The 115,343-nt window shown below is 53.7% G+C and carries 97 protein-coding genes and 1 tRNA gene; 64 read left to right on the top strand and 34 right to left on the bottom strand.

The features are described 5' to 3' along the window. Window positions 1–344: 344 nt before the first annotated feature. Together cvpA and purF are read left to right on the top strand one after the other, a co-directional pair. Window positions 345–833 carry a colicin V production protein gene (cvpA, locus tag ACI2I2_RS07155; protein ID WP_330984603.1) on the top strand — a complete coding sequence of 163 codons (489 nt, stop codon included), beginning with the start codon at window positions 345–347 and terminating at the stop codon, window positions 831–833. A gap of 33 nt (window positions 834–866) precedes the next feature. After that, window positions 867–2,384 (top strand): amidophosphoribosyltransferase, encoded by a 1,518-nt coding sequence (purF, locus tag ACI2I2_RS07160; RefSeq protein WP_404657290.1) that lies wholly within the window; start codon window positions 867–869, stop codon window positions 2,382–2,384. A gap of 53 nt (window positions 2,385–2,437) precedes the next feature. On the opposite strand, the gene ACI2I2_RS07165 is transcribed toward purF, so the two are convergent. Together ACI2I2_RS07165 and ACI2I2_RS07170 are read right to left on the bottom strand one after the other, a co-directional pair. Next, window positions 2,438–4,396: a glycoside hydrolase family 127 protein gene (locus tag ACI2I2_RS07165; RefSeq protein WP_404657291.1), complete on the bottom strand. Its 1,959-nt coding sequence runs from the start codon at window positions 4,394–4,396 to the stop codon at window positions 2,438–2,440. Between the two features lie 10 nt (window positions 4,397–4,406). Continuing rightward, window positions 4,407–5,810, bottom strand: coding sequence for an MFS transporter (locus ACI2I2_RS07170; protein ID WP_404657292.1), 1,404 nt, complete (start codon window positions 5,808–5,810; stop codon window positions 4,407–4,409). Between the two features lie 294 nt (window positions 5,811–6,104). On the opposite strand from ACI2I2_RS07170, the gene ACI2I2_RS07175 reads away from it, so the two are divergent. From ACI2I2_RS07175 to hisP, 7 genes are all read left to right on the top strand, one after another. Further along, entirely contained in the window at window positions 6,105–7,118 is a 1,014-nt protein-coding gene (locus ACI2I2_RS07175; protein WP_404657293.1) for a LacI family DNA-binding transcriptional regulator, read from the top strand. A gap of 41 nt (window positions 7,119–7,159) precedes the next feature. Then, complete coding sequence (locus ACI2I2_RS07180) at window positions 7,160–7,729, top strand: UbiX family flavin prenyltransferase (RefSeq protein WP_404657294.1); 570 nt, start codon at window positions 7,160–7,162, stop codon at window positions 7,727–7,729. Window positions 7,730–8,023: 294 nt separating this feature from the next. After that, a complete protein-coding gene (gene argT, locus ACI2I2_RS07185) occupies window positions 8,024–8,806 on the top strand; it encodes a lysine/arginine/ornithine ABC transporter substrate-binding protein ArgT (protein ID WP_404657295.1) in 783 nt (260 codons plus the stop codon). A 251-nt stretch (window positions 8,807–9,057) separates the two neighbouring features. Beyond that, window positions 9,058–9,840, top strand: coding sequence for a histidine ABC transporter substrate-binding protein HisJ (gene hisJ, locus ACI2I2_RS07190; protein ID WP_404657450.1), 783 nt, complete (start codon window positions 9,058–9,060; stop codon window positions 9,838–9,840). A 66-nt stretch (window positions 9,841–9,906) separates the two neighbouring features. Further along, window positions 9,907–10,593, top strand: a complete 687-nt coding sequence (locus ACI2I2_RS07195; protein ID WP_330984595.1) for a histidine ABC transporter permease HisQ — start codon at window positions 9,907–9,909, stop codon at window positions 10,591–10,593. After that, entirely contained in the window at window positions 10,590–11,306 is a 717-nt protein-coding gene (locus ACI2I2_RS07200) for an ABC transporter permease (RefSeq protein ID WP_330984594.1), read from the top strand. Before ACI2I2_RS07195 ends, ACI2I2_RS07200 begins: the two co-directional genes overlap by 4 nt. A 7-nt stretch (window positions 11,307–11,313) precedes the next feature. Further along, window positions 11,314–12,087, top strand: a complete 774-nt coding sequence (gene hisP, locus ACI2I2_RS07205) for a histidine ABC transporter ATP-binding protein HisP (RefSeq protein ID WP_330984593.1) — start codon at window positions 11,314–11,316, stop codon at window positions 12,085–12,087. A gap of 28 nt (window positions 12,088–12,115) precedes the next feature. Here hisP and ACI2I2_RS07210 read toward each other — a convergent pair whose 3' ends face one another. The 6 genes from ACI2I2_RS07210 to yfcG form a co-directional block, all read right to left on the bottom strand. Next, a complete protein-coding gene (locus ACI2I2_RS07210; RefSeq protein WP_404657296.1) occupies window positions 12,116–12,610 on the bottom strand; it encodes a GNAT family N-acetyltransferase in 495 nt (164 codons plus the stop codon). A gap of 14 nt (window positions 12,611–12,624) precedes the next feature. Beyond that, window positions 12,625–13,185 (bottom strand): DNA-binding protein, encoded by a 561-nt coding sequence (locus ACI2I2_RS07215; RefSeq protein WP_404657297.1) that lies wholly within the window; start codon window positions 13,183–13,185, stop codon window positions 12,625–12,627. A 20-nt stretch (window positions 13,186–13,205) separates the two neighbouring features. Continuing rightward, window positions 13,206–13,457: a hypothetical protein gene (locus ACI2I2_RS07220; protein WP_404657451.1), complete on the bottom strand. Its 252-nt coding sequence runs from the start codon at window positions 13,455–13,457 to the stop codon at window positions 13,206–13,208. Window positions 13,458–13,674: 217 nt separating this feature from the next. Continuing rightward, a complete protein-coding gene (locus ACI2I2_RS07225; RefSeq protein ID WP_404657298.1) occupies window positions 13,675–14,571 on the bottom strand; it encodes a TIGR01777 family oxidoreductase in 897 nt (298 codons plus the stop codon). Between the two features lie 18 nt (window positions 14,572–14,589). Next, entirely contained in the window at window positions 14,590–14,952 is a 363-nt protein-coding gene (folX, locus tag ACI2I2_RS07230; protein WP_404657299.1) for a dihydroneopterin triphosphate 2'-epimerase, read from the bottom strand. Between the two features lie 50 nt (window positions 14,953–15,002). After that, complete coding sequence (yfcG, locus tag ACI2I2_RS07235) at window positions 15,003–15,632, bottom strand: GSH-dependent disulfide bond oxidoreductase (RefSeq protein WP_404657300.1); 630 nt, start codon at window positions 15,630–15,632, stop codon at window positions 15,003–15,005. 138 nt (window positions 15,633–15,770) lie between these two features. On the opposite strand from yfcG, the gene yfcF reads away from it, so the two are divergent. The 3 genes from yfcF to yfcD are packed head-to-tail and all read left to right on the top strand — an operon-like array spanning window position 15,771 to window position 17,618. Then, window positions 15,771–16,415: a glutathione transferase gene (gene yfcF / locus ACI2I2_RS07240; RefSeq protein ID WP_404657301.1), complete on the top strand. Its 645-nt coding sequence runs from the start codon at window positions 15,771–15,773 to the stop codon at window positions 16,413–16,415. Window positions 16,416–16,467: 52 nt separating this feature from the next. Continuing rightward, window positions 16,468–17,019, top strand: a complete 552-nt coding sequence (gene yfcE / locus ACI2I2_RS07245) for a phosphodiesterase (protein WP_404657302.1) — start codon at window positions 16,468–16,470, stop codon at window positions 17,017–17,019. 56 nt (window positions 17,020–17,075) lie between these two features. After that, window positions 17,076–17,618, top strand: a complete 543-nt coding sequence (gene yfcD / locus ACI2I2_RS07250) for an NUDIX hydrolase YfcD (protein ID WP_404657303.1) — start codon at window positions 17,076–17,078, stop codon at window positions 17,616–17,618. A 3-nt stretch (window positions 17,619–17,621) separates the two neighbouring features. On the opposite strand, the gene ACI2I2_RS07255 is transcribed toward yfcD, so the two are convergent. Further along, the gene (locus tag ACI2I2_RS07255) at window positions 17,622–18,641 is read right to left on the bottom strand and encodes a LacI family DNA-binding transcriptional regulator (RefSeq protein WP_404657304.1); all 1,020 of its coding nucleotides are present in this window, start codon (window positions 18,639–18,641) and stop codon (window positions 17,622–17,624) included. Between the two features lie 218 nt (window positions 18,642–18,859). On the opposite strand from ACI2I2_RS07255, the gene ACI2I2_RS07260 reads away from it, so the two are divergent. From ACI2I2_RS07260 to ACI2I2_RS07280, 5 genes are all read left to right on the top strand, one after another. Then, window positions 18,860–19,303, top strand: coding sequence for a PTS sugar transporter subunit IIA (locus ACI2I2_RS07260; protein WP_404657305.1), 444 nt, complete (start codon window positions 18,860–18,862; stop codon window positions 19,301–19,303). Window positions 19,304–19,385: 82 nt separating this feature from the next. Beyond that, window positions 19,386–19,658, top strand: coding sequence for a PTS sugar transporter subunit IIB (locus tag ACI2I2_RS07265; protein ID WP_404657306.1), 273 nt, complete (start codon window positions 19,386–19,388; stop codon window positions 19,656–19,658). 29 nt (window positions 19,659–19,687) lie between these two features. Further along, on the top strand, window positions 19,688–21,076 hold the full coding sequence (locus ACI2I2_RS07270; protein ID WP_404657307.1) for a PTS ascorbate transporter subunit IIC: 1,389 nt from the start codon (window positions 19,688–19,690) through the stop codon (window positions 21,074–21,076). Next, window positions 21,076–21,909, top strand: a complete 834-nt coding sequence (locus ACI2I2_RS07275) for a transketolase (RefSeq protein ID WP_404657308.1) — start codon at window positions 21,076–21,078, stop codon at window positions 21,907–21,909. The genes ACI2I2_RS07270 and ACI2I2_RS07275 overlap by 1 nt, the downstream gene beginning before the upstream one ends. Continuing rightward, the gene (locus ACI2I2_RS07280; RefSeq protein WP_404657309.1) at window positions 21,902–22,855 is read left to right on the top strand and encodes a transketolase family protein; all 954 of its coding nucleotides are present in this window, start codon (window positions 21,902–21,904) and stop codon (window positions 22,853–22,855) included. Before ACI2I2_RS07275 ends, ACI2I2_RS07280 begins: the two co-directional genes overlap by 8 nt. Before the next feature lie 122 nt (window positions 22,856–22,977). Here ACI2I2_RS07280 and pta read toward each other — a convergent pair whose 3' ends face one another. After that, the gene (gene pta, locus ACI2I2_RS07285; protein ID WP_404657310.1) at window positions 22,978–25,119 is read right to left on the bottom strand and encodes a phosphate acetyltransferase; all 2,142 of its coding nucleotides are present in this window, start codon (window positions 25,117–25,119) and stop codon (window positions 22,978–22,980) included. A 75-nt stretch (window positions 25,120–25,194) separates the two neighbouring features. Next, window positions 25,195–26,397: an acetate kinase gene (gene ackA / locus ACI2I2_RS07290; protein ID WP_330984576.1), complete on the bottom strand. Its 1,203-nt coding sequence runs from the start codon at window positions 26,395–26,397 to the stop codon at window positions 25,195–25,197. Between the two features lie 339 nt (window positions 26,398–26,736). On the opposite strand from ackA, the gene yfbV reads away from it, so the two are divergent. The 4 genes from yfbV to ACI2I2_RS07310 all read left to right on the top strand — a co-directional run bounded on the left by yfbV (window position 26,737) and on the right by ACI2I2_RS07310 (window position 30,346). Further along, the gene (gene yfbV, locus ACI2I2_RS07295; RefSeq protein ID WP_404657311.1) at window positions 26,737–27,192 is read left to right on the top strand and encodes a terminus macrodomain insulation protein YfbV; all 456 of its coding nucleotides are present in this window, start codon (window positions 26,737–26,739) and stop codon (window positions 27,190–27,192) included. Between the two features lie 85 nt (window positions 27,193–27,277). Beyond that, window positions 27,278–27,772: a YfbU family protein gene (locus ACI2I2_RS07300; protein ID WP_404657312.1), complete on the top strand. Its 495-nt coding sequence runs from the start codon at window positions 27,278–27,280 to the stop codon at window positions 27,770–27,772. Between the two features lie 11 nt (window positions 27,773–27,783). Next, window positions 27,784–28,443, top strand: a complete 660-nt coding sequence (locus ACI2I2_RS07305) for a sugar phosphatase (RefSeq protein ID WP_404657313.1) — start codon at window positions 27,784–27,786, stop codon at window positions 28,441–28,443. 76 nt (window positions 28,444–28,519) lie between these two features. Continuing rightward, window positions 28,520–30,346 (top strand): SLC13 family permease, encoded by a 1,827-nt coding sequence (locus tag ACI2I2_RS07310; protein WP_404657314.1) that lies wholly within the window; start codon window positions 28,520–28,522, stop codon window positions 30,344–30,346. A 66-nt stretch (window positions 30,347–30,412) separates the two neighbouring features. Here ACI2I2_RS07310 and yfbR read toward each other — a convergent pair whose 3' ends face one another. Continuing rightward, window positions 30,413–31,012 (bottom strand): 5'-deoxynucleotidase, encoded by a 600-nt coding sequence (gene yfbR, locus ACI2I2_RS07315; protein WP_404657315.1) that lies wholly within the window; start codon window positions 31,010–31,012, stop codon window positions 30,413–30,415. A gap of 82 nt (window positions 31,013–31,094) precedes the next feature. Then, window positions 31,095–32,309 (bottom strand): alanine transaminase AlaA, encoded by a 1,215-nt coding sequence (gene alaA, locus ACI2I2_RS07320; protein WP_404657316.1) that lies wholly within the window; start codon window positions 32,307–32,309, stop codon window positions 31,095–31,097. A gap of 937 nt (window positions 32,310–33,246) precedes the next feature. Between alaA and lrhA the strand changes: the two genes are divergently transcribed. From lrhA to nuoN, 14 genes are all read left to right on the top strand, one after another. After that, on the top strand, window positions 33,247–34,188 hold the full coding sequence (gene lrhA, locus ACI2I2_RS07325) for a transcriptional regulator LrhA (protein WP_404657317.1): 942 nt from the start codon (window positions 33,247–33,249) through the stop codon (window positions 34,186–34,188). Window positions 34,189–34,819: 631 nt separating this feature from the next. Then, complete coding sequence (gene nuoA, locus ACI2I2_RS07330; protein WP_404657318.1) at window positions 34,820–35,260, top strand: NADH-quinone oxidoreductase subunit NuoA; 441 nt, start codon at window positions 34,820–34,822, stop codon at window positions 35,258–35,260. Between the two features lie 15 nt (window positions 35,261–35,275). Further along, complete coding sequence (gene nuoB / locus ACI2I2_RS07335; protein WP_097161758.1) at window positions 35,276–35,950, top strand: NADH-quinone oxidoreductase subunit NuoB; 675 nt, start codon at window positions 35,276–35,278, stop codon at window positions 35,948–35,950. Between the two features lie 89 nt (window positions 35,951–36,039). Further along, window positions 36,040–37,845, top strand: coding sequence for an NADH-quinone oxidoreductase subunit C/D (nuoC, locus tag ACI2I2_RS07340; protein ID WP_404657319.1), 1,806 nt, complete (start codon window positions 36,040–36,042; stop codon window positions 37,843–37,845). Between the two features lie 2 nt (window positions 37,846–37,847). Then, on the top strand, window positions 37,848–38,348 hold the full coding sequence (gene nuoE / locus ACI2I2_RS07345) for an NADH-quinone oxidoreductase subunit NuoE (RefSeq protein WP_404657320.1): 501 nt from the start codon (window positions 37,848–37,850) through the stop codon (window positions 38,346–38,348). Continuing rightward, window positions 38,348–39,685 (top strand): NADH-quinone oxidoreductase subunit NuoF, encoded by a 1,338-nt coding sequence (nuoF, locus tag ACI2I2_RS07350; protein WP_404657321.1) that lies wholly within the window; start codon window positions 38,348–38,350, stop codon window positions 39,683–39,685. The genes nuoE and nuoF overlap by 1 nt, the downstream gene beginning before the upstream one ends. 142 nt (window positions 39,686–39,827) lie before the next feature. Beyond that, a complete protein-coding gene (nuoG, locus tag ACI2I2_RS07355) occupies window positions 39,828–42,554 on the top strand; it encodes an NADH-quinone oxidoreductase subunit NuoG (protein WP_404657322.1) in 2,727 nt (908 codons plus the stop codon). After that, entirely contained in the window at window positions 42,551–43,528 is a 978-nt protein-coding gene (gene nuoH / locus ACI2I2_RS07360) for an NADH-quinone oxidoreductase subunit NuoH (protein ID WP_097161763.1), read from the top strand. Before nuoG ends, nuoH begins: the two co-directional genes overlap by 4 nt. 14 nt (window positions 43,529–43,542) lie before the next feature. Next, window positions 43,543–44,085: an NADH-quinone oxidoreductase subunit NuoI gene (gene nuoI, locus ACI2I2_RS07365; RefSeq protein WP_404657323.1), complete on the top strand. Its 543-nt coding sequence runs from the start codon at window positions 43,543–43,545 to the stop codon at window positions 44,083–44,085. A gap of 11 nt (window positions 44,086–44,096) precedes the next feature. Further along, on the top strand, window positions 44,097–44,648 hold the full coding sequence (nuoJ, locus tag ACI2I2_RS07370; RefSeq protein WP_404657324.1) for an NADH-quinone oxidoreductase subunit J: 552 nt from the start codon (window positions 44,097–44,099) through the stop codon (window positions 44,646–44,648). Further along, window positions 44,645–44,947 carry an NADH-quinone oxidoreductase subunit NuoK gene (gene nuoK, locus ACI2I2_RS07375; protein WP_154159391.1) on the top strand — a complete coding sequence of 101 codons (303 nt, stop codon included), beginning with the start codon at window positions 44,645–44,647 and terminating at the stop codon, window positions 44,945–44,947. Before nuoJ ends, nuoK begins: the two co-directional genes overlap by 4 nt. Then, complete coding sequence (nuoL, locus tag ACI2I2_RS07380) at window positions 44,944–46,785, top strand: NADH-quinone oxidoreductase subunit L (protein ID WP_404657325.1); 1,842 nt, start codon at window positions 44,944–44,946, stop codon at window positions 46,783–46,785. Before nuoK ends, nuoL begins: the two co-directional genes overlap by 4 nt. A 27-nt stretch (window positions 46,786–46,812) precedes the next feature. After that, window positions 46,813–48,342 carry an NADH-quinone oxidoreductase subunit M gene (nuoM, locus tag ACI2I2_RS07385; protein WP_404657326.1) on the top strand — a complete coding sequence of 510 codons (1,530 nt, stop codon included), beginning with the start codon at window positions 46,813–46,815 and terminating at the stop codon, window positions 48,340–48,342. A 6-nt stretch (window positions 48,343–48,348) separates the two neighbouring features. Next, window positions 48,349–49,806 carry an NADH-quinone oxidoreductase subunit NuoN gene (nuoN, locus tag ACI2I2_RS07390; RefSeq protein ID WP_330984559.1) on the top strand — a complete coding sequence of 486 codons (1,458 nt, stop codon included), beginning with the start codon at window positions 48,349–48,351 and terminating at the stop codon, window positions 49,804–49,806. A 120-nt stretch (window positions 49,807–49,926) separates the two neighbouring features. Here the strand turns inward: nuoN and ACI2I2_RS07395 are convergent, their stop codons facing one another. Both ACI2I2_RS07395 and rnz read right to left on the bottom strand, forming a co-directional pair. Then, entirely contained in the window at window positions 49,927–50,931 is a 1,005-nt protein-coding gene (locus tag ACI2I2_RS07395) for a chemotaxis protein (protein ID WP_404657327.1), read from the bottom strand. 63 nt (window positions 50,932–50,994) lie between these two features. Then, window positions 50,995–51,915: a ribonuclease Z gene (gene rnz, locus ACI2I2_RS07400; RefSeq protein ID WP_404657328.1), complete on the bottom strand. Its 921-nt coding sequence runs from the start codon at window positions 51,913–51,915 to the stop codon at window positions 50,995–50,997. Window positions 51,916–51,963: 48 nt separating this feature from the next. Here rnz and ACI2I2_RS07405 point away from each other — a divergent pair, with 48 nt between their 5' ends. The 8 genes from ACI2I2_RS07405 (at window position 51,964) to menE (ending at window position 59,855) form a co-directional block, all read left to right on the top strand. Beyond that, window positions 51,964–52,422 (top strand): GNAT family N-acetyltransferase, encoded by a 459-nt coding sequence (locus ACI2I2_RS07405; RefSeq protein WP_404657329.1) that lies wholly within the window; start codon window positions 51,964–51,966, stop codon window positions 52,420–52,422. 47 nt (window positions 52,423–52,469) lie between these two features. Further along, window positions 52,470–52,775, top strand: a complete 306-nt coding sequence (gene elaB, locus ACI2I2_RS07410) for a stress response protein ElaB (RefSeq protein ID WP_404657330.1) — start codon at window positions 52,470–52,472, stop codon at window positions 52,773–52,775. 82 nt (window positions 52,776–52,857) lie between these two features. Then, window positions 52,858–54,147, top strand: a complete 1,290-nt coding sequence (gene menF, locus ACI2I2_RS07415; RefSeq protein ID WP_404657331.1) for an isochorismate synthase MenF — start codon at window positions 52,858–52,860, stop codon at window positions 54,145–54,147. 78 nt (window positions 54,148–54,225) lie between these two features. Next, entirely contained in the window at window positions 54,226–55,896 is a 1,671-nt protein-coding gene (gene menD / locus ACI2I2_RS07420; protein ID WP_404657332.1) for a 2-succinyl-5-enolpyruvyl-6-hydroxy-3-cyclohexene-1-carboxylic-acid synthase, read from the top strand. Further along, window positions 55,893–56,654: a 2-succinyl-6-hydroxy-2,4-cyclohexadiene-1-carboxylate synthase gene (gene menH, locus ACI2I2_RS07425; RefSeq protein ID WP_404657333.1), complete on the top strand. Its 762-nt coding sequence runs from the start codon at window positions 55,893–55,895 to the stop codon at window positions 56,652–56,654. The genes menD and menH overlap by 4 nt, the downstream gene beginning before the upstream one ends. A 14-nt stretch (window positions 56,655–56,668) precedes the next feature. Next, complete coding sequence (gene menB, locus ACI2I2_RS07430) at window positions 56,669–57,526, top strand: 1,4-dihydroxy-2-naphthoyl-CoA synthase (RefSeq protein ID WP_330982544.1); 858 nt, start codon at window positions 56,669–56,671, stop codon at window positions 57,524–57,526. After that, window positions 57,526–58,491, top strand: a complete 966-nt coding sequence (gene menC / locus ACI2I2_RS07435) for an o-succinylbenzoate synthase (protein ID WP_404657334.1) — start codon at window positions 57,526–57,528, stop codon at window positions 58,489–58,491. Before menB ends, menC begins: the two co-directional genes overlap by 1 nt. Then, the gene (gene menE / locus ACI2I2_RS07440; RefSeq protein WP_404657335.1) at window positions 58,488–59,855 is read left to right on the top strand and encodes an o-succinylbenzoate--CoA ligase; all 1,368 of its coding nucleotides are present in this window, start codon (window positions 58,488–58,490) and stop codon (window positions 59,853–59,855) included. The genes menC and menE overlap by 4 nt, the downstream gene beginning before the upstream one ends. Here the strand turns inward: menE and ACI2I2_RS07445 are convergent. From ACI2I2_RS07445 to ACI2I2_RS07455, 3 genes are read right to left on the bottom strand one after another with little or no spacing between them, the layout of a single operon-like run. Beyond that, window positions 59,852–61,366, bottom strand: coding sequence for a tripartite tricarboxylate transporter permease (locus ACI2I2_RS07445; protein WP_404657336.1), 1,515 nt, complete (start codon window positions 61,364–61,366; stop codon window positions 59,852–59,854). The genes menE and ACI2I2_RS07445 overlap by 4 nt on opposite strands. An 11-nt stretch (window positions 61,367–61,377) precedes the next feature. Continuing rightward, window positions 61,378–61,812: a tripartite tricarboxylate transporter TctB family protein gene (locus ACI2I2_RS07450; protein ID WP_404657337.1), complete on the bottom strand. Its 435-nt coding sequence runs from the start codon at window positions 61,810–61,812 to the stop codon at window positions 61,378–61,380. A 10-nt stretch (window positions 61,813–61,822) separates the two neighbouring features. After that, the gene (locus ACI2I2_RS07455; protein ID WP_404657338.1) at window positions 61,823–62,803 is read right to left on the bottom strand and encodes a Bug family tripartite tricarboxylate transporter substrate binding protein; all 981 of its coding nucleotides are present in this window, start codon (window positions 62,801–62,803) and stop codon (window positions 61,823–61,825) included. A gap of 151 nt (window positions 62,804–62,954) precedes the next feature. Between ACI2I2_RS07455 and tctD the strand changes: the two genes are divergently transcribed. The 9 genes from tctD (at window position 62,955) to yfaU (ending at window position 74,626) form a co-directional block, all read left to right on the top strand. After that, window positions 62,955–63,629: a transcriptional regulator TctD gene (gene tctD, locus ACI2I2_RS07460; protein WP_404657339.1), complete on the top strand. Its 675-nt coding sequence runs from the start codon at window positions 62,955–62,957 to the stop codon at window positions 63,627–63,629. Then, a complete protein-coding gene (locus tag ACI2I2_RS07465; protein WP_404657340.1) occupies window positions 63,616–65,025 on the top strand; it encodes a sensor histidine kinase in 1,410 nt (469 codons plus the stop codon). The genes tctD and ACI2I2_RS07465 overlap by 14 nt, the downstream gene beginning before the upstream one ends. 145 nt (window positions 65,026–65,170) lie before the next feature. After that, a complete protein-coding gene (locus ACI2I2_RS07470) occupies window positions 65,171–65,713 on the top strand; it encodes a YfaZ family outer membrane protein (RefSeq protein WP_404657341.1) in 543 nt (180 codons plus the stop codon). Window positions 65,714–65,924: 211 nt separating this feature from the next. Next, window positions 65,925–68,906: an inverse autotransporter beta domain-containing protein gene (locus ACI2I2_RS07475; RefSeq protein ID WP_404657342.1), complete on the top strand. Its 2,982-nt coding sequence runs from the start codon at window positions 65,925–65,927 to the stop codon at window positions 68,904–68,906. A 155-nt stretch (window positions 68,907–69,061) separates the two neighbouring features. After that, a complete protein-coding gene (locus ACI2I2_RS07480; protein WP_404657343.1) occupies window positions 69,062–70,261 on the top strand; it encodes a nicotinamide mononucleotide deamidase-related protein YfaY in 1,200 nt (399 codons plus the stop codon). Between the two features lie 201 nt (window positions 70,262–70,462). Next, complete coding sequence (locus tag ACI2I2_RS07485; RefSeq protein WP_404657344.1) at window positions 70,463–71,245, top strand: IclR family transcriptional regulator; 783 nt, start codon at window positions 70,463–70,465, stop codon at window positions 71,243–71,245. Between the two features lie 13 nt (window positions 71,246–71,258). Continuing rightward, window positions 71,259–72,464 (top strand): L-rhamnonate dehydratase, encoded by a 1,206-nt coding sequence (gene rhmD / locus ACI2I2_RS07490; protein ID WP_404657345.1) that lies wholly within the window; start codon window positions 71,259–71,261, stop codon window positions 72,462–72,464. Window positions 72,465–72,514: 50 nt separating this feature from the next. Continuing rightward, window positions 72,515–73,804 carry an MFS transporter gene (locus tag ACI2I2_RS07495; protein WP_404657346.1) on the top strand — a complete coding sequence of 430 codons (1,290 nt, stop codon included), beginning with the start codon at window positions 72,515–72,517 and terminating at the stop codon, window positions 73,802–73,804. An 18-nt stretch (window positions 73,805–73,822) separates the two neighbouring features. Further along, window positions 73,823–74,626, top strand: coding sequence for a 2-keto-3-deoxy-L-rhamnonate aldolase (gene yfaU / locus ACI2I2_RS07500; RefSeq protein ID WP_404657347.1), 804 nt, complete (start codon window positions 73,823–73,825; stop codon window positions 74,624–74,626). On the opposite strand, the gene glpC is transcribed toward yfaU, so the two are convergent. Genes glpC through glpA form a run of 3 tightly spaced genes read right to left on the bottom strand, consistent with a single transcriptional unit; the run spans window position 74,623 to window position 78,669 of the window. Continuing rightward, on the bottom strand, window positions 74,623–75,813 hold the full coding sequence (gene glpC, locus ACI2I2_RS07505) for an anaerobic glycerol-3-phosphate dehydrogenase subunit GlpC (protein ID WP_404657348.1): 1,191 nt from the start codon (window positions 75,811–75,813) through the stop codon (window positions 74,623–74,625). The genes yfaU and glpC overlap by 4 nt on opposite strands. Continuing rightward, on the bottom strand, window positions 75,810–77,051 hold the full coding sequence (glpB, locus tag ACI2I2_RS07510; RefSeq protein WP_404657349.1) for a glycerol-3-phosphate dehydrogenase subunit GlpB: 1,242 nt from the start codon (window positions 77,049–77,051) through the stop codon (window positions 75,810–75,812). The genes glpC and glpB overlap by 4 nt, the downstream gene beginning before the upstream one ends. Continuing rightward, window positions 77,041–78,669, bottom strand: a complete 1,629-nt coding sequence (gene glpA, locus ACI2I2_RS07515) for an anaerobic glycerol-3-phosphate dehydrogenase subunit A (protein ID WP_404657350.1) — start codon at window positions 78,667–78,669, stop codon at window positions 77,041–77,043. Before glpA ends, glpB begins: the two co-directional genes overlap by 11 nt. A 265-nt stretch (window positions 78,670–78,934) precedes the next feature. Between glpA and glpT the strand changes: the two genes are divergently transcribed. Next, the gene (gene glpT, locus ACI2I2_RS07520; RefSeq protein WP_404657351.1) at window positions 78,935–80,287 is read left to right on the top strand and encodes a glycerol-3-phosphate transporter; all 1,353 of its coding nucleotides are present in this window, start codon (window positions 78,935–78,937) and stop codon (window positions 80,285–80,287) included. Window positions 80,288–80,335: 48 nt separating this feature from the next. Here glpT and ACI2I2_RS07525 read toward each other — a convergent pair whose 3' ends face one another. The 4 genes from ACI2I2_RS07525 to nrdA form a co-directional block, all read right to left on the bottom strand. Next, window positions 80,336–80,851 (bottom strand): DUF4760 domain-containing protein, encoded by a 516-nt coding sequence (locus tag ACI2I2_RS07525; RefSeq protein WP_404657352.1) that lies wholly within the window; start codon window positions 80,849–80,851, stop codon window positions 80,336–80,338. A gap of 201 nt (window positions 80,852–81,052) precedes the next feature. After that, window positions 81,053–81,307 (bottom strand): class I ribonucleotide reductase maintenance protein YfaE, encoded by a 255-nt coding sequence (yfaE, locus tag ACI2I2_RS07530; RefSeq protein ID WP_404657353.1) that lies wholly within the window; start codon window positions 81,305–81,307, stop codon window positions 81,053–81,055. Further along, window positions 81,307–82,437 (bottom strand): class Ia ribonucleoside-diphosphate reductase subunit beta, encoded by a 1,131-nt coding sequence (nrdB, locus tag ACI2I2_RS07535; protein WP_404657354.1) that lies wholly within the window; start codon window positions 82,435–82,437, stop codon window positions 81,307–81,309. Before nrdB ends, yfaE begins: the two co-directional genes overlap by 1 nt. Before the next feature lie 99 nt (window positions 82,438–82,536). After that, complete coding sequence (gene nrdA, locus ACI2I2_RS07540; protein ID WP_404657355.1) at window positions 82,537–84,822, bottom strand: class 1a ribonucleoside-diphosphate reductase subunit alpha; 2,286 nt, start codon at window positions 84,820–84,822, stop codon at window positions 82,537–82,539. A gap of 650 nt (window positions 84,823–85,472) precedes the next feature. Between nrdA and yfaL the strand changes: the two genes are divergently transcribed. After that, window positions 85,473–89,213, top strand: a complete 3,741-nt coding sequence (yfaL, locus tag ACI2I2_RS07545) for an AIDA-I family autotransporter adhesin YfaL/EhaC (protein WP_404657356.1) — start codon at window positions 85,473–85,475, stop codon at window positions 89,211–89,213. A gap of 36 nt (window positions 89,214–89,249) precedes the next feature. Here the strand turns inward: yfaL and ubiG are convergent, their stop codons facing one another. Beyond that, a complete protein-coding gene (gene ubiG, locus ACI2I2_RS07550) occupies window positions 89,250–89,972 on the bottom strand; it encodes a bifunctional 2-polyprenyl-6-hydroxyphenol methylase/3-demethylubiquinol 3-O-methyltransferase UbiG (RefSeq protein WP_404657357.1) in 723 nt (240 codons plus the stop codon). 159 nt (window positions 89,973–90,131) lie between these two features. On the opposite strand from ubiG, the gene gyrA reads away from it, so the two are divergent. Both gyrA and rcsC read left to right on the top strand, forming a co-directional pair. Next, entirely contained in the window at window positions 90,132–92,774 is a 2,643-nt protein-coding gene (gene gyrA / locus ACI2I2_RS07555) for a DNA topoisomerase (ATP-hydrolyzing) subunit A (RefSeq protein WP_404657358.1), read from the top strand. Window positions 92,775–92,891: 117 nt separating this feature from the next. Further along, complete coding sequence (gene rcsC / locus ACI2I2_RS07560; RefSeq protein ID WP_404657359.1) at window positions 92,892–95,741, top strand: two-component system sensor histidine kinase RcsC; 2,850 nt, start codon at window positions 92,892–92,894, stop codon at window positions 95,739–95,741. A gap of 123 nt (window positions 95,742–95,864) precedes the next feature. Here rcsC and rcsB read toward each other — a convergent pair whose 3' ends face one another. Both rcsB and rcsD read right to left on the bottom strand, forming a co-directional pair. Further along, window positions 95,865–96,515: a response regulator transcription factor RcsB gene (gene rcsB, locus ACI2I2_RS07565; RefSeq protein WP_001061913.1), complete on the bottom strand. Its 651-nt coding sequence runs from the start codon at window positions 96,513–96,515 to the stop codon at window positions 95,865–95,867. Window positions 96,516–96,531: 16 nt separating this feature from the next. Beyond that, the gene (gene rcsD / locus ACI2I2_RS07570; protein ID WP_404657360.1) at window positions 96,532–99,207 is read right to left on the bottom strand and encodes a phosphotransferase RcsD; all 2,676 of its coding nucleotides are present in this window, start codon (window positions 99,205–99,207) and stop codon (window positions 96,532–96,534) included. A gap of 785 nt (window positions 99,208–99,992) precedes the next feature. On the opposite strand from rcsD, the gene ompC reads away from it, so the two are divergent. From ompC to mgtE, 6 genes are all read left to right on the top strand, one after another. Beyond that, entirely contained in the window at window positions 99,993–101,147 is a 1,155-nt protein-coding gene (gene ompC / locus ACI2I2_RS07575; protein WP_404657361.1) for a porin OmpC, read from the top strand. 100 nt (window positions 101,148–101,247) lie between these two features. After that, on the top strand, window positions 101,248–102,303 hold the full coding sequence (gene apbE / locus ACI2I2_RS07580; protein WP_404657362.1) for an FAD:protein FMN transferase ApbE: 1,056 nt from the start codon (window positions 101,248–101,250) through the stop codon (window positions 102,301–102,303). Between the two features lie 75 nt (window positions 102,304–102,378). Beyond that, entirely contained in the window at window positions 102,379–103,440 is a 1,062-nt protein-coding gene (gene ada, locus ACI2I2_RS07585; RefSeq protein ID WP_404657363.1) for a bifunctional DNA-binding transcriptional regulator/O6-methylguanine-DNA methyltransferase Ada, read from the top strand. Between the two features lie 2 nt (window positions 103,441–103,442). Continuing rightward, window positions 103,443–104,081, top strand: a complete 639-nt coding sequence (gene alkB / locus ACI2I2_RS07590; RefSeq protein WP_404657364.1) for a DNA oxidative demethylase AlkB — start codon at window positions 103,443–103,445, stop codon at window positions 104,079–104,081. 86 nt (window positions 104,082–104,167) lie between these two features. Continuing rightward, entirely contained in the window at window positions 104,168–105,811 is a 1,644-nt protein-coding gene (locus ACI2I2_RS07595; protein ID WP_404657365.1) for a multidrug ABC transporter permease/ATP-binding protein, read from the top strand. A gap of 134 nt (window positions 105,812–105,945) precedes the next feature. Then, window positions 105,946–107,382, top strand: coding sequence for a magnesium transporter (mgtE, locus tag ACI2I2_RS07600; RefSeq protein ID WP_404657366.1), 1,437 nt, complete (start codon window positions 105,946–105,948; stop codon window positions 107,380–107,382). Here mgtE and ACI2I2_RS07605 read toward each other — a convergent pair. Next, window positions 107,345–108,592: a SulP family inorganic anion transporter gene (locus ACI2I2_RS07605; RefSeq protein WP_404657367.1), complete on the bottom strand. Its 1,248-nt coding sequence runs from the start codon at window positions 108,590–108,592 to the stop codon at window positions 107,345–107,347. The two genes, mgtE and ACI2I2_RS07605, sit on opposite strands and share 38 nt — an antisense overlap. A gap of 272 nt (window positions 108,593–108,864) precedes the next feature. Between ACI2I2_RS07605 and mqo the strand changes: the two genes are divergently transcribed. Beyond that, window positions 108,865–110,517 (top strand): malate dehydrogenase (quinone), encoded by a 1,653-nt coding sequence (mqo, locus tag ACI2I2_RS07610; protein ID WP_404657368.1) that lies wholly within the window; start codon window positions 108,865–108,867, stop codon window positions 110,515–110,517. Between the two features lie 39 nt (window positions 110,518–110,556). Here mqo and eco read toward each other — a convergent pair whose 3' ends face one another. Together eco and ACI2I2_RS07620 are read right to left on the bottom strand one after the other, a co-directional pair. Continuing rightward, window positions 110,557–111,048 carry a serine protease inhibitor ecotin gene (gene eco, locus ACI2I2_RS07615; RefSeq protein WP_404657369.1) on the bottom strand — a complete coding sequence of 164 codons (492 nt, stop codon included), beginning with the start codon at window positions 111,046–111,048 and terminating at the stop codon, window positions 110,557–110,559. Between the two features lie 155 nt (window positions 111,049–111,203). Next, entirely contained in the window at window positions 111,204–113,177 is a 1,974-nt protein-coding gene (locus ACI2I2_RS07620) for an alkyl/aryl-sulfatase (protein ID WP_404657370.1), read from the bottom strand. A 210-nt stretch (window positions 113,178–113,387) separates the two neighbouring features. Between ACI2I2_RS07620 and ACI2I2_RS07625 the strand changes: the two genes are divergently transcribed. Beyond that, entirely contained in the window at window positions 113,388–114,023 is a 636-nt protein-coding gene (locus ACI2I2_RS07625) for a helix-turn-helix domain-containing protein (protein WP_404657371.1), read from the top strand. A 3-nt stretch (window positions 114,024–114,026) separates the two neighbouring features. On the opposite strand, the gene ACI2I2_RS07630 is transcribed toward ACI2I2_RS07625, so the two are convergent. From ACI2I2_RS07630 to ACI2I2_RS07640, 3 genes are all read right to left on the bottom strand, one after another. Next, complete coding sequence (locus tag ACI2I2_RS07630) at window positions 114,027–114,125, bottom strand: YoaK family small membrane protein (protein ID WP_312627073.1); 99 nt, start codon at window positions 114,123–114,125, stop codon at window positions 114,027–114,029. Between the two features lie 81 nt (window positions 114,126–114,206). Next, window positions 114,207–115,055: a benzoate transporter gene (locus ACI2I2_RS07635; protein WP_404657372.1), complete on the bottom strand. Its 849-nt coding sequence runs from the start codon at window positions 115,053–115,055 to the stop codon at window positions 114,207–114,209. 157 nt (window positions 115,056–115,212) lie between these two features. Beyond that, window positions 115,213–115,289: transfer RNA gene (locus ACI2I2_RS07640), tRNA-Pro, on the bottom strand. Window positions 115,290–115,343: the final 54 nt, after the last annotated feature.

Below are 115,343 nucleotides of genomic sequence, written 5' to 3' on the forward strand. Positions count from 1 at the left end.
CTGGCACAAGTGGCGTACGGCGTCCTGAAATCAGGACGCCCGTTCGATGCCACGTTGCACACAGAAAATGCTTGCGTGGCATAACAGTATCTACAGGTGATGTTGTTTGTAGGCCGGGCAAAAAGCGTGCCGCCCGGCAACATCATGGGGACTGGGGACAGCATCGAGAACGTTCGATGAGCGCTAAATGGTCCTCAATAAGGCCAAAAGCGCAGGTGGCGTTGAACATTTTTTCAGCGCCATTTTTATTTACGCGGGGACAGGAAATCCCTACGCAAACGTTTTCTTTTTCTGTTAGAATGCGCCCCGAACTGGACGACAGGGCGTAAAATCGTGGGACAACTATGGTCTGGATTGATTACGCCATTATTGCGGTGATTGGTTTTTCCTGTCTGGTAAGCCTTATCCGCGGCTTTGTTCGTGAAGCATTGTCACTGGTAACTTGGGGTTGTGCTTTCTTTGTTGCCAGTCATTACTACACTTACCTGTCTGTCTGGTTTACGGGCTTTGAAGACGAACTGGTTCGAAATGGGATTGCTATCGCGGTGCTGTTTGTCGCGACGCTCATTGTCGGTGCTATCGTTAACTATGTTATCGGTGCGCTGGTCGAAAAAACGGGTCTGTCCGGTACGGACAGGGTGCTGGGAATTTGCTTTGGTGCGCTGCGTGGGGTGTTGATCGTCGCCGCCATACTGTTCTTCCTCGACACCTTTACCACGTTTTCGAAGGGCGAAGACTGGCAGAAGTCGCAGCTCATACCCCAGTTCAGTGTCGTCATCAGAATGTTCTTTGACTATCTGCAAAGCTCGTCAAGTTTCTTGCCCAAAGCATAAGCTTTGGGTAGTACTGAACGAGGAAAATGACGTATGTGCGGTATTGTCGGTATCGCCGGTGTTATGCCGGTAAACCAGTCGATTTATGACGCGTTAACGGTGCTTCAGCACCGTGGGCAGGATGCCGCAGGCATCATCACCATCGATGCAAACAACTGCTTCCGTTTGCGTAAAGCCAACGGCCTGGTGAGCGATGTATTTGGCGCCGTGCATATGCAGCGCCTGCAGGGCAATATGGGCATCGGCCACGTCCGTTACCCGACTGCGGGCAGCTCCAGTGCCTCTGAAGCACAACCGTTTTACGTCAACTCCCCGTATGGCATTACGCTTGCCCACAATGGCAATCTGACCAACGCCCACGAGTTGCGTAAAAAGCTGTTCGAAGAAAAACGCCGCCACATTAACACCACCTCCGATTCCGAAATCCTGCTCAATATCTTCGCCAGCGAGCTGGACAATTTCCGCCACTATCCGCTGGAAGCTGACAACATTTTCGCCGCGATTGCCGCGACGAACCGTCAGATTCGTGGCGCTTACGCTTGTGTGGCGATGATCATCGGCCACGGTATGGTTGCCTTCCGCGACCCGAACGGGATCCGTCCTCTGGTGCTGGGCAAACGTGACGTGGGTGATGGACGCACTGAATTTATGGTGGCTTCCGAAAGCGTGGCGCTGGATACGCTGGGCTTCGAATTCCTGCGTGACGTTGCGCCGGGTGAAGCTATCTACATCACCGAAAAAGGCCAGCTGTTCACCCGTCAGTGTGCGGATAATCCGGTCAGCAATCCTTGTCTGTTTGAGTATGTTTACTTCGCGCGCCCGGATTCGTTTATCGATAAAATTTCCGTCTACAGCGCTCGTGTGAACATGGGCACCAAGCTCGGCGAGAAAATTGCTCGTGAGTGGGAAGACCTGGATATCGACGTGGTGATCCCGATCCCCGAAACCTCCTGCGATATCGCACTGGAAATTGCTCGTATCCTCGAAAAACCGTACCGCCAGGGCTTTGTGAAGAACCGCTACGTTGGCCGCACGTTCATCATGCCGGGTCAGCAGCTGCGCCGTAAATCAGTACGCCGCAAACTGAACGCCAACCGTGCTGAGTTCCGTGATAAGAATGTGCTGCTGGTTGATGATTCCATTGTTCGTGGTACCACCTCCGAACAGATTATCGAGATGGCGCGTGAAGCAGGGGCGAAAAAAGTGTATCTGGCCTCAGCGGCACCCGAGATTCGCTTCCCGAACGTGTACGGCATCGACATGCCAAGCGCAACCGAGCTGATTGCTCACGGACGTGAAGTGGATGAGATCCGCCAGATAATCGGCGCCGACGGCCTGATTTTCCAGGATCTCAACGATCTGATTGATGCGGTGCGTGCCGAAAACCCGGATATTCAGCAGTTTGAATGCTCGGTCTTCAACGGCGTGTACGTCACCAAAGACGTGAACCAGCAATACCTCGATTATCTCGATGCCCTGCGTAATGACGATACCAAAGCCATGCAGCGTCAAAACGAAGTGGAAAACCTTGAGATGCATAACGAAGGCTAATACCCGTCTTCGAAAAAAGCCCGCGAAAATGCGGGCTTTTTTGTGTCTCGCATTCAGGCTTCGTCAACCCAGATTCGCATTTCGCCCTCCCCACGGTTAGCCCAGCTAAACCAGGGAATGAACGTCAGGGTTTGTGACTCTGCGCGGGTCTGGCGAGTATCGAAACTGTAGAGCGGCTGGTCTTCCGGCGCTGTAGGCAAACGCAAACCCTGCGCGGTTAAGATGATTTTCCCTGTCAGCACGCCGTTGCCGGGTTGCTCATGGAAATCACTCTCTTTAGGCAGGGAAAGATTGTGCAGCTCAGAGCCGTTATCCGCTTCCTCCAGGCAATACACCAGCGGCCCGCGCTGGACGGCGACTTTCCCTGCGTTGTGGCGCACTCTGGCACTGGCATACACTCTTTTTACCGGCATCGGCAAATCCAGGGTGATGATATCTCCCTGCTGCCACTGTCTGGTCACATGCAGATAACCTTTGAGTTGTTCACCCTGAGCCTTATCGCCATTCACCTGAATGTTAGGTGTCGGGCACCACTCGGGTAAACGCAGCGCCAGCGTATGAGCAACAGGTTTAGCGTTGGTGATAGTGACAGATATTTGGCCGCTCCATGGATAATTCCCCTCAATCTTTAACGCCAGTTCGCCTGCGGAAATCTGGAATTGAGCGTCGGTTCCTGCATAAAAGTTAATAAACAGCGCATCCGGGCGAGGAGTGAAAATGTAGTGCCCAATAGCGACCAGCGTGCGTGCGATGTTCGGAGGGCAGCAGGCGCAGCCGAACCAGCGTTGCCGAACGGGTTTTATATGGTCGTAAATATGGTTAAACGGAATACTTTTTGGCTGCGTTTCCAGCGGATTCACATAGAAGAAGTGTTTGCCATCCAGCGCCATGCCGCCCAACACGGTATTGTAGAAGGCGCGTTCCATCACATCTGCGTAGTGGGCATCACCTTCCATTTCCAGCATCCGGCGAGCAAACATCATCAGGCCAATAGAGGCACAGCTTTCGCCGTAAGCCGTATCATTCGGTAAATCATAATCACTGGTAAAGGCTTCCCCGATCCCCTGCGAACCGATTCCACCGGTGATGTACATCCGCCGTTGCACCATGTTATTCCAGATTCGCAGGCAGGCCTGGCGTTTCTCCTCGTCGTGGGTCATTCGCGCGATATGGGCAAGACCTGTCATCAGATAGACAGATCTGACGGCATGGCCGACAGCCTGATCCTGCTCGGCCAACGGTTTATGAGCATGGGTATAAGCTTTATCTTTGATCATCCACGCATCGCCCCAGTTATCCCAGTGCCAGGTGCCGCCGCGTTTCTCGAATTCAGCATCATAGTAATGCGGTTGACGGCCTCGCTCCTCAAGGAAAAAACGGGCCAGAGACTGATAGCGTGGTTCTTGCGTCACTTCAAACAGGCGCATTAAGGCTAACTCTATTTCAGGATGCCCTGGGTAGCCGCGTAGCTGACCGTTATCAGGCCCAAAAACGGTATCGATGTGATCGGTAAAACGACAGGCAATGTCCAGTAATTTGCCTTTACCCGTCGCGTTAAAGAAGGCGACAGCGGCTTCAATCAGATGTCCTGCGCAATAGAGTTCGTGGCACTCTGCCAGATTAGTCCAGCGCTGGCCGGGTTCCCTCAAGGTGTACCAGGTGTTGAGATAACCGTCTTCGAATTGTGCTTGTGCCAACAGTTCTATGACTTCATCTGCGGTCTTTTCCAGAACCGCATCCGGCTTTTGCAGCAGCGACCAGGCCACCGCTTCCAGCCATTTAGTGACATCACTATCCTGGAAAACCATGCCGTAAAACTCACCTTTTTCTCTCCCTGCGGCGATACGGTAATTGGCTAAAGCATGACTGGGTTCGGCGTCCGGGATTTCATCGTTGAGAGCCTGCCACTGATAAGGAATGACGACATCGCGGATAAGCCGCTGGTATTCGCCCAGAAAGGGGTCAATGACGTTGATGTGCTTCAGATCGGCTTCAATCACTTCAGAGTACATGCTGTTTACCTCAAGATTGGTGTGAATATTTTTGGCGAAGATCGAAGGAAATGCGCTGCATCATCGGGCCGTTGAGTCGGCATTTGAGCAGGCAGAGTGCCAGGGCCAGATGGAAAATCGCAGGAGCCAGGCTTTGCAGGGCGGTGATGCCCTGAATGGAGGCTGCGGTCTGATTCGCAAGCCCTGGATGGTAGGCAACCAGGATAAGGATCAGGCTGATAATGCCGCCAGAAGAGGCCCAGGAGAGCTTGATGAAGAACAGGTTGAAGGCAAAGTTCATGCCCGATGAGCGCACGCCGTTTTTCCACTCGCCGTAATCATCCGCAAAAGCCATGATCGAAAAGTGAAGAGGGAGGGTGAACCCGAGCACCACATTGTTGATGAAAATACAGACCAGCCACAAAGTCTGGTGCTGCGGGCCGGTCGGCAAAAACCACATTGCCACGCCAAAGACGGCCAGCAGAAGGTTAGTGAAGAAGTAGAGCTTCACCATGTCGATACGGCGTGAGAGTGGATTGACGATGATGGCCCCGAGAATGGCGGCTACGGTAACAATCGCGAAAAACAGCGACATAAACCCGGCACTTCCGTGCAGAGCGTAAGAGATGAAATACATGTAACCGCCACCGCGAATACACAGAATATTGACCAGCAGGAAAGACATCACCAGCATCATTAAAAGCTGATCGTTTTTACGCAGGCCTTGCAGATGCTGGCGTAAAGTAAACTGCCCGGCGAGTGAGACGGGGACTCGCTCTTTGACCCAGAAGAAGCACAACAAAAACATCACCACGCCCACAGTACAAAGCACGGTGACGCCATATTGATAGCCTTTCGCCAGGTTTCCTTTGCCAAAAATTTCCACCATCCACGGCAGGCCCACCGACACCAGAAAACCGGCGATGCCGCTCAAAACAAAACGCCAGGACTGGCAGGACATGACCTGATCGTGTCGGTTTGTCATAGCATTGATCAGCGCGCAGTAGGGCACGTTAATGGCTGTGTAGCCAACAGATAGCAGCAAGTAGGTGCCAAATGCCCACGCGATTTTCAGGTCAGGGCTGAGATCCGGTACGGTGAAGGTAAGTACGCCGATTACCCCAAGCGGAACCGCAATCCACAGTTGCCAGGGGCGAAAACGTCCCCAACGGCTGCGGGTTCTGTCAGCAATCACGCCCATCACGGGATCGGAGATGGCGTCGAAAATACGCAGGATCAGGAACATTGCGCCGACGATGGCCGGGCTGAGCCCAAAGATATCGGTGTAGAAAAAGAGTAAAAAACCGCTGATCAAATCAGAGATGCAGTGTCCGCCTGCATCACCCAACCCGTAACCTATTTTTTCGCGAGTCGAGAGTGTTTCTCCCGGCTCAAGAAGTTGCACATCGCTGTCCAAATTATCGGCAATTGCCATAGCCTATCCTCACCCGTTTTCAGTCGTCGTTAGCAGGAAGTCATTACGGCTTATCTCTGACTATTTTTAGTAAAAATAATTGATCACGAGAGTAGTTCTTGACGCTTTATTTGGTACAGAGTGATGTGCTTTTGGTGTGAATTTGATTTGAATTTTTACTATAAATAATTTTTAATTAGTGATGTGAATCACATCACGCCGGTTGAAAGGCGAGAAACCGGGCTGACAGAGATTTATGTTTAGTAAAAAAATCCCATATACTTGAGGGGGAAGGGGTTTCAGGAAACAGGGTGTATGGCGAAGAAAATCAGAATTAAAGATATCGCAGCGGCGAGCGGGGTGTCGATTGGGGCTGTCTCCCGGGCGCTCAAAGGCCAGCCGGGGTTGAGTGATGAGACTCGTCAGAAGATCTTGTCTATCGCACAAGCTGAAGGCTATGACTTTACCCGTTTGCGCAGCGGACGGATTAAGCGTTTACTTTTCCTGATGCACCGGGAACACAACATCGCCAGTGCCTTTCCTTTTTACTCAACGGTCATGCTGGGTGTGGCAGATGCTTGCCGGGAAAATGATGTCGCTATGAGCTTCCAGCCGATAGGTCCTGGCGATTCGATAACCGAGCTGGTGGCACTCCATCAGCCGGACGCGCTGATATGCGCGGGCTATCTTGAAGCTGAAATTCTGGCGGAATTACGCAAAACAGCCTTGCCTGTGGCGCTAGCCGATTTATGGGCAGCGGATTTTCCCTGCGTTAATCCTGATAATTATCACGGCGGCTTTGTTGCGACGCGACACCTGATTGAACTCGGTCGCAAGCGTATTGCTTTTCTCGGTCATTCACAGCGCCATTACAGTATTCGGCAGCGCGTCGAGGGTTATCAGCAGGCCCTGTTTGATGCCGGAATGACCTTATCTGATGACTATCTGGTTGAGGCTCCACCGGTGAAGGATATTGAGCAGGTCCTCATTGCCGGGATGGAAAAGCTGCTGGCGTTGCCTGAGCCGCCAGACGCTATTTTTGCTTATAACGATATGGCTGCGCTGGTCGCTATGCGTGTCTGTGCACAACAGGGGCTACGTATTCCAGAAGACATCGCCATCATTGGGTTTGATGACATCGATGCGGCAAGCTGGGCTCACCCGCCATTAACCACCGTTTCGATAGATAAACGTGAGCTGGGCCGGGATGCCTTTCAGCTACTGCATAGCGAAGGAAACGACCGAAATCTGCTCCTGCCGGTGAAACTGGTGATTCGCGAAAGCACATCCGGGAAATTGTCACCCGTCAGGTTGCGTCTTGCACCATAATCCGGCAAAGTTTGCTTCCTCACGTGAAAAGGGCTGAAAGAGTGAAACGACTCATTGTTGGAATTTCCGGTGCCAGCGGCGCAATTTATGGCGTGCGTTTGTTGCAGGTATTGCGTGATGTCGTCGGCGTTGAAACGCATCTGATCATGAGCCAGGCCGCTCGTCAGACTCTGGCTCTGGAAACGCCTTTTTCTTTACGTGAAGTGCAAGAGCTGGCGGATGTGGTGCATGATGCCCGTGATATCGCGGCGACAATCTCTTCCGGTTCTTTTAAGACGGCGGGAATGGTGATTCTGCCTTGCTCGATAAAAACCCTTTCCGGCATTGTGAACAGCTACACCGACGGATTGCTGACGCGCGCCGCAGATGTGGTATTGAAAGAGCGCCGCCCGTTGGTGCTTTGCGTACGCGAGACACCGCTGCATTTGGGCCACTTACGCCTGATGACTCAGGCCGCTGAAATTGGCGCAGTGATTATGCCGCCAGTTCCGGCGTTTTATCACCGCCCTCAGACGCTAGATGATGTGATTAATCAGACGGTTAACCGGGTTCTCGACCAGTTTGATATTGAACTTCCCGAAGATCTTTTCACTCGCTGGCAGGGCGCTTAATTCCCGCACTAAAATAGTGCATCTTCCTGGTGCATGCCCGGGCAGTGGGCGATTTTGTAATCGCGATCAAATCCTCAACATTTAATCCCCTTTTTCACCGTTTAGCGCTGCGGTTTATCCGTCGTTGCTGTTATCTTTCATTCTTAAGACAACTCTGCAACTATTCATTAACACATTTAACGCTGATTTTTTGAGCAGTCTGTTAAGTGGCATAAAACGTGCAGGGCTGGTCTGCAACACACAATATCGACTACACATAACACGCAACTGCATCACGACACTTAAGGGTAATGTATGAAGAAGACGGTTCTGGCTCTCTCTTTAATGCTTGGGATGGGCAGTGTATCCAGCGTATTTGCCGCGCTGCCGCAGACGGTTCGCATCGGGACCGATGCCACTTACGCACCCTTCTCCTCTAAGGACGCGAAGGGCGATTTCGTTGGCTTCGATATCGATTTGGGCAACGAAATGTGCAAACGCATGCAGGTGAAATGCACCTGGGTGGGCAGTGATTTCGACTCCCTTATCCCTTCCCTGAAGGCCAAGAAAATCGACGCCATCATCTCTTCCCTGTCGATCACTGAAAAACGCCAGCAGGAAATCGGCTTCTCCGAAAAACTCTACGCTGCAGATTCACGCCTGATTGCTGCAAAAGGTTCACCGATTGTGCCAACCATCGAATCACTGAAAGGTAAACACGTTGGCGTGCTGCAAGGGTCCATTCAGGAAACTTACGGCAACGACAAATGGCGTAGCCAGGGTGTTGATGTGGTGGCCTATCAGAACCAGGATCTGATTTATTCTGACCTCGCGGCCGGGCGTCTGGATGCTGCATTCCAGGACGAAGTGGCCGCCAGTGAAGGCTTCCTGAAGCAGCCAGCGGGTAAAGATTACGCTTTTGCCGGCCCTTCCGTTAAAGACAAAAAATACTTCGGTGACGGTACTGGTGTCGGTCTGCGTAAAGACGATACTGAGCTGAAGGCCGCGTTCGACAAAGCATTCGACTCGCTGCGCAAAGATGGCACCTACGACAAGATGGCGAAGAAGTACTTCGACTTTAACGTCTACGGTGACTAAGACTGCCGGCCCGGGAAACCGGGCCTTTCGGGCTGAGTGGTTATCTATACATGTGCGACATAATGTGGGGATGCTTTTCTGTGGTGCAAAGTTCGCACCAAAACGGTGCGTAATTGCATAGTTAAGCATTCTTAATGCAAAAAAGTGCGGGCCGAACCGCATAACCTTTTGCCTTATCCGCATAAAAGGTGGCACGATAACCACTCGATACTTCTGATTACCCGTTAAATGACAGTCTGTTGAGGATAATGATGAAAAAACTGGCGTTGTCTCTTTCTCTTATGCTGGCACTTTCCAGCGTATCCACAGTATTCGCAGCCATTCCGCAGAAAATTCGCATCGGTACCGATCCGACTTATGCCCCCTTTGAATCGAAAAATGCGCAGGGGGAATTGGTGGGTTTTGATATCGATCTGGCAAAAGAGCTGTGTAAGCGGATTAATACGCAATGTACCTTCGTTGAGAACCCGCTGGATGCGCTGATCCCATCGCTGCAAGCGAAGAAAATCGACGCCATTATGTCCTCCCTGTCAATCACGGAAAAACGCCAACAGCAAATTGCCTTCACCGACAAACTGTATGCCGCCGACTCCCGTCTGGTCGTGAAAAAGGGCAGCCCGGTAACACCGGACCTGGCCACACTGAAAGGCAAACGTGTCGGCGTGCTGCAAGGCACCACTCAGGAAACTTACGGTAACGAGCACTGGGCGCCAAAAGGTATTGAAATTGTCTCCTATCAAGGGCAGGACAATATCTATGCAGACCTGACGGCCGGGCGCATCGACGCCGCTTTCCAGGATGAAGTGGCGGCAAGCGAAGGCTTCCTGAAGCAGCCTATTGGCAAAGATTATCAGTTTGGCGGCCCGTCTATTAAGGATGAAAAACTGTTCGGCGTAGGCACCGGTATGGGTCTGCGTAAAGAGGATAACGAACTGCGTGTTGCCCTGAATAAAGCCTTTGCTGAAATGCGTGCGGATGGCACCTACGACAAGCTGGCGAAGAAGTATTTCGACTTTAACGTGTACGGCGAATAATCGCCGTTTTACCGTCCGGCCCGTCGTTCTCGGGCCTGGCGGTAGTGGACAGACAGGACAGGCTCAATGCTGTACGGGTTTTCTCAAGTCATATTACAGGGCGCACTGGTCACCCTTGAGCTGGCAATCAGCTCCGTGGTGCTGGCCGTGCTCATTGGCCTGGCGGGTGCGGCGGGCAAACTCTCCGGAAATCGTGTGCTGGCGTTGCTTTTTGAAGCTTACACCACGCTGATTCGCGGAGTGCCGGACCTCGTATTGATGTTGCTGATTTTCTACGGTCTGCAGATTGCGCTGAACAGCATCACTGATGCACTGGGCATGGCGCAGTTTGATATCGATCCGATGATTGCCGGTATCATCACCCTCGGTTTTATCTACGGAGCCTACTTCACTGAGACCTTCCGCGGGGCATTTCTTGCCGTGCCAAAAGGGCATATTGAAGCGGCGACGGCCTTTGGTTTCACCTCTCGGCAGACCTTCGTTCGTATTCTGTTTCCGGCGATGATGCGTTTTGCGTTACCGGGCATTGGCAATAACTGGCAAGTTATCCTCAAAGCCACCGCGCTGGTGTCGTTGCTCGGCCTGGAAGATGTGGTGAAAGCCACCCAGCTCGCCGGGAAAAGCACCTGGGAGCCGTTCTACTTCGCGATTGTCTGCGGCATTATCTATCTGGTGTTCACAACGGTCTCGAACGGTGTGCTGCTGTTGCTGGAGCGTCGTTACTCCGTGGGTGTGAAGAGGGCTGACCTGTGATCGAGATTATTCAGGAATACTGGAAGTCCCTGCTGTGGACCGACGGTTATCGCTTTACTGGCGTTGCCATTACGCTCTGGCTGCTGATTTCGTCCGTAGTGATGGGCGGCATTCTGGCAGTGTTTTTGGCGATTGGCCGTGTCTCAAGCAACAAGTTTATCCAGTTCCCTATCTGGCTCTTTACCTACATCTTCCGCGGCACGCCGTTGTATGTGCAGTTACTGGTGTTCTACTCGGGCATGTACACGCTGGAGATCGTGAAAGGGACTGAGCTGCTGAATGCCTTTTTCCGCAGCGGCCTGAACTGTACCGTGCTGGCGCTGACGCTCAACACTTGTGCGTATACCACAGAGATTTTCGCCGGGGCTATTCGTTCTGTGCCTGCGGGTGAAGTCGAAGCGGCACGTGCGTACGGCTTTTCGGGTGTGAAGCTTTATCGCTGCATCATTCTGCCTTCAGCCCTGCGTATCGCGCTTCCTGCCTACAGCAATGAAGTTATCCTGATGCTGCATTCGACCGCGCTGGCGTTTACCGCGACAGTACCGGATCTGCTGAAAATCGCGCGTGATATTAACTCTGCAACCTACCAGCCGTTTACGGCCTTCGGGATTGCGGCGGTCCTGTATCTGATTATCTCTTATGTGCTGATTAGCCTGTTCCGCAAAGCGGAAAAACGCTGGCTGCAACATGTGAACCCGTCTTCGACACACTGAGAACATCATGGCTGACAATAAATTAAACGTAATCGACCTGCACAAGCGCTACGGCGAACATGAAGTGCTGAAAGGGGTGTCACTGAAGGCCAATGCCGGTGATGTTATCAGTATTATCGGCTCGTCCGGCTCCGGGAAAAGTACCTTCCTGCGCTGCATTAACTTCCTCGAAAAACCGAGCGAAGGGAACATCGTGGTGAGCGGTCAGAACATTGGCCTGATTCGCGACAAAGACGGGCAGCTCAAAGTGGCGGACAAAAATCAGCTGCGTTTGCTGCGTACTCGTTTGACCATGGTGTTTCAGCATTTCAACCTGTGGAGCCACATGACGGTGTTAGAAAACGTCATGGAAGCGCCGATTCAGGTGTTAGGGCTTAGCAAGCAGGAAGCTCGTGAGCGTGCGGTGAAGTACCTGACAAAAGTCGGGATTGACGAGCGTCAGCAGATTAAGTATCCGGTGCATCTTTCCGGTGGTCAGCAGCAGCGTGTGTCGATAGCCCGTGCTCTGGCGATGGAGCCTGAGGTTCTGCTGTTTGATGAGCCCACGTCTGCACTTGATCCTGAGCTGGTCGGTGAAGTGCTGCGCATTATGCAGAAGCTGGCGGAAGAGGGGAAAACCATGGTGGTGGTCACGCACGAAATGGGCTTTGCTCGTAACGTTTCTTCCCATGTCATCTTCCTGCATCAGGGGCTCATTGAGGAAGAAGGACACCCGGATGAGGTGTTTGGCAACCCGAAAAGCCCGCGCTTGCAACAGTTCCTGAAAGGTTCGCTCAAGTAAGTCTTTGCCCCTCGCGGCCTGCGAGGGGTTATTTCTCCCGCCGATAGACCCAGTCGTCGTACCATTCGCCATTAAGCTGAAAGGCTTTCTCCAGGATTTGCGTTCGACTAAAACCTGTTTTCTCCAGTAACGCCACGGAACCCGCGTTTTCAGCCAGTACCCAACCGTTAATGGCCATTAAGCCTAGCTGCTTAAAACCGTACTCACACACGGCTTGCAGTGCCTCTTGTGCATAGCCTTTTCCCTGAGCCTGCGGCAACAATGCGTAGCCGATATCCGCCTCTTGTGGATAGCTATCGCTTACCATTAGGCCAATATCACCGAGAAAAGCGCACTGTGGGCTACGAATAGCAAATACCGTCGAATGCAAACGAGAGGTAAATTTCAACCTGAGGGCTTCTTCCGTTTGCTGTTCCCCCATAAATCGCATGACCTGTGGGTCCTGTCGAAGGGCCAGAAAACCCGCCCAGTCGCTTTCTTCCAGTGATGAAAGCGTGAGGCGAGGCGTTGTTAAAACCGGCATGCAGCCTCCTGAAGTCAATGCACTTTACGCGCAGTCTCGTGGTTTTCCATTTGATGCATAAAGTTCAGCACTTCGTTTTTTTCGAGAGAAGCACGAAGTTGTAACGCCAGATTGAGGCTATCAAGTACGTGGGCGTTGGCAATCAGTGGCGAATCCGCTGGAATGCGGCCTTCTCTTGCTAACCAGTCAACGACTGTGCGCCAGTGCCAGAGCGGGGAGTTGCCTTTGACGCGTTGTACCGGGCCCGGAAATTGCCTTGAACCTCTGGCGCCATCTTTGAGCAGGGCAATGGCCTGACGGGTCAGACCCGCAAGTTCGGCAATATCGCTTAAGCCAACCAGAGTTGAATCAACCGATTCAACCCGGGCATTAAGACCGGCAAATTCGATGTCGCGGATGGCGGACATAACGGCTGTGGTCAGCGTTTCGGCTTCTCTGTCAAATTCGAGATACACGGCCGTGCCATAAAAACAGACCAGAGCATCATCACAACCGGCTGAAAATAAAGCATCTTCCAGACCGGGAGTGTCTGATGTCACCCCTGAAAGGGTAAGTGTAAAATTATAAAGTGCCATGGTTTTTTCCTTCTGTTTTCTCACATCAACCACCCTTGTTCTGTGCCATATTCCGGGGTGCAACTGTCTACCTTCCGGATGATTTGGTAAGCATGATTTTGCGGGTTACCGGGCGTTGACCAGACACTCATCATATGTTCCCGATGCCAGGGGATCCCGCACATCAACCGTCCATAACAATGTGAACTTTTGCCTCCGAAGGTGAAGTGCCAACCTTTGGATTCTGCGTAGCGTATTGCTGCCCGAATATGTTTGTCTGGATGTTCCTTCATCATATCTTCCTGCTCATTATGAATATGATTGTTGACGTGTGTCAACAGTTGTTTTGAGTGAAAAAGCAACGAACCTCCGTGCTAAGAGTACCCGTAATGGCAGGAAATCAAGCGTGGTTGCGCAGAATATAGGGGGGAAAACATGCGTATTGCGAGCGTCCTTCCAGCACAACTGAAAAGTTGCACTGGAGACAGAGAAGAGATGCGTAGCAGGCTGTTAGTTTTTTAAAACATCCTCCAGGGCTTCTTCGAGATCGAACCAGCGGAACACGAAGCCAGCATCCTCGAGGCGTTTGGGGAGTGCGCGCTGGCCGCCTAACACGAGGACTGAGGATTCCCCCATTAATAGTCGGATGACGGTTGCCGGGACTCTCAGAAAAGCCGGACGTTTTAGCGCATGGCCAAGCGAATGTGCGAACTGTTCATTTCGAACCGGGTAGGGTGACACCATATTGAACGGGCCGCGAAGATCGTTGTCGAGCAGCCAGAGAATGCCATTGACCATATCATCGATGTGAACCCAGGCCAGATACTGACGCCCGTTGCCAATAGGGCCGCCGAGTCCTAATTTAAAGGGGGGCACCATTTTAGCCAGAATCCCGCCAGCCGGTGCCAATACAACGCCCGTACGCAGCAGACAAACGCGGGTGGATTCGCTTTGGGCTGAACAGGCAATTTGCTCCCACCGCGCGCAAAGTTTGTGGGTGAATTCGTTATGAGGCGGTTCTTCTTCTGTCACAACCACTTCGCCGAGATCGCCGTAATACCCGGTGGCGGAACCCGAAATCAGCACGCCCGGCGGCGCAGCTGTTGCAGCAATTAACTCAGCAAGCTGCTGAGTGAGTTGCCAACGGCTGTTACACAGCCGTTGTTTTTGCTCTTCGGTCCAGCGTTTATCCGCGATAGGCTCGCCCGCAAGATTGATTACCGCATCGATGCCGTCCAGATTTAGCCGGTCGTCGAGCCCTCTCCAAAGTTCAACCCGAGCGTCCAGAAGCTGGCGGGCTTTTTCAGGGCTTCGCGTCAGGACAACGACACTGTGGCCGATTTCAAGCAAACGCGGCACTAAATGACGACCGATCAGGCCAGTTCCACCGGTAACCAGAATCTTCATGCAACCTCCAGGAGGCGCTTAACGACGCCAGCTCATGGTCATGGAGACTGAATCGGCGTACCGCAGCGCGTGAAGTTTATCGATTTCTACTTCAGCATAAGTGACCCAGGCATGTTCGCATGCGATATTGAGCACATCCTGAGTTAATTTTTCCAGTAAAGAGAAACGGTTATTCTCGACGTGTTGAAGAATGCTCTTGGTAATGGTTCGGTAATTCAGCGCATCGTTAATATCTTCACTGCCGCGCGCCTTGTCTGCCGGATAGTGGATTGCCACGTTGATGACGATATCCTGACGGTTCGCTATCTCCTCTTCTTTAATACCAATGAAAGTACGCAGGCGCAGGTTTTTGATACGAATAATGGCGTCTGGCTGGGACATTGCAGGCTTCCTCTGAGTTGTTATCCCAATCATATTACAACAAATTCACGCTATTTCGAGTCGACCTTCTGCATCGCCCGTTCAGTAGCAGGGCGAGTACGAATACGCTCAAACCAGTTTTGCACGGCGGGGAAGTTTTGCAGGTCGATACGCTGGCGTTGATGGGCATTGATCCAGGGCCAGCAGGCAATATCAGCAATGCTGTAATGCTCGCCGCCAAGCCAGGGGAAAGACTCAAGGCGTTTGTTCAGCACGTTATAAAGGCGCAGCGTTTCAACCTGATAACGCTCAATGGCGTAAGGCACGGGCTGGGGGGCGAAATGATTGAAGTGATGATTTTGGCCCAGCATCGGCCCGAGCCCGCCAACCTGCCAGAAAAGCCATTGCAGCGTGACATGGCGTTCCCGTAATTCACCACTCAGCAGTTTTCCTGTTTTTTCTGCCAGATACAGCAGGATTTCACCGGATTCGAATAAGCTCAGCGGCGCACCACCATCCGCCGGGACATGGTCGACAATCGCGGGAATTTTATTGTTCGGCGACACGGAGAGAAATTGAGGGCGAAATTGATCACCTTTACTGATATCAACACGAATCAGGCGATACGCCAGCTGTGCTTCCTCGAGAAACAACGTGATTTTATGGCCGTTAGGGGTCGGGGCGTAATAAAGGTCAATCATTTTAACTCCTGCTGCTGGGCTATTTTGATGACAATTGCAGTATAGGCGGCTACGACAATTGTGTGAGTTTTCATCAAGTGACAGCCTTTAAAAGACGCGATATGTTGAAGCTTTCCCCCGAACACTCCCGAGGAAACTATGAGTCGTCCTGTGATTACGCTGTGGTCTGATGCAAATTTTTATTCGCCGTATGTGATGTCCGTGTATGTCGCTTTGCAGGAAAAAGGGCTGGCGTTTAGCCTGAAAACGGTGGACCTGAATAAAGGAGAACACCTGCAGTCCGGTTGGCAGGGCTATCGTCATACTCGCCGTGTACCTTTGCTGGAGGTCGATCATTTTCAACTGACGGAATCTTCAGCCATCACCGAATATCTGGATGAACGTTTTGCGCCACCAGAGTGGGAACGTCTCTACCCGCATGACATTGAAAAACGAGCCCGAGCCAGACAGATTCAGGCCTGGTTACGCAGCGATTTGATGGCGATTCGCGAAGAGCGTTCTACCGACGTTATTTTTGGCGGTGCAACGAAACCCGCGCTCAGTGCGGCAGGGCAAAAAACCGCGACCAAATTGATTGATACCGCCACGGAACTGCTTGCCCACGGGAAACCCAATTTATTTGGCGAATGGTGTATCGCCGATACGGATTTAGCGCTGATGCTTAACCGTCTGGTGCTTAACGGGGATGAAGTTCCAGAAGCGCTGGTGGACTATGCGACGTTTCAATGGCAGCGAGCGTCTGTCCAGCGATTTATCTCACTTTCTGCAAAACACGCAGGCTGAACAGGCGGAAATAATCCGTTATGATAGTGCGGTTTTTGTGAGGAACTGATTGATGAAACTGATGTTTGCATCGGATATTCATGGCTCTTTACCCGCTACCGAACGTGTTCTGTCATTGTTTCGGGAGAGCGGGGCGAAGTATCTGATTATCCTCGGCGATGTGTTGAATCACGGGCCGCGCAATGCGCTGCCTGAAGGTTACGCGCCCGCTGAAGTCGCGGTACAGCTCAATACTGTCGCCGATAAAATCATTGCTGTTCGCGGCAATTGTGACAGTGAAGTGGACCAGATGTTGCTGCATTTCCCGCTAACTGCGCCATGGCAGCAGGTGATAACCGAACAACAGCGGCTATTTTTAACTCATGGTCATCTGTTTGGGCCGGATAATCTGCCACCGCTGAGTGCTGGCGATGTGCTGGTTTATGGTCATACTCATATTCCGGTTGCAGCGCTTAAAGGGGAACTCTTCCACTTTAACCCAGGCTCCGTCAGCCTCCCCAAAGGGGGCAACGTGGCCAGTTACGGCATGATGGACGGTAATAAATTGCAGGTTTTAGCACTCAATGATCAACGGGTTATTGCAGAGGGTGCAATTAATCCGTAATTTACCCGACAACTGCAAACGCGCCGCAAGAGCGCTTTAGAAGAGAAGGTTTTCTGATGGTAGAGCAGAATTTGGCAAGTACTGAATGGGTGGACATTGTTAACGAAGACAATGAAGTGATTGCGCAGGCAAGCCGTGAACAAATGCGAGCGCAGTGCCTACGTCATCGCGCAACCTACATTGTGGTGCATGATGGCATGGGCAAAATTTTGGTGCAGCGCCGTACAGAAACCAAAGATTTTATGCCAGGCATGCTCGATGCTACCGCAGGTGGCGTGGTGCAGGCTGATGAGCAATTGCTGGAATCGGCTCGCCGTGAAGCAGAAGAAGAGTTAGGCATTGCTGGCGTTCCGTTTGCCGATCATGGTCAGTTCTATTTTGAAGATAAAAACTGCCGCGTCTGGGGCAGCCTTTTCAGCTGTGTTTCCCATGGACCCTTTGCCCTTCAGGAAGAAGAAGTCAGTGAAGTCTGCTGGCTGACACCGGAAGAGATAACCGCTCGCTGTGATGAGTTCACACCCGATTCCCTGAAAGCATTGGCATTGTGGATGAGCCGTAATGCCAGCAACGAAACCCACAAAGAAGAAGAGACGGAGTAACGATTAACAGCTCTCTCGCAAACAGAGTTTTGCGGCGATAGGCGTTGTTTCATCCCACTCTTCATCATTCAGACGCGCCAGCAGGGCGCGTCCTGCTTCAATCCCAATTTGACGATGCGGAACCGCAATGGTTGTCAGCGGTGGCTGGCAAACACGGCTGACGTTGCTGTCACCAAAGCCAACAATCGCCAGGTCATCCGGTACTTTAATCCTTCTGCGCTGACACTCATAGAGCGCGCCGCACGCCAGTTCATCCGACACACAGACCAGCGCATCCAGTTCCGGCCATGCCAGCAAAAACTCCGGTAACTGTGCCGCACCTGTTGTGAATGTAGGGGGCTCAGCAGCATTGATAACCCTGTCGAGCGACATATGGTGGCGCAGCATCGCTTTGTACCAGCCCTGAAGATGCTGCTGAAAAATCCACTGTTCCTGGTTGGCACACAGTAAGCCAATATTTTGATAGCCGCGATGAATAAGCGTTTGTGTCAACTCGAACATCGCAGCAACGTTATCTATACCGATATTCATATCCAACGGATCGGTGCGTTTCGCGCCAATCTCCATCACCGGAATTGAGCTGTTGCTCAGCCAATGACGAACCGTATCACTGTGTTCCACGCTGAGCAGGATTGCCGCCGCAATGTTTGAGGCAAGCAGCGTTTCAAGCAGTTTTTCTTCCTGCTCAAGATGATGACGGGACTCCGCCAGCATGATTTGGTAACCGGCAGGTTGCAGCACCTGTTGCAAGCCTGCAAACATCTCAGAACAACCCGCTTCACTCAGGCTTGGAACAACCATGCCGATAGTCCAGGAAGACGCAGAGGCCAGGGCGCTGGCTTGCAAATTGGGCATGTAACCCAATTCTTGCACCGCCGCTTCGATTTTCTCTCTCAGCTTATCGGACACTGCCTCGGGCGTTCTTAACGCACGAGAAACCGTCATGGTTCCAACGCCCGCCAGTTGCGCCACATCTGCCAGCGTGACTTTACCCGTGCTCCGCCGTTTTCGTGTCAGAGACATGCTTCTTCCTGAATGAAATATCGTTTTGAAAGTGAAAGCAGTATACGCCGGAAATCCCTCTTTTTGCTGAGTTATTACAGGATGTTCACATTTTGATAGCGCTATCACAATTTCAGGATGATCCTTTTTGGTAGCGCTATCTTTGTGACTATCATCACAGTCAGTGGCGGAGACCTTGCATAAAGTTTGTTCACTTTCCAACTCGACAGGAGAACACCATGCTGAGTCAATGGATCCACGATGGCACGATTGCTTTGCGGGATAATGTTGAGAGCTGGCCGCAGGCACTTGAGATATGCGCTCAGCCGCTGCTGGATTCACAAACGATCACGCCGGAGTACATCACGGCGATCATCGAACAGCACCAGAAACTCGGGCCTTATTACGTGCTGGCACCAGGATTAGCGATGCCGCATGCGAGGCCGGAAGAAGGGGCGAAAGGGTTGGGGCTTTCTCTGCTCAAACTGCAACAAGGCGTCAGCTTTGGATCACAGGATAACGATCCGGTCGATCTGATTATCATGCTGGCGGCACCCGATAAACACAGTCACATAGAAATGATCTCAGCGCTGGCAGAATTATTTTCCAGTGACGACGACATGCTGTTGCTACACCAGGCGGAAACCCTTGAGGAGATAAAAAAGATAATTAACCGTTTCTGATTTTTTAATTTTTACCCCTGACTTCTGACATTTTACCTTCGGGTAAAGTGCGGGCTGACTCTACATAAAAAAGGTGACGATAATGAAAATTATGGCGATCTGCGGTTCCGGCCTGGGTAGCAGTTTTATGGTCGAGATGAATATTAAAAAAGTGCTTAAAAAGCTGAATATCGAGGCTGAAGTGGAGCACTCAGACCTCTCGTCAGCCACGCCGGATGCGGCTGACGTCTTTGTGATGGCCAGGGACATTGCCGAAAGTGCCAGCGTGCCAGACCATCAACTGGTGGTCATTAATAATATTATCGACATCAACGAACTGGAAAATAAGCTCAGTGCTTATTTTGCCAGCCGTTAATCAAACATCACATTGAGTGAGGGGCAGATATGTTTATCCTCGAAACGCTTAACTTTGTGGTAGATATTTTAAAAGTGCCTTCAGTACTGGTAGGGCTTATTGCCTTAATCGGTTTGGTGGCGCAGAAAAAATCCTTTTCAGATGTTGTGAAAGGTACCGTAAAAACCATTCTTGGCTTTATTGTGCTTGGCGGCGGTGCCGGTGTATTAGTTGGCTCGCTAAATCCTCTGGGCGGGATGTTTGAACATGCTTTCAGCATTCAGGGCATTATCCCCAATAACGAAGCGATTGTGTCTATCGCGCTGGAAAAATACGGTGCAGCGACGGCGCTGATCATGGCATTTGGCATGGTGGCAAACATCGTGGTCGCCCGCTTCACACGCCTTAAATACATCTTCCTGACCGGCCACCACACTTTCTACATGGCCTGCATGATTGGGGTTATCCTGACCGTCGCTGGGTTTGAAGGCGTCGCTCTGGTGTTTACGGGCTCGCTGATTCTCGGGCTGGTGATGGCGTTTTTCCCGGCGATAGCGCAGCGCTATATGAAGCGTATTACCGGCAATGATGACATCGCTTTTGGTCACTTTGGTACTCTGGGCTATGTGCTTTCTGGCTGGATTGGCAGCAAGGTGGGTAAAGGTTCGCGTTCTACGGAAGAGATGAACTTGCCGAAGAACCTGAGCTTCCTTCGCGATAGCTCCATCTCCATTTCACTGACGATGATGATCATCTACCTGATCATGGCGATTTGTGCCGGACGCGAGTATGTCGAAGCGACCTTCAGCGGCGGCCAGAACTACCTTGTTTACGCCATCATCATGGCAATCACTTTCGCGGCGGGTGTGTTCATCATTCTGCAGGGTGTCCGTCTGATTCTGGCAGAGATCGTTCCAGCCTTTACGGGGTTCTCAGAAAAGCTGGTACCGAATGCGCGTCCTGCGCTCGATTGCCCGGTCGTTTATCCGTATGCGCCTAACGCCGTGCTGATTGGTTTCCTGTTCAGCTTCCTCGGTGGTCTGGTGGGGTTATTCCTCTGTGGCCAGTTCAAATGGGTGCTCATTCTGCCGGGCGTTGTACCGCACTTCTTCACTGGCGCAACGGCAGGTGTCTTCGGAAACGCCACTGGCGGCCGTCGCGGGGCCATGATAGGTGCCTTCGCGAATGGTTTGCTGATCACCTTCCTGCCTGTGCTATTGCTGCCCGTGCTTGGCGCACTGGGTTTCGCCAACACAACATTCTCTGATGCCGATTTTGGGGCAGTAGGCATCGTGCTGGGTAATCTGGCGCGCTATCTGTCGCCGATGGCGATCACCGGGTTGGTTGTCGTGATTTTCGCGCTGCTGGTGCTGTTCAACTATCTGGCGAAAAGCAAAATAGCTGGCAATGATTCGCCGCAGAATACAGGAGCCAAATAATGACTACGCTTGCTGAAATAAAGAACCTGGCGCGCGATATCCGCGTGGCGACACTGAAATCGCTGACGGAACTGGGGTTTGGGCACTACGGCGGCAGCATGTCTGTGGTGGAAACGCTGGCGGTGCTGTACGGCGATGTGATGCGAATCGACCCGGGTGATCCTGACTGGAAAGGGCGCGATTACTTTGTGCTGTCGAAAGGTCATGCAGGGCCTGCGCTGTACAGCACCTTAGCCATCAAAGGGTATTTCCCTCAGGAAGAGTTGAGCACCCTGAATCACAACGGCACCAAACTGCCGAGCCATCCGGACAGGCTGAAAACACGCGGTGTGGATGCAACCACCGGCTCGTTAGGACAAGGTATTTCCATTGCGGGCGGGATGGCGCTTTCACACAAACTCGCCGGGCGTAGCAACCGCGTGTTCTGCATCGTGGGCGATGGCGAGCTGAATGAAGGCCAGTGCTGGGAGGCGTTTCAGTTTATTGCCCATCACAAGCTGAACAACCTGACCGTGTTTGTTGACTGGAACAAACAGCAATTGGACGGTGAGCTGGACGACATCATCTGTGCTTTTTCCCTGGAAGAGAAATTTACCGCCTTCGGGTTTGATGTTGTGACGGTGAAAGGGGATGACATTGCCGCCATTCTGGAGGCGGTCAAACCGGTTCCAGCACCCGATGCACGACCACGAGTGATTATCCTCGACAGCATTAAAGGGCAGGGCGTGCCGTATCTGGAAAACCTGGGCAACTCGCATCACCTGCGTTTGACGGACGACATGAAAATTACCCTTAACGACACCATCGCCAAACTGGAGGCCGAGCATGATTAAGGTCGCACTTACCGGGGAAAAAGACGCCATCGAGATGCGCAAGGTTTACGCGGGTTTTGTCGCTGAACAGATTGAAGCTGGCAGCGAGATTATTGCGCTGGAGGCAGATCTGATGAGCTCTATGGCGATGGACGGCGTGCATAAAAAATATCCTGAGCAGGTGATTAACTGCGGGATTATGGAAGCCAACGTGATTGGTACTGCAGCAGGGCTGTCGCTGACCGGGCGAAAACCTTTCGTACACACCTTCACGGCTTTCGCCAGCCGTCGCTGTTTCGATCAGTTGTTTATGTCGCTCGACTATCAACGCAATAACGTCAAAGTGATTGCGTCTGATGCCGGCGTAACGGCCTGCCACAACGGCGGGACGCATATGTCGTTTGAGGATATGGGTATTGTGCGAGGCCTGGCGAACTCGATAGTGCTGGAAGTCACTGACGCGACGATGTTTAAAGACATTCTCAATCAGTTGATCGAACTGGAAGGTTTTTACTGGGTACGCACTATTCGTAAACAGGCGCCGACGGTGTATCAGGCAGGCTCAACCTTTACCATCGGCAAGGGCAACGTGCTGCGCGAAGGCGAGGATATCACGCTCATTGCCAATGGGATCATGGTGGCAGAAGCTCTGGAAGCAGCGCGTCGACTGGAACGTGAAGGGGTCAGCGCGGCCGTTATCGATATGTTTACCCTGAAGCCCATCGACAAAATGCTGGTGAAAAACTACGCGGAGAAAACCGGGCGGATTGTGACCTGCGAAAATCACAGTATTCACAATGGGCTGGGGTCTGCTGTGGCGGAAGTGCTGGTGGAAACTTGCCCTGTGCCGATGCGTCGCGTGGGTGTGAAAGAACGTTATGGTCAGGTCGGAACGCAGGAGTTTTTACAGCAAGAATATGGCCTGACGGCAGATGAGATTGTGAAGGCGGCGAAAGAGCTGCTGTGACGGTTCTCAGGTAATAAAAAAGGCGACCTCAAAAGGTCGCCTTTTTGTTGCCTGATAGAGCTTCGCTTATCCGGGCAATTCTCCGTAGGCCCGGTCAGCGCTAGCGCCACCGGGCATTTGGATTAATCCTGCTGAGCGGACTGGATCGCGGTCAGAGCGATGGTGTAGACGATATCGTCAACCAGCGCGCCACGAGACAGGTCGTTTACAGGTTTGCGCATACCCTGCAGCATTGGCCCGATGGAAATCAGGTCGGCAGAACGCTGTACCGCTTTGTAGGTGGTGTTACCGGTGTTCAGGTCTGGGAAGATGAACACGGTCGCACGGCCTGCAACCGGAGAGTTCGGCGCTTTGGATTTCGCAACGTCAGCCATGACCGCGGCGTCGTACTGCAGTGGGCCGTCGATAACCAGGTCTGGGCGTTTTTCCTGTGCGATACGGGTCGCTTCACGCACTTTCTCAACGTCGCTACCCTGGCCGGAGGTGCCGGTGGAGTAGGAGAGCATCGCAACGCGTGGGTCGATACCGAATGCCGCAGCGGAGTCCGCAGACTGGATAGCAATCTCAGCCAGCTGTTCAGCCGTTGGATCCGGGTTAATCGCGCAGTCGCCGTAAACGTAAACCTGTTCAGGCAGCAGCATGAAGAACACAGAAGAAACCAGCGAGCTGTTCGGTGCCGTTTTGATCAGCTGCAGCGGTGGACGGATGGTGTTGGCGGTGGTGTGAACCGCGCCAGAAACCAGACCGTCAACTTCGTCCTGCTCCAGCATCATGGTGCCGAGCACGACGTTGTCTTCCAGTTGTTCGCGCGCAACGGCTTCGGTCATGCCTTTGCTCTTACGCAGTTCGACCAGGCGAGCCACGTAGCTTTCGCGTACGACTTCTGGATCAACGATTTCGATACCCGCACCCAGTTCAACGCCCTGGTCTGCCGCAACGCGGTTAATTTCTTCCGGGTTACCCAGCAGAATACAAGTTGCGATACCGCGTTCAGCACAGATGGCTGCTGCTTTAACGGTACGTGGTTCGTCGCCTTCTGGCAGAACAACGCGTTTGCCCGCTTTACGTGCCAGCTCGGTGAGCTGATAACGGAACGCTGGTGGAGACAGACGACGGCTACGCTCAGAGGTCGCACTCAGAGAGTCAATCCAGCTTGCATCAATGTGGCTTGCCACATATTCCTGCACTTTCTCGATACGCTCATGGTCATCAACCGGGACTTCGAGGTTGAAGCTCTGCAGGCTCAGGGAAGTCTGCCAGGTGTTGGTATTCACCATGAAGACTGGCAGGCCAGTCGCAAATGCGCGTTCGCACAGTTTGCCGACGCGAGCATCCATTTCATAGTTACCGGTCAGCAAGATAGCGCCGATTTCAACGCCGTTCATTGCAGCCAGGCACGCAGCAACCAGTACGTCTGGACGGTCTGCTGAAGTCACCAGCAGAGAGCCTGCGCGGAAGTGTTCCAGCATGTGCGGGATAGAACGCGCACAGAAGGTCACGGACTTCACGCGACGCGTGTTGATGTCGCCTTCGTTAACGATGGTCGCATTCAGGTGACGCGCCATATCGATGGCACGCGTGGCGATCAGATCGAAGCTCCATGGCACCGCGCCGAGCAGTGGCAGTGGGCTTGCAGCCTGCAGTTCTGTCGGGTTGATTTTCACGACTTTCGCTTTGGAAGAGTCATCGAAAATTTCTGACAGGTCAGGGCGAGTACGGCCCTGCTCATCCACTGGCGCGTTCAGTTTGTTGACGATAACGCCGGTGATGTTGGTGTTCTTTGCGCCACCGAAGCTGCTGCGAGTCAGTTCAATACGCTCTTTCAGCTCTTCCTGGGTGTCGGTACCCTGAGACATCACGAACACGATTTCTGCGTTCAGCGTCTTGGCAATCTCGTAGTTCAGGGACTGAGCGAACTGATGTTTACGCGTTGGTACCAGGCCTTCAACCAGCACCACTTCAGCATCCTGAGTGTTGGCGTGGTAGTTAGCGATGATCTCTTCCATCAGCACATCGTTCTGATTGCTGGAGAGCAGAGATTCAACATGGCTCATCTTCAGCGGTTCAGCGGCTGGCAGATTGGAGTTGGCACGCACGATAGTGGTGGTCTGATCTGGCGCATCGCCACCGGCGCGCGGTTGAGCGATAGGCTTGAAGACACTCAGACGAACGCCTTTACGTTCCATAGCGCGGATAACGCCAAGGCTGACGCTGGTCAGGCCGACGCTGGTTCCGGTAGGGATCAGCATAATTGTACGGGACACGATTAATCCTCTTTCGTTACCGCCAGATGGGGCGGGATACAAAACAGCACCGCCAGCTAGGCTGGCGGTGTGGAATCAGGCAGTCAGACGAGCGGCGTCTTGTGCGATAACCAACTCTTCGTTGGTTGGGATAACCACGGCAGGGCGGGTACCTTCTTTGTTGATGAAGCCAGACTTGCCGAAACGGGCAGCCAGGTTGCGTTCATGATCAACTTCAAAGCCCAGTACGCCGAGTTTGCCCAGGGACAGTTCGCGAACCATTGCGGCGTTTTCGCCGATACCACCGGTGAATACAACTGCGTCCAGACGGCCGTCCATCAGTGCGGTGTAAGAACCGATGTATTTCGCCAGGCGGTGGCAGTAAACGTCCATCGCGCGCTTAGCGTCAGCTTTGGTTTCGTAGTTGTCTTCAACATAACGGCAGTCGCTGGTGACTTCGGTCAGGCCAAGCAGGCCAGACTCTTTGGTCAGCATTTTGTTGATAGCGTCAACGCTCATGCCCAGGGTGTCGTGCAGGTGGAAGATGATTGCCGGGTCGATGTCACCAGAACGGGTACCCATCACCAGACCTTCCAGCGGGGTCAGACCCATAGAAGTATCAACACATTCCCCATTGCGGATTGCAGAAACAGAGCCACCGTTGCCCAGGTGGCAGGTGATGATGTTCAGTTCTTCAACCGGTTTGTTCAGCACTTTTGCGGCTTCCTGAGTCACATAGAAGTGGCTGGTGCCGTGTGCGCCATAACGACGAACGCCGTGCTCTTTATACAGGCTGTACGGCAGGGCATACAGGTAGGACTCTTCCGGCATGGTCTGATGGAACGCGGTGTCAAACACAGCCACGTTTTTGTCTTTCAGATTCGGGAAGGATTTCAGCGCTTCCGCGATGCCAATCAGGTGCGCCGGGTTGTGCAGCGGTGCAAAAGAGGCTGCATCTTTGATACCCTGAATAACGGAATCGTCGATAACCACAGAGCCGGTGTATTTCTCGCCACCGTGAACAACACGGTGACCAATTGCGGTCAACTGCGCTGACAGTTCTGGTTTTTGTGCCAGAATAGTGTTAACGATAAAGTTAAGCGCTTCACTGTGAGCGGCGCCTGCACCTAAAGCCGCTTCTTGTTTGCCGCCATCCATTTTCCATTTGAGACGTGCTTCTGGGAGATGGAAACATTCGGCCAAACCAGAGAGGTGTTCTTCACCGTTTGCTGCATCAATAACAGCGAATTTCAGTGAGGAGCTACCGCAGTTCAGAACCAGTACTAACTTACTCGACATGGAAGTACCTATTTTATCTTATGTGGCTAAAAAAACGTCAGTGAGCCAAAGAGCGTAGCGCAGGATGGCGCTGACATTTATGATTAACATCATGCCTGATAGTTTTTTCGGGCATGACGAAGAAAATTCGATGGTTCAACATCCAGTTTTGCACAATTTTCAGCCAATGGCAGAATATGCAATAATTTGACGAATCGCGAGATGAGGTCTACGCCCGTCTCAAGCGGCACAGAATACCCGATTGCCACCTTTGAAGGCAAAATCTTTTGAACGTTGTCATACTCAGTTGTTGTTTTGTACAAAATTTTGAATTTTTATCAGTGAAGTTGAGGTAACGCCATGTCGACACCCGATAACCGCCCGGTCAGCTTTTTCAGTCTGTTTCGCCGTGGGCAGCACTATGCAAAGACGTGGCCAATGGAAAAACGCCTTGCCCCGGTGTTTGTTGAGAATCGTGTGATCCGTGCCACTCGCCACGCGATCCGTTTTATGCCACCGCTGGCTGTGTTTACGCTGTGCTGGCAAATTGCGCTCGGTGGGCAGCTTGGCCCAGCCGTCGCCACCGCGCTGTTCGCGCTGAGTTTGCCGATGCAGGGAATGTGGTGGCTGGGTAAGCGCTCGGTCACGCCGCTGCCGCCTACCATTCTTAGCTGGTTCTATGAAGTACGAGGCAAATTGCAGGAGTCCGGCCAGGCGCTGGCACCTGTTGAAGGGAAACCTGATTACCAGGCATTAGCTGACACGCTTAAGCGCGCGTTCAAACAACTGGATAAAACTTTCCTCGATGATTTGTAATTAACCATCAAAAACGCATATAAAAGAGGGCATACTGTTTGTAAGCCCTCTTTTTTCTTGCCGAAAGTGCAACAGGAGTCGAAAAATGGAAATGACCAACGCTCAACGTCTGATTTTGTCCAATCAGTACAAAATGATGACCATGATGGACCCGGATAACGCCGAGCGTTACCGCCGTCTGCAGACCATCATCGAGCGCGGCTACGGGCTGCAAATGCGCGAACTGGATCGTGAATTTGGTCAACTGACCGAAGAAACCTGCCGGGTGATTATCGACATCATGGAGATGTACCACGCGCTGCATGTCTCCTGGACCAACCTTAAAGATGGCAGCAGCATCGATGAACGTCGTGTCACCTTCCTCGGTTTTGATGCGGCGACCGAAGCGCGTTATCTCGGCTACGTTCGCTTCATGGTGAACACCGAAGGCCGCTATACCCACTTTGATGCCGGCACTCACGGTTTCAACGCGCAGACCCCAATGTGGGAAAAATACCAGCGCATGCTGGGCGCATGGCACGCTTGCCCGCGTCAGTATCATTTAAGCAGCAACGAAATTAATCAGATTATCAACGCCTGATGGAGGCCGCTGTGCAGTGCAAAGGTTTTTTGTTTGATCTTGACGGTACGCTGGTCGACTCCTTGCCCGTCGTTGAACGTTCATGGTGCCATTGGGCCGACAAACACGGTCTGAGCCACGATGAAGTCCTTAATTTTATTCATGGCAAGCAGGCGATTACCTCGCTGCGCCATTTCCTGCCAGGCAAAACGGAAGCGGAAATTCAGGCTGAGTTTACCTGGCTTGAACAAATTGAAGCGACGGATATCGACGGCATCACCGCGTTACCAGGCGCCATTGCACTGCTCAAACATCTGGACGAAGCGGGCATTCCGTGGGCCATTGTGACTTCGGGCTCGATTCCCGTTGCACATGCACGGCATAAAGCTGCAGGGTTGCCTGCGCCAAAAGCGTTTGTTACAGCCGAACAGGTAAAGCGAGGAAAGCCGGAACCCGATGCTTATTTGCTGGGTGCGAAGCTCATCTCCCTTGAACCGGGTGAATGCGCAGTAGTGGAAGATGCCGCCGCTGGCGTGCTCTCTGGCCTGGCTGCGGGTTGCCATGTGATAGCGGTAAACGTTCCCAAGGATGCCCCACGGCTCAGTGAGGCGGATTATATGCTGACGACGCTTGAGGCGCTCAACGTTGTCCGGCAAGCTGACGGCACTGTGGATGTCAGCCTGAAACACTGATCGCATGATTTAGCCCCGTTTTGACGGGGCTTTTTTATGCCAAACTCCCCACTCACTTTTCAGACAAGGATATGTTGTGAACAGCGAATTGATTTGGGTGCTTTGTTTGCTGGCAGTGGCGGTACTGCTCTTTGCGACAGGTAAAGTTCGCATGGATGCGGTGGCGCTGTTGATTATCGTGGCCTTTGTGCTCAGCGGCACTCTCACCTTAAGCGAAGCATTTTCTGGCTTCAGCGATCCTAACGTCATTCTTATCGCCGCGCTGTTTATCATCGGCGACGGGCTGGTGCGCACCGGGGTTGCCACCAGTATGGGAACGTGGCTGGTGAAAGTGGCCGGAAACAGCGAAATCAAAATGCTGGTTTTCCTGATGCTGACCGTCGCCGGGCTCGGGGCGTTTATGAGCTCGACCGGCGTGGTGGCGATCTTTATCCCCGTCGTGCTCAGCGTCTGCATGCGCATGAACACTTCCCCCTCGCGTCTGATGATGCCGCTGAGTTTTGCGGGCCTCATCAGCGGCATGATGACGCTGGTCGCCACGCCGCCCAATCTGGTTATCAATAGCGAGCTTTTACGCGAAGGGCTGGAGGGATTTAGCTTTTTCAGCGTCACACCGATAGGCCTGGTGGTACTTTTGCTGGGCATTGTGTACATGTTGTTGATGCGTTTTATGCTGCCGGGTGATGACAACGAGCAGCGGCATGATAAGCGCCGCACTTTCCGTGACCTCATTAAAGAATATCGCCTTAATGGGCGTGCGCGCCGTCTGGCTATCCGCCCTGGTTCACCGATGGTCGGTCAGCGGCTGGATGATCTGAAATTGCGTGAGCGTTATGGCGCAAACGTGATTGGCGTTGAACGCTGGCGGCGCTTTCGTCGGGTGATCGTCAATGTGAATGGCGTGTCTGAATTTCGGGCGCGAGATGTGCTGCTGATTGACATGTCGGCGGCAGATGTCGATTTACGCCAGTTTTGCGGTGAGCAGATGCTGGAGCCGATGGTGCTGCGTGGCGAGTATTTCTCCGACCAGGCGCTGGATGTGGGGATGGCTGAGATATCGCTGATCCCTGATTCAGAACTGGTAGGGAAATCTGTGCGTGAAATGGGCTTTCGTACCCGTTTTGGCTTGAACGTGGTGGGCCTGAAGCGAGACGGGAAAGCCGTCGAAGGGCTGGTGGTAGACAATGCCATCGAACCTGGCGATATCCTGCTGGTGGTCGGCAACTGGCGACAGATAGCACAACTCTCACAGCAGGGGCGTGACTTTGTGGTTCACAACATGCCGATTGAAGTGAATGACGCATCGCCTGCTCACAGCCAGGCACCGCATGCCATTTTCTGCCTGGTGCTGATGGTGGCACTGATGCTCACCGATGAAATTCCCAACCCGATCGCTGCCATTATCGCCTGTTTGCTGATGGGCAAGTTTCGCTGTATCGATGCGGAAAGCGCCTATAAAGCAATTCACTGGCCGAGCATCATCCTGATTGTCGGCATGATGCCGTTTGCGCATGCGCTGCAAAAGACCGGCGGTGTCGATTTAGTGGTGAAAGGGTTGATGGAGATTGGCGGCGGGCGAGGCCCTTATCTGATGCTGATTTGCCTGTTCGTGATGTGCGCGACTATCGGGCTCTTTATCTCGAACACTGCAACTGCGGTGCTGATGGCGCCGATTGCGTTGGCTGCGGCAAAATCGATGGGTGTCTCGCCGTATCCGTTCGCGATGATGGTCGCCATGGCCGCGTCGGCTGCATTTATGACACCCGTTTCATCACCGGTGAACACGCTGGTGCTGGGGCCTGGGAAATACACCTTCAGCGATTTTGTGAAGATGGGGGTACCGTTCACGCTGCTGGTGATGGTGGTGTGTGTGATCCTGATTCCGGTGCTGTTTCCGTTTTAAGTTTAGTGTTTTCACCCCTCTCCACGTGGGAGAGGGGCGGGGGAGAGGGCATCAGGCAGCACGGTATTAAAGCGGTGAATCCTGGCTTATCTCATCCAGCGACAGCTGAAAACTTGGCACAAAGACCTGCATAAAATAATCCATCTCGGCGCTGCGTCGGGATTCCAGCGTTTTCTCAAGACGGCCCTTGGCCAGCAAAAATTCGTTGTTACCCGCAGACAACTCTTCCAGACACTTCAGATACGCACACAGGGCATCGGCCTGCTTGACGATCAATTTTTCATCATCACTGTAGCAATGCTCATCGATCAGAGGTTCGAAAATGTCGCGCAACTCGTCCGGCACCATCTCAATCAGCTTCTGCTGAGCAATTTTTTCGATGGCTTTATATTCCTGTGCTATCTGGGAATTGAAGTATTTGACGGGCGTAGGCAGGTCACCGGTAAGCACTTCTGAAGCATCGTGATACATCGCCAGTAAAGCGATGCGTTCGGCGTTAACGTTGCCGTTGAATTTTTTGTTTTTGATAGCCGCTAATGCATGGGCCACCATCGCAACCTGAAGGCTATGCTCGGAGACGTTTTCTGTACGCACGTTGCGCATCAGCGGCCAGCGGTTGATCAGTTTCAGACGGGAAAGATGGGCGAAGAAATGGCTCTGGCTCATGGTGTTCCTATATCCGTTACAGCAGGAAATCCATTGTGCGCAGAGTTGACCGCCGGATGCAAATTCCGGCGGTCAGAAGAGATTACTGATGATAACCAGACAGGAACCGGCCGAAGCGGCTTATCGACATTTCAAGGTCATCCATGCGCGGCAGCGTGACGATACGCACATGATCTGGCCATGGCCAGTTAAACGCAGTGCCCTGAACCAGCAGCACTTTTTCCTGCAGCAGGAAGTCGAGCACCATTTTCTGGTCGTCATGAATATTGAAGCGTTTCGCATCAATTTTCGGGAACATGTACAGCGCACCTTTCGGCTTCACACAGCTGACGCCGGGGATTTCGTTAATCAGTTCCCAGGCACGGTTACGCTGTTCATACAGGCGGCCACCCGGGGCGATAAACTCGCTGATACTTTGATAACCGCCGAGTGCAGTCTGGATGGCGTGCTGGGCAGGGACGTTGGCGCAAAGACGCATTGATGCCAGCATTTCCAGCCCTTCAATGTAGCCTTTAGCGTGTTTTTTCGGGCCGTTCAGCACCATCCAGCCCTGACGGAAGCCCGCCACGCGGTAGGTTTTTGACAGGCCGTTAAAGGTCACGGTCAGCAGGTCTGGCGCAAGGGCAGCAATAGAATGATGCTGCGCTTCGTCATACAGAATTTTGTCGTAGATTTCGTCAGCGAAGATGATCAGGTTGTGCTGACGGGCAATCTCGACAATCTCCAGCAGCAGTTCTTTTGAGTAAACCGCGCCGGTTGGGTTGTTCGGGTTGATAATCACGATACCGCGAGTGCGCGGAGTGATTTTGCTGCGAATATCGTCAAGATCCGGGAACCAGTCAGAAGATTCATCGCAAAGATAATGCACAGCCTTACCGCTGGAAAGCGACACGGCAGCGGTCCACAACGGATAATCTGGTGCTGGAACCAGCATTTCATCGCCGCTGTTGAGCAGCGCCTGCATCGCCTGAACAATCAGTTCAGACACGCCGTTACCGATGTAGATATCTTCTACCGTTACGTCACGCATATCGCGCGCCTGGTAATGCTGCATGATGGCCTTGCGGGCGGAATAGAGCCCCTTGGAATCGCAATAGCCCTGCGCCGTAGGCAGGTTGCGAATCACATCAACAAGGATTTCATCAGGCGCTTCAAAACCAAACGGGGCCGGGTTGCCAATGTTCAGCTTGAGAACTTTATTGCCTTCCTCTTCAAGACGTTTGGCTTCTTTAAGTACCGGACCACGAATGTCGTAACAGACATTATCTAATTTGCTGGATTTTTCGATGGGAGACATGAATCTTGACCTTTTCGCTAGTTTGCCACTCCCTGCCGTGGAAGTCAGCACGGAACAATGTACTCCCCATCCCGGGCATTTTGAAGGGTCAACAGGAGAAGATTTTGTGCAGTCGCGGAAGTTGATGCTTTCTGTTTGCCTGTCATATCGCCGCTTCGACTATTTAATTCACCATGATTAATATTAATGTTGGTCGTAAATGCTGTTATTTGAGTTTGGATTTGAATTTATCACTAAATTCATTATGGCTGCCGAACAGTCTTCTGTTTTCTGACAAGGTGATCGTTCAAAAATCACCCACACCCTGACGGTTTGCAAAGATATAGGATGAGAGCTAATACTTTATATCTGTGAATGTATTGTTAAGTTTTGTTAATGAAAGAATATTTAATCAATTAATGTTTTTGCATTAATTGCCAGTCAGATTTCAGAGGCTGATAATTTATTTCTGAACGGGACGGTATTTAAAAATATTTACGTAAGATTATCCCTAATACCACTTATAACGATAATGTTTTTGCGGTAGGATACCCTGGTATACAAGCCAGAATAGTCTTCATATGCTGACTCCCCTGGTTTTGATAACAATATAACGTGATGTTATTGCTTGTGTTTTTGCTTGCATCGAAGCGCTTGTTAAATTTGGCAGTAAAGTTGAGTGTTCTTAAAGAACTCCTGGTAAAAGTAACGAGTTTTTTTGAAAACGCTCACATAAAAGTGCCAGAGATAATTAATTCGTTATCCGGATGTAAGTGAAAATATAGTTAAGGGGTCTGTGCAAAGCGTCACAGGCAAGCAAATAGAATGCAATAACGCTCTCTCAGGTGTTCTTTCGGCTTGTCGGGCTGGAGGAGGGATTCAAAGGGAATTGCCTGATTTTTCCAGAGCACAGCATCAACCAGGCAGGTCAGCAGAAGCAACCTGTAAGTGAAGAAATATGATTAACGCAAATCGTCCGATATTGAACCTCGATCTCGATCTGCTGAGAACGTTTGTTGCGGTCGCTGATCTGAATACTTTCGCGGCAGCGGCGGCTGCCGTGTGTCGCACACAGTCAGCGGTGAGCCAGCAGATGCAGCGTCTGGAGCAACTGGTGGGCAAAGAGCTTTTTGCTCGACATGGCCGTAACAAGTTACTCACTGAGCATGGCATTCAGTTGCTGGGTTATGCCCGCAAGATTTTGCGCTTCAATGATGAAGCGTGCACATCGTTAATGTTTAGCTCGCTGCAGGGCATGCTGACCATTGGATCTTCTGATGAGTCAGCCGATACCATTCTGCCGTTCCTGCTTAACCGCATCAGTTCGGTGTACCCGAAGCTGGCGTTAGACGTTCGCGTGAAACGTCATGCGGAGATGGGCGAAATGCTCCAGGCGGGCAGCGTGGATCTGGTCCTGACAACACACCGTTTGGCGCATTTTGAGTCGACCTCGTTACGTACCTCGCCAACGTTATGGTACTGCGCAGCGGATTATGTCATGCCACCTGGCGAAGCCGTGCCTCTGGTTTTGCTGGATGATCCAAGTCCTTTCCGCGACATGATCATTGATACTCTGAATGCAGCACGTATTCCGTGGCGTTTGGCTTATGTGGCTTCTACGCTTTCCGCTGTGCGTGCGGCGGTGAAAGCCGGGCTTGGCGTAACTGCTCGTCCTGTCGAGATGATGAGCCCAGAATTGCGCGTGTTGGGCAAAAGTGACGGTTTGCCACAGCTGCCGGATACCGAGTATCTGCTGAGCTGCAATAACCAGAACAGCAATGAGCTGGTACAGGCCATTTTCCAGTCGCTCGAAAGTTACAATAATCCCTGGTATCAGTACGGGGCTTATACCTCCGAAGGAGGAGATGATACCCTTATTAAGGCAGGGGATTTGGAGTAACAATCGCGCCGATATCTGGTAACAAAATGTAAGTGCAAAAAAAGGCTGCTGGCGTATAAATTCCGTTCAGCGGTCTTTTTTTTGTACCAGACGTCATCGGGTCATCAGATATTTATCCATTTATTGTTAATTTTCAGTCTGTTATTTTTGCACTTCGTGCTTTTATGCACGTTTACATTCACAAGTTCAAACTTCCTGCTAATGTTAAAAAAACGGCCGTATTGTTGTCGTTTTTTATTGCGAATTAACAAAAGCGTGTCTCAGATCAAGAAAATACTCCCCATTGGGGGGAGGAATCACCGTGGATTCCTGTCAAAATAGAGGGGTAATCGATGTTTTAGCCTCAAACGGACACGATTCACCAACCGTAAATTTCCATCAACCCAATGCACCCACCAGGGTAAAGGGCATTTAATGTTAATGAAACGTGTTCGGTGTAAATTACTGTGAGGAAACTTTTGTTAAAGTTGACAAAAGGTTATAGAAAGGAGTAAAAAACCACATCATTTAGATGTTTAAGCCCATTAGTGGCACACTTTATGTGGTTTTTTTTAATTCCTCCCCATGAATCATGTGGCGTTCATCTGTCAGCAAGAACAGAGGTATTGGCGCTACTTATTTTGGTTAAGCAATGCGTATGTCAACATCCACTGAAGTCATCGCTCATCACTGGGCATTCGCTATATTTCTCATCGTTGCCATTGGCCTCTGCTGTTTGATGCTGATTGGCGGTTGGTATCTCGGCGGTCGCGCGCGCGCGCGTAGCAAGAACACCCCGTTCGAGTCGGGTATCGACTCTGTGGGCACAGCCCGCTTACGTCTCTCGGCGAAGTTTTACCTGGTCGCCATGTTCTTCGTCATCTTCGACGTGGAAGCCCTTTACCTTTACGCATGGTCTACGTCTATCCGCGAAAGCGGCTGGGTGGGCTTTGTGGAAGCCGCAATTTTCATTTTAGTGTTACTGGCAGGCCTGGTTTACCTCGTCCGCATCGGCGCACTGGACTGGACGCCTGCGCGTTCCCGTCGCACGCTGGTTAACCCGGAAACCGACACTAATCGTCATACGCAGTAAAAGCGAGGCAATAAGATGGATTATACGCTCACCCGCATAGATCCTAACGGTGAGAACGACCGTTACCCCCTGCAAAAACAGGAAATCGTAACAGACCCTCTTGAGCAGGAAGTGAACAAAAGCGTGTACATGGGCAAGCTCGAAAATGCTCTGCACGACATGGTCAACTGGGGCCGCAAGAACTCAATCTGGCCTTATAACTTTGGCCTTTCCTGCTGCTACGTTGAAATGGTGACGTCATTCACTGCGGTGCATGACGTTGCGCGTTTTGGGGCCGAGGTACTGCGTGCTTCCCCACGTCAGGCTGACCTGATGGTCGTAGCCGGAACCTGTTTCACCAAAATGGCGCCAGTCATTCAGCGTCTGTATGACCAGATGCTTGAGCCGAAATGGGTTATCTCCATGGGCGCTTGTGCAAACTCTGGCGGCATGTACGACATTTATTCTGTCGTGCAGGGCGTTGATAAGTTTATCCCGGTTGATGTTTACATCCCTGGTTGCCCGCCACGCCCGGAAGCCTACATGCAGGCACTGATGCTGCTGCAGGAATCCATCGGCAAAGAACGTCGTCCGCTCTCCTGGGTGGTTGGCGATCAGGGCGTGTATCGCGCCAATATGCAATCTGAGCGCGAGCGTAAACGCGGCGAACGTATTGCTGTGACGAATCTTCGTACACCTGACGAGATTTAACTTTGCGCCTGTGGGCGGTGGAATAAGCCTTCGCATATCAAAATTAATAGCGCGGAGCCACGCCCAACAGTCACCACGGACCTTTTGCAATGGTGAACAATATGACCGATTTAACCGCGCATGAAGCCGCCGCATGGCAGACCCGGGATCATCTCGACGACCCGGTGATTGGCGAACTGCGCAACCGTTTTGGGCCGGATGCCTTTACCGTTCAGCCTACCCGCACCGGGGTTCCGGTGGTTTGGGTTAAGCGTGAACAGTTACTGGAAGTGGTCGATTTCCTCAAGAAATTGCCAAAACCTTACGTCATGCTGTTTGATTTACACGGCATGGACGAGCGTCTGCGCACACACCGTGACGGGTTACCCGCCGCGGATTTTTCCGTTTTCTACCACCTGATTTCTATCGACCGCAACCGTGACATCATGCTCAAGGTCGCGCTGTCTGAAAACGATCTGAATGTGCCAACTGTCACCAAACTTTTCCCGAACGCCAACTGGTATGAGCGTGAAACCTGGGAAATGTTTGGCATCAACATTGAAGGCCACCCAAACCTGCGTCGCATCATGATGCCGGACACCTGGGAAGGCCACCCGCTGCGTAAAGATTACCCGGCACGTGCGACGGAATTCGACCCGTTTGAGCTGACCAAAGCCAAGCAGGATCTGGAGATGGAAGCGCTGACCTTCAAGCCTGAACAGTGGGGCATGAAGCGCAGTTCCGAGAACGAGGACTTCATGTTCCTCAACCTCGGCCCGAACCACCCGTCTGCGCACGGTGCATTCCGTATCATTCTTCAGCTTGATGGCGAAGAGATTGTCGACTGTGTCCCTGATATCGGCTACCACCACCGTGGTGCGGAGAAAATGGGTGAGCGTCAGTCCTGGCACAGCTACATTCCGTACACCGACCGTATCGAGTACCTCGGTGGCTGCGTGAACGAAATGCCTTACGTGCTGGCCGTTGAGAAACTGGCGGGCATCAAGGTTCCTGAGCGTGTAGACGTTATCCGCGTGATGCTCTCCGAACTGTTCCGTATCAACAGCCACCTGCTGTATATCTCCACGTTCATCCAGGACGTCGGTGCGATGACCCCGGTCTTCTTCGCGTTTACCGATCGTCAGAAAATCTACGATCTGGTTGAAGCGATCACCGGCTTCCGTATGCACCCGGCCTGGTTCCGTATCGGCGGCGTTGCACACGACCTGCCACGCGGTTGGGATCGTCTGCTGCGTGAATTCCTCGACTGGATGCCGAAGCGTCTGGCTTCCTACGAGAAAGCCGCGCTGCGTAACACCATTCTGAAAGGTCGTTCTCAGGGCGTTGCGGCATACACCGCTAAAGAAGCGCTGGAGTGGGGCACCACCGGTGCTGGCCTGCGTGCCACCGGGATCGACTTCGACGTGCGTAAAGCGCGTCCTTACTCTGGTTATGAAAACTTCGACTTCGAAATCCCGGTGGGCGGTGGCGTGTCCGACTGCTACACCCGTGTGATGCTGAAAGTGGAAGAGCTGCGCCAGAGCCTGCGCATTCTTGAGCAGTGTCTGAAAAACATGCCGGAAGGCCCGTTCAAAGCGGATCACCCGCTGACGACGCCGCCACCGAAAGAGCGCACGCTGCAGCATATCGAAACCCTTATCACGCACTTCCTGCAGGTTTCCTGGGGCCCGGTCATGCCGGCCAACGAATCCTTCCAGATGATTGAAGCGACGAAGGGGATCAACAGTTACTACCTGACAAGCGACGGCAGCACCATGAGCTACCGCACCCGTATTCGTACCCCGAGCTATGCGCACTTGCAGCAGATCCCGGCGGCGATTCGCGGCAGCCTGGTGTCGGACCTGATCGTTTATCTGGGTAGTATCGATTTTGTAATGTCAGATGTGGACCGCTAATTATGCACGAGAATCAACAACCACAAACCGAGGCTTTTGAGCTGAGTGCGGCCGAGCGTGACGCTATCGAGCACGAAAAGCATCACTACGAAGACCCGCGTGCGGCGTCCATTGAAGCGCTGAAGATCGTTCAGAAACAGCGTGGCTGGGTGCCGGACGGCGCGATCTACGCGATCGCCGATGTCCTCGGGATCCCGGCAAGTGACGTCGAAGGCGTTGCGACCTTCTACAGCCAGATCTTCCGCCAGCCAGTGGGCCGTCACGTCATTCGCTACTGCGACAGCGTGGTTTGCCACATTACCGGCTATCAGGGCATTCAGTCGGCGATTGAAGCGAAGCTGAACATCAAACCGGGTCAAACCACGTTTGATGGCCGCTTCACACTGCTGCCGACCTGCTGCCTGGGCAACTGCGACAAAGGGCCGACCATGATGATTGATGAGGACACTCACAGCCATCTGACGCCGGAAGCCATCCCTGAGCTGCTGGAGCGGTATAAATAATGAAAAACATTATCCTGACTCCCGAAACGCATCCGCTGACCTGGCGTCTGCGTGATGACAAACAGCCAGTCTGGCTGGACGAGTATCAGGCGAAAAACGGCTACGCAGGCGCACGTAAAGCGCTGGGTGGCATGGCGCCTGACGAAATCGTCAATCAGGTAAAAGACGCTGGCCTGAAAGGGCGTGGCGGTGCGGGCTTCTCCACGGGTCTGAAGTGGAGCCTGATGCCAAAAGATGAATCCATGAACATCCGTTACCTGCTGTGTAACGCCGATGAAATGGAGCCGGGCACCTATAAAGACCGCCTGCTGATGGAACAGCTGCCACACCTGCTGGTGGAAGGCATGCTGATCTCCGCGTTTGCGCTGAAAGCCTATCGTGGCTACATCTTCCTGCGTGGCGAATACATCGAAGCGGCAGCCAATTTGCGTCGTGCGATTGCGGAAGCAACGGAAGCGGGCCTGCTGGGGAAAAATATCCTCGGTTCCGGTTTCGACTTCGAGCTGTTCGTGCACACCGGGGCAGGGCGTTATATCTGCGGTGAAGAAACCGCGCTGATTAACTCCCTCGAAGGTCGCCGTGCTAACCCGCGTTCCAAGCCGCCATTCCCGGCGAGCTCTGGCGTCTGGGGCAAGCCAACCTGCGTCAACAACGTAGAAACCCTGTGTAACGTGCCAGCCATTCTCGCCAACGGTGTGGAGTGGTATCAGAACATCTCTACCAGTAAAGATGCAGGCACCAAGCTGATGGGCTTCTCCGGCCGCGTGAAAAATCCAGGCGTCTGGGAACTGCCGTTTGGCACCACCGCGCGTGAAATTCTGGAAGATTACGCGGGCGGTATGCGTGATGGCCTGAAATTCAAAGCCTGGCAGCCAGGTGGGGCAGGGACGGACTTCCTGACCGAGTCTCACCTCGATTTGCCGATGGAATTTGAAAGCATCGGTAAAGCAGGAAGCCGTCTGGGTACGGCGCTGGCGATGGCCGTCGATCATGAGATCGGCATGGTACCGCTGGTGCGTAACCTGGAAGAGTTCTTCGCCCGCGAGTCCTGCGGCTGGTGTACGCCTTGCCGTGATGGTCTGCCGTGGAGCGTGAAAATTCTGCGAGCGCTGGAGCGTGGCGAAGGCCAGCCGGGCGATATCGAGACACTTGAGCAACTGTGTCGATTCCTCGGTCCGGGTAAGACCTTCTGTGCCCACGCGCCAGGTGCGGTTGAACCGCTGCAAAGCGCGATTAAATATTTCCGCGAAGAGTTCGAGGCAGGCATCAAGCAGCAGGTCAGCAACACCCATGCGATCAATGGCATCCAGCCAAACCTGCTGAAGACGCGCTGGTAATTTTTCACCTCTCACCTCAGCTTTCTTAAGGGAAAGCTCGGGGAATCCCCTCTCCCTCAGGGAGAGGGTTAGGGAGAGGGTGGAAACACCAAAGAATTTTGATTAACGCCCGGTTTCGACTGGGCCAACTGGAAGCACGCTAATGGCTACGATTCATGTAGACGGCAAAGAATACGAGGTCAACGGAGCGGACAACCTGTTACAGGCTTGTCTCTCTCATGGCCTTGATATTCCCTACTTTTGCTGGCATCCGGCGCTGGGAAGCGTTGGCGCCTGCCGCCAGTGTGCGGTGAAGCAATACCAAAACGCGGAAGACACGCGTGGCCGCCTGGTGATGTCCTGTATGACTCCGGCATCCGACGGCACCTTTATCTCCATTGATGACGAAGAAGCAAAACAGTTCCGCGAAAGCGTGGTGGAGTGGCTGATGACCAACCACCCGCACGACTGTCCGGTCTGTGAAGAGGGCGGCAACTGCCACCTGCAGGATATGACCGTCATGACCGGTCACAGCTTCCGTCGCTACCGTTTCACCAAACGTACTCACCGTAATCAGGATTTGGGGCCGTTCATCTCTCACGAAATGAACCGCTGTATCGCCTGTTACCGCTGTGTGCGTTACTACAAAGATTACGCTGATGGCGGCGATCTGGGTGTTTACGGTGCACACGACAACGTCTATTTCGGTCGCCCGGAAGACGGCACTCTGGAGAGCGAATTCTCCGGTAACCTCGTTGAAATCTGCCCAACCGGCGTTTTCACCGACAAAACCCACTCCGAGCGTTACAACCGTAAATGGGACATGCAGTTTGCGCCAAGCATCTGCCAGCAGTGTTCCATTGGCTGTAACACCAGCCCGGGTGAGCGCTACGGCGAACTGCGTCGTATCGAAAACCGTTATAACGGTACCGTAAACCACTACTTCCTCTGCGACCGTGGTCGTTTCGGCTATGGCTACGTCAACCTGAAAGACCGTCCGCGTCAGCCGGTACAGCGTCGTGGTGATGACTTCATTACCCTGAATGCTGAGCAGGCGATGCAGGGTGCCGCAGACATTCTGCGTCAGTCGAAGAAAGTTATCGGGATTGGTTCTCCGCGCGCGAGCGTTGAGAGCAACTTCGCGCTGCGTGAACTGGTCGGGGAAGAAAACTTCTATACCGGTATCGCCAAAGGTGAACAGGAACGTCTGCAGCTGGCACTGAAAGTGCTGCGCGAAGGCGGCATCCACACGCCTGCGCTGCGCGACATTGAATCTTATGATGCGGTTCTGGTGCTGGGTGAAGACATCACGCAGACCGGTGCCCGCGTTGCCCTGGCGGTTCGTCAGGCGGTGAAAGGCAAAGCACGTGAAATGGCAGCAGCCCAGAAAGTGGCTGACTGGCAGATTGCGGCGATCCTTAACATCGGTCAGCGCGCTAAGCATCCGCTGTTTGTGACTAACGTCGACAGCACTCGTCTGGATGACATCGCGGCGTGGACTTACTGCGCACCGGTCGAAGACCAGGCACGTTTAGGTTTTGCGATCGCTCACGCACTGGATAACAGCGCGCCAGCGGTTGAAGGCCTGAGCAACGATCTTAAAGGCAAAATTGACGTCATCGTGCAGGCTCTGGCCGGTGCGAAGAAGCCACTGATTGTTTCCGGTACCAACGCCGGTAGCGCGGAAGTGATTCAGGCTGCGGCGAACGTTGCCAAAGCACTGAAAGGCCGTGGCGCAGACGTTGGCGTGACCATGATTGCACGCGCAGTCAACAGCGTCGGCCTCGGCATGATTGGCGGCGGTTCCCTGGAAGAAGCATTAAGCGAACTGGAATCCGGTTCTGCTGATGCCGTTGTGGTGCTGGAGAACGATCTCCACCGTCACGCCTCAGCGACCCGTGTTGATGCTGCCTTGGCAAAAGCGCCGCTGGTGATGGTTATTGACCATCAGCGTACCGCCATCATGGACAAAGCCCATCTGGTGCTGTCTGCCGCAAGCTTTGCTGAAAGCGACGGGACGGTCATTAACAACGAAGGCCGCGCTCAGCGTTTCTTCCAGGTTTATGACCCGGCTTACTACGACAACAACATCGTGATGCTCGAAAGCTGGCGCTGGCTGCATTCCCTGCACAGCACTGTGCAGAGCCGTGAAGTGGACTGGACGCAGCTCGATCATGTTATCGACGCCGCTGTAGCCAAACTGCCACAGCTGGCGGGTATCAAAGAAGCTGCACCTGATGCGTCGTTCCGTATCCGTGGCCAAAAACTCGCTCGTTCACCTATCCGCTCCAGCGGTCGTACCGCTATGCGCGCTGATATCAGTGTGCACGAGCCGCGTCAGCCGCAGGATAAAGACACCATGTTCGCCTTCTCGATGGAAGGGAACAACCAGCCGACTGCCGCGCGTTCGCAAATTCCGTTCGCATGGGCACCAGGCTGGAACTCCCCGCAGGCGTGGAACAAGTTCCAGGCTGAAGTGGGTGGTCATCTGCGTAACGGCGATCCGGGCGTGCGTCTGATTGAAGCGTCTGAAAACGGTCTGGAGTACTTCAGCACCGTGCCAGCAAGCTTCGAAGCGCAGGACGGTAACTGGCGTATTGCGCCGTACTATCATCTGTTCGGCAGTGATGAACTGTCACAGCGTTCACCGGTCTTCCAGCAACGTATGCCGCAGCCTTACCTCAAGCTCAATCCGGCAGATGCCGCGAAGCTTGGCGTGAATGCGGGTGCGACGGTTGCCTTTAGCTACGACGGTCAAACCATGACTCTGCCGCTGGTGCTGTCCGATGCACTGACCGCAGGACAGATTGGTCTGCCAATGGGTATGCCGGGTATTGCGCCAGTGCTGGCGGGTGCGCGTATTGAAAATCTGCAGGAGGCGAAAGCATGAGTTGGTTAACACCGGATGTTATCGACATTCTGTTAAGCATCCTGAAAGCCGTGGTCATTCTGCTGGTGGTCGTCACCTGCGGCGCGTTCATGAGCTTCGGCGAGCGTCGTCTTCTCGGTCTGTTCCAGAACCGTTACGGACCGAACCGCGTAGGTTGGGGTGGTTCACTCCAGCTCGTGGCAGACATGATCAAGATGTTCTTCAAAGAGGACTGGGTACCGAAATTTACCGACAAGGTGATCTTCACCCTGGCACCGGTTATCGCCTTCACCTCTTTGCTGCTGTCGTTTGCGATTGTCCCGGTCAGTCCGACCTGGGTGGTTGCCGACCTCAACATCGGCATTCTGTTCTTCCTGATGATGGCCGGTCTGGCTGTTTACGCCGTGCTGTTCGCGGGCTGGTCGAGTAACAACAAATACTCACTGCTCGGTGCGATGCGTGCTTCTGCACAGACGCTGAGCTACGAAGTGTTCCTCGGTCTGTCGCTGATGGGCGTGGTGGCGCAAGCTGGCTCGTTCAACATGACCGACATCGTCAACAACCAGGCGCACCTGTGGAACGTGATTCCGCAGTTCTTCGGCTTCATTACTTTCGCTATCGCGGGCGTGGCTGTGTGTCACCGTCACCCGTTTGACCAGCCGGAAGCAGAGCAGGAACTGGCGGACGGTTACCACATCGAATATTCCGGCATGAAGTTCGGTCTGTTCTTCGTGGGTGAGTACATCGGTATCGTCACCGTCTCAGCGCTGATCGTCACGCTGTTCTTCGGTGGCTGGCAGGGTCCGTTCTTACCGCCATTCATCTGGTTCGCCATCAAAACGGCGTTCTTCATGATGATGTTCATTTTGATCCGTGCTGCATTGCCTCGTCCGCGTTATGACCAGGTGATGTCCTTCGGCTGGAAAGTGTGCCTGCCGCTGACGCTGATCAACTTGCTGGTAACGGCGGCTGTCATTCTCTGGCAGCAGCCATAAGGGGCGAATAGACCATGACTTTAAAAGAATTAATAGTGGGCTTCGGCACCCAGGTTCGCAGTATCTGGATGATCGGGATGCACGCTTTCGCCAAACGCGAAACGCAGATGTATCCGGAAGAGCCGGTTTACCTGCCGCCGCGCTACCGTGGCCGTATCGTGCTGACACGCGATCCGGACGGCGAAGAGCGTTGCGTAGCCTGTAACCTGTGCGCCGTTGCTTGTCCGGTAGGCTGTATTTCTCTGCAAAAAGCAGAGACCAAAGACGGCCGCTGGTACCCAGAGTTTTTCCGCATTAACTTCTCACGCTGCATTTTCTGCGGTCTGTGTGAAGAAGCGTGCCCAACCACGGCGATTCAGTTGACCCCGGACTTCGAACTGGGTGAATACAAACGTCAGGACCTGGTGTACGAGAAAGAGGATCTGCTGATTTCCGGTCCGGGCAAATACCCGGAATATAACTTCTACCGGATGGCGGGTATGGCAATCGACGGCAAAGATAAGGGCGAAGCAGAGAACGAAGCCAAGCCTATCGACGTCAAGAGCCTGTTACCGTAAGGAGAGGGGCAATGGAATTCGCATTTTATATTTGTGGTCTCGTCGCCATCCTGGCCACGCTACGGGTTATCACGCACACCAATCCGGTGCATGCGCTGCTGTACCTGATTATCTCTCTGCTGGCGATTGCCGGGGTGTTCTTCTCGCTCGGCGCGTATTTCGCCGGTGCGCTGGAGATCATCGTGTACGCCGGGGCGATCATGGTGCTGTTCGTGTTCGTGGTGATGATGCTGAACCTGGGCGGAGCGGAAATCGAACAGGAACGCCAGTGGCTGAAGCCGCAGGTCTGGATTGGTCCGGGCATTCTGTCCGTTATCCTGCTGGCGGTGATTGTCTACGGTATCCTGGGCGTAAGTGACCAGGGTATTGAAGGCGCTGCTATCAACGCGAAAGAAGTGGGTATCGCGCTGTTTGGTTCGTACGTTCTGGCGGTGGAGCTGGCCTCCATGCTGCTGCTGGCGGGCCTGGTTGTGGCCTTCCACCTCGGACGTGAAGATCGTGGTGGCGAAGTGCTGAGCAATCGCCCGAACGACAGCAAAAGAAAAACGGAGGAGCACGCATGATCCCCTTAACACATGGACTGATCCTCGCCGCGATCCTCTTTGTTCTCGGGCTGACCTGTCTGGTTATCCGTCGCAATCTGCTGTTTATGCTGATTGGGCTGGAAATCATGATTAACGCCGCCGCGCTGGCCTTTGTGGTTGCCGGTAGCTACTGGGGCCAGACCGACGGTCAGGTGATGTATATCCTCGCTATCAGCCTCGCGGCTGCGGAGGCGAGTATTGGCCTGGCGCTGCTGCTGCAGCTCCACCGTCGCCGCCAGAACCTGAACATCGATTCAGTAAGTGAGTTGCGTGGATGAACATGCTTGCCTTAACCATCATTTTTCCTTTAATCGGCTTCCTGCTGCTTTCCTTCTCTCGTGGCCGCTGGTCGGAAAATCTTTCCGCCGCGGTGGGAATGGGGTCTGTTGGCCTGGCTGCCGTCGTTGCTGCCTTTGTTGGCGTTGATTTCTTCGCTAACGGTAAACAAGCGGTCAGCGTGCCGCTGTGGAACTGGATGTCTGTCGGTGATTTCAACATCGGCTTCAACCTGGTGCTGGATGGCCTGTCACTGACCATGCTGTCTGTGGTGACCGGTGTCGGCTTCCTGATCCACATGTTTGCCTCCTGGTATATGCGTGGGGAAGAGGGCTACTCCCGCTTCTTCGCCTACACCAACCTGTTCATCGCGAGCATGGTGGTACTGGTGCTGGCAGACAACCTGCTGCTGATGTACCTGGGCTGGGAAGGCGTGGGCCTGTGCTCCTATCTGCTGATCGGTTTCTACTACACCGATCCGAAGAATGGCGCAGCAGCCATGAAAGCGTTCATCGTGACCCGTGTGGGCGACGTGTTCCTCGCCTTCGCGTTGTTCATCCTCTACAACGAGCTGGGCACCCTGAACTTCCGCGAAATGGTAGAACTGGCACCACAGCACTTCGAAGCAGGCAACAACATGTTGACCTGGGCGACGTTGATGCTGTTGGGCGGTGCGGTGGGTAAATCTGCACAGCTGCCGTTGCAGACCTGGCTTGCGGATGCGATGGCTGGTCCTACTCCAGTTTCAGCGCTGATCCACGCCGCGACCATGGTGACCGCGGGCGTCTACCTGATTGCCCGTACCCATGGCCTGTTCCTGATGACCCCAGAAATTTTGCATCTGGTGGGCATTGTGGGCGCGGTGACGCTGGTGCTGGCAGGTTTTGCGGCACTGGTTCAGACCGACATCAAACGTGTTCTCGCTTATTCCACCATGAGCCAGATTGGCTACATGTTCCTGGCGCTCGGCGTACAGGCCTGGGATGCGGCGATTTTCCACCTGATGACTCACGCGTTCTTCAAAGCGCTGCTGTTCCTCTCGTCCGGTTCGGTCATTCTGGCCTGCCACCACGAGCAGAACATCTTCAAAATGGGTGGCCTGCGTAAGTCGATTCCGCTGGTGTATGTCTGCTTCCTGGTCGGGGGCGCGGCGCTGTCCGCTCTGCCACTGATTACCGCAGGCTTCTTCAGTAAGGATGAAATCCTCGCAGGTGCGATGGCGAACGGTCACATTAACCTGATGATTGCCGGTCTGGTAGGCGCGTTCATGACCTCGCTCTACACCTTCCGCATGATCTTCATCGTGTTCCACGGCAAAGAGCAGATCCACGCTCATGCAGGGAAGGGCATTACCCATCACCTGCCGCTGATCGTGCTGCTGGTTCTGTCCACCTTCGTTGGCGCGATGATTGTGCCACCGCTGCAGGGTGTACTGCCGCAGACAACTGAACTTGAACATGGCCGCGTCCTGACGCTGGAAATCACTTCCGGGGTTGTGGCGATTGCTGGCATCCTGATTGCCGCATGGCTGTGGCTGGGTAAACGTACGCTGGTTACTGCGATGGCCAACAGCGCACCGGGCCGTCTGCTTGGCACCTGGTGGTATAACGCCTGGGGCTTCGACTGGCTGTACGACAACATCTTCGTTAAGCCGTTTCTGGGCATTGCGTGGCTGCTGAAACGCGACCCACTGAACAGTCTGATGAATATCCCGGCCATTCTTTCCCGCTTCGCAGGCAAAGGCCTGCTGGTCAGCGAGAACGGTTACCTGCGCTGGTATGTGGCATCCATGAGCATTGGCGCGGTGGTTGTTCTCGCGCTGCTGATGGTTTTGCGTTGAGTTGACAGAAAAGGAATATAGATCGCCATGTTATTACCCTGGCTAATACTAATCCCGTTTATCGGCGGCTTCTTATGCTGGCAGACTGAACGCTTCGGCGAAAAGATGCCGCGCTGGATTGCGCTGATAACAATGGGACTGACACTGGCCCTCTCCCTGCAGCTGTGGCTGCAGGGCGGCTACTCTCTGACGCAAGCTGCAGGCATTCCACAATGGCAGTCTGAATTTATTCTGCCGTGGATCCCGCGCTTTGGCATTACCTTCCACCTCGCACTCGACGGCCTGTCGTTGCTGATGGTGGTGCTGACCGGCCTGCTCGGCGTTCTGGCGGTACTTTGCTCCTGGCAAGAAATTCAAAAATACCAGGGCTTCTTCTACCTGAACCTGATGTGGATCCTGGGCGGCGTGATCGGCGTGTTCCTGGCCATCGACATGTTCCTGTTCTTCTTCTTCTGGGAGATGATGCTGGTGCCGATGTACTTCCTGATCGCGCTGTGGGGCCACAAGGCCTCTGACGGTAAAACGCGTATCACGGCGGCCACCAAGTTCTTCATCTACACCCAGGCGAGTGGTCTGGTGATGTTGATTGCCATCCTGGCGCTGGTATTTGTGCATTACAGCGCGACCGGTGTGTGGACCTTCAGCTATGAAGAGCTGCTGAAAACGCCGATGGCCCACAACGTGGAATATCTGCTGATGCTGGGCTTCTTCATCGCCTTCGCGGTGAAAATGCCAGTGGTTCCGCTGCACGGCTGGCTGCCAGACGCGCACTCTCAGGCACCAACGGCAGGTTCTGTTGACCTCGCGGGCATCTTGCTGAAAACCGCGGCCTACGGTCTGCTGCGTTTCGCACTGCCGCTGTTCCCGAATGCGTCCGCTGAATTCGCGCCTGTCGCGATGTGGTTGGGGGTTATCGGTATCTTCTACGGCGCGTGGATGGCCTTCACGCAGTACGACATCAAACGTCTGATTGCCTACACCTCTGTTTCGCACATGGGCTTCGTGCTGATTGCGATTTACACCGGCAGCCAGCTGGCGTACCAGGGCGCAATTATCATGATGATTGCTCACGGTCTGTCAGCGGCGGGGATGTTCATCATCTGCGGTCAGCTGTACGAACGTCTGCACACCCGTGACATGCGTCTGATGGGCGGTTTGTGGAGCAAAATTAAGTGGCTGCCAGCGCTGTCGATGTTCTTCGCTGTGGCGACTCTGGGTATGCCAGGCACCGGTAACTTCGTTGGTGAATTCATGATCCTGTTCGGCAGCTTCCACGTTGTGCCGGTCATCACCGTGATTTCGACCTTCGGTCTGGTCTTTGCCTCTGTTTACTCGCTGGCGATGCTGCACCGCGCTTACTTCGGTAAAGCGAAGAGTGAAATTGCAGCGAAAGAACTGCCGGGGATGTCGCTGCGCGAGCTGTTTATCATCCTGCTGCTGGTGGTGCTGCTGGTTCTGCTCGGGTTCTACCCGCAGCCGATCCTCGACACTTCTCATGCTGCGATGGGCAATATTCAGCAGTGGTTTGTTAATTCTGTTTCTACTACAAGGCCGTAAATCGCCATGACAATAACTCCACAACAACTGATCGCACTGCTACCGCTGCTGATCGTCGGCTTGACGGTGGTGGTTGTGATGCTCTCCATTGCGTGGCGACGCAATCATTTCCTGAATGCCACGCTGGCGGTGCTCGGTCTGAACGCCGCACTGCTGTCGCTCTGGTTTGTTGGCCAGGCGGGTGCAATGGATGTGACGCCGCTGATGCGCGTCGATGGTTATGCCATGCTCTACACCGGGCTGGTGCTGCTGGCGAGTCTCGCCACCTGTACGTTTGCCTACCCATGGCTTGAGGGCTACTACGACAATAAAGAAGAGTTCTACCTGCTGGTGCTGATTGCTGCCCTTGGGGGAATTCTGCTGGCTAACGCCAATCACATGGCCTCACTGTTCCTCGGTATCGAATTGATTTCGCTGCCGCTGTTCGGCCTGATTGGCTATGCGTATCGTCAGAAGCGCTCCCTGGAAGCGAGCATCAAGTACACCATTCTGTCTGCCGCAGCGTCTTCCTTCCTGCTGTTCGGTATGGCGCTGGTGTACGCGAACTCTGGCAGCCTGTCGTTCCTGGCGCTGGGGAAAGCGCTGGCCGACAACATGCTGCATGAGCCGCTGCTGCTGGCAGGCCTGGGTCTGATGATTGTTGGTCTTGGCTTCAAGCTCTCTCTGGTGCCGTTCCACCTGTGGACGCCAGATGTGTATCAGGGCGCACCTGCACCGGTCTCCACCTTCCTGGCGACCGCCAGCAAAATCGCCATCTTTGGCGTGGTAATGCGTCTGTTCCTGTACGCACCAGTAGGCGACAGTGAAGCCGTCCGTGTGGTGCTGGGCGTAATCGCCTTCGTCTCCATCATCTTCGGTAACCTGATGGCACTGAGCCAGACCAACATCAAACGTCTGCTTGGTTACTCCTCCATCTCGCACCTGGGCTATCTGCTGGTGGCGCTGATTGCGCTGCACAGCGGCAAGATGTCCATGGAAACGGTTGGCGTGTATCTGGCCGGTTACCTGTTCAGCAGCCTCGGCGCGTTCGGTGTAGTCAGCCTGATGTCCAGCCCATACCGCGGCCCGGATGCAGATTCCCTGTACTCCTACCGTGGTCTGTTCTGGCACCGTCCGATTCTGTCAGCGGTGATGACTGTGATGATGCTGTCTCTGGCAGGTATCCCAATGACGCTGGGCTTCATCGGTAAGTTCTACGTGCTGGCTGTCGGTGTTCAGGCCAACCTGTGGTGGCTGACCGCAGCAGTGGTTATCGGTTCTGCGATTGGTCTCTACTACTACCTGCGCGTAGCGGTGAGTCTGTATCTGGAAGCGCCACAGCAGCTGAACCGCGATGCACCGTCAAACTGGCAGTACAGCGCTGGCGGTATTGTGGTCCTGATTTCAGCCCTGCTGGTGCTGATCCTCGGTATCTACCCGCAGCCGCTGATCAACATTGTTCAGATGGCCATGCCGATGATGTAATCGTTAGATTGCTTAATGAAAAAACCCGCCTCGGCGGGTTTTTTTATGTGATCTCCCTCTCCCCGTGGGAGAGGGCTGGGGAGAGGGCATCAGGCCGCACACATTCCCCGCCAATCAACATCACACCGAATGCAAACGGCTGATCAAAGGCCCATCCTCGTGACGTTCGGCGCGTTCCAGCACTTCCTTAATCACAGACGACAGCTCGTTAATTTCAAACTTCGCCACGTAGCCATCCGCTTTCACTTTACGGATATGGTCTTCGTTGGCGTTGCCGGAGAGCGAAGAGTGAATCACGACCGGAATGGCTCTCAGGCGTGGGTCGGATTTGATTTTGCGTGTCAGGGTAAAGCCGTCCATCTCTGGCATTTCGAGGTCGGTTAAGACCAGCGCGATTTTGTCCGTCACCGGCACGCCTTCGGTTTGTGCTTCCTTCGCTAACTTCTCAATGGTTTCCCACGCCTGTTGCCCGGTGACGTGCATTTTCGCCGGGATTTCCATCGCATGCAGGCCTTTCTCCAGCATCGCACGAGCGACTTTTGAGTCTTCGGCAACAATCGCTGTTGCACCCGGTTTGATGCTTTGTTTTGGCGCAGTCAGGCGAGTGGCATGCAGGTCATGATCGGCTGGCACAATGTCATACAGGATCTGTTCGACGTCGATAACCATTGCCAGATTGTTGCTGTTTTTGTCGTTATCGAGGCAGGCGATGCTGGTGATGTACTGCCCGTTCACCGCTTTCTCTGCCGTGTGAACCTGCGTCCAGTCGAGGCGAATAATGTTTTCGACGGATTCGACGGCAAAGGCCTGTACGCTGCGGGCGTATTCGGTGATAAGCAGGATATTCAGACCGTTTTCAGATTTGCAGCCCAGCACCGACGGCAGGTCGATAACCGGGATAATCTGGTCGCGAATGTTCACCATGCCCATCACCGGGGCTTTAATGCCAGCAGGTTTGGTGAAGGAGGGCATCGGCACAATTTCACGCAGCTTAAAGACGTTGATGCCAAACAGCTCTGACTTGTCGCCTTCCATTGAGGCGCCCAGGCGGAACAGCAACAGTTCAAAACGGTTAGACAGGGTCAGGTTGGCCCTGTCGTCGATATCTTTCTGGAAATTATCCATGTAGCCCTCAGAGTAAAGAGAATGGCGAGTCTTTACTCTGTTATCGGCAAATGCAGATAAAAGTTAAGCCAGACTGAACACGCTGAAATCTTCCGCCAGTTCGCACGGTTCAAACACGCTTTGGCATTCCGCCAACAGACGCTGGCAACCGTGCCAGTCGTAGCGTGAGCTGACATGCGTAATGATGAGTTTGCCGACATTCGCTGCGTGAGCCAGTTCAGCCGCCTGCACGGTGGAAGAGTGCCCACGGCTGTTGGCTTTTTCGGCCATTTCATTTTCCAGCGTGGTTTCATGCACCATGACATCCACATTTTTTGCCAGTTCAAGCGCTTCCGGGCAAGGGGCTGTATCCCCAAATATCGCCAGCTTAATGCCTGGCGTGCTCGGGCCAAGATAATCCCGGCCATTCACGATGCGGCCGTCCGGCATTTCTACCGTCAGCCCTTGCTTCAACTGCTGGAACAACGGACCGGCTTTAATACCGTCGGCAAGCAAACGTGCTGCATCTAACGGGCCGGGTTTATCGTGCTGCTCAATACGGTAGCCATAGCACTCAACGGGATGGTTGAGCGGATAAGCGGTGACTTTGAAGAAGCCATCGTCAAATACTTCACCCGCGCTAATTTCTTCGATAGTCAGGGGATAATCAGTCCACGAACCACTCAGGCGCAACGCAGTTTCGACAAATTCTTTAATGCCTTTCGGGCCATAAATGGTGAGCGGGGAAGGATTGCCCTGCATCGAGCGGCTGCACAGCAGGCCCGGCAAGCCAAACAAATGATCGCCATGCAAATGCGTGATGAAAATTTTATCGAGCTTGCCCGGATGATGTGCCGTTTTCAGAAACTGATGCTGAGTGCCTTCACCACAGTCAAACAGCCACATCTGCGAGACGGTTGGCTGTTGCAAATTCAGCACTATCGACGTCATATTACGGTTGCGGGTCGGCACGCCAGCGGAGGTGCCGAGAAAAATCAATTCCATCACACTCTTTCCTGATTTGTCAGAACACTCATTATAACGGAGCTTCATATGATTCAGTGGCAGGATCTTCATCATTCCCAACTGACAGTGCCTCAGCTTTACGCCTTGCTCAAATTACGCTGCGAAGTGTTTGTGGTTGAGCAGACCTGTGCCTATCAGGATGTGGACGGTGACGATTTGATTGGCGAGAACCGCCACCTGCTGGGCTGGCGCGAAGGAGAGCTGGTGGCGTATGCGAGGATTCTGAAAAGCGAAGACGATTTTGACCCTGTCGTGATTGGTCGGGTGATTGTCAGCAGCGCGGTTCGGGGCGAAAAACTGGGCTATCAGTTGATGGATCAGGCGCTCGCCAGTTGCCAGCAACACTGGCCGCAGAAGGCGATTTATCTGGGTGCGCAGGCTCACCTGCAACCGTTTTACGCACACTTCGGTTTCACGCCAGTCACCGACGTTTACGACGAAGATGGCATCCCGCACATCGGCATGGCTCGGGAAGCGCAATCGTAAGTGATTGTCTATAGTTAGCGGACAGGTTTAACCAAGGAGAAAACGTAATGGCTTATAACGCTTATGAATCCCGCATTGATGACGATCTGGCGCTGCTAAGCGACACACTTGAAGAAATTTTGAGTTCATCCGGCGATCCGGCCGATGAGAAATACATCGAACTGAAGCTGCGCGCTGAGCAGGCATTGGATGACGTCAAAACCCGCATCAGCCAGGCTTCCGATACTTATTACTACCGTGCTAAACAGGCTGTTACCCGTGCCGATGACTATGTTCATGAGAAACCGTGGCAGGGAATTGGTGTCGGAGCAGCGGTAGGGCTGGTGTTAGGTCTGCTGTTAGCGCGTCGATAAAAACACGCTCCCTCATCATGGGTACTGCTTTTTCGCGGCAGTACCCTCTATAATGTGTGGTTTTTATCAGAGGGAGATTCGCGTGTATTCCATTACCGCTGCGCTGGAAAATTTACAGGGTTTTCTGTCTGAGGAGTTCCCTGATGCGCCCGGCTCGCGAATCTTCGACACCGCTTTTCCTCTCAACGATGCTTTTGACTCCCTAAGCTGGCTTTGCAGCCAACACCGCTATCCCCAGTTTTACTGGCAACACCGTAACGGCCATGAAGAAAGCGCTGCGCTCGGGGCTGTCTGCCGCTTCAATTCTTTAACCCAGGCTAACGAGTTTCTGGCGAAAAAGCCTGTTGAGCTGCGAATCTGGGGATTAAACGCCTTCACGCCTGAACATGGCGATCTGTTTTTGCCACGCCTTGAGTGGCGGCGCGAGGCGGGAAAAGCCAGTTTACGGTTGACCCTTCACAGTGACACATCGTTGCGTGAAGACGCGCAACAGGCGCGTCAGTTTGTGGCGACGTTAAAGCCTGCAAGCGCATTGCCGGGGCTGTCGGGCGAACTTAAAGCCGAACGTCACTATCCAGACAAAGCAGGGTGGATTCGGCTGATTGAGACGGCGACCGAAACCATTGCAAACGGTGAGCTGGATAAAGTGGTGCTGGCGAGGGCGACAGATTTGCAGTTTGCCACACGCCTGAACGCCGGGGCGATGATGGCCGCCAGCCGTCGGGTGAACCTCAACTGCTACCATTTCATGCTGGCCTTCGATGCGCACTCGGCGTTTCTGGGCTCCACGCCGGAAAGACTCTGGCAGCGACAGGGCACTCAGCTTGAAACCGAAGCGCTGGCTGGCACCGTTGCCAGCCATCATGACGATCGCCAGGCCAAACACCTTGCCGACTGGCTGATGCAGGACGATAAAAATCAGCGTGAGAATATGCTGGTGGTGGAGGATATCTGCCAGCGTCTGCATCAGGACGTCAACACGCTGGAAGTGTTACCGCCACAGGTCATCCGTTTACGGAAAGTGCAGCATCTCCGACGCTGCATTCAGGCTGAACTCGTTGAGCCTGACGACACTCGCTGTTTGCTTCAGCTTCAACCAACTGCCGCCGTTGCGGGGCTTCCTCGTGAACATGCGCGTCATTTTATCGAGCACCATGAACCTTTTACCCGTGAATGGTACGCCGGATCGGCAGGCTATCTCAGCCAGGCTAAAAGTGAATTCTGCGTGGCGCTGCGTTCCGCGAAAGTGACGGAAAACGTGGTTCGCCTGTATGCCGGCGCGGGGATTGTGCGGGGATCAGATCCAGAACTTGAGTGGCAGGAAATCACCCAAAAAGCGGCGGGACTGCGTTCGCTGCTTCTTTCGGATTAGCACATAACCGACTCATATCAATAACCTGTCGCTATCGCTCATCTATAATTAATCACAAAATTGATACCGGACAATCTCATGTCAGTAAGCGCATTCAACCGACGCTGGGCGGCGGTGATCCTTGAAGCATTAACCCGCCACGGCGTGCAGCACGTTTGCATTGCGCCGGGGTCGCGTTCCACCCCGCTGACGCTTGCTGCGGCAGAAAATCGCGCACTGATTCATCACACGCATTTTGACGAGCGCGGGCTCGGCCATCTCGCATTAGGGTTGGCAAAAGTCAGCAAACAGCCGGTGGCGGTGATTGTCACTTCCGGTACTGCAGTAGCAAACCTTTATCCTGCGCTGATTGAAGCGGGTTTGACCGGCGAAAAACTCATTTTACTGACCGCTGACAGGCCACCGGAGCTTATCGACTGCGGTGCGAATCAGGCCATTCGCCAGCCGGGCATGTTCGGCTCTCATCCTTCGCAAACCCTTTCACTGCCGCGCCCAAGTCAGGACATTCCTGCCCGCTGGCTGGTCTCGTCTATTGATAATGCGATGGGCAATGTGCACAGCGGTGGCGTCCACATCAACTGCCCGTTCGCAGAACCGTTGTACGGCGAAATGGACGAAACCGGCGCGGAATGGCAACAGGCGCTGGGTAACTGGTGGCAAAGCGATAAGCCGTGGCTGCGTGAAAACCTGCATCTGGAAAGCGAAAAACAGCGCGACTGGTTCTTCTGGCGGCAAAAACGCGGGGTGGTCGTCGCCGGGCGCATGAGCGCTGCGGAAGGCAAGAAAGTGGCGGAATGGGCACAGACTTTAGGCTGGCCGCTTATTAGCGATGTGCTGTCGCAAACCGGGCAGCCGTTACCGTGCGCAGATTTATGGCTGGGCAACGCGAAAGCCGTCAGCGAGCTGGCACAGGCGCAAATTGTGGTGCAGCTTGGCAGCAGCCTGACGGGTAAAAGAGTCCTGCAATGGCAGGCGACCTGCGAACCTGATGAATACTGGCTGGTGGACAATTTGCCGGGAAGACTCGACCCAGCCCATCATCGCGGGCGTCGTCTGGTGTGCGATATCGACCGCTGGCTGGAACTGCATCCTGCGGAAAAACGCCACAGCTGGAGCGTTGAGATCCCGCGTTTATCGGCGCAGGCCTGGCAAGCAGTGGAAGCCGAGCGTGAAGCGTTTGGTGAAGCACAGTTTGCTCACCGAATCAGTGATTATCTGCCTGAACAAGGGCAGTTGTTTGTCGGCAACAGTCTCGTGGTGCGTCTGATTGATGCACTGGGTCAGCTTCCGGCCGGCTACCCGGTTTACAGCAATCGCGGGGCGAGCGGCATTGATGGCCTGATTTCCACCGCCGCTGGGGTACAGCGCGGCAGTGCGAAATCCACCCTGGCGATTGTGGGCGATCTTTCTGCATTGTATGACCTGAATAGCCTGGCGTTACTGCGTCAGGTCTCTGCGCCGCTGGTGCTGGTGGTGGTGAACAATAACGGTGGGCAGATATTCTCATTGCTGCCGACGCCGGTGGAAGAGCGGGAACGCTTTTATACCCTGCCGCAAAACATTCATTTCGAGCATGCCGCGCAAATGTTTGGCCTTCGCTACCATCGCCCGGAAAGCTGGGCGGCTCTGGACGATGTGATGAGCAACGCCTGGCGTCAGCCCGTTACCACAGTGGTCGAACTGGTGGTGAATGACACCGATGGTGCGCAAATGCTGCAACACTTGTTGGCGCGGGTCAGCCAGCTATGACGCTTCACGCTGTGGCTCAGGCGGGCGAAGCGGATAAACCCTGGCTGGTTTTTCTGCACGGTTTTTCCGGTGATTGCCGGGAATGGCAGTCCGTTGGCGAAAGTCTTAGCAAACATCCCAGGTTGTATGTCGATTTACCCGGCCACGGCGGTTCGGCTGAAATTTCTGTCAGCAGTTTTGACGAAGTGTGTCACGAACTGCAGGAAACGCTGCTTAGTTACAACATACTAAATGCCTGGTTGATAGGGTATTCGCTGGGCGGCAGAGTGGCGATGTATGCGGCTTCGCAGGCAAAACTTGCGGGTATTTGTGGGCTGATTGTGGAAGGTGGGCATCCTGGGTTGCAGAGCGACGAGGCACGAGCTGACCGTCTGCAATCCGATGCGCAGTGGGCTAAACGCTTTCGCACTGAACCGCTGGTGCAGGTCTTTGACGCCTGGTATCGCCAGCCCGTTTTTGCTTCTCTGACTGAACTGGAACGCGCCGAACTGGTCGCCTTACGTGCCGACAACAACGGCCCACGGCTTGCCGATATGCTGCTGGTGACTTCGCTCGCGGTGCAGCCTGATTTACGCGCGGCGTTAAGCACGCGCGACTATCCTTTCTGGTACTTATGTGGTGAACGCGATGCCAAATTCCGTGTAGTAGCGGAAGGTCTGGTCGCGTCCTATCACCTTATCCCTAACGCCGGACACAACGCCCATCGGGAAGATCCCGCTGCGGTGGCCGCGTGTCTGGCACAGATTCTGAACGACTGACGACAGGACACACTATGATCTACCCAGATGAAAAAATGCTCTACGCCCCGGTTGACTGGCAGGACTGCTCCGAAGGTTTTGAAGATATCCGTTATCAGAAATCGTCTGACGGGATCGCCAAAATCACCATTAACCGCCCACAGGTGCGTAACGCGTTCCGTCCGCTGACCGTCAAAGAGATGATTCAGGCGCTGGCTGATGCGCGTTATGACGATAATGTCGGCGTGATCATCCTCACCGGCGAAGGCGACAAAGCCTTCTGCGCTGGCGGCGACCAGAAAGTGCGCGGCGATTACGGCGGATACCAGGACGACTCCGGTACTCACCACCTGAACGTGCTGGATTTCCAGCGTCAGATTCGCACCTGCCCGAAACCTGTTGTCGCCATGGTAGCGGGTTACTCCATCGGCGGCGGCCACGTGCTGCACATGATGTGTGACCTGACCATCGCGGCGGAAAATGCCATCTTCGGCCAGACTGGCCCGAAAGTGGGGTCTTTCGACGGCGGCTGGGGCGCGTCTTACATGGCTCGCATCGTCGGTCAGAAGAAAGCGCGTGAAATCTGGTTCCTGTGCCGTCAGTACGACGCGAAGGCCGCGCTGGACATGGGCCTGGTGAACACTGTGGTTCCGCTGGCGGATTTGGAAAAAGAAACCGTGCGCTGGTGCCGTGAAATGCTACAAAACAGCCCGATGGCGCTGCGTTGTCTAAAAGCCGCGCTTAACGCGGATTGCGACGGTCAGGCCGGTCTGCAAGAGCTGGCGGGTAACGCCACCATGCTGTTCTACATGACCGAAGAAGGGCAGGAAGGCCGCAACGCTTTCAACCAGAAACGTCAGCCTGATTTCAGCAAATTTAAACGGAATCCGTAATGCGTAAAGCCCAGGTGTACCGCTGGCAGATCCCAATGGACGCGGGAGTGGTTCTGCGCGAGCGGCGTTTGAAAACCCGCGATGGGCTGTTTGTCTGGTTGCGCGAAGGCGAGGCCGAAGGCTGGGGCGAAATCTCGCCCTTGCCGGGGTTTAGTCATGAGACGCTGGACGAGGCACAGGCTGCAACGGTCGCCTGGGTTAACGCATGGCGACAGGGCGAAAATAGCGCGTTGCCAGACATCCCTTCCGTGGCCTTTGGGTTGAGCTGCGCCGTGGCGGAGCTTAACGATGAAATGCCGCAAGAAGCGGATTATCGTACGGCTCCGCTCTGTACGGGCGATCCTGATGAGCTGTTTGCAGTGCTGGAAGCGATGCCCGGTGAGAAAGTGGCGAAGGTGAAAGTGGGGCTGTGGGAAGCGGTGCGAGATGGCATGGTGGTGAATTTGCTGCTTGAGGCCATTCCCGATCTCTCTTTACGGCTTGATGCCAACCGAGCCTGGACGCCGCTGAAAGCGCAGCAGTTTGCAAAATACGTAAATCCTGATTATCGCTCGCGCATTGCTTTCATCGAAGAGCCTTGCAAAACCCGGGACGACTCGCGGGCGTTTGCGCAGGAAACCGGTATTGCGATTGCCTGGGATGAAAGCCTGCGTGAAGCTGATTTCACCTTCACCGCCGAACCGGGTGTTAAGGCTGTGGTTATCAAGCCAACGCTCACCGGCAGTTTGCAAAAGGTTCGTGAGCAGGTGGCCGCGGCGCATGCGCAGGGCTTAACGGCGGTGATCAGTTCTTCGATTGAGTCGAGCCTTGGCCTCACACAGCTGGCGCGAATCGCGGCGTGGCTGACACCACAAACGATGCCGGGGCTGGACACGCTAAGCCTGATGCAGGCGCAATTGCTGCGTCGCTGGCCGCAAAGCGAATTGCCGTGCCTGACGCAGGAGAGCCTGGAACCGCTGCTATGATTTTTCAGGACTGGCCGTGGCGACACTGGCACGCCGTTCGCCCGCAGGCGATTGCGCTGCGTCTGGGTGAGGAACGCCTGAACTGGCAGCAGCTTTGTCAGCGTATTGATGCGCTGGCTGGTGGGCTCGCGGAGCAGGGCGTTTCCGCTAGCGACGGTGTTTTACTGCGTGCTTATAACAATCCGCAAACGCTGCTCGCCTGGCTGGCGCTGCTTCAGTGCGGCGCTCGCGTGTTGCCAGTAAATCCTCAGTTGCCGCGCGAGCTGGTGGCGGCTTTGCTCCCACAGTTTTCTTTGCGCCACGCTTTGTTGCTGACAGAAGAAGCCCCTTTTGACACGTTAGCCGCTTTATCCCTTCAACAAAGCAGTGTGACACCAAACTTCACCTGGCAGTCCGACCATCTGGCAACCCTGACGCTAACGTCCGGTTCCAGTGGGTTGCCGAAAGCCGCCGTGCATACATTTGAAGCACATCTTGCCAGCGCAGAAGGTGTGCTGGCGTTGATGCCGTACGCTGAAGATGACGACTGGTTGTTGTCGCTGCCGCTGTTTCATGTTTCCGGCCAGGGCATTCTCTGGCGCTGGCTGCTGCGCGGTGCGCGTCTGACTGTGCGTGAACATATGCCGTTGGCGCAAATGCTTGAAGGGTGCACTCACGCTTCGCTGGTGCCAACACAGCTTTGGCGGCTGCTGCATGAAGAACAAACGCTCTCACTCAAGACCGTGCTTCTTGGCGGTGCGGCTATCCCGGTTGAACTGGCGGAGCAGTCTCACGCTCGCGGAATACGCACGTTTTGTGGTTACGGTCTGACGGAGTTTGCCTCCACGGTCTGCGCGAAAGAAACGGACGGTGAAGCAGATGTCGGTTCGGCATTGCCGGGGCGGGAAGTGAAAATCGTCGACGGTGAGATTTGGCTGCGGGCCAAAAGCATGGCATCGGGCTATTGGCGTGATGGTGAGCTGGTGCCGCTGACCAATGCCGAAGGCTGGTTTGCGACACGCGATCGCGGTGAGCTGTGTGAAGGCCGCTTGACGGTGCTGGGGCGCATGGACAATCTGTTTTTCTGCGGTGGTGAAAGCATCCAGCCGGAAGCCGTGGAGCGAGTGATTGTCACTCATCCCGACGTTGAACAGGTCTTTATCGTGCCGCTGGAAGATGCGGAATACGGCCAGCGCCCGGTGGCGGTCATCGAAGGGCGTGAAGGGTTTGAGGTGGAGCGCATGCCCGAGTGGGCGAAAGACAAGCTGGCGCGGTTTCAGCAGCCGGTGTACTGGCTACTGCTGCCTGCCAGCCTGAAAACCGGCGGGATTAAAATTTCCCGCCGGGCGTTACAGGAGTGGGTTAACGCGTCGCTGCGCGCTTAATTGGCCTCCGCCGTGGTTTTCCGCTGGCGCTTGCGTATCACACGCAGCACCGGCGGGATCACAATGACTGCAATCGCCATCACCAGCAGCGTTTTTGCCACGCCGCTTTCCCACAGAATGTTCATGCTGCCGTTGCTGATAGACAGCGCGCGGCGCAGGTTCTGTTCCAGCATTTCTCCCAGCACGAAGCCAAGGATCAGCGGTGACATCGGGAAGTGCATCTTACGCAGGATGTAGCCGAGCACCCCAAGTCCAACCATCAACACCAGGTCGAAGGTAGTGCTGTGAACCGCATACACGCCCACGGCGGAAACGGCGGCAATCGCAGGCACCAGGAACCACAGCGGAATAGTCAACATGCGGGTGAACAGGCCAATCAGTGGAATGTTCATAATAAGCAGCATCACGTTGGCAATCATCAGCGCCGCAATCAACCCCCACACAATGTCTGGCTGCTCAGTGAACATCGCAGGTCCTGGCGTGATGTTATAGAGCGTCAGCGCGCCCATCATCACTGCTGTTGTGCCGGAACCTGGTACGCCGAGCGTCAGCATCGGGATAAACGAACCGCAGGCTGAAGCGTTGTTCGCGGCCTCCGGGGCCGCTACACCGCGAATATCGCCTTTGCCGAAGCTGTCGCTGTTGCCGCTGATTTTCTTCTCAGTCATGTAGGTGATGGCACTGGCGATGGTCGCGCCTGCGCCAGGCAACACGCCGACAAAGAAGCCAATCACCGAAGAACGCAGCGTGGTGCCCGCGCACTGCGACGCTTCTTTGAAGTTGAACAACATGCGCCCGGTTTTGCGAACCAGCGTTTTGCCGCCGCTGGTGCTTTCCAGCATCAGCAGAATTTCAGACACCGAGAACAGGCCGATAACCACCACGATAAATTGCACGCCGTCGGACAAATGGACACTGTCGAAAGTGAAGCGATATACCCCGGTGTTGGCATCAACGCCCACCGTCGCCAGGCCCAGTCCGATCAACGCCGCCAAAAAAGATTTCAGCGGATTTTGCGCCATCATGCTGCCGAGGCAGGCGATAGCAAACACCATCAGGGCAAAGTATTCCGCCGGGCCAAACGCCAGCGACCACTGCGCCAGCGCCGGGGCAAACAGAATGATGCCCAGAATAGCGATCATCGACCCCATAAATGAGCTGACGGCTGAAATTGACAACGCCACGCCGCCGCGCCCTTGTTGCGCCATCGGATAACCGTCAAGCGCGGTCATGATGGCTGCCGCATCGCCGGGTACGTTTAGCAGAATGGACGAGATACGCCCGCCATATTCACAACCGATATAGACCGTTGCCAGCAGGATCAGCGCAGATTCCGCAGGCAGGTGTAAAGCGAAAGCCAGCGGCAGCAGAATGGCCACGCCGTTAATCGGGCCAAGCCCGGGCAGTAATCCCACGATGGTGCCGACGAAGCAGCCAATCAGCGCGATCACCAGGTTTTCCGGGGTCATCGCCACAGCGAACCCCTGTGAGAGATAAATCCAGGTATCCATCGAAATCTCCGTCAGTTCAGCCACACGCCGAGAGGAAGGGTGACGTCCAGCAGCCGGTCAAAGGCGTACCAGAGCACAAGGCCAAGCACCACGCCTGAAATGCCCGCCGCAGGCAGCGTTGCGCCAAACAGCATGCCAATAATGGCGGTCAGGATTGCCGTCGCCAGCGGGAAGCCAAGCCACTCAAATCCCCAGGCATACATCAGCAACACAATCACCATCACCACCAGCCGTTGCAGCACTTTGTGGTGCGGCCATTCCACGGTATCCGGACGGCGTAACAGCAGAGCCACCGAACAGAACACCATCAGGCTGATAATGCCGAGCGGGAAGGGCCGCGGCCCAACCGGTTCATAGCTGTATTCGCTGTGGAGTTGCCAGGCCACCAGCAGGCCGCCGAGGCACAGCAGCAGCCAGATCCCGGCAAAAATACGATCGCTCATCATGGCCTCCGGCTTACTTGGCGAGGCCAAAATATTTTGCCTGCTCGCGATATTCAGTGACTTGCTGCTTCACGTAAGTGTCGAGCTCTTTACCGTTCATATTGAATTCAAACAGCCCGCGCAGGTCGCGTTGCTGCTTAAATTCTTCGGTCTGCTGCAGTTTCTGGAAGGTGTCCACCCACCAGGCGTACTCGGCGTCGCTGACTTTTGGCCCGACGTAGAAGCCGCGAATAATCGGCCAGACCAGGTCATAGCCTTGCTCTTTGGCTGTCGGCACATTGGCTAACTGGCCCGGCAGACGGTTCTCTGAAAACACGGCCAGCACGCGAATTTTGTCGCCTTGCAGATAAGGCACCATCTCGCTGAGATCGCCGGAAACCGCCTGCACATGGTTGCCCATCAGTGCCGTCACCGGTTCGCCGCCGCCTTCAAACGCTACATAGCGCATCTTGTGTGGGTCGACTTTTGCTTGTTGCGCCAACTTCGCCGCTTTCATCCAGTCCTGGCTGCCGATGGACGCGCCCGCCCCAATCACCACTTTATTGGGATCTTTTTCCATGGCGGTGAGCAGGTCTTTCAGCGATTTCCACGGCGAGTCATTTCGCACGGCAATCATGCCGTAGTCGGTGCCGACACTTGCCAGCCAGCGAACGTCATCCACGTTGTAGCGGCCGAATTTGCCCTGAGACAGGTTGAGCAGTGAGCCGCCTGAAAACGCCACTACGGTGCCTGCTTCGCCTGGCCGCTGCGCCACAATCGCGTTATAAGCCACCGCGCCAACGCCGCCTGGCATATAGGTCACACGCATGGGTTTCTTGATGGCCTGAGTTTCCAGCAAGCTGACCTGAATCAGCTTACAGGTGAGGTCGAAGCCGCCGCCGGGTTTCGCCGGGGCGATACATTCGGTGCGTGATGGCGCTTCCACCGCCAAAACGCTTGCACTGCCAAGCAGCAGAGCAGAAGTGACCAGAGTACGAAGGAGTTGTTTTTTCATTTTTTAGCCTCACGCCGGCTAGCCGGGAGTGTGTGGGTTGAGGTTTTTTCTGATTATGTGAACCCCACATGTAGCGGTTCAGTTGCGTGATTGTTAAAACAGTAACCTTTCATTTCCCTTTCAATCCGCCCCCAACTGTTCAGGATGTGATATGCGTCTCTTATTAGCGGAAGATAACCGTGAGCTGGCTCACTGGCTGGAGAAAGCGCTGGTGCAGGGCGGATTCGCGGTGGATTGCGTGTTTGATGGCAAAGCCGCCGATCACCTGCTGCAAAGTGAAACCTACGCGTTAGCCGTGCTCGACATCGGCATGCCGGGGCTCGATGGCCTGGAAGTGGTACAGCGTTTGCGAAAAAGAGGGCAGACGCTGCCTGTGCTGTTGCTGACGGCACGCAGCGCCGTGGCAGAACGGGTGATTGGCCTGAACGCCGGAGCCGATGACTATCTGCCCAAACCGTTTGAGCTGGAAGAGCTGGATGCAAGGCTACGCGCACTGTTGCGACGCAGTGAAGGGCAAGTGCAGGAGAAGCAGCAGCTTGGTGAATTGTTGCTGCACGATGACGGCTATTTTTTACTGAAAGGCCAGGCGCTGGCGCTTACCCCTCGGGAACACGCCTTGCTTACGGTGCTGATGTATCGCCGTACACGGCCTGTTTCGCGCCAACAGTTGTTCGAACAGGTGTTCAGTCTTAACGATGATGTTAGCCCTGAAAGTATCGAACTCTACATCCATCGCTTACGCAAAAAGCTTCAGGACAGCAATGTGCGCATCACCACGCTGCGCGGCCTGGGTTATGTGCTGGAGCGCGGCGATGAAGTGGCGTAAACCGCAGTCACTCTATTCTCAACTGCTGCTGTTTCTGGGTTTGCCGATGCTGTTGCTGTGGGCGCTGTCGGCGTTTAACAGCTACGTCAGTGCGCTTCAGGCGGCAACGCAGGCTTATGATCGCACGCTGCTTTCCTCCGCTCGTACGATTTCTGAAAGGCTCGAAGTCAGCGAGGGCAAGCTGAAGGTCAACGTGCCGTGGGTGGTGCTCGACAGCTTTGAGCTGAACATGAATGACCGCCTGTATTACAAAGTGGTCGACCCGACAGGAAAGGTGATTTCAGGCTATGGCGATTTGCCTGCGATGCCCCCTTCGACTTCCAGAACGTCACTCTATCCGGCGCTGGCCTGGTTTTATCACACCCAATTTCACGGACAGGCGATCCGTGTGGCGAAGCTATTGCAGCCCATAAACGAAGGCGGCATTAGCGGAATGGCGGAAATTTATGTGGCGGAAACGCTGCAATCACGACGCTATCTGGCGCATCAGTTGCTGCTTTCCTCGCTGGCGACTCAGGGCATGCTGGTGCTTTTTACGCTTGTCCTCGCAGGCTGGTTGCTGCGTCGGGTGCTACGCCCCATGCGTCGCCTTTCCGGGATAATGGTGCGCCGTGAACCGGGTTTGCTCACGCCTCTTCCGGAGCTTTTACCCTGGTCGGAAACTCGCTTATTGATAGTGGCTTTCAACCGTTATTTAGAGCGGCTGCGCGGGCTGCTTTCCCGTCAGGAGCGCTTCAGCGCAGACGCTTCTCATCAGCTCAAAACTCCTCTGGCAATTCTCAAAACGCAGGTGTCAGTAGCGTTAGCAAGCCAGGACCCACAGGTATGGCGCGAGAGCTTGCAAGGCATGAGCGCCACGCTGGATAACACAATTTCGCTGACTGAGCGCTTGTTGCAGCTTTCCACCGTGAAGCAGAAAGAGCAGGGCGATCGTCAGTTCGCAGGGACGGATTTGCGAGAAATAGTGCAACAATCCTGTTTTTCCCGACTGGCTCAGGCCAGAAGCAAACAGATAGATTTGGGCTACGAAGGCGAGCAACAGACTGTATGGGTGGAAGGCGATGCGCTACTGCTGGGTGAACTGTGCGCCAATCTGCTGGATAACGCACTGAAATACACGCCTGCGGGCGGCACGGTGACCGTCAGTCTGCTTCGAGAAGGCGATGCGGTATTGCTGGACGTGGAAGACAGCGGGCCCGGCATTGAAGACGGGCAGACTAATCAGGCGCTGCAACCGTTTCAACGGCTCGATAACGTGGGGGATGCCATCGGTGCAGGAATTGGCCTTGCGCTGGTCAACGATATCGCTCGCCTGCATCGCTCTCACCCTCAACTCAGCCGTAGCGAAACGCTGGGCGGGCTTCGGGTCAGAATTCGCTTGTTGTCGGCAAATTAATTCCTGATTGACACCATTTCAGGTAGCAACTGGTTACATTACTGTTGCAAATCGCCCTTTTAGTTCATTGATTCTCGAGCATTCAACAGTACAATTCTGCCGTTTTGCGCGATTTATTACTTTATGTTTGCTGGAACGTTAAAAAATGAAAAAAAGTATTATGTCAGGATTGTTCGGGCTGCTGTTTGTGTCAGCAGCGGCGAACGCAATCAGCATCAGCGGTCAGGCGGGTGAGCATTACACCAACCTGGGCGTCGGTTTTGGAACGGAATCTACCGGTCTTGCTCTGAGCGGTGACTGGACGCACAGCGACAATGACGGCGACGTTGCCGGAATTGGCGTGGGCCTGAACATTCCGCTGGGGCCTTTCATCGCCACTGTCGGCGGTAAAGGGATCTACACCAACCCAAATGATGGTGATGAAGGCTACGCGGCGGCGGTTGGCGGCGGTCTGCAGTGGAAAATTGGCGACAGCTTCCGTCTGTTCGGCAATTACTACTACTCTCCGGACTCGCTCTCCAGCGGCATCGAAAGCTATCAGGAAGCCAATGCGGGCGGCAGCTGGACCATCATGCGTCCTGTCAGCATCGAAGCCGGTTACCGTTACCTCAACCTGGCGGGCAAAGATGGTAATCGTGATAACACCATCGCCGATGGCCCGTACGTTGGCGTAAGCGCGTCATTCTGATCCCCCGGCGCGGCATCTGTCGCGCCTGTTTCCCCTCCCGTCTCTGCTTGTGAATTGAAAACCCCTCTTTCTTATTTGTTATAAAACAACGTGTTAATTCACCTTTCATGATTATTTATTTTTAAATTTTAACTAATCTGTTTTTCCGGTCGTTCTAAGGAGGCTACGGCTGAGTTTTCTCTTATTCAGCGTTTACAACAAAGGACGTTAGATGGTTTCGAAGAATTTATCCTCTTGCCAAAACTCTCTCCCGCTGCGAAAGCGTTTCGCCGCCTGGCTGTGTATCGCACTGCAGTGTCTCCCGGCGGCCAGCAGTATTATTGCGCTGCCTGTAGCGGCACAATCGCAGATGTCAGTGAGTGAGACCGCTGACAGTGCTCAGAGCAGTCTGGCCAGTGGTGCCAAAATGCTTGGGACAACCCTTTCGGATGAGAATCGCTCCTCATCCGAAGCGCTGTCCGATTACGCTCGTGGTCAGGCTAGTAGCATGGCGAACAGCACGGTTGAAGGCTGGTTAAGCCAGTTTGGTACCGTTCAGTCGCAACTCAATGTGGATAAAAACTTCTCGCTGAAAGACAGCAGCATCGACTGGCTGGTGCCGCTCTACGACTCGCCGCAAAACATCCTTTTCACTCAGTTGGGCGCGCGGAATAAGGATGACCGTAACACGGTCAACCTCGGGGTTGGCGTTCGTCATTTTGTTGATGACAGCATGATGTATGGTTTCAATGCCTTCTTCGATAACGACCTCAGCGGTAATAACTCTCGCCTGGGTTTGGGCGTTGAACTGTGGCAGGACTACGTCCAGTTTTCCGGCAATGTTTACCAGCGTCTGAGCGACTGGCACCAGTCACGCGATTTTGCTGATTACGACGAGCGCCCGGCAAACGGTTACGATGTGCGGGTGAATGGCTTCCTGCCTGCTTACCCTCAACTGGGCGGCAAGCTGGTGTATGAGCAATATTTTGGGGATGAAGTGGCTTTATTTGGTCAGGATGAGCGACAAAAAGATCCGTATGCCGTCACTATGGGGGTGAATTACACCCCGATCCCAATGATTACCCTCGGTGCCGAACAGCGGATGGGAAAATCCGGGCAAAACGATTTTAATCTCAATCTGCAGCTGAGTTATCAGCTTGATCGCTCCTGGAGCGAGAACATCTCTCCGGATGCGGTTGATGCCCTGCGCAAGCTGTCGCACAGCCGCTACGATCTGGTCGATCGTAATAACAACATTGTGCTGGAGTACCGTAAGCAACAGTTAGTTAAGCTGCAGCTGGCGCCAGAACGCATTCAGGCTGCGGCAAACAGTCTGCATAGCGTGGAAGTTAAGGTGCAAAGCAAATATCCGTTGCAGGGTTACACCTGGTCCGGAAGCTCTTTCTTTACCGCTGGTGGCAATGTGGTGCGCGAGGATCTTAATCATATTCAACTGACGGTCCCGCCGTACAAAGTGGCTCCAGCAGTGGCCGGTGCAGACAAGGCCACGCAGGAGGCGAATAGCCGTCTGCTGAATACCTATGTTCTGACCGCGTCGGTGAACGATATCCAGGGAAATCACTCTTCTCCTGCCCAACTTACCGTAGAAGTCACGCCTTCGGGTGCCCAATCCGATATCCGGATCAGCAATCTGGAGCTGGTTGACGCTTCCATGACGACGCGTATAGCCAATGGCACCGACGGCTTTGTTTTCAATGCGACCGTAACCGATGCTGATGGCAATCCGGTCGCCAATGCCCCGGTAAACTGGGAGCATGATTCGGCTTCAGGGCTGGTTCTGACCAGCAACGGGAAGACAGATGCGAAGGGCGTTGCCATGCTCACCCTGACCAGTACGGAAGTAGCCAGCAATATCCTGGTGTCTGCGACGGTGGCTAATGGGCAGAAAGTGACTGCCGATCGGGCGGTAAACTTTACCTCTGCGGTAGTGAGCGTCGCCGGCATAGTGAAAGATGCTCAGACAAATGCCCCGATTAAAGGTGCTTCGATTAAGGCATACGTCAATGGTGAGAGCAGCCCTGCTTATCAGGTAACCTCCGGTGATGATGGCCACTATTTTCTTGAGGTTTCGCCGGGGACTTATAACGTGGAAACGAAAGCGGCAGGCTATCTGGATATTGATACCACCGTGAGCTCCGGCGAAGCGACAAGCGTCAATAAAGATATTCTGCTGTACCCGGATTCAGTCCCTGAACAGCTCAAAGCCGTTAAGTTGGTTGATTCTCAGAGGATCAGGGCATCAGATGGCGTGGCGAAGTTTACCTTTAAGGCCACGGTAACGGACGCTACTGGTAAGCCGCTGCCGAATGTCGACGTTAACTGGTCGCAGAACAGAGGCGAGAATATCACTCTGACCAGCAGCAGCACGACGGATGCTTCAGGGACTGCGCTGGCAACCATGACCAGCAAGGTTGCAGCGCAAGACATACAGGTTTCAGCGGAGGTGACTGGCGGCTCAACGCTGAATGCCGATCAACTGGTCAGCTTTAGCGATAAATTTGCTGATATCTCCGGGCAGGTGCTCAGTTCACTGGACAGTTCGGTGAAAATCAGTGGCGCAACGGTAAAATTCTATCTGAAGGATAATCCAAACCAGGCCGCGTTTACCGTTACGACAGCGGGAGACGGCAGCTACTCCACTCGTATCGCTCAAGGGACGTATGACATTGCTATCACAGCGCCTGGCTATTTTGACAATCAGGCCTCGGGTGTGAGCTACAGCGAGCAGTCTCCTGGCAGCAATCGCCATACTTTCTTGCTAACGCCAGATCTCGACGTGCAGGCGCGTATCGTCGTGACCTGGGATCAGGCTACTGTTGATCTGGATGCCCGACTGAAAGTGCCGCCGCAGAATACTCGCGGTGCCAGCAGCGGCACTCCGTTAGATGTCAACAAAGGGAGCAAGCCTGCTAATGCAGATGCCGCTGTGGTACAGGAAAGCTCAAGTAAAGGGCCAGAAACGGTGGTCATTAGCAAACTGCACTCCGGTGGTACTTATACATTCAACGTGATGAGTATGCTGATGTTCAGCAGCGGCCATGTGCAGCTTAGCCTCTCTGACGGCCGAACGTTTGAGTATGACCTGAAGAATGCCTCAGGTAATAACAAGGCCGCGAATCTCTGGGGTGTCTTCGAAATCGACACCAGTAAAGGGAAAGTGAATGTCAAAACGGTGAACAACGTCATTTATTAATCCCGTCCCTTTCCCCGCCACTCAGGCGGGGAAAATCCTTTTTAACCTGCCGAATCACCTCCTTCATTCTGCTTTGCACGGTTTCTGGTGTTGTCGACTTACCACTAAGCCTGCTCTTCGTTATAGTTAATCGTCCTCTTCTTCAGGAGAAAACGATGATAAACGTGGAGATGCTGTCCACCGGCGACGAAGTGCTGCAGGGTCAAATCATTGACACCAATGCGGCGTGGCTTGCCGATTACTTTTTTAGCCAGGGATTACCTTTAATTCGACGCAATACCGTCGGTGACAGCCTTGAGTCACTGGTTTCTGTGCTGCGTGAACGCAGCCAATTTGCAGATATTCTGATCGTCAATGGTGGGCTTGGGCCGACCAGTGACGATCTCAGCGCGCTCGCGGCCGCCACCGCAAAAGGTGAAGGGTTGGTGTTGCACGAAGAGTGGCTCAGCCATATGGAGCGCTTCTTCACTGAACGCGGCAGAGTGATGGCACCAAGTAATCGCAAGCAGGCCGAAATCCCTGCCAGTGCAGAGCTCATCGACAACCCTGTCGGCACCGCCTGTGGTTTCGCGGTAAAACTCAATCGCTGCCTGATGTTCTTTACGCCGGGCGTGCCATCCGAGTTTAAAGTGATGGTGGCACAAGAAATCGTTCCGCGTTTGCGTGAGCGCTTTACGCTGCCCGAACCGCCACTGTGCCTGCGTTTGACCACATTTGGCCGCTCAGAAAGCGACCTCGCTCAAAGCCTTGACCCTCTCGAATTACCCCCAGGTGTGACCATGGGTTACCGCTCGTCGATGCCCATTATTGAACTCAAACTCACCGGACCGGCTTCTGAAAAAGAAGCGATGCTGAAACTGTGGCCGGAAGTGCATCGGGTGGCGGGTGAAAGCCTGATTTTTGAGGGGACGGAAGGGCTTCCCGCGCAAATCTCTCGTGAACTGCAGGAACGAAAACTGGGGCTAACGATTAGCGAGCAGTTCACCTCCGGGTTGATTGCTTTACAGCTTGGTCGTGAAAACGCGCCGCTGCTGGCAAGCGAAGTGGTGCCATCGCAAGAAGAAACTCTGGCGCAGACGGCCCACTGGATTGCGGAACGTCGTACCAAGCACTTCGCTGCGTTGGCGCTGGCCGTGAGCGGTTTTGAGCAGGAGCATCTTAACTTTGCGCTGTCGACGCCAGAAGGCACGCATGCGCTGCGGGTGAAATTCAACACCTCTCGCCACAGCCTGCAAACCCGGCAGGAAGTGTGCGCCATGATGGCGCTCAACATTCTTCGCCGCTGGCTCAATGGCAAGCCGATTGCCAGCGATCACGGCTGGATTAACGTCGTCGAGAGTCTGTTCCTGCCGTAATCTGTTGTTGGCGTGTCGGGCCTCCGGCACGCTGACAGTCCAGCCTGTTGTACTTCTCAGAAATAATTCCGTGCGCTGGCTCTCATTTTAATCTCAGAAAATGTTCAACCTGTTGGACACCCCACAGAGTTTGACCGCCTTCACACTCTGACTTGCCGTCAACCGCAACACTGATTCCAGTATTCAGGATTGGAGTCCAGCATGTTGGAATCAAGCAAAGTCCCCGCGTTGACCCGCGCGATTGAAATCCTCGACCTGATTGGTCGTATTGGCCCGTGCAGCGCCGCGACGATCATCGACGAACTCGGCATTCCCAAAAGCACCGCTTATCTGCTGCTGGGTGAGCTGAAAAAGCAGCGTTTTCTGCGCATGGATAACCGTGATAACTACTGTCTGTGGACCCGACTGGTCGAACTGGCAGGGCACGCCCTCGGCAAAATGGACTTGCGCGAGCTGGCACGTCCTCGTTTGACACAGCTGATGGATGAGTGCGGGTTGCTGTGTCACCTCGGCATCATCGATAACCAGAACGCTTACTACATCCTCAAAATTGAGTCGTCTTCCACCATCAGCGTGCGTTCCCATGAAGGTAAAAGCCTCTCGCTTAACCGTTCAGGGATTGGCAAATGCCTGTTGGCGTGGCAGCCCGAGAGCGTTCAGAGCGCCATCATTTCTACCCTCGACTGGCATCAGGCCACACCGACAACCCTCACCACGCCGGAAGCCCTGCAGCAAGAACTCGCCCGCATTCGTGCCAGAGGCTGGAGCTTTGATAACGGCGAAGATTATCCCGATGTACGCTGCGTGGCTGCGCCCGTATTCAACGCCAGCAATGAGCTGACGGCGGCGATTTCCGTGGTCGGCACTCGGCTGCAAATCAACGACGACAATCGCGATTACCTCGCGGGTAAAGCCATTGCCTGCGCGAAAGATATTTCCCGTCTGTTGGGGTGGAAAAGCCCCCTCGAATTACAAGCTTCATAACAAGGAGAACATCATGACCTTACCGAAGATTAAACACGTCCGCGCCTGGTTTGTGGGGGGCGCAACGGCCGAAAAGGGCGCGGGTGGCGGCGATTATCACGACCAGGGCGCGAATCACTGGATTGACGATCACATCGCCACTCCGATGAGTAAATACAAGCAGTATGAGCAATCACGCCAGTCGTTCGGCATCAACGTGCTCGGCACGCTGATTGTGGAAGTGGAGGCTGATAATGGGCAAACCGGGTTTGCCGTGTCCACCGCCGGGGAAATGGGCTGCTTCATTGTTGAAAAACATCTGAACCGCTTTATCGAAGGCAAGTGCGTGAGTGACATCAAGCTTATCCACGATCAGATGCTGAATGCGACGATGTTCTACTCTGGTTCGGGTGGCCTGGTGATGAACACTATTTCCTGTGTGGACCTGGCACTGTGGGATCTGTTCGGCAAAGTCACCGGACTGCCGGTGTACAAGCTGCTGGGTGGCGCAGTACGGGATGAAATTCAGTTCTATGCCACCGGCGCTCGTCCGGATTTGGCAAAAGAAATGGGCTTCATTGGCGGAAAAATGCCGACCCATTACGGGCCGCATGACGGCGATGCAGGCATTCGCAAAGATGCGGCCATGGTGGCGGAATACCGCGAGAAATGCGGCCCGGATTTCTGGCTGATGCTCGATTGCTGGATGAGTCAGGACGTGAACTACGCCACCAAACTGGCCCACGCCTGTGCGCCGCATAACCTGAAGTGGATTGAAGAATGCCTGCCGCCGCAGCAGTACGAAGGTTACCGTGAACTGAAGCGCAACGCGCCTCCGGGAATGATGGTAACCAGCGGCGAGCACCACGGCACCGTGCAATCTTTCCGCACGCTTTCTGAAACAGGCATCGACATTATGCAGCCGGATGTCGGCTGGTGTGGCGGGTTAACCACGCTGGTAGAAATTGCCGCCATTGCGAAATCTCGCGGTCAATTAGTGGTGCCGCACGGCTCCTCAGTGTATTCGCATCACGCTGTCATCACCTTCACCAACACGCCGTTCAGTGAGTTCCTGATGACCAGCCCGGATTGTTCAACGCTGCGCCCTCAGTTTGATCCGATCCTGCTGGATGAACCGGTGCCGGTGAACGGCCGGATGCACAAAAGCGTGCTGGATAAACCTGGCTTCGGGGTGGAATTGAACCGCGACTGCAATCTGAAACGTCCTTACAGCCACTAAACCTGCTGCGTCGCGGGTAACCGTGGCGCAGATTTTCTGAGGATAACGCAATGAATACCGCCCTGATTGAAAGCGTGGTAAAGAAAAACCGCGCGCGTTTGATCCCGTTCATGCTGGCGCTGTACGTGCTGGCTTTTCTGGACCGCTCGAACATCGGCTTTGCGAAAGAGACCTACCAAATCGACACCGGCCTCAGTAACGAGGCCTATGCGCTCGGGGCGGGGATTTTCTTTGTGGTATATGCCTTTCTCGGCGTACCGGCCAACCTGTTGATGCGTAAATTTGGTGCCCGCTACTGGATTGGCGGCACCACGCTGTTATGGGGATTCCTTTCTGCGGCGATGGCGTGGGCCGATACCGAAGCTAAGTTTCTTTTAGTGCGTACGCTGCTTGGCGCAGCGGAAGCCGGGTTCTTCCCGGGAATGATTTACCTCACTTCCCAGTGGTTCCCGCAGCGCAACCGCGCCAGCATCATGGGGTTGTTTTACATGGGCGCGCCTTTGGCGTTGACGCTGGGTTCACCACTTTCCGGTGCCTTGCTGGAAATGCACGGTTTTATGGGGTATCCAGGCTGGTTCTGGATGTTTGTGATTGAAGGTTTGCTGGCGGTGGGCGCAGGCGTGTTCACCTTTTTCTGGCTGGACGATTCCCCCCAGCAGGCTCGTTTTCTGACGCAAGAAGAAAAGCAGGCCTTGTCGCAGCAACTTGCCAGCGAAGAGCAAACGAAAGTGACCTCCAGGCTGAGCGACGCCATTCGTATTGGGCGCGTCTGGCAACTGGCGATGATTTATCTCTGCATTCAGGTGGCAGTGTATGGGCTGATTTTCTTCCTGCCGACTCAGGTTGCCGTGCTGCTGGGAACCAAAGTGGGTTTCTACGCCTCGGTTATCACCGCGATCCCTTGGGTGTTTGCGCTGCTGGGCACGTGGCTGATCCCTCGTTATTCCGACCGTACCGGTGAACGTCGCAAGATAGCTGCTTTTACCTTATTGGCGGCAGGCATCGGGATTGGCGTGTCCGGGCTGGTTTCGCCGGTGTTGGCCATCGTAGCGCTTTGCGTGGCAGCGGTTGGTTTTATCGCGGTGCAGCCCGTTTTCTGGACCATGCCGACGCAGTTACTTTCTGGCACAGCACTGGCCGCAGGGATTGGTTTCGTGAACCTGTTTGGCGCGGTTGGCGGGTTTATTGCGCCCATTCTGCGCGTGCAGGCTGAAACGCTGTTTGCCAGCAACTCCGCAGGGCTGCTAACGCTTGCCGCGGTTGCCATTCTCGGCGCTGTCCTGATTTTTTCGTTGCAGGTGACGAAACCTGCGCCACAACCTGAACACGTCACACATTAATCAATGCAAAGGATGACCATGAACACGATATTAGCGAATCCGTTTAAGGCAGCTTTACTGCGTGGAGAAACGCAGATAGGCCTGTGGCTGAGTTCCACCACGGCGTACATGGCTGAAATTGCGGCAACGTCTGGCTACGACTGGTTGCTTATCGACGGTGAACACGCGCCGAATACGATTCAGGATCTCTATCACCAACTGCAGGCCGTTGCGCCGTATGCCAGCCAGCCGGTGATCCGTCCGGTAGATGACAATCGCAGCCTGATAAAACAGGTGCTGGATATCGGCACGCGAACGTTGCTGATTCCTATGGTGGAAAGTGCGGAACAGGCTAAAGCGATTGTCTCTGCCACTCGCTACCCGCCGTTGGGCGTGCGCGGTGTCGGGGCAGGTGTTGCTCGCGCTGCACGTTGGGGGCGGGTCGAACATTACATGGCGCGGGCTAATGATGAATTGTGCGTATTGATTCAGGTGGAAACCAAAACAGCGCTGGAGAATCTAGACGCGATTCTGGATGTAGAAGGCATCGACGGCGTTTTTATCGGCCCGGCTGATTTATCTGCCTCTTTGGGCTATCCGGATAACGCGGGCCATCCTGAAGTGCAGCAGGTCATTGAGCAAAGCATCAAACGCATTCGCGCAGCGGGCAAAGCTGCGGGGTTCCTTGCTGTCGATCCAGAGATGGCAAAGAAATGCCTTTCATGGGGGGCGAATTTTGTCGCGGTAGGCGTGGACACAATGCTGTATACCGAAGCGCTGGATAAGCGGCTGGCGCAGTTTAAAGCCTTGCCAGCCGCGGGGGACTCGAAGGGCAGCTACTAGGTTAACGCCTGAGCCAACAAGGTAATGGGATGTTCACAGCGCAGGCTGGTGGACATCTCAATTTGCCATTTACAGGTCTCGCAGTCGGTTATTACCAGGTCCGCGCCGCTCTCCTCAATCTGGCGAAACAGCGGCGCGCCAATCGCCTGCGAGGTGGTGTAATTTTCGGACTTAAACCCGTAAGTGCCCGCAATGCCACAACATTGTGAATCCAGCACAATCACTTCCAGTTCCGGGATCTGGCGCAGCAGTTCGAGGGTGTAAATCGCCCAGCCCATTTTCTCCATATGACACGGCGTGTGATAGATCACTTTTAACGGCAGACGGCGCAGCGGCAAGTTTTTCCCCGCGTCTGTCTGCTTCCACAGCCAGCGGGTGGCAAGCTCAATGTCATTGCGCAGGTCATGATTGTTGATATCCAGCAAATGCGGGTATTCGTCGCGCAGGGTGAACGTGCAGGTCGAGGAGGTAGCGATGACCGGTAGCTGTTTTTCAACAATCGCCTTACGCAGCGAAACGGTATTGGTCTGCGCCTGTTTACGGGCTTTATCGACAAAGCCGTTGGCAATCAGCGGCACGCCGCAGCATTTCTCTTTGTCCAGCAACTGTACGCCAGTGCCCATCGCATTCAGCACGGTAATTAGGTCTTTGCCGAGCTGCGGATTGTTGTAGTTAACGTAGCACCCGTGGAAGAAAGCCACCTGATTGGCATACTGCGCTTGCTGGTTTGCCACACTGCGATACCAGCGACGGAAAGTGCCAAAACCGTACTTTGGTAACTGGCGACGGTGGTCGATTTTCAGGGCAGCATCCAGCAGTTTACGCACGGGCTTCAAACCCGTTGTGGCGTTAACGATGGGCGCAAACGGGGTGGAGAGCGTGCCCATCAAATCGGTATGGCTGAGCACGGCATCTCGCAGCGTGGGTTTGCTCTGGCTGTGCCGGGCGCGAGCGCGCTGGATGATGTCGCCAATGTTGACGTCAGAAGGGCAGGACACTTCACAGCGCTTGCAGTTGATGCAGTATTTGAGCGCTTCGTCGTACAGCGTTGGGTCCTTTAACCGCAGGCGTTCACCGTCCGGTCCGGCTTGTTTCGGGCCTGGATACTGAGGATTTACCCGACTGACCGGGCACGCGGTGGTGCAGACCGTGCATTTGATGCAGCTTTCAAAACGGGTATCGCTCATGGCTGTTCTCCTGCAAGGTCAATAATTTGTTGGGCTGCGTGCAACGCTGTGACGGCGCTCACGCCTCCGCCACAGCCCTGAGCGATGGCATCAAAACCCCCGAGAACGCCGCCAATCGCAAACAAATTCGCCAAAGGCTGACCGTTGAGCGAAGGGCGCAACGTGGCATCCGTTTTCACGCCAAAGCGCTGCCAGGGTTGTGGGGTGAAGAAGTCACGTCGATACCAGCTGTCGCGCGGTAGGGTTTGCAGAATATCTAAACCCATCACCGGTTCGGTGACTCCTCCGCGGCTGGCAATCAGCCCGTTGCTGAAAAAGCTGCCGCTGGCGAGAACGGCAAACCGGGTGCGTAATGGGATTTCTGCATGATTACGGGTCATGATGGCGCTGACTTTTCCGTCTTCACAAATCACCTCACGCACGGCATCGCCCGCCAGCCATACGCCGCCTTGCTTCACAAACTGGCGCTGTAAGGCATCGTGCAGCTTGAAACCGGGCACGGAGGGCGGCAACGTTGGGATTAACGCCAGTGGGCAGGTGAGCTTTTCATTCAGCCATTGCCAGAGCCGATCATCCTGCAAGCCAAAGCAGGCAGGAAGCAGCAACTGATCGTACTGTTTCGCCATCGGTTCTAAAGCATCAAGTAAGGCATCCCACTGCGAACCGTCATCAAGCAGACGTGCAAGAGTGACTGAGCGGAATTCCGAGGCGTTATCTCGCAGAGCATCCAGCGCGGGCAGGGTTATCTCCAGCACATCGGCCTCCACACCCGTTTTTCGTAACGAGGCGGCCGCCAGATGAGGCTCAAAGTCGACAAATCCGCTGAAGCCGACGACGGCGATTTTGTTCCCGGTAAGCGGCAGACGGGCAACTTCCTGCGGCGTTAGCCAGGCCCGGCGCGTTGTGCCCAGCGGGGTAATTCGTTGGTGGGGTTGCGTGATGCCGCCGTGCATGACAATGCCCAGTTCTGCCAGCATCTGCTCTGTTTGCTGGGCATAAGCCAGCACTCGCTCGGGGCCTAAAAGGCTGTAGGGATGGTTAGGTTCTTGCTCGCCGAGCGTTTTCAGTGCCTCGACAGGATTGCCTGAGTGATTCAGCAAATCCAGTGAACCAGAGGAAAAGTGCAGGCCGCTTTGTCCGCGGCTGATGATGGCGCAGCGCAAACCTTGTTGACTCAGTTTCAGCCCACACAGAAGTCCGGCCAGGCCGCCGCCAATAATCACCGTATCAAATTTCATCCTGCTGCTCCTTTTCCAGCCCGCACAATCCTTGCCATACCCAACGGGTAAATTCACTTTCACGTAAGGCGTCGCCCCAGGCGATAGGTTCGATTCCCTTCCAGCGTTCGTTCAGAAATTCTGAGAGTTGGTTAAGAGACTGGGCTGGCGTGGTCACCTGATAGCGGTTCAGCAAAGCTGCCGCGCGACAGGCGCAGAGTTCGCCCTGACAGGTCCCCATGCCGACGCGAGTACGACGGCGTAAATCGAGTAAATTTTTTACCCCGAGATTTTCTATCGCGTACTCCACTTCGCCTGCCGTGACCGCCTCGCATTCACAGACCAGGCTGCGGTGTAAGCGGGAATCGCCCAGCCAGTTTGGCGTTCTGTCGCCATGGCGATAGACCGCTGAACCGCGTAATGGCGCAGGCAAAGAAATCATGCGATTGAGCGTCTTTTCAGTGGTTTCACGCGAGCCAGGAAGGGCGACGCTGGCGGTAGTGCACGGCACGTTGTGGTTAAGCTTGCGGCAAACTGCGTCGGTGGCCATTTCTGCCATCAGGCGATAGGTCATCAGCTTACCGCCAGTAATGGTGATAAAGCCTTCCAGGCCATCACGTTGAGCGTGATCGAGCAGCACAATTCCACGGCTGACGTTACGCCCGCTGGGATCGTCATCGCTGGCAACCAAAGGGCGCACGCCGCAATAGGCACGCAGAATGCGGGTTGCAGCGATCGCTGGCGAGAGCTTTTCGCCTTCGCGAAGCAATGTATCAACTTCAGCAGCGGTGACTCGGTTATCGTCGATATCGCGATAATCAATGTGTGTGGAAGTGGTACCAATCAGCGAAATGGTGTCGCCGGGTACCAGAATGTCGGCGTCGGCGGGTTTACGGCAGCGGTTTATCACGTGCTGGTTGATACGATGATCGAAAATCAGTAGTGAGCCTTTGGCCGGGAACATCCGTACCTTCAGGTCTGCATATTCCGCAATTCGCTGGCCCCAGATACCCCCTGCATTCACCACTATGGAGGCATAAATCTGTACGCTGGCCAGGTGCTGACGATCCCAGACGGTAGCCCCGCAGACCCTGTCGCCCTGGCGTATCAGGCCGGTGACTTCACAGCCCGTTAACACCACTGCGCTATGTTCGCGTGCATCCAGCATATTGGCGGCGGTTAACCGAAACGGATCGACTGTGCCATCTGGCACTTTAACCGCACCAATTAGCGCCGGATTGACGGAGGGCTCCAACTGCCGCGCCTGAGTGGGCGTTAGCGGTTGGGCATGAATATCGGCTGCAAGACAGGCCTCAATGAACGTTTGTTGGTAGTCGAGCGAGTCTTCCGGCAGCGTAATAAACAGGCCGTCAGTCGCTTCGATGCAGTGATGGGCAATGCGCTTGAGGATGGCGTTTTCGGCGATGCACTCGCGCGCGGATTCGCTGTCGGTGACGGCATAACGAGCACCGCTGTGCAGTAAACCGTGATTGCGCCCGGTTGCGCCCGTGGCGATATCATCTCGCTCAATAAGCAGCGTTTTCAGGCCGCGAAGGGCGCAGTCGCGGGCAATTCCAGCGCCAGTGGCCCCGCCACCAATGATCAGCACGTCGGTTTCACGAGTTTCACAGAAAGGCATGACATTCCCTCGAAGTTCGATTTCTTCCATTTAGCCACAATGACACTGTGTTTTGTTTGATATCGAGCATATTCGAGCGCAAATCGAAAATGAAACGTGATTTCGTGCTCACATTCGAGTTTTTGTCATAAAAATGTAACATTATGTGCGTCATTTCACAGCATCAGGGCTACGCATTTCCTACCATCCGCGCACACTGCAACTCATTAACCTGCTGATAATTCACCCATGAGTTGTTCTGATAACGATGGCCACGGAGGCTGCTATGCTCAGTATTTTCAAACCTGCTGCCCACAAAGCGCGAGTGTCGGATGCGGAAGTTGATCCGCTGTATCGCCGTTTACGCTGGCAGATTTTCCTCGGGATATTCTTCGGTTACGCCGCCTATTACCTGGTGCGTAAAAACTTTGCTCTGGCGATGCCGTACCTTATTGAGCAAGGCTTTTCGCGCGGTGATTTGGGCTTTGCCCTGTCCGGGATTTCAATTGCGTACGGTTTTTCGAAATTCATTATGGGATCAGTGTCGGATCGCTCGAATCCGCGCATTTTCCTGCCCGCCGGGCTGATTCTGGCGGCAGCGGTGATGCTGTTTATGGGCTTCGTACCCTGGGCAACATCAAGCATTATGGTTATGTTCGTGCTGCTGTTTATCTGCGGCTGGTTCCAGGGCATGGGCTGGCCGCCGTGTGGGCGTACCATGGTGCACTGGTGGTCGCAGAAGGAGCGCGGCGGCATTGTGTCGGTCTGGAACTGTGCGCACAACGTGGGGGGCGGTATTCCCCCACTTCTGTTCCTGTTGGGGATGGCGTGGTTTAACGACTGGCATGCGGCGCTGTATATGCCTGCATTTGGTGCCATTCTGCTGGCGCTCTTTGCTTTTGCTATGATGCGCGATACGCCTCAGTCCTGCGGATTACCGCCGATTGAAGAGTATAAAAATGACTATCCGGACGACTACAGCGACAAACACGAAGAAGAGCTGACGGCGAAGCAGATTTTCATGCAGTACGTGCTGCCCAACAAGCTGCTGTGGTATATCGCGGTGGCGAACGTGTTCGTTTACCTGCTGCGTTACGGCATCCTCGACTGGTCACCCACTTACCTGAAAGAAGTGAAACATTTCGCGCTGGATAAATCGTCCTGGGCCTACTTCCTGTATGAGTATGCGGGCATTCCTGGCACGCTGCTGTGCGGGTGGATGTCGGATAAAGTCTTCCGTGGCAATCGTGGGGCGACAGGTGTGTTCTTTATGATCCTCGTCACCATCGCCACCGTGATGTACTGGCTGAACCCTCCGGGCAATCCTGGTGTGGATATGGCCTGTATGATTGTTATCGGTTTCCTGATTTACGGCCCGGTAATGTTGATTGGTTTGCATGCGCTTGAGCTGGCACCGAAGAAGGCGGCGGGCACAGCGGCAGGCTTTACGGGGCTGTTTGGCTATCTTGGCGGGTCCGTGGCGGCGAGTGCGATTGTGGGCTATACCGTGGACTTCTTCGGCTGGGACGGCGGCTTCATCGTGATGATTGGCGGCAGTGTGCTGGCCGTTATTCTGCTCGCTATCGTGATGGTGAGCGAAAAACGCCATCATGAAGAGATGCAACAGAAACGCAGTTAACGCCAGACGTTAAACGCACAGGCAGGTGTCGGCGTGGGCTGACACCTGCTAACGGAAGCGTAATAACAGAGGGCTTTTACGCCAACGCGTTACCAGATATTCATATTCCTGATAATACGTATCCCGGGTTTCTTTTTCCCGAATGGCTTTAATAAACGGTTCGGCGATAAAGTAATTATTGATGATGGAATTATAAAACACCTGTTTTATCATTTTTTCATGATAAATACCGTGGTGGATCCCCACAGCAAGACGTTCATAAAAGTTAAGGCAATAAACCAGTTGCTGCCTTTCCTGGCTTTCTTGCGATGTGAGTGCCTGTGGCGGGAATATATAACGGCGAAAAGATTTCTCCGATAAATGAATGGCACGCAGCGTATGCAGGCCATCGATGTAACGCTTGTCAAAGCGGCTTTCATAGAGGAATGTGGCTGTTTGCGCTTTACGCGCGGTTCGTTGGTGTCGGTCGATGGCTGCGCAGGCGATAATAAGACTGAGCAGCATCGCTGCGGCTGTGGTGATTTGTGAAAAGGTATTCAGAATAGCAAGCTGATTAACATCCATGTTTTATTTCTTCCCTGAATAATGGAGTCAGAAACCTTCGTATTCATCATGTATAGACATTATTTTCTCCTGCAGAATAATTGCTGTTGGCGCAGAATAGAGGGAGCAGAGGGGAGTAGCAAGTACTAAACCGGAAGAAATTAAGCGGGAGATAAAGTTTGCGGCGAGGCTTCAGGAAAAATGTAATATCCAGGTCGGATATTACATTTCGATTTCGATATCGCCTTTGGCTTTACAGCAGCAGGGCAGAATTTCTCCCTGCTGGACAAAAGCCAGCGGTTCCATCAGCCAGTCAACCTGGCCGGAAACCAGACGGCAGCGACACGATCCGCAGTAACCTTCACGACACTGAAACTCCACCGCCACATTGTGCGATTCCAGCGCCACCAGCAGAGAAGGGTGTTCTTCCTGGCACAACACTTGTGTGCCAGTGATGCGAAGCGTAACGCGGCTCATCAGAGCTGGAAGTTGCTCAGATCGTCGGCATCGACTTCGGAATCAATCTGACCGACCAGATAAGAGCTCACTTCTACTTCCTGTGGTGCGACCTGAACGTTGTCAGACACCAGCCAGGTGTTGATCCACGGGATTGGGTTAGAGCGAGTCTGGAATGGCAAGTCAAGACCGACAGCCTGCATACGGATGTTGGTGATGTACTCGATGTACTGACACAGAATGTCTTTGTTCAGGCCAATCATCGAACCATCACGGAACAGGTATTCAGCCCACTCTTTTTCCTGCACGGCGGCCTGCACGAACAGGTCATAGCACTCTTGTTTGCACTCTTCGGCAATCTCTGCCATTTCCGGATCGTCCTGGCCTGAACGCAGCAGGTTCAGCATGTGCTGAGTGCCAGTGAGGTGCAGGGCTTCATCACGTGCAATCAGGCGAATGATTTTGGCGTTGCCTTCCATCAGTTTGCGCTCAGCAAATGCGAAGGAGCACGCAAAGCTGACATAGAAGCGAATCGCTTCCAGCGCGTTGACGCTCATCAGGCACAGATACAGCTTTTTCTTTAGCTCGTGCAGATTCACGGTCACGGTTTTGCCGTTAACGGTGTGCGTGCCTTCACCCAGCAGATGCCAGTAGCTGGTCAGCTCGATCAGGGAATCGTAATAGTGGGAAATGCCTTCTGCACGTTTCTGAATCTGCTCGTTGGTCACGATGTCATCGAACACGGTCGCCGGATCGTTGACGATGTTACGGATGATATGGGTGTAAGAACGAGAGTGAATGGTTTCAGAGAACGCCCAGGTCTCTACCCAGGTTTCCAGTTCCGGGATCGAAATCAGCGGCAGTAGCGCCACGTTCGGGCTACGACCCTGAATGGAGTCCAGCAGCGTCTGGTATTTCAGGTTGCTGATGAAGATATGCTTTTCGTGGTCCGGCAGCGCCTGGTAGTCAATACGGTCGCGGGAGACGTCCACTTCTTCCGGACGCCAGAAGAAGGAGAGCTGCTTTTCGATCAGCTTTTCGAAGATGTCATATTTTTGCTGATCGTAACGGGCCACGTTAACCGGTTGGCCGAAGAACATCGGCTCCAGCAACTGGTTATTTTTCGTCTGTGAAAAAGTGGTATATGCCATGGAAGAGAGTCCTGTTGAGATTGTATTGCCCGGCGGCACTACGTTGGCCGGGCCTACAAAAACGTAGGCCGGGTAGCATCGCGCCACCCGGCAAATGTCTTAGATCTTACATGCGCCGCTTTCGCAGCCATCGTCCTGAATGGACGGTGCCAGATCGTCCTGGGCATCTTCTGCACCATCACGGGTGTTGTGATAGTACAGGGTTTTCACGCCAAATTTATAGGCATTGAGCAGGTCTTTGAGCAGTTGCTGCATCGGCACTTTGCCAGACGGGAAACGCGTCGGGTCATAGTTGGTGTTCGCCGAAATCGACTGGTCGATAAACTTCTGCATGATGCCGACCAGTTGCAGGTAACCGTCATTGTTCGGCATTTCCCACAGCAGCTCGTAACCATTCTGCAGGTTTTCGTAATCCGGCACGACCTGACGCAGAATGCCATCTTTCGAGGCTTTGATGCTCACGTGGCCGCGCGGTGGCTCGATACCGTTGGTGGCGTTGGAGATCTGCGAAGAGGTCTCAGACGGCATCAGGGCAGACAGCGTGGAGTTACGCAGACCATGAGTTTTGATGGACTCACGCAGGCCTTCCCAATCGTAATGCAGTGGCTCGTTAACGATCGCATCCAGGTCTTTCTTGTAGGTGTCGATCGGCAGCACGCCTTTGGCGTAAGTGGTTTCGTTGAACCACGGGCACGCGCCTTGTTCTTTCGCCAGTTCGTTAGAGGCTTTCAGCAGGTAGTACTGAATCGCTTCGAACGTTTTGTGGGTCAGGTTGTTGCCGCTGCCATCGGAGTAACGCTTGCCGTGCTTCGCCAGGTAGTAAGCGAAGTTAATCACACCGATACCCAGCGTACGGCGGCCCATCGCGCCACGTTTAGCGGCCAGAATTGGGTAATCCTGATAGTCGAGCAGGGCGTCCAGCGCACGTACAGCCAGAATAGCCAGCTCTTCCAGATCGTCTAGGCTTTCGATAGCGCCAAGGTTAAACGCCGACAGCGTACACAGGGCGATTTCACCGTTTTCGTCGTTGACGTCATTCAGCGGTTTGGTCGGCAGGGCGATTTCCAGACACAGGTTAGACTGGCGCACGGGCGCAACGACCGGATCAAACGGGCTGTGTGTGTTGCAGTGGTCGACGTTCTGAATGTAGATACGACCGGTAGAAGCACGTTCCTGCATCACCAGAGAGAACAGCTCAACCGCTTTAATGCGCTGCTTGCGGATGCTGTCGTCTTTTTCATATTTCACGTACAGACGCTCAAACTCGTCCTGATCGGCGAAGAACGCATCGTACAGGCCCGGCACATCAGATGGGCTGAACAGCGTAATGTCTTCGCCTTTGAGCAGGCGGGTGTACATCAGTTTGTTGATCTGCACGCCATAGTCCATATGACGCACGCGGTTCGCTTCGGTACCACGGTTGTTTTTCAGGACCAGCAGGCTTTCCACTTCCAGGTGCCACATTGGGTAGAACAGAGTGGCAGCACCGCCACGCACGCCGCCCTGAGAGCAGGATTTCACCGCAGTCTGGAAGTGTTTGTAGAACGGGATACAGCCAGTGTGGAAGGCTTCACCGCCACGAATTGGGCTGCCCAGCGCACGGATACGACCGGCGTTGATGCCAATACCGGCACGCTGAGAAACGTATTTCACAATCGCGCTGGAGGTGGCGTTGATAGAATCCAGGCTGTCACCGCACTCGATCAGCACGCAAGAGCTGAACTGGCGAGTTGGGGTACGCACGCCAGACATGATTGGCGTAGGCAGTGAAATTTTGAACGTGGACACGGCGTCATAAAAACGCTTCACGTAGTCCAGACGGGTTTCACGTGGGTAGTTAGAGAACAGGCACGCGGCAACCAGGATGTAGAGGAACTGAGCGCTCTCGTAGATTTCGCCGGTGACACGGTTCTGAACCAGGTATTTCCCTTCCAGCTGCTTAACCGCGGCATAAGAGAAGTTCATGTCGCGCCAGTGGTCGATAAAACCGTCCATCTGCTTGAACTCTTCTTCCGTGTAGTCTTCCAGCAGATGTCTGTCGTATTTACCCAGCTCAACCATGTTCACGACGTGGTTGTACAGCGCTGGCGGTTCAAACTGACCGTAAGCTTTTTTACGCAGGTGGAAAATCGCCAGGCGCGCGGCAAGGTACTGGTAGTCAGGGGCATCGCGAGAAATCAGGTCTGCGGCGGCCTTGATGATGGTCTCATGGATGTCGGCGGTTTTGATGCCGTCATAGAACTGGATGTGAGAGCGCAGTTCAACCTGAGAAATGGAAACATTGTTTAGCCCTTCCGCGGCCCAATCCAGCACGCGATGGATTTTTTCGAGATCGATACGCTCAGTCCCGCCATCACGCTTAGTCACCATCAGACTCTGATTCATGTGCTTTACCCTGTCCGTGAAATGAAAAATATCCCCCGTTTATCCACAGCAGAGCCTTTGTGACTAACTCTGTGGATAAATACTATATGTAGGGGTTCTTTGATAATTGAAACGCTATATGGTGAGTATTCTAGTAAGGATTCTTTTGAGTACAAGGGTTGATTTTGACGTTAATTTGAGGTTGTCAAAGGGTGAAAAAGCCTAAGTCCTCGTACTGTAAGGCCTGGACGTGATGTCAAGATTCGAAGAAAAAAATTAGAAATTTGATCGAACGCCGATTTCTTAGTCGCTCGCTGGGCAAGAAGAAGTTGATGTGGGTCATAGGAAGAAGCACAGGGGAGAGAGGGTGACCCTAAGCCATGCTTATGCTGTGCTCGGTAATGTTACATAAATGTTGTGTTGAACGTGAGAGACAGCAGAAGTTGCCTAGCGAAAATCACCCTGTCGCCGCGAGTAAAATGTGCTCCAGACAGAGGGCATTTTTTCAAACACGGCTGATGAACGGGGAAAAATTTTTTTGAGGATAAAATTACCCTCGATAATGATAAGCGCGATCAGCAAACACGCGTAACATTATAATCCATTATTGCTATTCCCTTCCTGCCTCAAGATTGTCATTGAGTGTAGCCATTTTTTCTCCTGGGTCTTGTATGTATATTAAATCTTTGTTTGTCTTTATCCCTGCGTGTTTTGTATTGAGCCCATCAGTCAGCGCCAGTGAGAATTGTTATTCCAACGTTATCTCCGAAACCTGTCATGCACCGCAACAAGCCATTAAAGGCGCAAATAAAACCTTTACCGTTGCCGATGATGCGGTTCTGCAATTCGAAAACATGAATGCCACCGGCGGTAACAGTGGCGGCGCAGTGGCACTTTCCTCGGGGGCCACCTTCACCATTCAACCCGAAGGCACCACGGGGAGCGTTGTTTTTGATAACAATCATGCCGACTCAAACGGTGGGGCCATTTTTGCGAAAGAAAACTCATCGATAAATATCAGTAACGCCCTCTTTTCTAATAACTCATCAAAATCGTACGGCGGCGCTATTTATTTAAACGGAAAGAATGACCCGCAGCAATTTGATTTGATTCTTGATGACACTATTTTCGAAAGCAATATTGCCCAGAACGGTAAAGGCGGAGCTATTTATGCGCTGGATTCAAATATTCTGATCTCTGATTCTGTTTTCGATAATAACCAGGCGCTAAGCGCATCAACAAGCAACGGCAATGGCGGGGCGCTGGATATCACCAGTAACGTTAATAATGATAATTTTACCGGTGCCGCGGTATTGAATAATGTGGCATTCACCAATAATCAGGCGGAGGGAAAAGGCGGTGCAATCTACACCGACAGTGAAAGCTCCCCTTATCTGGTCACGCTGTCCGTGGATAAAAACTACACCGATAACGACGGCGTGGTGGTTTATGAAGGCAACCAGGCATTCGGCTATGGCGATACGGCTTCTGCCGCGGCAGGCGGCTTCATGTATGTCGGGCACAGCGTAGTGACGATGGATGTGGCCGAGGGAAAAACCATGGTGATTGGGGATGTGTCCAATCCCGGGGCGGTGGATTCGATAGCCGGTACAGGGGTGATTGTGAAGATTGGCCAAGGGGACGTGGTCTTCAACGCGGATAACAACAGCTTCACCGGTTTACTGAGCGTGTCTGACGGTACGCTGACTCTGAACCGTGACAACTCTTTGATGAATGTCGGTGAGACAGCTTGTGAAAGCGACCCGCTCAACTGTACCGGATTAGTGGTCGGGAATGCGACCGATGATCAGGTAAACGGCGTCCTGAATATAGGCAGTACAGAGCAGACGTTTGTGAACCCCTTTATCGGTTATCAGAATGGGACGCTGAATATTGATGCGGGCGGCAACGTTACTGTCAATGACGGTCATTTTACCGGGACAATTCAGGGCGAGGGTGATTTCACGGTTGCATCCGGTGGCGATTACTCGCTGATCGGTGCGGATTCTCTGGCGCTGACGGGTGACATTATTGTTGACGATCATGCGGTGTTAAGTATTTCAGCAAATTCCAGTGATATCACAGGCCTGACCCAGGATCCGCAGTCCGTGGTGCTCAATGGCGGTGTGCTTGATTTGTCCGATATGCCCGGTGCTTCGCCTGACAGTGCGGGATCGCTGCTCGCCATATCCGGGACGGGTGGCACCGTGATTGGCAATGCTGACGTGGTGAATTTGACCGGCGGTAGCGATCTGCATATCGGTGGGGATGAGGGGAGCGCTCAACAGAACGGGGTGTATGTGGTGGTGAATGCGGGCGAGGGCAGTGTCGCGCTGGCGAATGACAACCTCTATCTGGGGGACACGCAAATCGCCTCGGGCACGTTGCTGGTGAGCGATAACTCGCAGCTAGGGGATACCAGCTATAACCGATCAGTTATTTTTACCGACCCACAGCAGAGCAGCGTGCTGCACGTGACAGACGATGTGAATACCTGGAGCGATGAAAGTGGCCATGCCAGAGACCTCGAAATGCGTGCAGATGGCGAGTTTGAGGTTGATGATGGCGTGACGACACAGTGGGGAGCGCTCAATGCCGACTCAACGGGAAACATGGGCGATGTGGATGCGACCTTCAGCAAAACAGGTAATGGCACTCTGGCGCTAACGGCCAGCGGTTCGACACATTCCGCCGTACGGGTAGAGCAGGGCACGTTACTGGGCAGTACGGCAAATATTTTCCCTTTCGCTTCCTCGTTATGGGTTGGCGAAGAGGGCACGTTTATCACCGGGGAAGATCAGCATATTCAGTCGATTGATACGACTTCACAGGGCAACATTGAGATCAGTGACGAGAGTTCTCTCTTTCTGACGAATCAGGACACATCGCAGTCTCTGGATGCGTCGTTGTTTAACGGGGACGGCACACTGGTCAATCAGACTTCAGGGCTGACGCTCACCGGCACGTTGAACACGAACTTCACTGCTGAAGATGAGACCGAACTCGCCGGGGTGACCATCAATGGTAACGTCACTAACACTGTCGGAACCCTGAGCCTGAGTAACGGCTATGCGGGCGATACGCTGACGGTTAACGGTGATTACACCGGCGGTGGCGTAGTGAAGCTGGACAGTGTGCTTGGTGGTGATGATTCCGCCAGCGACCAACTGGTACTCAATGGCAACACCAGCGGAACGACGACAATGGAAGTCACACCTGTCGGTGGTATTGGCGAGCCAACCCAAACAGGGATTCAGGTGGTTGATTTTGTTGCCGACCCGTCGCAATACCACAACGATGCTCAGTTCACGCTGGCAGGGGACGGTTACGTCAACATGGGGGCGTACGACTATACGCTGGTGAAAGATAACCAGGACTGGTATTTGCGCTCGCAGGTGGCAGATGTGCCAGATGTCGATCCGACTCCGGATGTGACGCCGACGCCAGATACTCCAGATACGCCGGATGTGCCTTCGCCCCCCGATTTCACACCGGTGCTTAACCCCATGCTGGGCGGTTATTTTAATAACCTCCACAGTGCCAACAACGCCTTTGTGATGCGCGATAGCGACCATGCGGGTGGGCAGAACCAAAAGCTGCACTTGCGTGTAGAGGGCAGTCGCAGTGAGTCAACCTACGAGGATCAGCTCGATCAGCATGAAGACGTTTCCGTGGTGCAGCTCAGCACCGTGCTGCTCGAATCCACCCAGGGAGAGCACCAATGGTCTTTGGGCGCGGTGGCGGGGTACAGTAACAACAGCGGCGACAGCCACTCTCAACTGACCGGACGCAAGGCCGATAATGACAACCAGGGCTACAGCGTGGGGCTTACGGCAAGCTGGTATCAGCGCGATCAGGGCAAGACGGGCGCTTATGTCGACAGCTGGGCGCAGTATGTCTGGTTTGATAACCACGTGAGCGAACAAAACAGCGCAGAGGAGCAATACCATTCATCGGGGGTAGTGGCTTCGGTCGAAACGGGCTACAGCTGGCAAATCAATGACAAAGCTGACTGGGTCTGGAGCGTCCAGCCGCAGGCGCAAATTATTTATCAGGGTGTCTCTCAGAACGCCTTCAGAGCAACCAACGGCAGCGAGGTTAAACAGAGCGGAGATCACAATATTCAAAGCCGTCTGGGGCTGCATAATGAATGGGCCAAAAAAATCGGCAAATCAGGTGAAATCACGCCTTACGTCGATGTGAACTACATCCATAACAGTGATGACGCTGGGTTAAACATTGACGACGTTAACTTTACCGACGGAACGGCGAAGGATGCTGCCGAGGTCAGTGTGGGTCTCAAAGGCAAAATCACACCCAATGTCAGCGTTTGGGGCAAGTTCACCCAACAGTATGGAACGTCTGATTATTCGCAACGGGCAGGCAGTGTGGGCGTCAGTGTACGCTGGTAAAACAAAGCCCTTGCACCAGGGCAAGGGCAACCTGCGTTACAGCGGGCTAGAGGTATGGAGCATGTAATTGACATCCACCCCAGGCGCAAGCTTGAAATGATTAGTCAGCGGGTTGTAATGCAGCCCGGTCATATGACGTTCCTGCAGGGTAGTCTGGTCAACCCAGCCCAGCAGTTCAGCCGGCTTGATAAATTTCTTCACGTCGTGCGTGCCCTTGGGCACCATTTTCAGAACATACTCGGCACCGACGACCGCCATCAACCAGGCTTTGCCGTTGCGGTTGATGGTGGAAAAGAACACCTGACCGCCGGGTTTGACCAGTTTTGCGCAAGCCTGAACCACGGATTGCGGGTCGGGAACGTGCTCCAGCATTTCCATACAGGTGACGACGTCATACTGCTGAGCGTGTTTTGCCGCATGATCTTCGACAGTTTCCTGGACGTATTCCACCTGAATGCCGGTTTCCAGCGCATGTAATCGCGCAACCTGAAGCGGCTCAAAGCCCATATCCAGCCCGGTCACCTTCGCGCCTTCACGGGCCATGCTTTCCGCAAGTATCCCGCCACCGCAGCCAACATCCAGCACTTTCTTGCCGAACAGACCGTCTGAGCGAGTGGCGATGTAGCCAAGGCGCAGCGGGTTAATACGGTGCAGCGGTTTAAATTCCCCTTCCAGGTCCCACCAGCGTGAGGCGACAGCTTCAAATTTCGCGATTTCGTCGTGATCGACGTTAGCCACCGGCGGTTTTTCGGCATTCATGGGCGCATTGACTCCTTTTTTCATCAGGCCAAAGAGTATATCAGCACCCCGGCGCGAATAAAGCGTTGTGCAGGTGCTATTGGTTTACCTCAATCCGGTCTGCTGTGTTATAATTTGCGACCTTTGAATCCGGGAAACATGTAGAGGGATAGCGGTTAGATGAGCGACCTTGCGAGAGAAATTACACCGGTCAACATTGAGGAAGAGTTAAAGAACTCTTATCTGGATTATGCGATGTCGGTGATTGTTGGCCGTGCGCTTCCAGATGTCCGAGATGGCCTGAAACCGGTACACCGTCGCGTACTATACGCCATGAACGTACTGGGCAATGACTGGAATAAAGCCTATAAAAAATCTGCCCGTGTCGTGGGTGACGTCATCGGTAAATATCACCCGCATGGTGATATCGCCGTTTATGACACTATCGTACGTATGGCGCAGCCGTTCTCGCTGCGCTACATGCTGGTTGATGGTCAGGGTAACTTCGGCTCCGTAGACGGCGACTCCGCCGCAGCGATGCGTTATACGGAAATCCGTATGGCGAAAATTGCCCACGAGCTGATTGCTGACCTGGACAAGGAAACCGTCGATTTCGTCGATAACTATGACGGCACGGAAAAAATTCCGGACGTCATGCCAACCAAAGTGCCTAACCTGCTGGTGAACGGCGCTTCCGGTATTGCCGTCGGGATGGCGACCAACATTCCGCCACACAACCTGACGGAAGTGATCAACGGCTGTCTCGCCTATATCGAAAATGAAGACATTACCGTTGAAGGGCTGATGGAGCACATTCCAGGGCCAGACTTCCCGACCGCTGCCATCATCAATGGCCGTCGTGGCATTGAAGAAGCGTACCGTACCGGTCGTGGCAAAATTTATATTCGTGCCCGTGCGGAAGTGGAAGCTGACGCGAAAACCGGCCGCGAAACCATCATCGTGCATGAAATTCCGTATCAGGTGAACAAAGCGCGCCTGATTGAGAAAATTGCCGAGCTGGTGAAAGACAAACGCGTGGAAGGTATCAGCGCGCTGCGTGATGAGTCCGATAAAGACGGCATGCGCATCGTGATTGAAATCAAACGTGATGCGGTGGGCGAAGTTGTCCTGAACAACTTGTATTCCCAGACTCAGCTTCAGGTTTCCTTCGGTATCAACATGGTTGCTCTGCACCATGGCCAGCCGAAGATCATGAACCTTAAAGATATTCTGAGCGCATTCGTTCGTCACCGTCGTGAAGTGGTGACTCGCCGTACCATCTTCGAACTGCGTAAAGCCCGCGATCGCGCGCACATCCTCGAAGCACTGGCTGTTGCACTGGCTAACATCGATCCGATCATTGAACTGATTCGTCAGGCACCGACTCCGGCTGAAGCGAAAGCTGGCCTGATCGCACGTCCGTGGGCACTGGGCAACGTTGCGGCGATGCTGGAACGTGCGGGCGATAACGCTGCGCGTCCTGAGTGGCTTGAACCAGAATTCGGTGTGCGTGACGGTCAGTACTATCTGACTGAACAGCAGGCTCAGGCGATTCTGGACTTGCGTCTGCAGAAACTGACCGGTCTTGAGCATGAAAAACTGCTCGACGAATACAAAGAGCTGCTGGAACAGATTGCTGAACTGCTGCACATCCTGGGTAGTGCAGACCGTCTGATGGAAGTGATCCGTGAAGAGTTGGAGCTGGTTCGTGAACAGTTCGGCGATGAGCGTCGCACCGAAATCACGGCCAACACGGCAGACATCAACATCGAAGACCTGATCAATCAGGAAGACGTTGTTGTGACCTTGTCTCACCAGGGTTACGTGAAGTATCAGCCGCTGACCGATTACGAAGCTCAGCGCCGTGGCGGTAAAGGCAAATCTGCCGCGCGTATCAAAGAAGAAGACTTTATTGACCGTCTGCTGGTCGCCAACACCCACGACACGATCCTGCTGTTCTCCAGCCGTGGTCGTTTGTACTGGATGAAGGTTTATCAGCTGCCAGAAGCGAGCCGTGGCGCGCGTGGCCGTCCAATCGTTAACCTGCTGCCGCTGGAAGCGAACGAACGTATCACCGCGATCCTGCCGGTTCGTGAATACGAAGAAGGCGTTAACGTCTTCATGGCCACCGCCAGCGGTACCGTGAAGAAAACCGCACTGACCGAATTCAGCCGTCCACGTTCTGCCGGGATCATCGCGGTGAACCTGAACGAAGGCGATGAGTTGATCGGCGTTGATCTGACCAACGGTAACGATGAAGCGATGCTGTTCTCTGCGGCCGGTAAAGTGGTGCGCTTTAAAGAGAACGCAGTACGTGCCATGGGTCGTACTGCGACCGGTGTTCGCGGCATCAAGCTTGCCGGTGAAGACAAAGTTGTGTCGCTGATTATCCCACGCGGTGAAGGCGCGGTACTGACCGTGACCCAGAACGGCTACGGTAAGCGTACGGCTGAAACGGAATATCCAACCAAATCACGTGGTACCCAGGGCGTTATCTCGATCAAAGTGACCGAGCGTAATGGTTCTGTGGTTGGCGCGGTACAGGTTGAAGATACCGATCAGATCATGATGATCACCGATGCCGGTACGCTGGTACGTACTCGCGTGTCGGAAGTCAGCGTGGTGGGCCGTAATACTCAGGGCGTTATCCTCATCCGTACAGCGGAAGATGAAAACGTGGTGGGTCTGCAGCGTGTTGCCGAGCCGGTAGACGACGAAGAACTCGACGCTATCGATGGCAGCGTGGCGGAAGGTGATGATGAAATCGCACCAGAAACCGATACCGACGCCGAAGATGACGTAGCGGATGATGAAGACGAGTAATCGTCTGAAATAACCGCGAAAGGGCCAGCGAAAGCTGGCCCTTTTTCTTTGAACGTTGCGGGTAGGGTGATTTACAGCTACCTTAATCGCATCTTTTTGTACGCACACGGCTAAACGTTGAAATACCTCGTCTCCTTCCGCACAACTCTAAAAGTTTCCCGCTATCTGTTTCGGGCACTGGCTCTGCTGCTCTGGCTGTTGATTGCGTTCGTCTCTGTCTTCTACATCGTAAACGCTTTGCACAGCAAAGAGGCCGAAATTCGCCAGGAGTTTAACCTCAGTTACGATCAGGCCCAGCGTTACATTCAGCGTACGTCTGATGTCATGAAGGAGCTGAAATACATTGCGGAAAACCGGCTGAGTGCGGAAAACGGTGTGCTCTCTTCGCGTGCCGCAGCGGACAGCACTGAAGTCCCGGAGTTTGAGCCCCTGTTTCAGGATTCCGACTGCGGCGCGATGAGCAACACCTGGCGAGGCTCTCTGGAGTCGCTGGCATGGTTTATGCGCTACTGGCGTGATAATTTTTCTGCCGCTTACGATCTCAACCGCGTGTTCCTGATTGGCAGCGATAACCTGTGCATGGCCAACTTTGGCCTGCGTGAAATGCCGATGGAGCGCGATCAGGCGCTGAAAATGTTGCATGAGCGTATCGTTAAATATCGTAATGCGCCGCAGGAGGAACGTGGTAACAACCTGTTCTGGATTAGCCAGGGGCCACGTCCTGGTGTGGGGTATTTCTATGCGCTGACGCCTGTGTATCTGGCTAACCGTTTGCAGGCGCTGCTTGGTGTTGAGCAGACTATCCGCATGGAAAACTTCTTCACCCCCGGCAGCATGCCGATGGGCGTGAACATTCTGGACGAAAACGGCCAGTCGTTAATTGCGCTGACGGGCGGTGAAAATAAGCTGAAAATCGATCCGCACTGGATGCAGGAGCGGGCGTGGTTCGGCTATACCTCCGGTTTCCGCGAGCTGGTGCTGAAGAAGAGCCTGCCGCCATCTTCGCTGAGCATTGTCTATTCCGTACCGGTTGATTTGGTGCTTGAACGAATAAGAATGCTGATTCTCAACGCCGTGTTGCTCAACATCCTCACGGGCTTTGCGTTGTTTACCATGGCGCGAATGTATGAGCGGCGCATTTTCCTGCCTGCTGAAGCCGATGCACAGCGGCTGGAAGAGCATGAGCAGTTCAACCGTAAAATCGTCGCTTCCGCACCCGTTGGGATTTGTATTTTGCGTACTCAGGATGGCACTAACATTTTGAGTAACGAGCTGGCGCATAACTATCTCAACATGCTGACTCACGAAGACCGGCAACGGCTGACGCAAATTATCTGCGGTCAGCAGGTTAACTTTGTCGACGTGCTGACCAGCAACAACACCAACCTGCAAATCAGTTTCGTGCATTCCCGCTATCGTAACGAAAACGTGGCGATATGCGTGCTGGTGGACGTCAGTTCACGCGTGAAAATGGAAGAGTCTCTGCAGGAAATGGCGCAGGCCGCAGAGCAGGCCAGCCAGTCGAAATCGATGTTCCTTGCCACTGTCAGCCATGAATTGCGTACCCCGTTGTACGGCATTATCGGCAACCTGGATTTATTGCAGACCAAAGAGCTGCCGAAAGGGGTCGACAGACTGGTGACGGCGATGAATAACTCTTCTGGCCTGTTATTGAAGATCATCAGCGATATTCTCGACTTCTCAAAAATTGAGTCTGAGCAGTTGAAAATCGAGCCGCGCGAGTTTTCTCCGCGCGAGGTGATGAGCCACATCACCGCCAACTATTTACCGCTGGTGGTGCGGAAACAGTTAGGGCTTTACTGCTTCGTCGAGCCAGACGTGCCACAGCAGTTGATGGGCGACCCAATGCGTTTGCAGCAGGTGATTTCTAACCTGTTGAGCAATGCGATTAAATTTACCGATATCGGCTGCATTATTCTGCACCTGCAACGTAATGGTGATTACCTGAGTATCAGCGTGCGCGATACTGGCGTGGGTATTCCGGCCAAAGAAGTGGTACGCCTGTTTGATCCGTTCTTCCAGGTTGGAACGGGGGTGCAGCGTAATTTCCAGGGCACCGGATTAGGGCTGGCAATCTGCGAGAAGCTGATCAGCATGATGGACGGTGATATTTCCGTGGACACCGAGCCGGGTATGGGCAGCCAGTTCACTATTCGTATTCCCCTGTACGGCGTGCAGAATACGACCCCTGCGGCGATTGAAGGGCTGGCGGGCAAACGCTGTTGGCTTGCCGTTCGTAATGCTTCGCTGGCACAGTTTGTTGAGTCCTTGCTAACACGTCACGGCGTTGAAGTGTTGCGCTACGAAGGGCAGACGCCACAAAGCGACGATATGCTGATTTCTGACGATGAGCTGGTCCAGCCGTGGGCCGGGCGCGCGGCCATCATCTTCTGCCGTCGTCATATCGGCATTCCGCTCGAACGCGCGGCAGGGGAGTGGATCCACAGCGTGGCTTCTCCGCATGAGTTGCTGGCCCTGCTGGGCAGAATTTACCGCATTGAAGTGGAAAATGCGCACAGCAATGGAGCGCTACCCTCCGCCGAAAATATTCCTGATGCCAACGATGACATGATGATCCTCGTGGTGGACGATCATCCGATTAACCGACGCCTGTTGGCCGATCAGCTCGGATCGCTGGGGTATCAGTGTAAAACCGCCGTCGACGGTGTGGATGCCCTGAATGTGCTCAGTAAGAACCACATTGATATTGTGCTGAGTGACGTGAACATGCCAAATATGGATGGTTATCGCCTGACGCAGCGTATCCGCCAGTTAGGGCTGACGCTACCGGTGGTTGGCGTAACCGCCAATGCGCTGGCGGAAGAGAAACAACGCTGTCTGGAGTCAGGCATGGACAGCTGCTTGTCCAAGCCGGTGACGCTCGATGTGTTGAAACAAACGCTGGCGGTGTACGCAGCACGCGTCAGAAAAAGCCGGGAGTCATAAGACCGATATCGCCCGGTGGCGGTTTCGCCTTACCGGGCATTCTTCACCGGACATTAACGAGATCCCACCCATAAAAAAACCCCGGCGAGCCGGGGTTTTGTGTATTTAGCGTGAGCTAATGAATCAGTCTTTATCTGCCGGACTCAGGGTCACGGAAGAGAGATAGTTCAGCAGGGCGATATCGTTTTCCACGCCGAGTTTCATCATCGCCGATTTCTTCTGGCTACTGATGGTTTTAATGCTGCGGTTCAGCTTCTTGGCGATTTCGGTAACCAGGAAACCTTCTGCGAACAGACGCAGCACTTCGCTCTCTTTCGGGGACAGACGTTTGTCGCCGTAGCCACCCGCGCTGATTTTTTCCAGCAGGCGAGAGACGCTTTCCGGGGTGAATTTTTTGCCTTTCTGCAGCGCAGCCAGCGCTTTAGGCAGATCGGTTGGTGCGCCTTGTTTCAGGACGATCCCTTCGATATCCAGATCCAATACCGCACTCAGGATAGCCGGGTTGTTATTCATGGTCAGGACGATAATCGACAGACCCGGGAAATGGCGTTTGATGTACTTAATCAGCGTAATGCCATCACCGTACTTGTCTCCAGGCATGGAGAGGTCGGTAATCAGCACATGGGCGTCCAGTTTTGGCAGATTATTGATCAGTGCAGTGGAGTCTTCAAATTCGCCGACGACATTCACCCACTCGATTTGCTCAAGTGATTTGCGAATACCGAACAGTACAATCGGATGATCATCGGCAATAATAACGTTCATATTGTTCATGTATTAGGCTACCTTGCTACATCAAGCTTTTGACGTAGGCGTCAATGTCGCTGATATATTTCTCTGTGCCGGGGGCATCTTTCTCACGAATGAGATGCTCCAGCGTTTCACATAACTGCTTGCCGGGTACCAGATTGAGCATGGCAAACACCCCTTTCAGGCGGTGAGCCGTCTGTGCCAGCGCAGCAAAATCGTTTGTCGCTGATTCAGTATACAACCTCTTAACATCATCCGGTACCGTGTCTACAAACAGCGCATAATAACCGCTGGCATGGAGCTCAGCGTTCTCATTTACGCCAGCTGGCGTTCCCAGTAATTCTCCCTGTGCAAGCTGCTCTTCTATCAGTTGGAGTACCGCTTCCTGCATGGCATTACTGATATTAAAGTTTACCCGCAGTTGTCCTGGGCCAATCTTACGAATACCAGCCTCATCATCGCTTAAAAGCAAGCCAGGCGCAGTAAGATTAGACGGATTATCTGTCAAAAACAGATCATATTCTTGACTCGTCAGCCTTTCATCCGGGGAAATACAGCTCGCGCCCCAGTTTTCAAGCTGTCGAATAACGATACTGCGGATTTCGTTCGAGGTGATATCGACCATCGCGATAACCTCGTCCAGCAGTTTCTCTTCGGCTTCCGCTTCTTCTTCGCGAGGCGCCATCTTCACGTGCAGTGAATAGCGCGTACCCAGTGATTCCCGCGCTTTGATGTTCAAATGCCCGCCAAGTTTACGTGCCAGCTGATCACAAAGCCAGAAGGTAAGGGCATTGGCCTTGCCAAAGCCGTCTTCCTGCGTCTCATTCAGGAACGGGAAATGCAGGTTATCGATTTCACTGTTGCTGACGCCGTTGCCTGTATCCAGAATTCGGAAAGTCAGGCGCTCTTCTGCGGATTCATCTTCACCCACTTCCAGGGTGATTTTACCGATTTGCGTGGTGGTGACGGAATACTGAATCAGCAGCAGCAGGATGCGCTTCAGGGCATCGCGATCGCCGTGGCGTTGCTCGCTGGCGGCTAACTGATTGTTAATGAGCAGCTGCAAGCCTTTGCGCTTAATGGCGGGTAAAACCTCAGGCACCACTTCATCAATTAAATCCTGAAGGGAGAACAACACTGAGCTGCCTTTCCAGCCGTCACCTTCCAGCATATTGGCTAGCTGTATTTCATCCACCAGCCGCACCAGTGTATCGGCATGTTGAGCCAGCTTCTGATGTTGCTCACCGTCGACAGCGCCAGCTTCTTCGGCCAGGGATTTCGCCGGTTGCTTCAGGGCCTCGCCAATGTTTTGCATGAACGCCATGCGCCCTTGCTGGTTTTTCTCGTACAGACGCTGCGCCTGCTTGAGCTTTTTGTTCACCAGTACTTCTTTATCCTGATCGCGAATAATGAAGATTTGCGTACGCGGAGCCACCTGGCTGCGGAACTGGCGAATCTCATACAGTTCGTTGTTGATGGTGGCCTGAATCACACCCTGATGCTGATCCGCCATGCTGGTAATGTTTTGCAGGTTCAGGTGTGGCAGCAGATGGTCGGCAATTTTATTGCTGATAAGCGTTCGGTTCGATTCCTGATCGTGAACCAGCAAACCCAGCGGAAGAACGGAAACAATCTCTTCATTAATCGCTTTCAGCGCTCGTAGCTCGTTGTTCGCGGCCGAAGGTACGCCAGTGTCTGCCTGGCGACGGCCAGAATAATGACGAAACGTGTTATAGCCAAACAGCGCCAGTGCCAGCAGGCCGATATTGAGCAGCAGCGGCAGCAGGATGTTTTGCAGTGTGTCCATCATCAGCGTGGCGAACGGCACCTGCCAGACGAGGCGCATCCCCGTCGAGTTAAGCGACGAAGCGATTTCAATACGCGAGCTATTAAAGTTAATGCTGACGCTGTCCGCAGCTTCTTTATCCTGGTTGCGCAGATTGCTTTGCGACGGATCTGGCTCCAGGCGGAAGCTGTCCAGCGCCATGCCCGGCGGGATCAAATCATTAATAGGCAGATCAAACGCCACCACGGTCGCCAGATGACCTGGCTGGTTGAAGGTGGTGCGCAGAGTGAAATAGTGGCCATTTTGCCAGGCAAGCCGACGCAGAGAAGAGAACGTTTCGCGTTCATCGAGCGTATTGGCCTGCTGAAGCATTTCTGCCCGGCGGGAATCGACAATGCTGCCAACAGAAGATTCTTTGAAGCCTGCTGAGAGATCTTTCAACGGCAAGGTAGAAATCAGGATCAGACTGTTATCCTGGCCATTGAGGTAATACATCGACCACGGCACGGTTTCGGCACCCCAAAGCGTATCCAGATAGGTCGACATCTTTTGCGTCATGTCGAGGGTGGAGCCATCGTGGGAGCCAAAGATCAGCGCTTCGGTTTTACGGCGTGGTTTTTCGAGGTAATAAACATCCTGCTTCAGGCGAGTTTCCTGCAGGCCTTCTTCACCCGGCGTGGAGGTCGCAGAGGCGGCGATGTTGTCATAGATTTGCCACGTCGCGTAGCGCCAGGTATCGACGCGCTTATGAATCGCATGAGTCATGTCGACGACCTGATAACTTTTATCCTTAAGCCACGCATTCACCGCGCTCTGGATCATCACCCCCATCGTCACCAGCAGGACAATGATCAGCAGCAGAAAGAAACGGGTGATGCTCCCGGGGATAAGGGAGAATTTGTTAGGGAAAGTCGTGTCGGAATGACTCATTAGTGTGTGTAATCCATGATGACTGCACCAGAAGAGCGCGAAAACGTTACTTGCTGCCTTGCCCGAAATGGCTCTCTGCTAAGGCAAGTCCAGCAGGCAGTATAAAGCCTAATACGCCAATTTCCACATTCTGCCGCCTGTTGCTGGCTTTCTGAGCAACCTCCACAGTGTGCAGGGTAAAGATGTACATCGTTACATTTTCTGTACAAATATTTACGATGAGCGCTGGGGAAATAGCACTAATTAACAAGAGATTATTTAACTGCTAGTACTAAAGGCAAATTTTGCCAGCGAGGATGATTACTTAATAGTCATTATAATTTCATGGCGGTAGCACATAACTATTAAGTTTACGTAAAGAAGGGTAAAAAAAAACCGGATGCGATGCACCCGGTAGAAATTTGAGTAAACAGACATTCAGAACTGAATGACGGTAATAAATAAAGTTAATGATGATAGCGTCGATTATTTTAGAGATCGCTGAGCATTTTGTTTTGTCATTCAGTGCTATACCGGATCATGCTTTTAGTGTGTTGATTTTAATGATTTTTTCATATTTTTTGATTATTGGTGCGATATTTTTTAGCTTTTCGTGGCATCTAAAAGTTCCCTCTGATTTACATACTGAAACACCTAATGGGTAGTTTGAAACACCTTAAAAGTTCTCGTATCATTTTCTTGTTGGATATTTCTGCATTTTGCAGCACAATGGGTTTGCCGACTGATTAGAGGGTTAATCAGTAAGCAGTGGCGATAAAAAAGGCATATAACAGAGGGTTAATAACATGAAAGTTAAAGTACTGTCCCTCCTGGTACCAGCACTGCTGGTAGCAGGCGCAGCAAATGCGGCTGAAATTTATAACAAAGACGGCAACAAATTAGATCTGTACGGTAAAGTTGATGGTCTGCACTATTTCTCCAGCGACGATGGCGCTGATGGCGACCAGTCCTACATCCGTCTGGGCTTCAAAGGCGAAACTCAGATCAACGACCAACTGACCGGTTACGGCCAGTGGGAATACAACGTTCAGGCGAACAACGCTGAAGGCGCTGATGGTAACCAGTCCTGGACTCGTCTGGCATTCGCTGGTCTGAAATTTGGTGATGCAGGTTCCTTCGACTACGGTCGTAACTACGGCGTACTGTACGACGTAGAAGGCTGGACCGATATGCTGCCAGAGTTTGGTGGCGATACTTACACCAAGTCTGACAACTACATGACTGGCCGTACCAACGGTGTTGCGACTTACCGTAACAGCGATTTCTTCGGTCTGGTTGATGGCCTGAACTTTGCTCTGCAGTATCAGGGCAAAAACGAGAACCCAGGTTCCGGCGAAGGCACCAACAACGGTGATCGTAACTTCCGTAACGCGAACGGCGACGGCTTCGGTATCTCCTCTACCTACGACATCGGCGAAGGCTTCAGCGTAGGTGCGGCGTACGCCAACTCTAACCGTACCAACGACCAGAAAAACGCTCATCTGGGCAACCAGCAGTACACTGCCGGTGACAAAGCTGAAGCGTGGACTGCAGGTGCTAAGTATGACGCAAACAACGTTTACGTTGCTGCGATGTACGCTGAAACCCGCAACATGACTCCATACGGTTCTACCAGCACTGACAATGGTATGAACGGTGGCGGTATTGCAGACAAAACTCAGAACTTCGAAATCACTGCTCAGTACCAGTTCGACTTCGGTCTGCGTCCAGCGGTTTCTTACCTGCAGTCTAAAGGTAAAGGCCTGAACACCATTAATGGTAGCGACGACAAAGACCTCGTTAAATATGTTGATGTTGGCGCGACCTACTACTTCAACAAAAACATGTCCACCTATGTTGATTACAAAATCAACCTGCTGGACGGTAACGACAGCTTCTACAAAAACAACGGTATCGGCACCGACAACATCGTTGCTACCGGTCTGGTTTACCAGTTCTAATCGACTGTTAATCAGCAAAAAGGGTCCTTCGGGACCCTTTTTTTTATTCTTTGTTTACCCTCCCTGGTGTACCCTTGCGCGCAAACAAGAGGGACTTCGTATGGCTATCACTTTTTTTCGCACGGCACTGATTGCCGTCACATTCATTATTGCGGGTTGCGATAACGGCACGCCAGTGTCGACGACGGAGAAGGCGCCCGCCACCGTGCTGGAAGGGAAGACAATGGGCACCTTCTGGCGAGCCAGCGTGATTAATCTCGACGATGCGCATGTTGAAGCGCTGCGCCAAAAGATTCAGGCCCAACTGGATGGCGACGATCAGCTGCTCTCCACCTGGAAAAACGACTCCGCATTGATGCGTTTTAATCATTCCCGCAGCATGACACCCTGGCCGGTCAGTGAAGCCATGGCGGATATCGTCACCGAGTCGCTGCGAATTGGGGCCAAAACGCAAGGTGCCATGGATATCACCGTGGGCCCGTTGGTCAATCTCTGGGGCTTTGGACCGGACAAGCAGCCGGTGAAAACGCCAACTCAAGAACAAATCGACGCGGCAAAAGCGCGTACCGGGTTGAAACATCTCTCCGTCATTAACCAATCTGGCAGCCAGTATCTGCAAAAGGATCTTCCTGATCTGTATGTCGATCTCTCCACGGTGGGCGAAGGCTACGCAGCAGATCATCTTGCTCGTCTGATGGAGCAGGAAGGGATTTCTCGCTACTTAGTTTCTGTCGGCGGGGCGCTGGTCAGCCGTGGCATGAATGCCGAAGGTCAACCATGGCGAGTCGCGATCCAAAAGCCGACCGATAAAGAAAACGCGGTGCAGGCGATTGTGGATATTAACGGGCATGGGATCAGCACTTCCGGCAGCTATCGCAATTATTACGAGCTGGACGGCAAGCGTATTTCTCACGTGATTGACCCGCAAACGGGCACGCCTATCCAGCATAAAATGGTCTCGGTCACGGTCATTTCCCCTACGGCGCTTGAGGCGGATGGTTGGGATACCGGATTAATGGTGCTCGGCCCGGAAAGAGCCAAAGAAGTGGTGCGCGAACAAGGGCTGGCGGTCTATATGATCGTCAAAGAGGGCGACGGCTTCAAAACCTGGATGTCCCCGCAGTTCGAAACCTTCCTGGTGAATGGCAAAAATTAAAAAGCAAGAATGGCGGTTTTTTTCTCTGCCGCCTGCGCCAGACTCAGGCTACCCTTGTAAGGAGCCGGAGTATTTATGAAACGTAATGCCACCCCTAATGACGAGATCCGCTGGCAGTCCGTGCTGGAAAGAGATCCCAATGCCGATGGTCACTTCGTGTTTGCGGTGCTGACCACCGGCATTTATTGTCGCCCATCCTGCCGGGCGCGGCATGCGCTGCGCCAGAATGTTCAATTCTTCAGTGATGCCAGCGCTGCGCAGGAAGCAGGCTTTCGCCCCTGCAAACGCTGTCAGCCAGACAAAGCCGACCCACATCAGCAGCGCATTGAAAAAGTGGCGCAGGCCTGTCGTTTGCTGGAACAAGAAACCACGCTGACGCTGGATGAACTGGCACGTGAAGTCGCTGTCAGCGCTTTTCATTTCCATCGCATGTTCAAATCCGTCACAGGCATGACGCCTCGCGCATGGCAACAGGCCTGGCGTGCGAAGAAACTGCGCGAATCACTGAAAGTCAGTGAAACCGTTACCGATGCGGTGATGGCTGCAGGATTCCCCACCAGCAGTAGCTTTTATCGCCAGGCAGACAGCACGCTTGGTATGACGCCGCGCCAGTATCGTGAGGGCGGCAACGCGCTCAGCGTGCGCTACACGCTGCAATCCTGCCAGCTAGGACGTTGTCTGGTGGCTGAAAGCGATCGAGGCATTTGTGCCGTGTTGCCTGGTGACAGCGACGAAACCCTGATCGCCGAACTGGAACAGATGTTCCCGCATGCCCAAAGAGAAGAAGCTGACCAGACGTTTCGCCAGCGCGTAGCAACGGTGATCGCGCTACTGGATGGTCAACATTTGTCGGTCGATCTTCCTCTGGATATTCGCGGCACAGCTTTTCAACAGCAAGTCTGGCAAGCGCTCAGAGCGATTCCCGTTGGCGAAACGCGTAGCTACCAGCAAGTGGCTCAAAGTATCGGGAAACCGAACGCGGTTCGTGCGGTCGCTAATGCTTGTGGCGCAAACCGACTGGCGTTGCTTATTCCGTGCCATCGGGTCGTTCGTCAGAGCGGGGCACTGTCGGGGTATCGTTGGGGCGAAGCGCGCAAAGCAGAGCTTCTGCGTCGTGAAAAAGAGCAGGGCCGTTAACCATGCTGGATTTATTTGCCGATACGCCTCCCTGGCAGGAACCCTTAGCGCCTGGTGCCGTGATTTTGCGTCGCCGGGCGCTGGCCTGTGTCGCGGAATTGATGGAGGGAATAGAAGAGGTGGCAGCACGCTCACCGTTTCGGCAAATGGTCACTCCCGGGGGCTTCACCATGTCGGTGGCGATGACCAACTGTGGCGACGTGGGCTGGACAACGGACATACATGGGTATCTGTATGCGCCAGTTGATCCCCAAACTCGCCAGCACTGGCCAGCGATGCCTTCGGCGTTCAGAACGCTGGCGCTCGACTGTGCGCGGGAAGCGGGCTATCCCGATTTCCAGCCTGATGCCTGTCTTATCAATCGTTACGCGCTTGGCGCAAAGCTCTCACTGCATCAGGATAAAGATGAAAAAGAGCTGAGAGCGCCGATTGTTTCTGTGTCGCTGGGATTGCCGGCGGTATTTCAGTTTGGCGGGTTAAAACGTAACGATCCGCTGATGCGCGTGCTGCTGGAACATGGTGATGTGGTGGTCTGGGGCGGGGCGTCGCGCCTGTTTTATCACGGGATCCAGCCGCTTAAAGATGGGCATCATCCCGCTACCGGCAACCTGCGTTACAACCTCACTTTCCGCCATACCTGAAACAGCAATAAAAATAAGAATTATTCTTGATGTAGCGCGAGAGCCGTTTAAACTGCTGGCTGTTTTTGCTTGTCCGGGATTTTTCTATGCAGCTTCTTCTTCTGGTCTGGCGTCAGTATCGCTGGCCGTTTATTGCCGTCATGCTGTTAAGCCTGCTTAGCGCGGCGCTGGGTATCGGCCTGATTGCCTTCATCAATGTGCGCCTGATTGAAAGTGTCGATGCCTCAATCGTGGTTCTGCCGGAATTCCTCGGGCTGTTGCTGCTGCTGATGGCGGTCACGCTTGGCTCGCAGTTGGCCTTAACCGTGCTGGGCCACCATTTTGTGTATCGCCTGCGCAGTGAATTCATCAAACGTATTCTCGATACGCAAATCGAACGTGTGGAAAAACTGGGCAGCGCGGCGTTACTGGCCGGGCTAACCAGCGACGTGCGAAACATCACCATTGCGTTCGTGCGCTTACCGGAACTGGTTCAGGGGATTATCCTGACGTTCGGCTCGGCGGCGTACCTGTTTTTCCTGTCAGGGAAAATGCTGGTGATCACCGCGCTGTGGATGGCGCTGACCATCTGGGGCGGTTTCGTGCTGGTGGCACGAGTGTATAAACACATGGCGACGCTGCGCGAAACGGAAGACAAGCTGTATAACGACTACCAGACCGTACTGGAAGGGCGTAAAGAGCTGACGCTGAACCGTGAGCGCGCCGAGCATATTTTCAATAACCTCTATATTCCGGACGCCAAAGAGTATCGCCATCATATTATTCGGGCCGATACCTTCCACCTCAGCGCGGTTAACTGGTCGAATATCATGATGCTGGGTGCTATTGGCCTAGTGTTCTGGATGGCGAACGGCCTGGGTTGGGCAGATACCGCTGTGGCGGCAACGTATTCCTTAACGCTGTTGTTCCTGCGCACGCCGTTGCTTTCGGCTGTGGGGGCATTACCGACGTTGCTCAGTGCACAGGTCGCGTTTAATAAGCTCAATAAGTTTTCACTTGCCCCTTATCGTGAAGCGTTTCCTAAACCTCAGGCGCATCCTGACTGGAAGACGCTGGAGTTGCGCGAAGTCGCCTTCCATTATCAGGACAACACCTTTGCCATTGGGCCTGTCAACCTGACGCTGAATCGCGGGGAACTGGTGTTTCTGATTGGCGGTAACGGCAGTGGGAAATCCACCTTAGCCATGTTGCTGACGGGTCTTTACCAGCCTGTGTCCGGCCAAATCCTGCTGGATGGTCAACCGCTGGTCGCCGACAAACCGGAAGATTACCGCAAGCTGTTCTCCGCGGTGTTTACCGACCCCTGGCTGTTTGATCAACTTCTGGGGCAAGAAGGGCAGCAGGCCGATCCGCAACTGGTGGAAAAGTGGCTGGAACAGCTAAAGATGGGGCACAAGCTGAAGCTTGAGAACGGCAAAATCCTCGATCTTAAACTGTCTAAAGGGCAGAAAAAGCGCGTCGCGCTGCTGCTGGCTCTGGCTGAGGAGAGAGATATCATTCTGCTGGATGAATGGGCTGCCGATCAGGACCCGCATTTCCGTCGCGAGTTTTATCAGGTCTTGCTGCCGTTGATGCAACAGATGGGCAAAACCATTTTTGCTATAAGCCATGACGATCACTATTTCATCCACGCCGATCGCCTGCTGGAAATGCGTAACGGCAAGCTTAGCGAGCTGACTGGCGAAGAGCGAGATGCCGCTTCTCGCGATGCGGTGGCTCGTACTGCGTAACACCAGACGCCCCAGTAATGGGGCGTCTGCTCTCTTTTTCACCACTCCCGCCCGTTGTTTATTATTTTTTACATTCACTCGCGCTATGCTTAGAGGCTGGAAAACCGCCTCTTCAGTTCAAGGATCGCCCATCGATGTCCGTCTTTCATAAAAACAGCGCCCGAGTGCGTGACCAGGAACGTGCTCGCCTCATCTGGCTTCTGACGACGGACAAAGCCATCACCTCGGCCTTGTCCAATAAATTGACGCTTGCGGAGCAGTATGACGAAGGTCGGCTGGCGGACGATATTGCTGAAGTGGGGGCGTTGGTTGCTCACCTGCCTGCGCCTGACCTGGCAGATACCCTCGAAGCGCTTCCCTCGGATGAGCGCCATGCACTGTGGGGGCTGGTGGACGACAGCAAGCGTGGGAACGTGTTGCTTGAAGCCTCCGAAAGCGTCTATGAAGACTTGATTGAGGGCATGAGCGACAAGGCGCTGCTTGATGCGCTCGAAAGCCTGGATATCGATGAAAAAATTTATCTGGTTCAACACCTCCCACGAAATCTGACCGGGCGCTTATTAGCTACGTTGCCCGCGGAAGAACGTGCGCGCGTAAGGCAGGTGATGAATTATGCCCACGACAGCGTCGGGGCGATCATGGAGTTTGAGGTCATCACCATTCGGCCTGATGTGACACTGGGCGCGGTGCAGCGCTATCTGCGTCGGCTGGGGAAAATGCCTGAGAACACGGACAAACTGTTCGTCACGACCCGTGACAAAAAGCTGCTGGGCGAACTGGAGCTGCAAACCATTCTGCTCAACCCGGCGCAGCGGCGTGTGCATGACGTGATGGAAGCAGAGCCTGTGACGTTTCACCCTGAAGAGGACTCAGAAAAAGTTGCCCGAACCTTCGAACGTGACAACCTGCTGAGTGCGGCGGTCATCGATGCTGAAGGCAAGCTGCTGGGGCGTCTGACCATCGATGAGATCGTTGATGTGGTTTACGAAGAGACGGATAACGATATTCGTCAAATGAGCGGCTTGAGCAACGATGAAGACGTCTTCGCCCCGGTCAGCAAAGCCGTGAAAACGCGCTGGGCGTGGCTGGCTATCAACCTGTGCACGGCTTTTATCGCTTCACGCGTCATCGATGGTTTTGAGCACACCATTTCGCAGTTGGTGGCGCTGGCTTCACTGATGCCGATTGTCGCAGGAATCGGCGGTAATACCGGCAACCAGACCATCACGATGATTGTGCGTGCGCTGGCGTTACAGCATATTCAGCCGGGCAACTTCTCGTTTCTGATCCTGCGTGAAATGGGCGTGGCGCTGATCAATGGCCTGGTGTGGGGCGGGATTATGGGCGTCGTAACCTGGTGGCTGTATGACGATCCGCAACTCGGTGGCGTGATGATGCTGGCGATGGTCCTTAACCTGCTGGTGGCCTCAATGATGGGCGTCCTGATCCCGATGATCATGACTAAACTTGGGCGCGATCCGGCGGTCGGTTCCAGCGTGATGATCACGGCGATCACCGACACTGGCGGCTTCTTTATTTTTCTGGGTCTGGCGACAGTGTTTCTGCTTTAAGCGAATGTAACTTGCGAATGCGGGCTGGAATCAGCGCCAGGATCACAATGCCTGCCAGCACGCCAACAGCAAGGTTTCCAGTGCTGACGGTGGCGATGACAGTGGCAACCATCACTACTGTCACGGACCACGGTGTCTGTTTCAGTGCGGCGGGCTGAATGCTGTGCCAGCTAAAAGTTTTTACCGCCACAATCACCATAATGCCTGCCAGCACCGCCATCGGGATGTTGGCCATTACTTCACTCAGGCCAGTCACCAGCAATAACAGCACCAGGCCAGCAACCAGCGTCGAAAGTCGGCTGCGGCCTTTGCCCATCTCAACGTTCACAATCGTCTGGCCGATCATCGCGCATCCGGCGATGCCGCCGTAGAACCCGGCCAGAATATTGGCAATCCCCAACCCGGCGCTTTCACGCGCTTTATTGGAAGGGGTAACCGTTAAATCATCCACCAGTTTTGCCGTCAGCAACGATTCCATCAGGCCGACGAAAGCGATGCTCAGCGCACAAGGCCAGATGATTTGCAGCGTTTGCAAATTCAAGGGCACCAGCAATTCGGTCAAACCGGGCAGGCCGCCGGACATGGAGCCCTCGTCGCCGACCGTCGGCAACAGCTGACCGCTGAACACCGTAAAGAGCGTCAACAGAACAATGGCGATGAGAGGGGAAGGAATGCTTTTGACGACACGCGGGGCGAACAACACAATCACCAGGGTGGCGGCGAACAGCGCCAGCACCCAGGGGTTTTTGCTCCAGAAGTGGGGAACCTGAGCAAAGAAAATCAGGATGCCCAACGCATTCACGAAACCGGTCATCACGGCTTGTGGGATGAAGCGCATCAGCCGGGCCATGCCCATCACACCAAACAAAATCTGAATGATACCCGCCATCACCACCGCAGGCAGAATGTAGCCCACACCGTGCTGGTGCACCATCGGCCCAATCACCAGCGCCACCGAACCTGCCGCCGCCGTCACCATGGCCGGACGGCCACCTAACACCGACATCGCCAGACACAGCACCACGGAAGCAATCAGGCTGACTTTAGGGTCAACGCCCGCAATCACAGAGAAAGAGATAACTTCCGGGATAAGCGCCAGGGCGGTGATCACGCCTGCCAGAGATTCGCGCAGCATCAGCGCAGGCGAGCGTACGACGGTTCGTATCGCGCTTTGTTCAGCAGCAGTCAATGATTCAGTGGTTGCAGGCATAGAAAATGTAGGGTTATGGAAAGTGGGTTTTACATAAGATGTCCGACGTGCGGTGCATCACAAAACGGGCGATATTACCGCGTTGTGTCACACTTCGCCAGTACCAATACTCATTTGACTGCCACATTTATTAAACATTTTTATAACAGATCTCAAAACAGAACTTAAATTTTAAACAATATTTAAATCTTTCATCGTCAGTGCTAACGTGGATTCCCCCGAATCGTTTCACCTGCGCTAAACAAAAACGCGAGTACAGAAGGCTCATTGCGATGAAGAAAAAAATGGCCGTACGTCGCTCACAGGCGGTTGGTTTGCATGCCGAACCTCTGGCAACACACACCAACTCCCGTAACGAGCATCAGACGGATGTATTGTTGATTGGCGGCGGCATCATGAGCGCCACGCTGGGAACCTGGCTTCAGGAACTGGAACCAGACTGGTCTATTACCATGGTCGAGCAAATGGACAGCGTCGCCGAGGAGAGCTCGAACGGCTGGAACAATGCCGGAACCGGTCATGCCGCCCTGATGGAGCTGAACTACACGCCGCAAAAAGCGGACGGTTCAATCAGTATCGACAAAGCCATTGAGATTAACGAAGCCTTCCAGATCTCGCGTCAGTTCTGGGCGCACCAGGTGACACGCGGCGTACTTCAGCAGCCGAAGACCTTCATCAATACCGTGCCGCACATGAGTTTTGTCTGGGGCGAGGACAATGTGAATTTCCTCCGCGCTCGCTATGCCGCTTTGCAGCAAAACTCCCTGTTCCAGGGGATGCGCTATTCCGAAGATGTCGAGCAAATCAAAAAGTGGGCGCCGCTGGTGATGGAAGGGCGCGACCCGCAACAAAAAGTGGCCGCCACGCGTACCGAAGTTGGCACTGACGTCAACTATGGCGAAATTACCCGCCAGCTAATTGCTGGTCTGCGCAGCCACGACAATTTCAGTCTGCAACTCAACACTGAGGTTCGCCGCTTTAAGCGTAATGCGGATAACAGCTGGACTGTGACGGTCTCCGACGCCAGCGACCGCAAAGCTCGCCGGACAATCCGCGCGAAGTTTATCTTTATTGGTGCAGGTGGCGCTGCACTGAAACTGTTGCAGAAAACGGGCATCCCGCAGGCGAAAGAGTATGCAGGGTTCCCGGTCGGTGGGCAGTTCCTGGTCTGTGAAAACCCGGAAGTCGTTAACCACCATCTGGCGAAAGTGTACGGACAGGCCTCCGTAGGGGCGCCGCCTATGTCGGTGCCGCACATCGACACGCGAATTATTGATGGCAAACGTGCAGTGTTGTTTGGACCGTTCGCGACATTCTCTACCCGCTTCCTGAAAAATGGCTCGCTGTGGGATCTGCTCAGCTCGACCAACAAATCGAACATTCTGCCGATGCTGAACGTCGGGCTGGATAATTTTGATTTGGTGAAATATCTGGTCGGCCAGGTGATTCAGAAAGACAAAGACCGTCTGGCAGCGCTGAAAGAATATTATCCGCAGGCGAAAAAAGGGGACTGGCGTTTGTGGCAGGCCGGTCAGCGCGTGCAGATAATCAAGCGTGACGAAGAGAAGGGCGGCGTACTGCGCCTGGGCACGGAAGTGGTTAGCGATGATCAAGGCACCGTTGCCGCATTGCTGGGTGCATCGCCGGGCGCTTCGACTGCTGCGCCAATCATGTTGCAACTGATGGAGCAGGTCTTTAAAGAGAAAGTAAAATCTGCGGCCTGGCAGGAGAAATTGCGAGCCGTGGTGCCCACTTATGGTCGTCGTTTGAGTGGCGACCCGCAGGCGATTCAGCAGACGCTAGCGCATACCAGTGAAGTGCTTGGCCTGCGTTATGAAACACACGTCGTTGCCGATCCTGTCCCGCAGGCTCAATTTACGCCACCGTTGGTGGAACTGAAGCCTGTGGCGGATATTGCCCTGTAAGACTAAAAAACCCCGGTTACCGGGGTTTTTTTTGCTGTCTTAGCGCTGCTCTGCGCTCTGAACGTTGTCTTCCGCTTTCCAGATACGGTATTTCACTTCAATATTTTCCGGGGCATAGACCACAATCGGCAGTTTGCTGTTGTAGCGGATCAATGCATTGTCGCCCAGATAGGCCGTGACAAATTTCTTCGTTTTCTTGCCATCCGGGCAAGCCATCATAGTAGATACCGGGGAAGTGACCTTATCGAAGACGAAGTAATCGTAACCCCAGCCTTCAAGCGTTTTGCTTTCCATCTGCCCGCCAAGACGGTGCTGGTTGCAGTCAACGTCCATCGTCTGACCAATCAGTAGCTCGACTTTATAATCAGCTTCGTCTTTCTGCACTGGCAGTGTAATCACCTGGCGCTTCATCCCTTTTTCGGCCTGCGGATACGGGGCAACTTTTTCCAGAGGCGTCGTTGAGGCGAAGGCGCTGGCGGACAGACAGGCCAGAGAGAAGAATGCGATATTCAGTTTGGATGCGTTTTTCACTGTTAATCCTTTTGATCAGTTAGCCACTGGCGAATCGTATCATCAGTTTGATGAATGATAAGACGAATTTACTAACATTTAAATAAACAGTGGTGATATATACCGTGGTGGGGAAGGAAAGATCCCCCGCAACAGGGCGTTGCAGGGGAGAAGGCTTAAGGTGTCACGATGTTAAACCAGAAGTCGAACTTATCCATGTAGCTCATCAGTTCGTCCAGCTTGGCCGCGTTGCCGGTGATTTTCATATCCCCTTTGGCTTTCGCCTGCTCAACGGTTTCCTGTTTCAGGATAATGCGGTTAAGCGTATCACGAGACAGGGTGATGGTGGCATCGGCCTCTTTCGCCTGAGCCTTCGCCGTATGGTTCAGCACGCCATTTTCCAGCTCCAGCTTGTACTTGCCTTGCTCGCCGAAGTCGAAGTTCAGCAGGGCTTTTGCATTCGCCGCCTTCATGCCGTTCAGGTGAACCGCCATGTAATCAAAGAACATTTCAGGCGTCATCGCACGCACGGTATCCGGGCTGGCGGTATTCGGCGTTGCCGCCCGGACGACACCATTTCGCAGTTCCTGAGCGCCGGTCAGGTAGAAGTTACGCCATGGGCCGGACTCAGCCTGATAACCTAACTGCTCCAGTGCATCCGCTTCCAGATTACGCGCTGCTTCGTTTTTCGGATCGGCAAAGACCACTTTGCTGACGACCTGAGCCACCCAACGATAGTTACCCTGAGCGTAATCGTCTTTTGCTTTGCTCAGGATCTGGTCAGGACCGCCCATGTAATCGACAAATTTCTTCGCCGCTTCTTCTGGTGGCAGCTCATCCAGCGTCGCCGGGTTGCCATCGAACCAGCCGAGATAGAACACGTAAGTCGCTTTCACGTCATGACTAACGGAACCGTAGTAACCCCGGCTAGCCCAGGTTTTTTCCAGCGTTTCAGGCAGCTTGAAGTTAGCCGCGATTTCATCACGGGTCAGGCCCTGGTTTGCCATGCGCAGCGTCTGGTCGTTGATGTAACGGTACATATCGCGCTGACCTTTCATCAGCTTGATGATGTTTTCGTTACCCCAGGTTGGCCAGTGGTGCTGAGCGATGATCACCTCAGCATCGTTACCCCAGCGTTCAATGGCAGCGTTAATGTACTTAGACCAGGCCAGTGGATCGCGAATTTTGGCGCCACGCAGAGAATAAGTGTTGTGCAGCGTATGGGTCACATCTTCCGCCGCTTCGATCATTTTCTTCTCTTTGACATACCACAGCATTTCAGACGGTGCTTCAGAGCCCGGTGCCATCATAAAGTCATAGGTCAGCCCGTCGATCACTTCTTCCTGACCGGTATGAGTGATGTAGTTGGTTGGCTGCAACAGGGTTACGGTGCCCGCAGACGTCGTGGTACCCAGGCCTGCGCCAACCTGGCCTTTTATATCAGCCTTCAGCAGGTTGCCATACTGGTAGCTCGCACGACGGCTCATGGCATTACCGGCCATGATGTTTTCGTCGACCGCCGCTTCCATGAAGCCTGCTGGTGCGTAAATTTTCACTTTGCCAGATTTCACATCCGCTTCGTCAACCACGCCGCGTACACCGCCGTAGTGGTCAACGTGGCTGTGGGTGATGACGACGGCGACAACCGGTTTTTTACCGCGATTTTTGAAGTACAGTTCCAGACCTTCTCGGGCTGGCTCTTCAGACAGAAGCGGGTCAACCACGGTGATGCCGTTTTTCCCCTCGATGATGGTCATGTTAGACAGGTCGAGGTTACGAATCTGGTAAACGCCGTCAGTGACCTTAAACAGGCCGCCGATGTTAATGAGCTGAGACTGACGCCACAGGCTAGGGTTTACGGTAGCCGGAGCCTGCTCACCTTCTTTGATGAACGCGTACTTCGCCGGATCCCAAATAACATTCCCTTGTTCGCCTTTAATCACATCTTGTGGCAGCGGGGCAATAAAGCCCTTATGAGCATTCTCGAAGTCAGTCCGGTCTGCGAAGGGCAGTTTCTGATACAGGCCTTCATTGGCTTTGATGGTGGCGTTCGTCGCGTCTTTCGGCATAACCTGAGCGAAAGCGGGCACGGACAGTGACGTCAGCAGCCCTGCGACTGCCAGATGTTTGGCAACCTGATTGAGTTTCATTAAATAGCCTCTCGGGTGTATTAATGTCGGGATGAGTGTCAGTCATCGAATTTGCTGAAAAGATGGTCAATATTGTAGAGGCTCAGGCTGCGCTGACTAGTGCCATATGGGACTGTTGCCGGAATAATATTTTGGACAAGCACGAAGGCTTCGTGAAAATGCTATAATCAGATGGCAAAATAAAAGGTAGAAATATAAAAGAGGTGAAGGGTGGATTTTGCAAAACTGCACAGCTATTACACATCGCTGAAGATTGATGGTCATGTGCCTGACCTGATGGCAAAGGGAGAAGTGTCTGAATATCCTGTCAATCATCACATCAAACCTGCACCCGGGTTTATTTATTTTATTATTGAAGGTTCATTAGCGATAACGGTACCCGGCAACGAATTAACCATTGGCAACACGATTGAATATATGCCGATTGGGCTGATGGAAAGATATTGCCCACTGGTAGCATTTGAATATACCAGTATGACGCCTGTCGTGGTGGTTAAAGTCAGTTATGAGTGTTTTGACGAAATATTCATTCACGCCGCACCAGAGCGAGTTGTCGAGCTGACTACCATTTTAATCTACATGACGATTTTTAGTCTCGATTTGCATTCTGAACGCAGGCAGTTAACCAGCTACCAGACCATCAAACCGATGCTTTTTCGCTATCTTTACCGCAGCCAGACTCATCAGAATGAGCGTGAAGGCGTAGCCGCTTTCATCATGCGCAGGACAAACCTGTCCCGCACGCATGTTTTCCGGGTGCTAGCCGATCTCAAAGAAGGGGGTTACATCACGGTTGAGAGAGGAAAACTGGTTTCCATCAACAAAACCCTGCCAGAGGATTACTAAGGCTCAGGAACCAGGCGTTGCGTAACCGCCAATCACAAACCAGGCCAGGAAGGCGACAGCAACGATAAAACACAGAATAGGGAAGGCGATACCAATGCGCATAAGACCTCTGTTAAACACGTTAGTGACGAGCCTTGAGGCTCTCATTAATCAGCAGAGAGGCACCCAGCCTCTCAACATCACTCAAAGGATAAAACTTGAAAATTTATCTGCATTCTCCACAAGATAACGTGGGAAATGCGGTGTTACCAAAGCCTGTTTGACCATTTTACGGTCACGGTTCCAGATGTCTTTTCCGTTGGTCAGAGCATCGATAATATGATCTTTATTGTTCAGATGCGGCAAATCGTACTCTGTGTGCGAAATCGAAGACATCTTCTCGGCAATACGCTCTGGCGTCATAATCCACGAGAAGTGCCAGCCAGCGTCTTTTAACGTTTTACTCCGATACTTGAACAGATTCCTCGAAATGAAATTCTTGAAGATTCTTGATTTTTTGATATTTCGGAAAGTTTCTGGCTCACTATCGAAATATTTTTTCATGTTATTTAACGTGGTAGCTCTTGGCAGCGTACATAACCGTGTGCTTCCATCGGTGTTAAATACCTGAAGATTAAATTGATAGTTGTAAAAACCCATATGAAAGATGGTGCATAAGTGCGAAGGATTGATTTGGGCAATTGCTTCTGGAGTGAATATCTCATCAACGTCGGAAACTAAGATGATATCTTCACCTTTGGCATCTTTTAAACCCTGCATAATCGCATTTCTGGTCGCGGCTTCATTGGCCCAGGCATCAACTTCATTATCGCTACCAGCCTTTATTATTGGCGGTTCTTCATAAATGACATAGATGATTTTCTCCCGAAATTTTTCGAATCGGGAAATATCAAAATTAAGTTTTTTTGGCTTGCCAGTAAAGGTATGGGTTGATTCGACGATAACAAATCTGTCCACTGAGTCAAACAGTGTATTGAGGCGAATGTCTAACAACATGTCTTCGTCGTAATACAAAAAACAATCGTAAATCATACGGACGATCCTTGGACCAATGAGTCAATGCAAAAAAATTAAAATAGCGAAAGCTAAAAAATTAAACAGACGTATAGTAGCAACAGACTTGTACCGTAACCACTACAAATTACAGGCAAAAAAAAACCAACCTAATTGGTTGGTTTTCCTGAATATTTGGTCGGCACGGAGAGATTCGAACTCTCGACCCTCGCCACCCCATGACGATGCGCTACCAGGCTGCGCTACGTGCCGATGCAGGTGAATAATAGTACTGTTTTCAGCGCTGAATGCAAGACAGTACAGGCT

The organism is Scandinavium sp. NPDC088450 (assembly GCF_044900545.1).
GTDB lineage: Bacteria > Pseudomonadota > Gammaproteobacteria > Enterobacterales > Enterobacteriaceae > Scandinavium.

Bases quoted from the DNA above. Each gene is read 5' to 3' on its own strand.
- ACI2I2_RS07255 (WP_404657304.1), bottom strand. From the start codon at position 18,641: ATGTCTCTGACACGAAAACGGCGGAGCACGGGTAAAGTCACGCTGGCA.
- ACI2I2_RS07455 (WP_404657338.1), bottom strand. From the start codon at position 62,803: ATGAAAAAACAACTCCTTCGTACTCTGGTCACTTCTGCTCTGCTGCTT.
- ompC (WP_404657361.1), top strand. From the start codon at position 99,993: ATGAAAGTTAAAGTACTGTCCCTCCTGGTACCAGCACTGCTGGTAGCA.
- ACI2I2_RS07265 (WP_404657306.1), top strand. From the start codon at position 19,386: ATGAAAATTATGGCGATCTGCGGTTCCGGCCTGGGTAGCAGTTTTATG.
- menH (WP_404657333.1), top strand. From the start codon at position 55,893: ATGACGCTTCACGCTGTGGCTCAGGCGGGCGAAGCGGATAAACCCTGG.
- alkB (WP_404657364.1), top strand. From the start codon at position 103,443: ATGCTGGATTTATTTGCCGATACGCCTCCCTGGCAGGAACCCTTAGCG.
- mqo (WP_404657368.1), top strand. From the start codon at position 108,865: ATGAAGAAAAAAATGGCCGTACGTCGCTCACAGGCGGTTGGTTTGCAT.
- yfcF (WP_404657301.1), top strand. From the start codon at position 15,771: ATGAGTCGTCCTGTGATTACGCTGTGGTCTGATGCAAATTTTTATTCG.
- rnz (WP_404657328.1), bottom strand. From the start codon at position 51,915: ATGGAATTGATTTTTCTCGGCACCTCCGCTGGCGTGCCGACCCGCAAC.
- nuoJ (WP_404657324.1), top strand. From the start codon at position 44,097: ATGGAATTCGCATTTTATATTTGTGGTCTCGTCGCCATCCTGGCCACG.
- ubiG (WP_404657357.1), bottom strand. From the start codon at position 89,972: ATGAATGCCGAAAAACCGCCGGTGGCTAACGTCGATCACGACGAAATC.
- ACI2I2_RS07165 (WP_404657291.1), bottom strand. From the start codon at position 4,396: ATGTACTCTGAAGTGATTGAAGCCGATCTGAAGCACATCAACGTCATT.
- nuoG (WP_404657322.1), top strand. From the start codon at position 39,828: ATGGCTACGATTCATGTAGACGGCAAAGAATACGAGGTCAACGGAGCG.
- nuoI (WP_404657323.1), top strand. From the start codon at position 43,543: ATGACTTTAAAAGAATTAATAGTGGGCTTCGGCACCCAGGTTCGCAGT.
- rcsD (WP_404657360.1), bottom strand. From the start codon at position 99,207: ATGAGTCATTCCGACACGACTTTCCCTAACAAATTCTCCCTTATCCCC.
- cvpA (WP_330984603.1), top strand. From the start codon at position 345: ATGGTCTGGATTGATTACGCCATTATTGCGGTGATTGGTTTTTCCTGT.
- ACI2I2_RS07470 (WP_404657341.1), top strand. From the start codon at position 65,171: ATGAAAAAAAGTATTATGTCAGGATTGTTCGGGCTGCTGTTTGTGTCA.
- rhmD (WP_404657345.1), top strand. From the start codon at position 71,259: ATGACCTTACCGAAGATTAAACACGTCCGCGCCTGGTTTGTGGGGGGC.
- ACI2I2_RS07275 (WP_404657308.1), top strand. From the start codon at position 21,076: ATGACTACGCTTGCTGAAATAAAGAACCTGGCGCGCGATATCCGCGTG.
- ACI2I2_RS07175 (WP_404657293.1), top strand. From the start codon at position 6,105: ATGGCGAAGAAAATCAGAATTAAAGATATCGCAGCGGCGAGCGGGGTG.
- ACI2I2_RS07395 (WP_404657327.1), bottom strand. From the start codon at position 50,931: ATGGATAATTTCCAGAAAGATATCGACGACAGGGCCAACCTGACCCTG.
- tctD (WP_404657339.1), top strand. From the start codon at position 62,955: ATGCGTCTCTTATTAGCGGAAGATAACCGTGAGCTGGCTCACTGGCTG.
- apbE (WP_404657362.1), top strand. From the start codon at position 101,248: ATGGCTATCACTTTTTTTCGCACGGCACTGATTGCCGTCACATTCATT.
- ACI2I2_RS07525 (WP_404657352.1), bottom strand. From the start codon at position 80,851: ATGGATGTTAATCAGCTTGCTATTCTGAATACCTTTTCACAAATCACC.
- yfaE (WP_404657353.1), bottom strand. From the start codon at position 81,307: ATGAGCCGCGTTACGCTTCGCATCACTGGCACACAAGTGTTGTGCCAG.
- glpT (WP_404657351.1), top strand. From the start codon at position 78,935: ATGCTCAGTATTTTCAAACCTGCTGCCCACAAAGCGCGAGTGTCGGAT.
- ACI2I2_RS07450 (WP_404657337.1), bottom strand. From the start codon at position 61,812: ATGATGAGCGATCGTATTTTTGCCGGGATCTGGCTGCTGCTGTGCCTC.
- purF (WP_404657290.1), top strand. From the start codon at position 867: ATGTGCGGTATTGTCGGTATCGCCGGTGTTATGCCGGTAAACCAGTCG.
- ACI2I2_RS07210 (WP_404657296.1), bottom strand. From the start codon at position 12,610: ATGCCGGTTTTAACAACGCCTCGCCTCACGCTTTCATCACTGGAAGAA.
- yfcE (WP_404657302.1), top strand. From the start codon at position 16,468: ATGAAACTGATGTTTGCATCGGATATTCATGGCTCTTTACCCGCTACC.
- menD (WP_404657332.1), top strand. From the start codon at position 54,226: ATGTCAGTAAGCGCATTCAACCGACGCTGGGCGGCGGTGATCCTTGAA.
- yfaL (WP_404657356.1), top strand. From the start codon at position 85,473: ATGTATATTAAATCTTTGTTTGTCTTTATCCCTGCGTGTTTTGTATTG.
- nuoM (WP_404657326.1), top strand. From the start codon at position 46,813: ATGTTATTACCCTGGCTAATACTAATCCCGTTTATCGGCGGCTTCTTA.
- hisJ (WP_404657450.1), top strand. From the start codon at position 9,058: ATGAAAAAACTGGCGTTGTCTCTTTCTCTTATGCTGGCACTTTCCAGC.
- ACI2I2_RS07195 (WP_330984595.1), top strand. From the start codon at position 9,907: ATGCTGTACGGGTTTTCTCAAGTCATATTACAGGGCGCACTGGTCACC.
- mgtE (WP_404657366.1), top strand. From the start codon at position 105,946: ATGTCCGTCTTTCATAAAAACAGCGCCCGAGTGCGTGACCAGGAACGT.
- ACI2I2_RS07405 (WP_404657329.1), top strand. From the start codon at position 51,964: ATGATTCAGTGGCAGGATCTTCATCATTCCCAACTGACAGTGCCTCAG.
- nuoB (WP_097161758.1), top strand. From the start codon at position 35,276: ATGGATTATACGCTCACCCGCATAGATCCTAACGGTGAGAACGACCGT.
- rcsB (WP_001061913.1), bottom strand. From the start codon at position 96,515: ATGAACAATATGAACGTTATTATTGCCGATGATCATCCGATTGTACTG.
- folX (WP_404657299.1), bottom strand. From the start codon at position 14,952: ATGTCCCAGCCAGACGCCATTATTCGTATCAAAAACCTGCGCCTGCGT.
- glpA (WP_404657350.1), bottom strand. From the start codon at position 78,669: ATGCCTTTCTGTGAAACTCGTGAAACCGACGTGCTGATCATTGGTGGC.
- ACI2I2_RS07605 (WP_404657367.1), bottom strand. From the start codon at position 108,592: ATGCCTGCAACCACTGAATCATTGACTGCTGCTGAACAAAGCGCGATA.
- glpC (WP_404657348.1), bottom strand. From the start codon at position 75,813: ATGAGCGATACCCGTTTTGAAAGCTGCATCAAATGCACGGTCTGCACC.
- ACI2I2_RS07475 (WP_404657342.1), top strand. From the start codon at position 65,925: ATGGTTTCGAAGAATTTATCCTCTTGCCAAAACTCTCTCCCGCTGCGA.
- ACI2I2_RS07280 (WP_404657309.1), top strand. From the start codon at position 21,902: ATGATTAAGGTCGCACTTACCGGGGAAAAAGACGCCATCGAGATGCGC.
- ACI2I2_RS07270 (WP_404657307.1), top strand. From the start codon at position 19,688: ATGTTTATCCTCGAAACGCTTAACTTTGTGGTAGATATTTTAAAAGTG.
- ACI2I2_RS07495 (WP_404657346.1), top strand. From the start codon at position 72,515: ATGAATACCGCCCTGATTGAAAGCGTGGTAAAGAAAAACCGCGCGCGT.
- ACI2I2_RS07485 (WP_404657344.1), top strand. From the start codon at position 70,463: ATGTTGGAATCAAGCAAAGTCCCCGCGTTGACCCGCGCGATTGAAATC.
- yfbV (WP_404657311.1), top strand. From the start codon at position 26,737: ATGTCGACACCCGATAACCGCCCGGTCAGCTTTTTCAGTCTGTTTCGC.
- glpB (WP_404657349.1), bottom strand. From the start codon at position 77,051: ATGAAATTTGATACGGTGATTATTGGCGGCGGCCTGGCCGGACTTCTG.
- ACI2I2_RS07300 (WP_404657312.1), top strand. From the start codon at position 27,278: ATGGAAATGACCAACGCTCAACGTCTGATTTTGTCCAATCAGTACAAA.
- nuoN (WP_330984559.1), top strand. From the start codon at position 48,349: ATGACAATAACTCCACAACAACTGATCGCACTGCTACCGCTGCTGATC.
- menE (WP_404657335.1), top strand. From the start codon at position 58,488: ATGATTTTTCAGGACTGGCCGTGGCGACACTGGCACGCCGTTCGCCCG.
- yfcG (WP_404657300.1), bottom strand. From the start codon at position 15,632: ATGATTGACCTTTATTACGCCCCGACCCCTAACGGCCATAAAATCACG.
- ACI2I2_RS07630 (WP_312627073.1), bottom strand. From the start codon at position 114,125: ATGCGCATTGGTATCGCCTTCCCTATTCTGTGTTTTATCGTTGCTGTC.
- elaB (WP_404657330.1), top strand. From the start codon at position 52,470: ATGGCTTATAACGCTTATGAATCCCGCATTGATGACGATCTGGCGCTG.
- nuoA (WP_404657318.1), top strand. From the start codon at position 34,820: ATGCGTATGTCAACATCCACTGAAGTCATCGCTCATCACTGGGCATTC.
- ACI2I2_RS07260 (WP_404657305.1), top strand. From the start codon at position 18,860: ATGCTGAGTCAATGGATCCACGATGGCACGATTGCTTTGCGGGATAAT.
- lrhA (WP_404657317.1), top strand. From the start codon at position 33,247: ATGATTAACGCAAATCGTCCGATATTGAACCTCGATCTCGATCTGCTG.
- yfbR (WP_404657315.1), bottom strand. From the start codon at position 31,012: ATGAGCCAGAGCCATTTCTTCGCCCATCTTTCCCGTCTGAAACTGATC.
- ACI2I2_RS07445 (WP_404657336.1), bottom strand. From the start codon at position 61,366: ATGGATACCTGGATTTATCTCTCACAGGGGTTCGCTGTGGCGATGACC.
- alaA (WP_404657316.1), bottom strand. From the start codon at position 32,309: ATGTCTCCCATCGAAAAATCCAGCAAATTAGATAATGTCTGTTACGAC.
- nrdB (WP_404657354.1), bottom strand. From the start codon at position 82,437: ATGGCATATACCACTTTTTCACAGACGAAAAATAACCAGTTGCTGGAG.
- argT (WP_404657295.1), top strand. From the start codon at position 8,024: ATGAAGAAGACGGTTCTGGCTCTCTCTTTAATGCTTGGGATGGGCAGT.
- ackA (WP_330984576.1), bottom strand. From the start codon at position 26,397: ATGTCGAGTAAGTTAGTACTGGTTCTGAACTGCGGTAGCTCCTCACTG.
- hisP (WP_330984593.1), top strand. From the start codon at position 11,314: ATGGCTGACAATAAATTAAACGTAATCGACCTGCACAAGCGCTACGGC.
- nrdA (WP_404657355.1), bottom strand. From the start codon at position 84,822: ATGAATCAGAGTCTGATGGTGACTAAGCGTGATGGCGGGACTGAGCGT.
- ACI2I2_RS07170 (WP_404657292.1), bottom strand. From the start codon at position 5,810: ATGGCAATTGCCGATAATTTGGACAGCGATGTGCAACTTCTTGAGCCG.
- ACI2I2_RS07480 (WP_404657343.1), top strand. From the start codon at position 69,062: ATGATAAACGTGGAGATGCTGTCCACCGGCGACGAAGTGCTGCAGGGT.
- ACI2I2_RS07215 (WP_404657297.1), bottom strand. From the start codon at position 13,185: ATGGCACTTTATAATTTTACACTTACCCTTTCAGGGGTGACATCAGAC.
- menB (WP_330982544.1), top strand. From the start codon at position 56,669: ATGATCTACCCAGATGAAAAAATGCTCTACGCCCCGGTTGACTGGCAG.
- nuoC (WP_404657319.1), top strand. From the start codon at position 36,040: ATGGTGAACAATATGACCGATTTAACCGCGCATGAAGCCGCCGCATGG.
- yfaU (WP_404657347.1), top strand. From the start codon at position 73,823: ATGAACACGATATTAGCGAATCCGTTTAAGGCAGCTTTACTGCGTGGA.
- nuoE (WP_404657320.1), top strand. From the start codon at position 37,848: ATGCACGAGAATCAACAACCACAAACCGAGGCTTTTGAGCTGAGTGCG.
- ACI2I2_RS07220 (WP_404657451.1), bottom strand. From the start codon at position 13,457: ATGAAGGAACATCCAGACAAACATATTCGGGCAGCAATACGCTACGCA.
- nuoH (WP_097161763.1), top strand. From the start codon at position 42,551: ATGAGTTGGTTAACACCGGATGTTATCGACATTCTGTTAAGCATCCTG.
- gyrA (WP_404657358.1), top strand. From the start codon at position 90,132: ATGAGCGACCTTGCGAGAGAAATTACACCGGTCAACATTGAGGAAGAG.
- menC (WP_404657334.1), top strand. From the start codon at position 57,526: ATGCGTAAAGCCCAGGTGTACCGCTGGCAGATCCCAATGGACGCGGGA.
- ACI2I2_RS07635 (WP_404657372.1), bottom strand. From the start codon at position 115,055: ATGATTTACGATTGTTTTTTGTATTACGACGAAGACATGTTGTTAGAC.
- ACI2I2_RS07620 (WP_404657370.1), bottom strand. From the start codon at position 113,177: ATGAAACTCAATCAGGTTGCCAAACATCTGGCAGTCGCAGGGCTGCTG.
- nuoF (WP_404657321.1), top strand. From the start codon at position 38,348: ATGAAAAACATTATCCTGACTCCCGAAACGCATCCGCTGACCTGGCGT.
- nuoK (WP_154159391.1), top strand. From the start codon at position 44,645: ATGATCCCCTTAACACATGGACTGATCCTCGCCGCGATCCTCTTTGTT.
- ACI2I2_RS07465 (WP_404657340.1), top strand. From the start codon at position 63,616: ATGAAGTGGCGTAAACCGCAGTCACTCTATTCTCAACTGCTGCTGTTT.
- ACI2I2_RS07595 (WP_404657365.1), top strand. From the start codon at position 104,168: ATGCAGCTTCTTCTTCTGGTCTGGCGTCAGTATCGCTGGCCGTTTATT.
- ACI2I2_RS07225 (WP_404657298.1), bottom strand. From the start codon at position 14,571: ATGAAGATTCTGGTTACCGGTGGAACTGGCCTGATCGGTCGTCATTTA.
- yfcD (WP_404657303.1), top strand. From the start codon at position 17,076: ATGGTAGAGCAGAATTTGGCAAGTACTGAATGGGTGGACATTGTTAAC.
- ada (WP_404657363.1), top strand. From the start codon at position 102,379: ATGAAACGTAATGCCACCCCTAATGACGAGATCCGCTGGCAGTCCGTG.
- nuoL (WP_404657325.1), top strand. From the start codon at position 44,944: ATGAACATGCTTGCCTTAACCATCATTTTTCCTTTAATCGGCTTCCTG.